Genomic DNA, 114,213 nt, shown 5'->3' on the forward strand with positions numbered 1-114,213 from the left:
AGTGGATTTGCCCGCGCCGTTGGGGCCGATCACGCCGACGATGCCGCCCGGCGGCAGCATGAAGGACAGGTCTTCAAACAGCAGCTTGTCGCCGAACGCCTTGGTCAAGCCCTTGGCCTCGATCACCTTGCCGCCCAGGCGCTCCGGCACCTGGATGACGATCTGCGCCTTGCCCGGCTTGCGGGTGCTCTGCGCCTCTTGCAGCGCCTCGAACTTCTTGATGCGGGCCTTGGACTTGGTCTGGCGGGCAGCGGGGGTCTGCCGGATCCATTCCAGCTCCTCCTTCAGCGCCTTGGACCGGCCGCTTTCCTCCCGATCCTCCTGCTCCAGCCGCTTGGCCTTCTTGTCGAGGTAGGTGGAATAATTGCCCTCATACGGGAAGTAGCGGCCGCGATCGATCTCCAGGATCCAACCGACGACATTGTCCAGGAAGTAACGGTCGTGGGTGATCATCAGCACCGCGCCGGCATATTCCTTCAGGTGGTTTTCCAGCCATTCGACGCTTTCGGCGTCCAGGTGGTTGGTCGGTTCGTCCAGCAGCAGGATGTCCGGCTTCTGGATCAGCAGCCGGGTCAGCGCGACACGGCGCTTCTCGCCGCCGGAGAGGCTATCGACCCCGCTGTCGGATGGCGGGCAGCGCAGCGCCTCCATCGCGATCTCCAGCTGGTTGTCGAGCGTCCAGCCATCGACCGAGTCGATCTTCTCCTGCAGGGTGCCCATCTCCTCCATCAGGGCGTCGAAGTCGGTGTCGTCCTTGGGGTCACCCATCTCCGCACTGATCGCGTTGAAGCGATCGACCATGTCGGCCACCTCGCGTGCGCCGTCCTTGACGTTTTCCAACACCGTCTTGGTCGGGTCCAGCTCCGGCTCCTGCGCCAGGTACCCGACCGTGATGTTCTCGCCCGGCCAGGCCTCGCCCGTGATGTCGGTGTCGATGCCGGCCATGATCTTCATCAGTGTGGACTTGCCCGCGCCGTTGGGGCCGACGATGCCGATCTTGGCGCCCTGATAGAATTGCAGGTTGATGTCCGACAGCACCGGCTTAGGCGCGCCGGGGAAGGTCTTGGTCATGTTCTTCATGACATAGGCGTATTGGGCGGCCATCGCGTCTCTGTCTCGATCAAGGGTATGGGGAACTGGCGCCCGCAATTAGGCGCTGCCACGCCTATGGGCAACCCGCTTGGCGGCGGGGGGCGGGTCCACTAGGGGCGCAAACCGTGACAGATGAAACCAACCCGCTCGATCCCGAAGGCGTGCTGCGCGACCCGCACGAGCATACCTGGCTGGAAGACATGTACGGCGTGCTCAGCGGCTGCACGCTGCTGGCGATCGGGCTGGTGCTGATGCAGGCCGCGGGCATCGTCACCGCGGGGGTCGCGGGCATCGCGCTGCTGCTGTCCTATGTGCTGCCGCTGGGCGTCGGGCCCTTGTTCTTCGTCATCAGCCTGCCATTCCTGGTGTTCGGCGGGCAGGTGCTAGGCCGCGAATATGTGGTGAAGACGGTGATCGCCAGCGGCCTGATCTTCACCATCGTCGCGCTGGCGCAGCAGGCGACGGACATCGCCTGGGTCCACCCCGCCTTCGGCGCGCTGGCCGGCGGCACCTGCGCGGGGATCGGCATCCTGGCGCTGGTGCGGCACAATTGCGGCGCGGGCGGCATCACCACGCTGGCGCTGTACCTGCACCGGACCCGGGGATGGAGCGTGGGGCGGTTCCAGCTGATGGTGGATGCGGTGATCGTCGCCAATGCGCTGTGGGCGATTCCGCCATCGCAGATCGGCTGGTCCGCGCTCAGCATTCTGGCGATCAACATGATCCTGATCGCCTATCACAAGCCGGGCCGCTATCTCGGCCACTGATCGCACCGGGCAAACCCTTGCAATGCCTGCGCTTCACTGGCTAGACGCAAGCCGAATGGGGCGGCGACTTGACGATAGCGTGGGCGAACAGCCCGCCGGGGGCGATTACGTGGTGGCGGCGCCCGCCGCGCGCGGGACCGTGGGTGTGCTCACCTTCCATCGCTGCATCAATTACGGATCGTACTGGCAGGCCCGCAGCCTGGTGGAAGGGCTGCGTGGCATTGGGCATGATGCGGTGCTGCTGGACCACCAGTGCGCCGATGTGCGCAGCCGCGAATGGCGCTGCGCGTTCCAGCCGCTGCTGCCCCGGCGCTCTGCTCGTGCCGATCTGCCGCTGTATGGCGCCAAGGCGCGCAAGCTGCTGGAGGCGGTGGCTGCACTGCCGCTGTCGGCCCCGTTCGAACTCGCGCAGCCGGACACGATGGCGCCGGTCGATACGGTGGTGATCGGCAGCGACGAGGTGTGGAACCTGCAGCATCCCTGGTATGGCGGCAGCCGCCCGTTCTGGGGCGAAGGGCTCAATACTGCGCGCACCCTGTCCTACGCCGCCAGCTTCGGCAATTATGACGCCGCAAACGGTCTTGGCGATGACTGGGCCGACCGGTTGCGGCGGCTGGACGCAATTTCGGTTCGTGACCGCAATGCGCAGGAACTGGTGCATGGGGCGATCGGCGTCGATGCGCCGCTGGTGCTCGACCCCGTGCTGCAATATCCCGTTGCGCGGATGGATGCGCCGGTGGGCAGCGCCATCCTGGTCTATGGCCACAACTTCCCCGACTGGTATGCCCGCGCCGTACGCGCCCATGCCGATGCCAGAGGGGCGGAGCTGGTCAGCATCGGTTACCGCAACGATTGGGCGCATCGCCAATGGCTGGATGCCAGCCCGCAGGAATTTGCCGCAGCGATGGCGGGGGCCGCCGCGCTGGCGACCAATTTCTTCCATGGTTGCGTCTTCGCCCTGCTGAACGACCGTCCGTTTGCTTGCGTCGCCTCCGATTACCGGGCCAACAAGCTGCGCGATCTGATGGCGGTGGCCGGCACGGCGGAGCGGCAGGTGACCGAGGCCGACGCAGCCGGCATCGGTGCGCTGCTGGACACACCGCTGGGATCCGGTGTGGCGGAGCGGCTGGCCGCCACCCGCGCGCAATCCGCCGCCTACCTCGCCACCGTTCTTGCCTGAGGCACCCGCCGCGATCAGCCCGGGGGAGGTCGTCTCCTCCGGCCTGTGCATCGGCTGCGGCGCCTGCGCCAGCGGCGCGCCCGCCCGCATGGACTGGGACCGCTTTGGTCAATTGAAGCCGGTGGGTACGCCCGAATGGCAGGCCCGGCCGACCGCCCGCCAGGCGGCGATCTGCCCCTTCAGCCCGACCGCCCGGAACGAGGATGCGATCGCCGCCGTCAGGTTCGCCGACGCGCCGTTGCATGACGGCAGGCTTGGTCGCCACCGCCAGTGCCATGTCGGCCATGTGGCGGAGGATGGCTTTCGCGGGAACGGTTCGTCCGGCGGGCTGGTCAGCTGGGTCGCGGCGGAGCTGCTGCGCCGCGGGCTGGTGGACGGCGTGGCCCATGTCGCACCCGCGACGGATGGCCGCCTGTTCCGCTATCGTATCTCTCGCAGCGTGGCGGAGGTGGGGCAGGGGGCTAAGAGTCGCTACTACCCGATCGACCTCGCCGCCGTGCTTGACGAGATGCGGCAGGTGCCCGGCCGTTATGCCGTGATCGGCATTCCGTGCTTCATCAAGGCGGTGCATTTGGCGCGGGCGGACGATCCGGTGTTGGAGCAACGCATCACCCACCTGCTCGGCCTGTTCTGCGGCCATATGAAGAGCGCGCGGCTGGTGGACAGCTTCGCCTATCAGATGGGGGCGGAGCCGAGCCGGGTGCAGGCGGTCGACTACCGCGTGAAGAATGCGGACCGGCCCGCCAACTGGTACCGGACGCAGCTTCGCCTGAAGGACGGCAGCGCGGTGGAGCAGGATTGGTGGCATCTGGTGGAAGGGGACTGGGGTTCCGGCTTTTTTCAGAACAGCGCCTGCGATTTCTGTGACGACGTGGTGGCAGAAACGGCCGACATCTCCTTCGGCGATGCCTGGGTGGAACCGTACAGCAGCGATGGTCGCGGCACCAACGTGGCCGTGATCCGCTCCGCGGAGATCGCCGCCATCGTGGCGGATGGGATCGGGGATGGACGGCTGGCGCTGACCGAGGTGAATGCCGATTTCGTGGCCGACACGCAGGCGGCGGGTTTCCGCCACCGGCGAGAGGGGCTGGCCTGGCGGCTGGCGCATCGTTCGCGCGCGGCAGGGCTGATGCCGGTCAAGCGTGTCGCGCCAGCCAGCGCCGGCGTACCGCCACGACGCCGGGCGGTATACCGGATGCGGCGCACGATTAGCCGGGCGAGCCACCGGTTATTCGCACTGTCCCGCCTGACGGGCAGCCGTGCGGTGTACCAGCGACCCGCGCAGTGGCTGGTACACCTATATGGCGCGCTGACCTATGGCCGCGGCCGGCTGGGTCGCCTGCTCGATCGGCTGGACGGCAGTAAACGATAACCAGGATGGTTCGATGTTTCCCCGGGGAAACATCGAACCGGTTCAGGCTACGCGTTGCGCGCTCAACGGTGCCGTGGCCGTCAGTTCACCCGCAAACCAGTCATAGGTATGCCGCAGTCCGGCGGCGAGCGGCGTCGTCGGTTCCCAGCCGAGCACGTTGCGCGCACGCGTGATATCGGGACGGCGGCGCTGCGGGTCGTCCTGCGGCAGGTCGTGGTAGGTCACGTCCAGCGAACGTCCGGCAACCGCCTCCATCGCGGTGACCAGTTCCAGAATTGTGATCTCGTTCTGATTGCCGATATTCACCGGCAGCGGCTGCACCATCTCGCTGTCCATCAGCCGGATCAACGCATCGACGGTGTCCGCGACATAGCAGAAGCTGCGTGTCTGCGCACCGCTCCCATAGATCGTCAGCTTCGCCCCTTCCAGCGCCTGCACGATCAGGTTGGACACGACGCGGCCGTCATCCATCCGCATCTGCGGGCCGTAGGTGTTGAAGATGCGCGCTACCCGCACATCGGCGCGGTTCATGCGGGCATAATCGAACGTCAGCGTCTCCGCCGCGCGCTTGCCTTCATCGTAGCAGGCGCGGGGGCCGGTGCAGCTGACATTGCCGCGATAATCCTCCGGCTGCGGATGGACCTCCGGATCGCCATAGACCTCGCTGGTGCTGGTCAGCAGGAAGCGTGCGCCCGCCTGCTCCGCCAGGCGCAGCAGCTGGTTGGTGCCGACCACGTTGGTCAGCATCGTGTGTTCCGGATCGGCCTGGTACAGCGGCGGGGAGGCGGCACAGGCGAGATTGTAGATATGCGTCCACCGGGCGGGATCGGCGGTGATCGCGTCGGGCAGCGGCTGCGTAATGTCCGCTTCGATGAAGGTGAAGCGGTCCCGCCCGGCCAGCCGGGGCAGGTTGGACGGCAGCGCGGTCTGCATGTTGTCGATGCAGGTCACATTGGCGCCCGCATCCAGCAAAGCGGCGCACAGGTGGGACCCGATGAAACCCGCGCCGCCCGCGACCAGGATCGTGCCGCCTGCCTGTGCCTTGCCCGGGTTCCTCATGCCATAACCTTCCGTGTTGCATCCGCGCGGTCGTGCTGCCGCGCTTCAAGATCGTGTTCCAATTGGGCCGCGCGGATGGCGGCACTGTGCCCGGCCAGCACCGCGGCTCGCGCCGCCTCGCCCATGCTGCCCGCCTCCGCGTCCAGCGCCGCGATGACGTCGGCGGCGGTGTCGGCCAGTACGATCGCCTCCCCCGGCGCGAACACCTCCTCGATCCCCGGCCACCGGTCGGAGATGATGGGCGTGCCGCAGGCGCCCGCCTCGAACAGGCGGACCGATGGGCTCCACCCGGCGGCGATCATGTCGGCGCGGGTGACGTTGAGGGTGAAGCGACTGGCGGCGTAAAAAGCCGGGTGGTCCGCCGGGGGCAGATGCTCGATCCGCTCCACATTGGCCGGCCAGTCGATGTCGTCGGGATATTGCGGCCCTGCCACCACGAAGCGGCGATCCGGGCATCGGCGCGCCGGCTCCAGCAGCAGGTGTTCCAGCGTTGGCTGCCGGTCGGGGCTGTAGGTGCCGAGATAGGACAGGTCCCACCTCTTGGGAACGTCGATCGGGTGGTAGCGGCCGGTGTCGACAGAGCAGTACAGCGCGCGTGCCTGCGGCGATCCGTATTCCCGCTCCAGCCGGATCAGCGTCGGTCCGCCGGTGAAGCTGAAATAGATATCATAACCGGGGATCACCTCGGGCGAGAGGTATTCGTGGTCGCCCCGCGCCAGTTTGGCCAGCGTTACCGGCGTGTCGATGTCGTAGAAGCAGGTGACGCCCAACGCGGTCGCCTGCACCCAGTCGCCGACCGCGACCCCGTCCGGCACGTAGGAGCCGACCATCACCGCGTCCGCCGCGGCGATCTCCTCCGCCCAGCGGTCGAGATGGGCTACGCTGGAGTAGTAGGCCAACCGGCAAAAATCGGGATCGGGCAGGTCGCGGTTGCTTGCGTACCACGGCACGTCACGTTCCAGGAACAGCACCTCGTGCCCGCGTGCGGCGAAGGCGGACAGGAGCGCGCGGAAGGTGGTCGCGTGGCCATTCCCCCAGGAGGAGGACAGGCTGAGGCCGAGGACGATCAGCTTCATGCCGCCGGCTCCCGCGCACGCAGGGTGTCGAGCACCCGGTCGACCTCCACTGCGCGCCGGTCATAGGTATGTTCCGCCAGCACGCGGGTCAGCGCCGCCTGGCCGATCGCATGGGCGCGTTCCTGCGTCAAAGCGGCGATATGGTCGGCCACGTCCTGCCCGTCGCGTGCCACCAGCACCTCCGTCTCGGGCTGCAGGAACAGCTCGATCCCCTCCCACGCATCGGTGATGAGGCAGGCCGCGGCACCGGCCGCCTCGAACACGCGGGTCGCCGGGCTGAAGCCGATATGCGCCATGCTGTCGCGCGCGACATTCAGCACGGTGCGCGGCGTGCAGTTGAAGGCGTTGTGCGATCCGGTGCCGACATGGCCGATCGCGCGGACATTGGCCGGCATCGCCTTGTCGTGCCAGCCATTGCCGCCGATCGTGAACTGCCGATCCGGCAGCAGACTGGCGGCGCGTAGGAAGAACTCCTCCACGCGGCACTCCCGGTCGGGCAGGCGATTGGCGAGGAAGCCCATGTCACCGGCAAAGCGTGCGTCGGGCGGGACGGGGAAATGCGTGGCAGGGTCGAGCGCGTTGTAGATCGGTACGCACAGCTTCGCGCCGAACCCCTCATACGCGTTCACCACCGGCGGCCCGCCGCCATAGGTGAACACCAGGTCGAGATCGGGCAGCGCGGCGCGCACCGGATGATCGGGGCTCCCGCGCATCTCGTCCAGCGTGGCGGCGGCGTCCACGTCCCAGAAGATCTTCAGGGCATGGGGCGCGGCATGGCGGACGATCCCCTCCAGCAGCTCCCTGTCGAACACGCCCACTCCATTCGCCTTGACCACGATATCGGCCTGCGACGCTTCTGCTAGGGCCTCCGCCAGCGCCTCCTGCGTGGCGGGATAGACGACGCTGCGGCACCATTCGGGCGGGTCGATGTCGCGGTGCTGCTGCCGGTCGAAGGCGTCGGGTTCGTAGAAGGTGATCTCATGGCCGCGCTTCGCCAGCGCATGCAGGATGCCCCGATAATAGGTCGCCGCCCCGTTCCAGTATGAGGACAGCAGGCTGGAGCCGTAGAAGGCGATCTTCATGCTTGTATCCTTTCGGCGCCGGCTTCGATGCCGAGCGTGGCGGCGATCGCCAGCAGCTCGTCCACCCGGTGGGCGCAGGTGTGGCGGGCGCGGATCGTCTCCAGCCCGTTGGCGACCAGGTTGGCGCGCAGGGCCGGGTCGGAGGCGAGGGCGGCCAGGTGCCGGGTCATGGCAATTTCGTTGGTGGCGACGAGATAATCCTCTCCGGGTCGGAACAGGTGCTCGCTATCCTGCCATGGCGCGCTGACCAGCGGGATGCCGCAGGCCAGCGCCTCGAACACGCGGATGGTCGGGATGCCCGGCAGTACGGTGGTGTAGAACCGGCGCGGCACATGCACAGTGGCGAGGTGCCGGGCGAAGATCTCGGGCGCCAGCGCGTTGGGCGCCCAGCCGTGGTAACGGACGCCATAGCGGGCGAGGGTTGCCTTCGCCTCCTCCGGGTAGCGTACGCCGTAAATATCCAGCGGTAGCGAGGCGGTGCGGGCGGGGGCAAACAGGAACTGCTCCAGCTCAGCCGTGCGTTCCCCGTCCCCCCAATTGCCGATCCAGACCAGGCCCTGTCGGTCCTGCTCCTCCGCCGGCGGGTGGAAGCGGCGGGTGTCGGCCGCCTCGTGCCAGGTCCACACCCGGCCATCCCAGCCCCAGCCGCGATAGACCTCGCTCAGCGTCTCCCCGAATGCGAGCACACCGTCGTAACCTGTGAGGTCATAGGCCTGCATCTCCGCCGGGGCGCTGACGGCGCGATGATGGGTGTCGTGAAACAGCAGACGGAACGGCGCGCCGTCCTTGCGCAGCTTGCCGATGGCGGCGACCAGCTGGTGTTCGTTCCATTCGTGCACGATCACCAGGTCGGCCCCGTCCACCAGTGCGGCAAGATCGGCATCGGTGGCATAGGTGGTGGAGGACAGGTCGGGATAGAGCCGCTGCCACGGCTCCAGCCCCGCCTCGCCATGGTCGCCCAGCAGGTTGGCCAGGCTCCATGCGCCTTCCGGCTCGTAAGCAGCGACCCGGTGGCCGCGCTCCCGCAATTCATCCAGCACGCCGCGCAGGAAATGGGCATTGCCATGGTTCCAGCAGGAGGCGAGCGAATGAGTGAAGTAGACGACCTTCATGCCGCCACGCTCCGCGTCTGGAGCCGGTTGTAGATCGCCTGCATTTCGGCTGCCATCCTGTCGGGTGTGTAGCGGCGCGCGCGCTCCGCCGCGGCATCGCCCAGCGACCGGCGCTGTTCCGGCATGGCGGCAAGCGCGGTGATCGCCGCGGCGAAGCCGGCCTCGTCATCCGGCGACACGAAGGTCGCGGCACCGTCCCACAATTCGCGGAAGGTCGGGATGTCGGACAGCACCAGCGCGCAGCCGGCGGCAGCCGCCTCCAGCACCGCAAGGCCGAAGGGTTCGAAGCTGGCGGCGGACACGAAGATCGGGCGCTGCTGCAACAGCGCGTCAAGCTGCGACCGTGGCAGCGCGCCTTCGTGCCGCAGGTGGTGGAGGGTGATGGTGCCGCCATGCGGCGCGCGCGTGCTGCCGGCGGCCACGAACGGCAGGTCGATCCGTGCGGCCACCCGGTCCAGCATGGCGGCGCCCTTGACCTCGTCCCACAGGCGGCCGACCGTCAGCGCGAAAGGTGCGAGGTCCGTGTCCGCGGTGCGAACCTGCGCTTCGATCGCGCGGCCATTATGAACCACCAGCGGAAGCGCAGGCAGCGCATATGTCCGCTGCACCGCCGCCGCATAGCCGGCGCTCGGCACCACTACCGCATCCGCCGCCAGCAGGCCGTCGCGGGTCATCTGCCGGTGCCAGTCGAATGCGGGATCGAGCGGTTCGCTGCGCGCCGCCTGCCACCAGGTGGCGATGCAACTATGCGCGACAGCGACGACCGGGGCGGGCCAGCGTGCCGCGCCGACCAGCGCCGGGGAGTTGCAGTGGACCAGATCAACGTCAGCTTCCGCCGCCAGCCTGGCGATCAGGCCGGCCGCATCTACCACCGGTTGCTGCCCGTCGGCCAGCCAGTCGAGCGGCAGGCCGGTGTCGACCAGTGCGCAGCCGCCCTCTGCCGCATTGCGCGCCTGCGTGGCATCGGGCGACGGGCCCATGACGGCAATCGTCACCCGGTCGCCGCGCGAGACCAGCGCGGCAGCCAGATCGGTCGCATATTGCCAGACGCCGCCCACCGTGTCGGCGGTCATCAGGATGTGCCTGCCTTCGCTCAAAGCGCGGCGACCTGCAGCGCCGGGTTCTGACCGGCCGGGGAATGCTGCGTGGAAAGCCATGCAGCGAGGTCGCGCAGACCTTGCCGCCAGCCATGGCGCGGCGCCAGTTGCAACGCATGGTCGATGCGATCGGTGTTGGACACGTACCAGCGCTGGTCACCCGGTCGCCAGTCATCGAAGCGGACCTCCGGCTGGCGGCCCAGGATGCTGCCGATCTCGTCGATGACGGTCAGCAGGCTGACGGCATTGTCCGGCCCGCCGCCCCAGTTGAAGGCGCGGCCGCTGATCGCGTCGATGCGGTCTAGCGCCGCCAGATAGGCGTCGCAGGTATCGCGCACGTCGCAGATATCGCGCACCTGATAGCCGTCACCGAACAGGGTGATCGGCTGGTTCTGCATGGCGCGGATCAGGAAATGGGCGACCCATCCCTGATCCTCCGTCCCCTTCTGCAACTGACCATAAATGCAGCTCATCCGGAGGACAGCCGTGCGCAACCCGAAGGATCGGGCGTAGTCCAGCACATATTGATCCGCCGCCCCCTTCGAGACGCCATAGGGCGTGTGGAAGTCCAGCGGCCGATCCTCCGCCACGCCGATGAAGGGCATGTTGGGCACGTCCGGGTGGTAGCCGTGCGGGCTGGGCCGCATGGGCAGATCGGTCAGATCGCCATAGACCTTGTTGGTGGAGGCGAAGATCACCGCCGCATGCGGAGCGTTCGCACGCACCCCTTCCAGCAGGTTGAAGGTCCCGCCGATATTGATGTCGTGATCGCTGCGCGGATCGGCCATGCTGGTGGTCACCGCCACCTGTGCGGCGAAGTGGAACGCGGCATCGATCCCCTGCGTCGCAGCCATCATCCGGTCGGCATCGCGGATGTCGGCGATGACCGGTTCGATCATGTCGCCATGTCGTCCGGTCAGCCAGTCGAGATTGGCCTCCACTCCTGGACGGTTCAGCGAGTCATAGATTCGCACCCGCCGGCCCCCGGTGGCCAGCCGGTCCGCCAGGTTGGCGCCGACGAAACCCGCGCCGCCAGTGACGAGAATGGTCTGTTCGCCCGCGCTCATGCGACGAGCCCGCGGGCTTCCAGTTCGCTGCGCGCCTTCGCCACGCTGTCCACCGCGGTCTGCTGCCCCACCCATTCGGCAAGTTCGGCCAGCCCTTCCACGAAGTCGGCGCGGGCTGCGAAGCCCAGCTTCTGTTCGGACAGGCTGGTATCGCAGAAGCAATGGCGGATGTCGCCGGTGCGGGCCTTGCCGACGATCTCCGCCTCGACGGAATTGCGGTTCATCGCGCGGGCGAGGTCATGCGCGACCTCCCGCACCGAACGATCCTGCCCTGATCCGATATTGAACGTGCCGCCGACCGCTTCCGGCAGGACCAGGGCATCGGCGAAGGCGCGGGCGACGTCGCTGACATGCACGAAGTCGCGGCGCTGCTCCCCATCTTCGAAGATCATCGGCGGCTGGCCGTTCAGCAGGCGGGAGGCGAAGATCGCCAGCACGCCGGTATAGGGATTCGACAGTGCCTGACCCGGGCCGTAGACGTTGAACAGGCGCAGGCACACGCTCTCGATCCCGTATGGGTCGCCCATGATGTGGGTGGTGCGTTCCTGCACATACTTGTTCAGCGCATAGATGGAGGAAAGGGCGGGCCGCTTCCATTCGGGCGTCGCGACCGGCGCCAGCGGGCGACCGTGCGTATCCACCGGCTCCCAGTTCGCCTGCCCGTCGCGCAGCGGCTTCCTGGCGGCATCCTCCACCAGCGTACCGTCGGCGTCGCGATACAGGCCTTCGCCATAGATGCTCATAGAGCTGGCGGTGACGACGCGGCGCACCGGCTGGTCGATCAGCTTCTCAAACAGGACTGCGGTGCCAACATCGTTGGTGGAGGTGTAGCGTTCCACCTCGTACATCGACTGACCCACGCCGACCTCGGCAGCCAGGTGGATCACGCTGTCGACGCCGTTCAGCGCCTTTGCCACCTGATCCGCGTCGCGCACGTCTGCCCGAATGAACTCCGCCTCCCGATTGAGGCTGTCGGGCCGGCCGCTGTCGGGGCCGTGGACCTGTTCGATCAGGCTGTCGAGCACGCGCACCCGGTTGCCCCGGCGCAGCAATTCATCACACACGAAGCGGCCGATGAAACCCGCACCACCGGTGACCAGTACCAGTTCGCTCAAAATCTTGTCCCCCGCAATCGGCCCCGGTCAGCCCGTCCGCCCTTGCAATGGCGGGCAAGGCGGGATCATACCGGAACCGGCCCCTGCAACCAGACATAATGCTGCTTCTTCATCTAAGTTCCCCGGTGTCATCAATCCCTTAGCAGGGTGGCTGGACAGGGCCGCGGCCACCTGTGCGACCACGCCGGCCCAGTCGCCATTGCGGGGTTGCACGAACTGGCGGGTCTGCGGATACCAGCAGGACGTTTGGGCGTGCGGGTTCCAGCGCCAATCGGGCTGGTGCTTCAGCAGCACCCAGGTGGGCACGCCCATCGCCCCGGCCAGATGCGCGACCATGGTGTCGACGGTCACTACCAACTCCAGCCCGGCGATCAGCGCCGCCGTGTCCGCGATCGCAGGCGGACATCCGTGCGGATTGCGGACCGGCAGGGCGGCCGTCTCCGCACCAGGGGCAGGCATCAGCAGCGTGAAGGCGCGTGTCTGGCATAATGGGGCAAGCAAGGCGGCGGGCAGGTTGCGATCGGCATCCCAGCCGCCTGCCGCATGGCACAGGCCGATCGCGCCACTGCCCGGCCCATGCCAGCGCAGTGGCAGGTAGGGCGCGGCATGGTCATCGGGCGCCGCCTGCAGGGCGAAGGACAGATCCATGATCTCCAAGTCGCATTCGGCGGGCGGCAACGGATGGGCCGGGTCGAAGGGCTGGAACGCCATGCGGTCACGCCAGTGCGCAAACAGCGGCAGCAGTTCCGGCTGCATCTCCACAGTGACGCGCCGCGCGCGCCGGGCGAGCAATGGCAGGAAACGGGCAAACTGAATCGTGTCGCCCAGGCCGTGATAGCAGCGCACCAGCACATCCCGGCCATCCACCGGCGTTCCGTCCCACACCCAGCGCAGGTGATAGGGCAGAGCCGGGTCGTCCCGCGTTGCGGGATCGCGTGCGGCGAGCGCGCCGGCCGACAGTTGCCATGCATCGGGAAAGCGCCGGTCCCGCATGGCCTGCGTCCAGCGCTGCATCAACTTTGCTGCCATCCGCGCGACAACCGATCAAAGTAGCTGCCGGTTCCGGCCCGGAGGCTTGCCAACGGGAACAAGCAGCAACAAAGCATGTTGTCATCAACGGATTACAGGCAACCCCGCATCTCACGCGGGTTGCCGGGGCAAGGGGGAACAATGCCGCCGCAACAGGCCATTTATCAGGGCAAGGTGCCCGCATGAGCGATCGCGTCGCCGAACTGCTGCGCGCGCCCGATACGCTGCAGGCGGAGGTCGACCGCCTTGGCCCCTGGTTCCAGAACCTGCATCTGCCGCATGGCGTGCAGACCGCGCCCGATCATTTCCTGCCTGATTACCCGGCCAGCAAGTTCGCCGGCTTCGCCGCGGCGCTGCCCGATGACCTGCACGGCGCTACGGTGCTCGACATCGGGTGCAATGCCGGGTTCTACTCCTTCGAGTTCAAGAAGCGCGGCGCGGGCCGGGTGGTCGGCATCGACAGTGACGAACACTATCTGGCGCAGGCGCGCTTCGCCGCGGCGGCGCAGGGCTACACCGATGTCGAGTTCCGCAACCTTTCCGTCTACGATGTGGGTGCGCTGGGCGAGAAGTTCGACTGGGTCATCTTCATGGGCGTGCTGTATCACCTGCGGCACCCGCTGCTGGCGTTGGACCTGATCCGCGAACACGTCGCAGGCGATGCCATGCTGTTCCAGACCATGCAGCAGGGCGGGGAGGCGGAGATCGCCGTGCCGGAGGATCACCCATTCCATGTGCCGGGCACCTGGGATCCACCGGCCTATTTCGACGATCCCGGCTATCCCCGGATGCACTTCATCGAGCAGCGCTTCGCCAGCGACTGGACGAATTGGTGGGCGCCCAACATGGCCTGTAGCAAGGCGATGCTGCGCGCCGCGGGCTTCACGATCGAGGCGCAGCCTGAACCCGAAGTCTATGTCTGCCGCGTGGCCGATGTGCCGTACAGCCAGTATGGCCCGGCGGCGGTCTATCCAGCCAAAGGTACGCCAGCGTGATCGAAGCCGTGATGCTCTGGAACGAGCCCAACAATAAGTCGCACTGGAATCCGGAACTTGACCCGGACTGGTCGATCTATGCCGACACGGTGATCCGCGCCGGACGTGCGATCCGCGCTGCGAACCCGACGCTGACGCGCGTGCTGGGCGGCATGTCGCCGATCGATCCGCACTGGACCAACCGGATGCGCGCGCATGGCGCGCTGGAGGAGGTGGAGGTGGTCGCCGTCCATGGCTTCCCGCTCGACTGGAACCTGTGGCCGATCCATGCCTGGCCCGACAAGATTGCGGAGATCGAGGCCGTCGCGCCCGACAAGCAGATCTGGGCGACAGAGGTGGGCGTCGGCTCCTTCGGGGCGGAGGAGGTGCAGGTGTTCGGCGTCGAGAAGACGGCCGAGCTGCTGGTGGGCCGCATTCCCAACGTCTACTGGTATTCGCTGTTCGACCTGCCGCAGAGCTGGGGGGCGGAGACGCGCCACCGGGAGGCGGAAGGATCGAGCTATTACCGCCATTTCTACATGGGGCTGATCCGCGAAGACGGCAGCCCCAAGCCGGGGCTGGAGGCGTATCGCCCCCACGCCAGCCGGATGGGCCTGATGCAATGGTTCCACTTCCACGATCCCAGGCTGGACGATGCCGTGCGGATCATGCGCGACCTGGGCGTGCGCAAGCTGCGCACCGGCCTCAGCTGGGCGGACAGCTTCCGCCCCGGCGCGATCGACTGGTTCGACCGGCAGATGGAGGCGCTGGCGGAGTTCGACACGCTGGTCACGTTCTGCTTCACGCCCGAGCATCTGGGATTGGAAGCGCATCATACCAGTCCGGCGAAGGAACCCCAGCAATTCGCCGACTGGTGCCAGCAGATGGTGGAACGCTACGCCCCCGCAGTGACCGCGCCCCGGATCGGCGTGCCCGCATGATTATCGAAAAGGATTGCCGCTGATGCTTTCGCCTGATCCCCGCGGGATCCGTGTCGCACTCGTGGGCGTGGGCAATTGTGCCAGCTCCCTGGTGCAGGGCCTTGCCCATTACCGCAACGGCGCCAACGACCTGACCGGGCTGATGCACCAGGACCTTGGCGGCTACCGCCCGGAAGACGTGCGCGTTGTCGCCGCCTGGGACGTGGACCGGCGCAAGGTGGGGCAGGACGTGGCAGACGCGATCTTCGCCAAGCCGAACTGCACCGCCGTGTTCTGCCCGCAGGTGGAGCGGACCGGCACGATCGTGCAGATGGGCGCGGTGCTGGACGGCGTGGCCGACCACATGGCCAATTACCCGGAAGATCGCACCTTCATGGTCGCCGACGCGCCGCAGCCCGACCGGCAGGCGGTGATCGACGCCTTGCGTGAAAGCGAGGCGGACGTGCTGATGAACTATCTGCCGGTTGGTTCGCAGAAGGCGACCGAGTTCTACGCCGATTGCGCGCTGGAGGCGGGCGTCGCCTTCGTGAACAACATCCCGGTGTTCATCGCCAGCGATCCCGAGTGGGCGGAGCGTTTCCGGGCGGCGGGCGTGCCGATCATCGGCGACGACATCAAGGCGCAGCTGGGCGCCACCATCGTCCATCGAGTGCTGACGGACCTGTTCGCCAAGCGCGGTGTGAAGCTGGACCGCACGTATCAGCTCAACACCGGCGGCAATACCGACTTCCTCAACATGCTGGAACGCAGCCGGCTGGCCAGCAAGAAGGAGTCGAAGACCGAGGCTGTGCAATCCGTCGCAGCGACGCGGATGGAGGACGAGAACATCCATGTCGGCCCGTCCGACTACGTCGCGTGGCAGAACGACAACAAGGTCTGCTTCCTCAGGATGGAAGGCCAGCTGTTCGGCGGCGTGCCGATGAACCTGGAACTGCGCCTGTCCGTGGAGGACAGCCCCAATTCGGCCGGCGTCGCCATCGACATGATCCGCTGCGCCAAGCTGGCGCGCGACCGGGGCCTTGCCGGGCCGGTGCTGCCGGCGGCGGCGTTCTTCTGCAAGCATCCGCCCGAACAGATGCCAGACGATCGCGCCTACGCTGAACTCGAAACTTTCATTGCCGCGGACTGACCCCTACGCATGACCGACACGATGACAGCGGCCGTGCTCGCCGCGCCGGGCACGATTGAGCTGCGCAACGGCGTACCCTTGCCGCAGCCGGCCGAAGGTGAGGTCCGCATCCGGCTGGAAGGGTGCGGTGTGTGCGCCAGCAACCTGGAGCCCTGGGCTGGTCTTGAGTGGATGGAATATCCGCGAGAGCCGGGCGATCTGGGGCATGAGGGCTGGGGCAGGGTAGAGGCCGTGGGCGAGGGCGTGACCGACCTCGCCATCGGCGACCGGGTCGCGGCGCTCAGCTACCGCTCCTTCGCCGAGGCTGACGTGGTGCGCGCGGACATGGCGGCTAAGCTGCCGGCGGCGCTGGACGGCCAGCCATTCCCGGGCGAGCCGCTGGGCTGCGCGTTCAACATCTTCCGCCGCAGCGACATCCAGCCGGGACAGACGGTGGCGATCATCGGCATCGGCTTCCTGGGGGCGGTGCTGTGCCATCTGGCCAGCAAGGCCGGTGCGCGGGTGATCGCGATCAGCCGGCGGCAGGAATCGCTCGACCTCGCGCGTCACTATGGCGCGGCGGAGGTGATCTTCATGCACGATCACTATGCCATCATCGATCAGATCAAGGCGCTGACCCAGGAGGCGATGTGTGAGCGGGTGATCGAATGCGTCGGGAAGCAATGGCCGCTGGACCTGGCCGGCGAACTAGTCGGGTTCGGCGGGCGGCTGGTGATCGCCGGCTATCACCAGGACGGGCCGCGGCAGGTCAGCATGCAGATGTGGAACTGGAAGGGGATCGACGTCGCCAACGCGCATGAACGCGATCCCGCGGTGCAGATGCGCGGCGTGCGGGAGGCGATCGCCGCAGTGGCCGACGGCAGCTTCGACCCCGCGCCACTCTATACCCACCGCTACTCGCTGGGCCGGTTGGCCGATGCGCTGGATGCCACGCGGGACAAGCCTGACGGCTTCGTCAAAGCGCTGGTGATGTTGTGAGTCGGCCTCGGGTTGGCTTCCTCGGCACCGGCTGGATCGGCCGACACCGGATGCAGGCGATCGTCGATACCGGCATGGTAGAGGCGGCAGCGATCTGCGATCCGTCGGACGAATGTGTGGCGGAGGCGCAGGCCATCGCGCCAGCCGCAGCGGCGGTGCCGTCATTGCAGGCGATGCTCGACCTGGGGCTGGACGGGGTGGTGATCGCCAGCCCTTCCGCGCTTCACGCCGCGCAATCACTGGAGGCGTTGGGCCGCGGCGCGGCGGTGTTCTGCCAGAAGCCGCTGGGCCGCGATGCCGGTGAAGTGGCGGCGGTGATCGACGCCGCGCGCCATGCCGACCGCCTGCTGGGCGTGGACCTGTCCTACCGCCATACCGCCGCGACGGAGGCAATGGCCGGCCCGATCCGCAGCGGCGAGCTCGGCACGATCTACGCCGTCGATCTCACCTTTCACAACGCTTACGGCCCGGACAAGCCTTGGTTCTACGACCGGGCGCAATCGGGTGGCGGCTGCGTCATCGACCTCGGGGTACACCTGATCGACCTTGCGCTGTGGCTGCTTGACTTTCCGGCGGTGGAGAATGTCACCGCGCGGCTATTCGCGGGCGGCGTGCCGCTGGCGCGCGCGCCGGGGCAGGTGGAGGATTTCGCCACAGCCCGGCTGGACCTAGCCACCGGCACTGCGGTGCAGCTCGCCTGTTCGTGGAATCTGCCTGCCGGACGCGACGCGGTGATCGAGGCGGCGTTCTACGGCACCAAAGGCGCCGTGACTTTCCGCAATGTCGCGGGCAGCTTCTACGATTTCGAGGCGTTCCGCCATTACGGTACGCAGGCGCAGCCGATTGCCAACCCGCCTGATGATTGGGGCACTCGCGCCGCTGCAGCGTGGGCCAGGCAACTGGCGCAGAGCCCTGCCTTCGATCCCGCGGCCGAGCGTCTGCTGGATGTGACCCAGGTGCTGGACCGCATCTACGCCGCGGGTTAGCCTCGCACCCATGCAAGCCAAGGATCAGGTCGACTACGCCGCGTTCGAGCGGCTGGATATTCGCATCGGCACGGTCGTGGATGTCCAGCCATTCCCCAAGGCACGCAATCCGTCATGGAAGGTGCAGGTCGATTTCGGCGAGCTGGGCACCCGCTGGTCAAGCGCGCAGATCACCGCCTACACGCCCGAACAGCTTGTCGGCACGCAGGTCTGTTGCGTGGTCAACTTCGCACCTCGCAACATCGCGGGCTTCCTGTCGGAGGTGTTGATCCTGGGCGTGACCGGCGATGACGGGATGATCGTGCTGCTGTCGCCACGATCACCGGCGCCCGCGGGCAATCCCGTCCACTGATCCTCTAGCCTGCGAGCGACACCCGTCCTCCTTCGTGCCGCACCAGCCGGCCGGCGATCTCCAGTTCCAGCAGCGCCATCTGCACCGCGCCGGCGGCTTGCCCGCTCTGCCGGATCAGTTCGTCGACATGGACTGGGGCAGGGCTCATCAGCGTGGCAATGTCGTCGCCCGGCGGTGCGTCTGCGGCATCCTCCTCCGCAAAGGTGAAGGGCTGCTGCCGCTCTGCCAGGGTAGTGCGCGGCGTGCCGTCGAACCGGCGGAGCAGTTCGGCCACCTGCGCCGGATCCTGCACCAGCACCGCGCCGTCGCGGATCAGTTCGTTGGCTCCGGCGCTGCGCGGTTCCAGCGGGCTGCCGGGAATGGCCATCACCTCCCGCCCGTACTCGCCCGCCAGCCGTGCGGTGATAAGGGAGCCCGATTGCGGCGCCGCCTCGACCACCAGCGTCCCGAGCGCCAGGCCGGCGATGATGCGGTTACGGCTGGGAAAGTGGCTGCCGCGCGGCTCCGTCCCCACCGGCTGTTCGGCGATCAGCAGGCCATCGCTGGCGATGCGTTCCTGCAACTCGCGATGCTGCGGCGGGTAGGCGATGTCGATGCCGCTTGCGATGACGCCGATCGTATGCGGGAAGGCGCCTTCATGCGCTGCGCCGTCGATCCCGCGCGCCAGACCTGACACCACCGCAAAGCCTTCTGCCGCCAGCGCGGCGCCGAACTCGCGCGCGATCTGTACGGCGGCGGCGCTGGCGTTTCGCGCGCCGACCACCGCCACCGCCGGTTGAGAGGCGAGCGCCAGCCGACCGCGGAAGGTCAGGATCGGCGGGGCGGCGGGCGCCTCCGCCAGCAGGCGCGGATAGTCGGGCTGGTCGTGGAAGAGGTAGCGCGCACCGGCACGGCGGATACCGGCCACCTCCCGCTCAATCCGGTCGGTTGGGGCGGCGACATAGGGTCGGCCGCCGCGGCGGGCGAGATCGGGCAGGGCATCGATCGCCGATTCCGCCGTGCCAAATCGGCCGAGCAGCTGACGGTAGGAGACCGGCCCGATGTGCGGTGAGCGCAGCAGCCGGATGCGGGCAAAGGCCTCAGCCTGCGACAGGCTCATCCCTTGCTGCCGATGCGCGGCTCCGTCCCGTCCATCAGGCGGGCGATGTTGGCGCGGTGGCGCAGCAAGGTAATGACCAGCAGCGCGGCCAGCACCGGCAGGTAGATCGTGTAGCCGAAAGCGAGCGCCGCCAGCGGTGCGGCAACCGCAGCGGCCATGCCGCCCAGGCTGCTGATGCGCGACAGCTTGGCGACGGCCAGCCAGGTGACGATCACCGCCAGGCCGATGGTCCAGTGCAGGCCCAGCGCGATGCCGATCAGCGTCGCCACGCCCTTGCCTCCCTTGAACCCCAGCCAGACAGGGAAGCAATGGCCCAGGAACGCACCCAGCGCCGCCCAGTCCTCCCCCGCGCCCCACAACAGCATGGCGGCGGCGATCGCGGCCCAGCCCTTCAGCGCGTCCAGCACCAGTGTGGCGGCCGCGATCCCCTTGCCCGCGGCACGCAGCACGTTGGTGGCGCCGATATTGCCGGATCCGACATCGCGCACATCGCCCCTGCCGGCGGCACGCACCAGCAGCAGGCCAAACGGGATGGATCCGAAGAAATAGCCGAGCAGCAAGGCGAGCAGGGCCGTGGTACCAAGGGGCAGCGTCATGCCCGCTCCTTTAGCGGCTCGCTTGCAATTCGGCAGGGGCAAAATAAGCCGGGCGGGCATGCAGCCATCTTCAGACGCGCCCATCCTGTTGTTCGATTCCGGCATCGGCGGCCTGACGGTGCTGGCGGAGCTGCGCCGGCTGCTGCCCGGTGCACCGGTGCTGTATGTCGCGGACAACGCCGGGTTGCCCTATGGCGAGAAGACGGAGGCGCAGATCGCCGCGCGGGTAGCCGGCCTGCTGGGGCGGCTGTCCGAACGCTTCGCCCCGCGGCTCATCACCATCGCCTGCAACACCGCCAGCACCATCGCCCTCAGCTCCGTCAGGGACGTGTTGCAGGTGCCGGTGGTCGGCACGGTGCCCGCGATCAAGCCGGCGGCTGCGCTGACCCGCACAGGCACGATCGGCCTGCTGGGCACCGCTGCAACCGTGCGGCAGGCCTATGTCGATCAGTTGGAGGCTGAGTTCGCGGCGGACAAGCGCCTGCTCCGGCATGCAGCGCCCGGCCTGGTGCAGGCGGCGGAGGCACGCCTGCGCGGGGTGGCGGTGGACGAGAGCGCGATTGCCGCCGCAGTGGCGGGTCTGCGTGACCAGCCCGGCGGCGATTCGATCGACACGGTGGTGCTCGCCTGCACGCATTTCCCGTTGCTGCTGGACAGATTGTCCCAGGCATTTGGTGCGGAGGTGCGCTTCGTGGATGGTGCGGCCGGCATCGCCCGGCGCATCGCGCATCTGCTGGAAGATCAATCGTTCATCCGTAAATCACCCGATCGCGCCCTGTTTACTGGCGATCATGCTGGTGGAGCCGCGCTGGAGGCGGCGCTCTTGTCCTACGGCATCGAACAGAATGACCGATTTTAACGCGAATCCGTCGCAAACTCCGTGCTTTGAACGCCTTGGCGAAGGGTTTACATGGACGGCGGAGAGCCTGCCCTGAAATCCCGCAATGCACGGACCGATCCGCTGAATTACGATCTGATCTTCGACAAGGCCATCGACCGCCTCCATTCGGAAGGCCGGTATCGCGTCTTCATCGATATCCTGCGCAACAAGGGCGCCTATCCCAATGCGCGCTGCTTCGCCGGGCATAATGGGCCCAAGCCGATCACCGTATGGTGCTCCAACGACTACCTCGCCATGGGGCAGCACCCCAAGGTCGTCGCCGCGATGGAAGAAGCGCTGCACGATGTGGGCGCGGGCAGCGGCGGCACGCGCAATATCGGCGGCAACACCCATTACCACATTCAGCTGGAACGAGAGCTGGCCGACCTCCATGGCAAGGAAGCGGCGCTGCTGTTCACCAGCGGCTATGTCTCCAACGACGCCACCCTGTCGACGCTGGCCCGGCTGCTGCCCGGCTGCGTGATCTTCTCCGACGAGTTGAACCACGCCAGCATGATCGCCGGCATCCGCAATTCCGGGTGCGAGAAGCGGGTGTTCCGCCACAACGACGTGGCCCACCTGGAAGAGCTGCTGGCGGCGGAAGATGCATCCGTGCCCAAGCTGATCGCCTTTGAAAGCGTCTATTCCATGGATGGCGACGTGGCGCCGATCCACGCGATCTGTGACCTTGCCGAGCGGTACAATGCGCTGACCTATATCGATGAGGTGCACGCCGTCGGCATGTATGGCGAACGCGGCGGCGGTATCTCCGAACGGGACGCGGCCGCTCACCGGATCGACATCATCGAAGGAACGCTGGGCAAGGCGTTCGGCGTGATGGGCGGCTACATCGCGGCGGACCAGCGGATCGTGGACTGCATCCGCTCCTACGCCCCGGGCTTCATCTTCACGACCTCGCTCAGCCCCGTGCTGGTGGCGGGCGTGCTCGCATCGGTGCGGCACCTGAAGGCATCGGGGGAGGAGCGCGCGGCGCAGCAGGCGGCGGCGGTCATGCTGAAGGCGAAGTTCCGCGACGCCGGTCTGCCGGTGATGGACAGCACCACGCATATCGTGCCGCTGATGGTGGGCGATCCGGTCCGCGCGAAGCGGATCAGCGATATCCTGCTGGCGGAATACGGCGTCTATGTGCAGCCGATCAACTTCCCGACGGTACCCCGCGGGACGGAACGGCTGCGCTTCACGCCCGGCCCGGCGCATACCGAAGCGATGATGACCGATCTCACCGCCGCCCTGGTGGAGATTTTCGACCGGCTAGAACTCAGCCTGCAACAGGCGGCATGATGCTGCGCACCGCCGTCGTCTTGGCCGTGTCCATGGCCGGCGGCGGGGCCATGGCGCAGGAAAGTGCCGTGCCCCGGCCCGCCCCATCTGCGGAAAGGCTGGAACTGGCGCGCGCGGTGGCGGCAAACGGCCTCCTCATATCGTTGATCCCCGTGCAGACCCGGGGCGAGATCGACGGCATGATCGCGGAGAACCCCGACCTGACCGCGGCCGAGCAGGCCCGGTTGCGCGAAATCGGGCAGGAACAGGCAACAGCGCTTGAGGAGCGGGTGCTGGCGGCCGACGCCGCGGCGCTTGCGACTCACCTGTCAGCGGACGATCTGCGCGTCATCGCCGCGTTCGAGCGGACGGAAGCCGCCGCCCGGCGACGCGCCGCCATGCCGGCCATCATGGTGGAAACAATGCAGGCGCTGGGGGAGGTTGATTACGGCAATGGCGTGAAAGCGGCGTTCTGCGCTGAGACCGCCAGGCTGTGCGGCGGCTAAGCCAGCGAAGCCGGCGACAGGTACCCAGCATTTCATTCCCGGACATGGGGCATCAACCCACCAGCACCACAGGCACGTAGATGTCGGTGCGTTGGGCCAGTGGATCGACCTCCTCCGGATCGTCGAGATAGTGCAGCAGCAGGGGGCGGCCGGCCAGCTCAACGTCCGGGCTCACCAGTACCAGGGCGACCACGCGGTCGATCACTGTCGGCAGGCCGTCCAGATCGCCAATCGCCCGAGCGGTGACGAACAGACCCGGCTGAACAGGGGTCAGTGCCTGTTTTCTCAAGGCGGAGCGGCCGTCCAGCGTCAGCCGCAGCGCCGCGTCGTGCAGCTGTGCGGGAGGCTCCTCGAACAGCTCGTCCGACAACGGCATGCCAAGGATGGCGGCGACACCGCCCGGTCCGCCAACCTGTTTGAACAAGGCCGTGTACACCTCGTTCAACTTCATCGGATCGCCGTGATGGCGGGACACCAGGACCTCGAAGGGCAGTGTACGGCAGGCCTCGATCGAGAGCAGCGGCGGGGTGCTGTCGGCCTGTGGCGGCGCGAATACGGCGAAGGCGGCGTCCAGCCGTTCGGGATCACGCCGCAACTCCGTCGCCGGTGCCGCCCCCAGGCTGCGTAGCGCCTTGGCCAGAGCCTGGCTGCTGCCATAGCCGGTTTCGTGCGCAATGGCGGTGACGCTGCCTGTGTCGCGCAACCTGACGGCGGCATGAGCCGCGCGCAGGCGGCGCTGCGTTTCCCCAGGTGTTTCGCCCGTGACCAGGCGATAGGCACGATGGAAGTGATAAGGGGAGAATGCCGCCGCAGCGGCCAGCTCGGCAAGACTTGGAGTCTCGCCGGCTGCGATCCGCTGCGTCATCAGGGCGACCGCACGCTCCATTCGCGCCAGCAATCCATCCGCCTGTGTACCGTCCATTGCGTCTCTCCTGCCGTCATCAGGTGGCAGGATCGCGCAAGGTTCAGGGCGTGTCGTGTCCGATCTTGCGGAAAAGCGGATGGCGGACACAGAAAGGGGCGCCCGGCCTGATAGCCGGACGCCCCTGTTCGATCAGGTACCGATCAGCGGAGACTGACGACGTTGTTGGTCTGCGCGACCTTCAGCTCGCCGGTGTACAGGCTCGCCATCGGCTCGTCAGTGACGACCACCGCCTCCGCCGCGCCAAAGCCGTTGAAGCCGGTCTTCATCGCCGCGCCATAGGCGCCGAGCATGCCGATCTCGATATAGTCGCCGGCCTGGATGTCGGCCGGCAGGTCGAACGGACCCTTCATGTAATCGGCATCGTCGCAGGTCGGGCCATAGAAGGCGAAGTCGGCCAGCGGCTGCGTCAGGTCGTCCTCCAGCGCGCGTACCGGGAAACGCCAGTCCACATGGGCGGCATCGAACAACGCGCCATAGGCGCCATCATTGATGTACAGTTCCTCGCCCCGGCGCTTCTCCACTCGCACGATCACGCTGGAATATTCCGCGGACAGCGCCCGGCCGGGCTCCGCCCACAACTCCGCATTGTAGCTGATCGGCAGCGATTCGAAGTGGCGGTGGATGATTGCGAAGTAATCTTCCAGCGGCGGCGGCGTCATGCCTGGGTAGGCGGAGGGGAAGCCGCCGCCCACGTCGATGATGTCCACCGTGACCGACGCCTGCACGATCGCCGCCCGCACCCGGTCCAGCGCCTGGACATAGGCGAACGGCGTCATCGCCTGACTACCAACATGGAAGCAGATGCCCAATGCGTCGCAATGCTGGCGGGTCGCCTGCAGCAACGGCGCGGAATCAGCGAGGTCGCAACCGAACTTGGAGGCGAGACTGAGCTCCGAATGTTCGGAGGAGACGCGCAGCCGCACCAGCAGGTTTAGGTCTTCCGCCGGAGTGCCATCCGCGGCAGAGGTCGCCGCGACGATCTTCTCCAGCTCCTCCAGGGTGTCGAGGCTGAAGGTGCGTACGCCATGCTGGTGGTACGCTTCGCGAATGGCGCCAGCGGTCTTCACCGGGTGCATGAAGCACAGGGTCGCCTGCGGCAGCAGGCTGCGCACCATGCGCACTTCCGCGATGGAGGCGACGTCGTAGGTGCGGATGCCATTGTCCCACAGCAATTGCACGAGATCCGGCGAAGGGTTGGCCTTCACCGCATACATCGTGGTGCCGGGGAACTTCTGCGCAAAGAACCGGGCCGCCCGCGCCGCAGCATGCGGGCGGTTCAGCATCACCGGTTCGTCCGGAACGAGGTCGCGGACTACAGACCGTGCGTCAGGATAATGGTGCAATTCAAGGGACCCCCAAACGTGTTGTTTGACAAGGCTGCCTTGCGGTTAGGAAGTCCCCATGGGGCAGCGGAGGCGCGCATATAGGGCTGATTCCGCGTGACGCAAACGCTTTTTATGTGACAGCGAAAAGCCATGCCTAACCAGTGGTTTGCCGCGCACGATGTTCCGTGCCGGACGGCGGATCGGGGCATCACCAGGATGGGATGAACTGCCGTTCCCGCCTGTCTCAGTCGGGCACCTCGCCATTGTCGGCCAGCACCTTGCCTGCGAGATAAAGCGATCCGGCGATCAGCGCCGGCAAGCCATCCTGCGGCAGTGCGGTTAGCGCATCCGCCACTTCGCCGAACCAGCGTGCCCCATCGCCGTAGGCCGACGTTTCGTGCGCGGCGCTGCCCGCGATCGGCACCGCCGACAGCGTGGCGATGCTGCCTGCGAGCGGTGCGATGATGGCCTGCGGGTCGCGGTTGGCCAGCATGCCGATCACCAGATGCACCCGCTGCCCCGCGAAGTGGCGGGCGATGGCGGCGCCGGCATCGGCATTGTGCCCGCCATCCAACCAGATCGCACGATCCGGCGCGATTGCGGTCAGCGGGCCGGCGCCGAGCAGTTGCAGCCGGGCCGGCCAGCGCGCCGCGCGGATACCCTGCGCCAGCGAGGCGGCGGGAACGGCGATGCGGTCCTGGTGGCGCAGCATCGCCACGGCGAGCGCCGCATTGTCCGCCTGGTGCCGACCGGGCAGGGCAGGCAGCGGCAGGGTCAGCGCGCCATGCCGGTCCCGGTACTCGATTGTGTCGTCAGTGATTTCGGCCCACCAATCGTGCCCGCGCATGTGCAGGGGCGCCCCGGCGTCGGCACACAGGCGCTGGATCTCCAACTCCATCCCTTGCGGGTAGGACTGCGTCACCATGGGCGAACCGGCGCGGGCAATGCCCGCCTTCTCGTAAGCAATGCGTACCAGCGGCTCTGCCGGGGCGCCATCCTCCGGCACCAGCAGGAACGCCTCGTGATCGAGGCCAAGGCTGGCGATGGCGGTGGCGGCGGGGTGTTCCAGCACGTTCGTGGCGTCGAGCCGCCCGCCCAGGCCTACCTCGATCACGCAGGCATCGGCCGGATGCCGCGCGAAGGCAAGGAAGGTGGCGGCGGTGGTCACCTCGAAGAAGCTGGGCTGCAGGTCGGCGGCGCAATCCAGCACCTCCGCCAGCAGGCGTGCCAGCAGCGCATCGTCGATCAGCCGCCCCGCAAGTCGGATGCGTTCGTTGTAGCGAACCAGATGGGGCTTGGTCGCGCTGTGGACGGTCAGCCCCTCCGCCTGCAGCATGGCGGTAAGGTATGCGCAGGTCGAGCCCTTGCCGTTCGTGCCCGCGACATGGAGCACCGGCGGCAGATGCAGTTGCGGCTCGCCAAGCCGGCGCAGCAACTCGCGCACGACCTCCAGCCCCAGGCGCCCAGTCGGCAGGCTGAGCGCTGCCAACCGGTCCAGCTGTGCCTGTACCGCCGGATCGCTGGAGGCGGCGAAGTCCTTCATGCGAAGGTGGTCAGCCGACCTGCGCGGGCGAGAGATAGGCGAGCAGGCGGGCGAGCGTCGGGCGCAACTCCCGCCGGTGGACGACCATGTCGATCATGCCGTGTTCCAGCAGGTACTCCGCCCGCTGGAAGCCTGGCGGCAGCTGTTCGCGGATCGTTTCCTGGATCACCCGCTGCCCGGCGAACCCGATCAGCGCGTTGGGCTCCGCGATGTGGATGTCGCCCAGCATGGCGTAGCTGGCGGTGACGCCGCCTGTCGTGGGATCGGCCAGCAGCACGATGTAGGGCAGCCCCGCTTCCCTCAGCCGTCGGGTCATCACCGTCGCGCGCGGCATCTGCATCAGGCTGAGGATGCCCTCCTGCATGCGCGCGCCGCCGGCCGCGGTGACGACGATGTAGGGCACTGCCGCCTGCAAGGCGGCTTCCGCCCCGTTGCAGAAGGCCTGCCCCACCGCCTGCCCCATGGAACCAGCCATGAAGGTGAAGTCCTGCACGCCGACCACCGCGCGGTGGCCCTCGATCGTCCCGCTGGCGGCGGTGAAGGCGTCGCAATGGGGATTGCTGGCGCGCGCCTGCTTCAGCCGGTCGGGATAGCGCTTGGTATCGCGGAATTTCAGCGGGTCGTCGGCCACCGTCGGGTCGGGCAGCAGGCTGTATCCCGGATCAAGCAACTGGGCGAGCCGAGCGTCGGCGCCGATGCGGCCGTGATGATCGCATTTCGGGCAGACATACAGGTTCGCCTCGTACTCCTTCACGAACAGCATCTCGTTGCAGTTCGGGCAGCGCACCCACAGATTATCGGGTGTGTCGCGGCGCGGCGCGAAAGGCAGCGAGTTGCGGACGCGGCTGAGCCAGCTCATGCCCGCGCCTCCCCATGCACCGCCGTCGACAGCGAGGTGGCGAGCGCCTGCAGGTGCTGCGGCGCGGCGGCGCCATGCTGGCCGACCAGCTCGACAAAGGCGGAGCCGACCACCACCGCATCGGCCACGCGGGCGATGGCGGCGGCCTGTGCCGCCTCTCGAACCCCGAAGCCGACGGCGACAGGCAAGTCTGTCTGCTGTTTCAGACGCATCACATTCTCTTCAATGGAGGCCATGGCGGCCTGCTGCTTGCCGGTGATCCCGGCGACCGAGACATAGTAAAGGAACCCACCCGCGCCATCCAGCACGGCGGGCAGCCGCGCATCGTCGGTGGTGGGAGTGGCAAGGCGGATCAGCTGGATACCAACGCCGCGCAGCGCCGGGCCGAGATCGGCATCCTCCTCCGGCGCGAGATCCACGCAGATCACGCCGTCAACACCGGCGGCGTTGCAGGCGGCTGCAAACCAGTCCGGCCCGCGCCGCACCATCGGATTTGCATACCCCATCAGCACCAGCGGCACGGTAGGATGACGCTGGCGAAAGGCCGTGGCGATCGCCAGCACGTTCGCCGTCGTGGTGCCTGCCGCCAGCGCGCGGATGTCCGCCGCCTGGATCGCGGGACCATCGGCCATGGGATCGGTGAAGGGCATGCCCAGCTCGATCACGTCGGCCCCGCCCGCGACCAGCGCGTCCAGGTTCGCGGCGGTGTCGCCGTCGCCCGCGGTCAGGAAGCAGATCAGGGCAGGGCGCCCCTTGGCAAAAGTATCGGCGAAGCGGGTCATGCGCGCCCCAGCAAGGTTGAGCCCAGCGCGATGATGGCCGCGCCGATGGCAATTTCGATAAGGTCGTTCATGCCCACGGTGACGCCACGCGACAGCAGGTACCGTGTCAGCAGGCGTGCGCCCGTCAGCGCCGTGAAGAACAGGGCGAAACTGGTCGCGAGGGCGGTCAGGAACTTCAAATCTTGACGCCCAGCCGTTCGGCCACGGTAAAGATGTCCTTGTCGCCCCGGCCGCACAGATTGGCCAGGATCACGCTGTCACGTGGCATCTCCCGCGCGCGGTGCACGATCGCGGCGATAGCATGGGCGGGTTCCAGCGCGGGGATGATACCCTCCGTCCGGCACAGCAACTGGAAGGCGTCCAGCGCCTCGAAATCGGTGACAGCGGTGTAATCTACCCGGCCGCTTTCCTTAAGCCAGGCGTGTTCCGGGCCGATGCCGGGATAATCCAGGCCCGCACTGATCGAATGGCCTTCGGTGATCTGGCCGTCCTCGTCCTGCAATAGGTAGGTCTTGTTACCGTGCAGGATGCCCGGCGCGCCGCCCGCCAGCGATGCGGCATGCCTCTGGTCGAGGCCGTAGCCCGCCGCCTCCACGCCCAGCATCTTCACGTCGGCATCGTCCAGGAACGGGTGAAACAGTCCGATCGCGTTGGACCCGCCGCCAATCGCCGCAACCAGCAGGTCGGGCAATCGCCCGGTCCGCTTCAGCATCTGCTCGCGCGCCTCGCGCCCGATCACGCTCTGGAAGTCGCGCACCAGCTCCGGATAGGGGTGCGGGCCGGCGGCGGTGCCGATGATGTAGAAGGTATCGTGGACGTTGGCGACCCAGTCGCGCAGCGCCTCGTTCATCGCGTCCTTCAGCGTGGCGGCGCCGCTGGTGACCGGCACGACCTCTGCCCCCAGCAGCTTCATGCGGAACACGTTGGGCTGCTGGCGGGCGACGTCCGTCGCGCCCATGAAGATCACGCACGGCAGGCCGAACCGGGCGCACACCGTGGCGGTCGCCACGCCGTGCTGGCCGGCGCCCGTTTCCGCGATGATGCGCGTCTTGCCCATGCGGATCGCCAGCAGGATCTGGCCGATGCAATTGTTGATCTTGTGCGCACCGGTGTGGTTCAGCTCGTCCCGCTTGAACCAGATGTCCGCACCCATGCCGGCCGGCGCGTCGGCGCGCAGGGCATCGGTCAGCCGCTCCGCAAAATAGAGCGGGCTGGGCCGGCCGACATAATGTTCCAGCAGGTCGTCGAACTCCTCCTGGAAGCGCGGATCCGCCTTGGCCGCGCGATATTCACGCTCCAGGTCGAGGATCAGCGGCATCAGGGTCTCGGCCACGTAACGTCCGCCGAACTGGCCGAAATGGCCGCGCTCGTCCGGCTGGTTGCGGAAGGAATTGGGCTGGCTGCTCATCGGCAGCGCGCCTGCCACGACACCTGCGCCCTGTCCAGCATCCGCGCAGGTTGCCAAGGCCGTGCGTCAGCCATAAAGGCGCGAACGATTAGCAACAAGGAACTGACGCGTGACGGTCCCGCTGCAACAGGTTTGGCCCGACGAGCTGGCAGAACGCTACCGTGCGCGGGGTTACTGGCAGGGCGAGACCTTCCGCGCGCTGCTGGCCAGACGCACCGCCGAAAGCGCCGACGCCGTTTCGGTGATCGGCGGCGGGGGAGAGCGCTGGAGCTATTCCGAGCTAGGCCGGCGGATCGACCTGGCCGCTGCCGGCTTTGTCGCACTGGGCCTGGCGCCGGGGGCGCGGGTGGTGGTGCAGCTGCCGAACGTACCGGAATTTCTCAGCATCACCTTCGGCCTGATGCGCGCCAATCTGGTGCCGGTCTTCGCCCTGCCGGCGCATCGCGAGACCGAGATTGCCCACTTTGCCCACAAGGCCGAGGCTGCTGCGTTGGTGGTGGCGGAGCGGCATGACGGGTTCGACTACCCGCCGATGGCCGCGGCCGTGCAGGCGCAGGTGCCGACCTTGCGCCACACGATCGTCATCGCGCCCGGCAGCGAGCCCTTCGGCAGTGGCGCGGAGGCGGAACTGCCGGTGGCGGATGTCAGCCCGTCATCGGTGGCGCTGGTGCAGATCAGCGGCGGCAGCACCGGCCTTAGCAAGCTGATCCCGCGCACGCACGACGACTACCTTTACTCCATTCGGGGCAGCAACGAGATCAGCGGGGTCACCGCCGACAGCGTCTATCTCTGCGCGCTGCCCGCCGCGCATAATTTCCCGATGAGCAGCCCCGGCCATTTCGGCGCGATCATGGCCGGGGCGACCGTGGTGATGGCCCCCGCACCGACGCCCGATGTGGTGTTCCCGCTGATCGAGCGGGAGCGGGTGACGATCACCGGGCTCGTCCCACCGCTCGCGCTGCTGTGGTTGCAGGCGGCCAAGCGGACCGCGCATGACCTCTCCAGCCTGCAGGTGCTGCAGGTAGGCGGCGCCAAGTTCATGGCGGAGGCGGCGCGCCGCGTGCGGCCCGAACTCGGCTGCACGCTGCAACAGGTGTTCGGCATGGCCGAAGGGCTGGTGAACTACACAAGGCTGGACGATCCGGAGGAGATCGTCACCACCACGCAGGGGCGCGCGATCAGCCCGGATGACGAGGTGCTGGTGCTGGACGATGCTGGCAATCCCGTGCCCGATGGCGAGACCGGCCACCTGCTGACCCGTGGCCCCTACACGATCCGCGCCTATCACGACGATCCCGCGGCCAATGCCCGCGCCTTCACGCCCGACGGTTTCTACCGCACGGGCGACATGGTGCGTCGCCTGCCCGGCGGCTACCTGGAGGTGCAGGGCCGGGCCACCGACCACATCAACCGCGCGGGCGAGAAGATCAGCGCGGAGGAGGTGGAGGATCACCTACTGGCGCACCCACAGGTGTTCGATGCCGCCGTCGTGTCGCTGCCCGACCGCTTCCTGGGCGAACGCAGCTGCGCCTTCATCATCGCCGATGGTGGCGAACCCGATCCGGCGGCGCTGAAGGCGTGGATGCGTGGGCGCGGGATCGCGGCGTTCAAGGTGCCCGACCAGATCGTGTTCGTGCCCGATTTCGCGACCACGGCCGTCGGCAAGGTCAGCCGCCGAGAATTGCGCGCGAGCCTGCGGGCGCAGATGCTGGATGCTGAGGGAGCCGGCCGATGATGGATTACGCCACCTTCTGTGACGAGGTCGCCGAGTTCCTGGGCACCGACAAGCTCGACCCCGACATCAGCCTGCTGGACCAGGGGCTCGATTCCATGCGCGCCATGAACCTGGCGATGGAGTGGGAAGAGCTGGGGATCCCGCTCGACTTTGCCGACCTCGCCCAAGTGCCCACGCTGGCAGGCCTGTGGGTGCTGGTGGAGGAGCGGCGGGGCTCTTGACCACGTTTCCCCTGACCGAGGCGCAGGAAGGGCTGTTCTGGGCCCAGCGGCTCGATCCGGCCAACCCCATCTTCGTCACCGGCCAGTATCTCGACCTGGCCGGCCCGCTCGACGTGGCGGCGCTCGCGCGCGCGGTGGCGCAGGCGGGGCAGGAGGCGGAGGCGTTGCGGCTGCGGATCGGCAGCGACGGCCGCCAGCAGGCGACAGGGGCCGCCCCGGAACTGCAGCAGGTCGATTGTTCTGCGGCGGCGGACTCCCACGCCGCGGCGCTGGCACTGATCCGGGCCGACATAGCGCGTGCCGTGGACCCCGCCTGCGATCCGCTCGCCCGGCAGGTGCTCTACCGGCTCGCGCCGGAACGGCATCTCTGGGCGCAGCAGGTGCATCACCTGGCGATCGACGGCTATGGCATGGTGCTGCTGACCGCGCGGGTTGCGGAGCTGTATGGCCGCTATGTGGCCGGGCAGGATTCTGGCGGGCGCGCGCTGGCGCCGCTGATCGGTTTGCTGGCGGAGGATGCCGCATACCGCGCCTCTGCCGACCGGGTGGCCGACGGCGCGTGGTGGCGCGACTACCTCTCTGGGATCGACGATGTCGCGGGCATGGCGCCCGGCCGGGCGGCGACCGCGCACACCTTCCACCGCACGGCGGCGGCCTTGCCGCGCCCGCTCTGCGCGGCCTTGCTGGATCACGCTAGGTCGAGCGGGCTAGCCTGGCCCGACCTGCTGACCGCGCTGACCGCCGCCTATTGCCGGCGCTTCGTCGGTCAGCAGGAGGTCGTCGTCGGTGTTCCGCACATGGGCCGCATGGGCAGCGCATCGGCCCGCGTGCCCGTGATGGTGATGAACGTCCTGCCGCTGCGGGTGGGGGGTGAGGAGACCGCACCCTTGCGCGAGTGGCTGTCCGCCGTCGCCACCGATCTTGCCCAAATCCGGCGGCATGGCCGCTACCGCTCCGAACAGGTCCGCCGCGACCTCGGCCTGATCGGCGGCGACCGGCGGCTGTACGGCCCTTTGGTAAACGTCCAGCCGTATGACCGCGCGCCGCGCATGGCCGGGCTGGAGGTGACGCTGCATGTCACCGGCACCGGCCCGGTGGATGACATCCACTTCACCTTCCGGGGCGACCCGGCGCGCGGGCTCTCGATCGAGGTCGACGCGAACCCAGCTCTCTACACTCTCGACGCCGTGCAGGCGCATGGCACGCGGCTGGCGGTGTTCCTCGGTAACGCGCTGGCGGCGGAGCGGCTCGCCGAAGTACCCACCGCCACCCCGGCGGAAGCCGAGCGGGAACTGCACTGTTTTAACCAGACCGCACACCCCGTGCCGGACACCACACTGACCGCGCTGATCGAGACGGCATTCGAGGATGGGGGCGAGGCGGTCGCCCTGCGGTTCGATGGCGCGAACGTGACCTACGCCGAACTCGATCGACGTACGGCGGCGCTGGCCGTTGCCTTGCAGGCACGCGGCGTCGGGCCGGAAAGCATCGTCGCAGTCGCGCTGCCGCGATCGGTGGAGCTGGTTGTCGCGCTGGTTGCCGTGCTGCGCGCGGGCGGCGCCTACCTGCCGCTGGACCTGGACCACCCGGCGGACCGCATCGCCACGATCCTGGACAGCGCGCGGCCGGCGGCGGTGCTGGCGGCCGACGATCCGCACGGGCTGTACGGCGAACGGCTGCTCCCTCCATCGGACTGGACGGGGGAGGGCGCACCCAGCGGCAGCGTTATGCCGTCAGACGCCGCCTACGTCATCTACACCAGCGGTTCTACCGGCGTGCCCAAGGGCGTGGTGGTGGAACACCGCGCCAGCGTGAACCGCCTGCTGTGGATGGCCGATCATTACGGCATCACCGCCGCCGACCGCATCCTGCAGAAGACACCCGCGACCTTCGACGTGTCGGTATGGGAATTCTTCCTGCCGTTGATCCGCGGCGCCACGCTGGTCATCGCCCCGCCGGACGCGCACCGCGATCCGGTGGCGCTGGCACGGCTGATTCGGGGGGAGCGGATCACGACGCTGCATTTCGTGCCCTCCATGCTCGCCGCGTTCCTCTCCGCGCCGGAGAGCGCCGGCCTCGTCATCCGGCGGACCTTCACTAGCGGGGAGGAGCTGCCGGCCGAACTGCGCGACCGGTTCCACGCGCGCATAGCGGGCGAGCTGCACAACCTCTACGGCCCGACGGAGGCTGCGGTGGACGTCACCTTCTGGCCGGCCGGGCCGGATGATCGCAGCCGACCGGTACCGATCGGCCATCCCGTCTGGAACACCAGCTTGCTGGTGCTCGACCAGCACCTCCATCCGGTGCCGCCAGGCGTGACCGGGCAGTTGTTCCTGGGCGGCACGCAACTGGCGCGCGGCTATCTCGGCCGCCCCGACCTGACGGCGGAGCGGTTCATCACCCGCGATGGCGAGCGGCTCTACGCCACTGGCGACCTCGCCCGCAGACGACCTGATGGTGCCATCGAGTTCCTGGGGCGGGCCGACAATCAGGTGAAGCTGCGCGGCCTGCGCATCGAGCTGGGCGAGATCGAGGCGGCGATTGCCGACAGCGGTCTCGCCGCGGCGTCGGTGGTGCTGGTCCGGGAGGAGCGGTTGGTCGCGTGGCTGGTGCCGAACGCGGGCTACAATCCGGAAGGGCTGCGCACGGCGCTGGCGAGGCGGCTGCCATCATACATGGTGCCGAACCTGTTCGTGCCGATTGCAGCCATGCCGGTGACGGCGAATGGCAAGCTGGACCGCCGTGCTCTGCCCGCGCCCGACTTTGCGGGCGAGGCGGGCGACGCCCCGGCCACACCGACGGAGCGGCGGCTGGCGGAACTGTTCGTCGCCGTGCTGGAGCTGCATGGCCCGCTGGCCGTCACGGACGACTTCTTCTCACTAGGCGGGCATTCACTTCTGGCGGTGGACCTGCTGCTGCGTATCCGGGAGGAGTGGGGGCAAGATCCCGGTCTCGCCACCCTGTTCGAGGTATCGGATATCCGCGGCCTCGCCGCACGAATCGACGCGGCGGGCGGCGGCGATGACGGTCTCGGCCCGCTGATCGTACTGGCGCGTGGGGAGAAGGCGCCGCTGTTCCTGGTACATCCGGCCGGCGGGCTTTGCTGGGGATATCGCACCCTGGCCACCAGCCTCAGCCCGGATCGTACGGTCTATGGCTTGCAGGCACCCGCCCTTGACCCGGCGGTGCCTCCGCCGGAAAGCCTGCGGCTGCTGGCGGAGGATTATGCCCGGCGGATCGACGCGGCTGCGCCCGACGGCGCGGTACACATCGCCGGCTGGTCGGTCGGCGGTCTGATCGCCCAGGCGGTGGCCGTCGCGCTGCAGGACATGGGGCGCGATGTCGGGCTCCTCGCTCTGCTCGATGCCTATCCCGCTGATTGCTGGCGGGCCGAGGCCGAGCCGACGGAGGCGCAGGCCCTGCGCGCCTTGCTGGCGATCGCCGGCCTCGATCCGGAGGCGCATCCTGACCTCACCACGCGGGAACAGGTAACCGCGTTCCTGCGCGGCAGCGCGTCTCTCCTTGGCAGCCTGCCGGCAGACGCGCTGGATGGCGTGGTCAGGGTGGTGCTCGACAACAACCGGCTGGTGCGCGGGCATCACCACCGGCGCTTCACCGGTACGCTGGTCCACATCCGCGCCGCCCTGGACCATGGCGATAAGCCGCAACTGGTGCCGGAAACATGGGCACCCTACGCCGCCGCCGTGGAAAGCCTTGCCGTGCCGTTCCTGCATCCGCAACTGACCGGCCCTGCCGCCAGTGCCATGGTCGCGCCGCTGCTAAGCGAGCGGATGATGACGGACCGCCTGATACCTGCCGACTGACTCAGATGCCGGCATACCACTGGTATCCGCGATCTTCCCAGAAGCCGCCATTGCCGTCACCGATGCCATCCAGGCTGGCGACCGCCTCGATCCCGGTCAGGTACTTGGCATGCTTGTAGCCAAGCTGCCGTTCCAGCCGCAGCCGTAGCGGTGCCCCATTCTTGACCGGCAACGGCTCCCCGTTCAGCCGATGCGCGATGATCGTCTGCGGGTGCCACGCATCGGCCAGGTCGCAGCTTTCGTAATAGGGCGCGCCGTACAGCAGGTCGGCGCAGCGGAACAGGATGTAGCGCGCCTCCGCCCGCACACCCGCGCTCTCCAGGATCGGGCCTAGCTGCGGGCCGGTCCACTGGCCGATCGCGCTCCATCCCTCGACGCAATCGTGCCGGGTAATCTGGGTGCGTTGCGGCAATGCCCGAATGTCGGCGAGCGACAGGCTGAGCGGGCGTTCCACCAGCCCGCCGACCTGCAACCGCCAGTCGGCGAAACCGTTTGCCTGATGCGCGCGATAGAGCGGCGTATTGACGTCAGTGCTGCCATTTCCGCGGAAATCGGCGGAGATGGCGCTGACGGGATATTCGCGCGCCAGCGGGCGGGGCCCGCCCATGGCGCGGTGCGCCAGACGGTGCAGCCCCTCCGCCTGGTCCACCGCCCATGCGAAGGGCGCGGTCTCCCCGATCCTGGTGCAGCCCGTGGTCAATGTCGCCGCCAGCCCGGCCAGCAGGTTACGCCGCTTCATCGTCAGCCCTCCCGCCGGTGATCATAGCCTTGACCTGTCCCCATGGGCCGGACAGCAGCACCAGCAGCACATGCCCGATAGTGAACAGCGTCAGCAGCGTGGCGGCGATGAAGTGCAGGCTGCGCGCGCTCTGCCGTCCGCCCAGTGCCTGCCCCAGCCAGCCCCACGCGGCATCCGCCCCCGGGCTGATCGCCATGCCGGTGGCGATCATCAGCGGCAGCAGGATGAAGATCACCACGCCATAGCTCAGCTTCTGCAGGAAGTTGTACTTGCCGCCGTGCAGCGCGGCGAAGCGCAGCCGCAGATGCGCGCCGATGTCTGCCAGCACCGCCCTTGGGCGCCACTCGCGCCGGTGTGTCACCAGGTCGCGCTTGAAATGGCGGTTGGCGAGGCTGGCCACCATGAACAGCAGCAGGCCCAGCGCGAAGACCCACGCGAACAGCACATGCCAGTCGCGCGCTGCGGCCAGGCTGTAATGATCGGGGATGGTCATCCAGTGGGGAAATCGCGGCAACGCGGCCCAGGCCCGCATCGGCTGAAACCCGCTGTCGCCCCAATACAGCCACGGATGCGCGTTGGAGATGTTGAGCCCACTCATCAGCAGCACCGCCAGGCACAGCACGTTCAGCCAGTGCCACAGCCGGGTGGCGAAGGCGTGACGTCTCTTCATGCAGCTGCTCCGCCTGGGTCCATGAAGATCACGTCGCGGGGCTGGCGCAGCAGGTGCTGCCCGCAATCGACGAACAGGGTCTGCCCGCCCGCCAGTGGCCCGGTGGCGAGCAGCAGCGCCGCGCCGGCCATGTCGTCCAGAGTCACGCGGCGACGCAGCAGATTCAGCCGGTGCGTCCGCTCCGCCTCGGCATCGTTCTGGTCAAGGCTTGCCAAGATCGCGCCCGGCGCCAGCGCCAGCACCCGATCCTGCGGCCGGCCCGCCTGATCCTGCGCCATCTGCTGCCCTGCGACGATGCTGGACAGCGCGTGTTTGGTCATAGTGTAGTGCGGGAAGTCGGGATTGGGGTGCGCGACCTTCTGGTCCGTCAGGTGGATCACGCGGCGCCCATCCGCCACCTCCGGCAATTGCAGGAAGGCCTCGGCCAGCGTGACCGGAGCCAGCGCGTTGACGCGGTACAAGGCCATCGCATCTTCTGGCTCCGCCGCTTCGCCGAAGCGGGCGGCATTGTTCACCAGCACCCGCCAGCGGGGCAGCCGGGCGGCGAGTTCCTGCACCAGCCGGCGGCATGCCTCCCCATCGGCCAGGTCAGCGCGGACAACCTCCGCGCTGGGTAGCCCGGCGGCCAGTTCCTCCGCCGCGTCGATCGATGCCTGGCAATGGATCACAACGTGCCAGCCCGCCTGGGCGAAGCCACGCGCGAAGGCCGCGCCGATCCGGCGCGCACCGCCGGTGACCAGCACTGCCGGAATATCGGTTGAGGGGTTCGTCATGGCGCCGGTTCAAGCAGATAAGCGGCGCTTCGTGAACCATGGCTGTGTGCCCTACTTGACGCGCATTAATTTAGGTTGGGGCGGGAACACGGCAGCTGTCTAACAGGTTAACGTGTCCGAGGTCTCACCTTCCCAGACTGTCCTGATTTCGGACGTATCTGAGTGCGTTAGGTGACTGGGGCAGGAGTTTACGGGTCGATCATGACTATCTCGGTCTGCATTGCATGGACGGCACCCTTCGACCTGGCGGGCGGCGACTTGGTGACGCAGGGTAGTCCGGCTGCGGCGGCACTCAGCCGGACGCTGCAATCGCTGCGGGCCGGTAATCGTCCGCCCCGCGAGGTGATCGTGGCCGTGCCGTGCGATGCGCGGCTGCGTCTGCCACAGGCGAGCTTCCCCATCCGCAAGCTGCGCATGCCCGACGATACGAGTCCCACCGCGATCCGCAACGCGCTGGCGCAAGAGGCGCAGGGCGATGTGCTGGTGTTCCTGGACCCGCAATGCATGGTTACGCCCACCACCCTCGATGATTACGCCACCGCCTTCGCCCGCGGCCTGCGCGGCATCGTGGCGGGTGAACTTGGTTTCCTGCCGCCTGATGCCGACGGCGCTGCCGTAGATGGGATGCAGCAACATCCGGATCGGCCGGCAGTCCCGATGGGTCCGATCGATCTGTCCGGGGAGGCCGCTGGCGTCTGGGGCATGAACTGGGCGGTCAAGGAGGCCGAGCTCGCCTCGCTCGGCGGCTTCGATGAAGGCTACGCTACGCTGTCCGTGGGGGAGGCTGATCTCGCACGCCGTGCTGCCGAACGGGGCATGGGACCGAGATGGATCGCCGGGGCCGGTGCCTTGCACCAATATCGCAGCCGGGCGGTGCCGCCGCTGGCGCAGATCGATGCGCTGCTGGCCGATGCCGCGCAGTTCCACGCCCGCTGGGGCGAGCCTGCGCCCGAACGCTGGCTGCGCGCCTTCGCCCTCATGGGCCTGATCGCTCCGGCGAAACCGGGTGAGCAGCAGCCGGGCCAATGGCGCAAGCTGCGCGAGCCCAGCGACGCCGACGAGGCGATGATCAATCCGCCGGATGGCCAGTGGTGGCCGGGCAGCGCGCAGCTGGTGCAATGGCTGGAGGATCGGGCGGTCGTCCGGCTCGACACCCGCGGCAACCGCCCCGGTTCGGGCACCGCCGCATGAAGGGCGCACCGCAGGGCCGCTCTCAGGAAATGCAGCGCACCATGATCGATGCCGAGGAGATCGCGGCCGAGGTCGAGCGTTACCCGCTGACCGGCCGGTTCCTGATGGGGCGGTTGCGCCATGCCATCCGCGAACAGGAACGCGCGCTGCTGGAAAGCCTCGTGACCGAAACGGCTTACGTTGAAGCCGGCACCACCGTGCTGCGCCGGGGCGAGCTGGTCAGCCGCAGCACGATCCTGATTGATGGCTACATGATGCGCACCGGCACCGATGGCAGCCGCCGCTTCATCCTGGGCCTGCAGGTGCCCGGCGACTTCGTCGACCTGCACGGCTTTGCCCTGCGCCGACTGGACCACGATCTGGTCAGCGCCGGTCCGGTCAAGGTCGGCTACGTTCCGCATGACCGCCTGACCGAAGTGGTCGCTAACGAGCCGCATCTGGCGCGGATCCTGTGGTTCGCCACTCTGCTGGATGCCGCGATCCACCGCGAATGGATCATGAAGCTGGAACAGCTGACTGCGGCCCGCCGAGTAGCGCATGTCTTTGCGGAGCTTTGGTATCGGCTCGATCAGGTGGGGCTTGGCCGGACGGACAGTGTGCGCACCCCGCTGATCCAGGCCGATCTCGCCGACATGTGTGGGACGACCGCCATCCACATGAACCGCGCGCTGGCTCAGCTGCGCAAGGAAGGCATCGGCGAACTGCGCCGTGGTACGCTCTACGTCCAGGATCGTCAGCAGCTGGAGGAGTTCGCGACCTTCGATCCCAGCTATCTGTACGGTCGTGGGCAGCTGGCGATCGAAGGCAGTTTGGAACAGCCCGGCGGCAAGTAGATCACGCCGCCGCCGGCGCTGCCCGTTCTGCCCGGTGCAGGATCAGCCCCAGCCACGCCGACACGACTGACATGGCGGCGCTCAGCAGCAGTTGCTCGACCAGCGGGATACCCGCGGCCGACAAGCCGCCTGCCAGCAATGAACCGCCGACCATCGCGCCCGAATTGACGATGTTGTTCGCCGCGACCGTGCGCGCGGCCTGCGCGGGATCGCACTTGGTGGTGAGGAATGCGTAGAGCGGCACCACGAACATCCCGCCCGCCACTGCGATCAACAGCAGGGTGCCCAGCACCAATGGGGCGAGCGGCTGCACCAGGAAGCCGGGCACGTCCAGCAATCCCGGTGGTAGGCTCTGCCGTTCCCAGGCGCGGCATACGAAATAGAACCCGGCCACGAACGCCCCCATGAACAGGACCGACACCGGCGCATGGCGGGCTGACACCTCGCCCTTCAACAGGGCGTTGATTGCCACCGATCCGATTGCCACGCCGATGGAGAAGATTACCAGGAACAGGCTGGCGACCTCCTTGCTGGCATGAAGCACGTTCTTGGCCAGCGGCGGGAACTGGATGAACAGCACCGCGCCGATGGTCCAGAAGAAGCTGATCGCCAGGATCGCCAGGAACACCTCCCGCTGGTGCATGGTGTTGCGGATCAGCGTGATGGAGGACCGGATGACATTGCGGTCCACCCGGCCATTGCGCTCGTAAGGCGGGGCGGGCGGCACCTGCAGGCTGGTGACATAGCCGACCAGCGCCGCCACGATCACGATCCCCGCCGCCAGTTTGACGGAGATGTATCCGGCCAGGATCGTCCCCGCCAGAATGGCGATATAGGTTCCGGCCTCCACCAGGCCAGTGCCGGCCAGCACCTCCTCCCGCTTCAGGTGTTGGGGCAGGATGGCGTATTTGATCGGGCCGAAGAAGGTGGAGTGAATCCCCATCGCGAACAGGGCGGTCAGCAGCAGAGGCAGGGCCAGCGGACTGTCACGCCCGCTCTGCCAGGCGAGGTAAAGGCCGGCGGCGCCCACCAGCATGATGCCGATCTCCGCCGCCTTGACCCGGCGAATGATCGCCGCCTTGTCCGTCAGGTCGGCCAGCTGTCCTGCCAGCGCCGAGAGCAGGAAGAATGGCAGGATGAACACGCCGGACGCGATGGCGCTGAACTGCGCCTCCTCCGCCTGCGAATCGTAGAAGGTGTAGACAACGAACAGAACCATCGCGTTCTTGAACAGGTTGTCGTTGAAGGCGTTCAGCAACTGCGTTGCGAACAGCGGCAGGAAGCGCCGCTTGCGCAGCAAATGGAGGGAAGTCAGCATGACGGCCCGTGTCCTAACCCGCCGCTGGCCAAGAACAAGCGGCAACAGCGCTTTTTGTCCGCCGCATCAGGCGCTAGGGCAGGTGGAACCATGCTGAAGCTGCCCAACCTCCTCACCCTGTCGCGCATCGTCGCGGTCCCCCTGCTCGCCGCCCTGCTGTGGTGGCCGGCATGGCAGGCGGGCTATGCGCTCGCCTTCGTGCTGTACTGCCTGATGGGCATCACCGACTATTTCGACGGGCTGCTCGCCCGGTCCAGCGGGGCGGTGAGCAAACTTGGCATCTTCCTGGACCCGATCGCCGACAAGATCATGGTCGCTGCGGTGATCCTGGTGCTGACCGCGAAAGGGCAGCTGACCGGTCCGGTGGTGGGCGACCTGCATGTCGTGGCCGGCCTGATCATCCTGATCCGGGAGATCGCGGTGTCCGGCCTGCGAGAATTTCTGGGCGGCCTCCAGGTCAGCGTGCCGGTCAGCCGACTGGCCAAGTGGAAGACGACGTTGCAACTGGTGGCGCTCGGCGCCCTGATCCTGGCCGGGGCTTTGCCGGCAGAGACATGGATCCGGTTGTGCGGTCTTGCGAGCCTGTGGGGCGCGGCCATCCTGACGCTGGTGACCGGGTGGGACTACCTGCGTGTCGGCCTTCGTCACATGGACTGAAGGCTGAGGGGGGAAGTAATTACGCTCTGAAAGCAGCTTTGTTCCGGCCAGTCCGCGTCTAGTTTTCAGCCCGACAAATCGCTGTACCGAAATAGAACAAACGGGTGATGTCTCGATTGTAGACGAGCCCTCTTAAAGACTGGACCTGATCGCGGGCTGCGCGTTTACCCGACGTCGCGAGCAGACAAACGTTCATCAATCACGACGTTGCGCTCGGTCCCACGACGGACGTCGTTTGGGGGCGTGCCTTCGTGCGACCGTACCAGGAGGGTAACCTTATGATCAACACTACCGCCGATTTCGAGACTCTGTACGGCACCGATGGCGATGACGAGCTCAACAGCGGCAACAACGGTTCTTCCCTGTATGGTGAGGATGGCGATGATACGCTGACCACCGGCTTCATCGGCTCGGGCTACACTGGCGAGCTGTACGCATTTCAATTCGGCGGCGCGGGCCGTGACTCGCTCTCCGTGCTGATCCGCGCGTCGACCTATTACTCGTTCACGCAGCTTGAAGGCGGCGATGACGATGACCTGCTGCAGGTCCGCAACGACATCGTGAACATGGATGCCAACGCCGACGTGGCGCTGAACGAGAACTTCCTTCTCGGCGGCAACGGCGATGACCAGCTGTTCGTCGATGCTACTCTGATGAGCGTGAATGGTGGCAACATCACCAACGAGACCTATGGCGGCGACGGCAACGATTTCATCAACATGACGGCGCGCGTCCTGGGGGATACCGATGTGTTCCTCGCCAGCAATTACGCGGAAGGCGGCTCGGGCAACGACACGATCTTCGTGACGGGTTCGGGCGATGCAGACGACTACGTGTACAATGTCGCGTTCGGCGGCGCCGGTGCCGACGTGCTGGTCGGCCGGACGGTGGGTGACGCCTATGGCGAAAGCTACTTGAATGGCGGCACCGGCGATGACGTGCTGCGTACGATCGATGGCTTCTACAACGAGATGTACGGCGAGGCCGGCAGGGACGTCCTGTTCGGCGGCACAGGGACGGACATCATGGAAGGCGGCACGGGCGCCGACACGTTCATGTTCGACCTGAACGGCGGGAACGACACCATCACCGACTTCACGGTGGGTACTGACATCTTCAACCTCATCAATGGCCAGACGATCGGCTCGATCACGGCCAGCGGGTCCGACACACTGGTGACCTTTGGCGACGGTGCCACCGTGCTGCTGCAGGGTGTCACCGTGACCGATCAGGCGCAATTGTTCGCCTGATCCGCCGCACTTTCCTAAAATAATGCGCAGCGCGCCGGCGATCCCCATCGCCGGCGCGTTTTTGTTTGGGCGCAACAAGCCCCGACCCGACCAAAGGTTCCTCACGCAGCGCATCACTGCCGTAAGATGCCTAAGCGCGTCTGACATCAGACAAAGTATTGTCGACGAACAGATGAGCGATTCGCAAGCAACAACAGGAAATTGTGTCTGCTAAAGCACTGTCGCGTGGAATACAAAGCAACATACTTCGTGGCACCAGTCTCCTCAAATGTGATTAATGGCTGAAGGCGGGCTGGCGCGGCCCGTCAGCCACATGGTTCGTTGGGAGACTTCAGATGGCAAAGAAGAATACGATCTTCGCCGTGATCCAGGGAATCGCAGACAATGCGACCTATACCGGCACAACTGACGCCGACACGATCACCACCACCTACAACAACAACACCCTGAACGGTGGCGGTGGCAATGACAGCATCACCACGACACTGACCAATCGTTCCGATGACCTGTTGATCTACCAATACGGGCAGGCCGGGAGGGACACGCTGGCCGTCGCGGTAAACGCCGCATCTCGTTACCTGGGGTCCGTTGCCGATGGCGGCGCTGGCAATGACACGATCACCACCAACACCACCCTGACCAATCCGTTCAGGGACACGCTGCTGGAAACCTATGCCGTCGGTGGCGGCGGTGACGACACGATCTCCATGACAGCGGCGCTGAACAGCGGCGGCCTGCTGTGGCAGGAAGTGTATGCCGGTGCGGGTGACGACACTGCCACCATGAACGCCACCACAACCGGCGGGGCGGGCACGACGGCTTACAACTATGCCGAGGGTGGCACCGGGAACGACAACATCTCCGCCACTGTGTTCGGGGCGGAGGGTTCGACCCACTTCAACGAGCTGTATGGCGATGATGGCGTGGATCCGGGTCTTCTCGGTCCCAGGAGCGATGATACCCTGACCGGCACCGTCATCGGTACGGGCGGGGCCAGCTACCTCTACGGCGGGTACGGCAACGATACGCTGCGCGTCTACGGCGGCAATGGCAACGAGCTGTACGGTGGCGACGGTGCCGATTCGCTGCGCGGCGGCACTGGCGACGACACCTTCACGGGTGGCGATGGTGTCGATACGTTCTGGGTCGGCAGCGGCGGCAACGATGTTATCACCGACTTCGACTTCGGCCTGCTCGGCACTTTTATCGGTTCCGACCGCTTCGCTTTCGAACCGGGCGTGGATGTCAGCCTGCTGGAAATTTCGATCAACCCGGATCAGCTGCTACAGATCAGTCTGGCCGGCAACCCGCTGATCACGCTCGCGGGGTCGGAAGGTACGGCTGTCGACGTCCTGCAGGACCTGCTCGACCTGCTGTTCCCCGGCGCTCCCGTCACCGGCGAAGTGCCCGGCTGACGTCCCGGATGGCCAGCCCGGTTCTCGCCGGGCTGGCCGTTCCTCATCCCGCCCTGAGTTCCTCGGCCAGCAGGCGGAATTCATCCGCTCGCGGGCTGTTCTTGCGCCAGACCAGCGCGATTTCGCGGCTGGCGTGATCCGATTGGAGGGGCCGCGCGGTCACGGCGGTACCGTTCAGGATGCCGGCATCGACCGCCATCTGCGGCAGCAGCGTGACGCCAAGGCCATTGTCCACCATCTGCACCAGCGTGTGCAGGCTGGTGCCGATCATGGTGGCACTGGCGCGCAGGCCCGGCCGGTCGCATGCGGCGACGGCGTGCTCGCGCAGGCAATGGCCATCCTCCAGCAGCAGCAACCGTCCCTCGTCGATCGTCGCCGGCGCAACGCTGCCCGGCGGATCGCGCGGATCGTCCTGTGGCAGCGCGATCAGCAGCGGATCGTCGCAGATATGCTCATGCTCGATCTCGCCCGTGGGATAGGGCAACGCCAGCAGCACGCAATCGGCCCGCCCCTGCTGAAGCGAATCGAGCGCGGCGTCCGTCGTCTCCTCGCGCAGGAACAGCCGCAATTGCGGGCGTTCGCGCCTGAGCCGCGGCAGGATGCGCGGCAGCAGGAAGGGCGCGATCGTCGGGATGACGCTCATGCGTAATTCGCCGGCCAGCGGCTTGCCGGCGGACTGCACCAGATCGGACAGCTCCTCCGCCTCGCGCAGCAGGCGGTGTGCCTTCTCCACCACTTGGTTGCCCAGCGGCGTGAAGCGGACCACGCGCCGGCTGCGCTCCACCAGCGTCACGCCCAGCAGCGATTCAAGCTCGCGAATGCCGGCCGACAATGTGGACTGCGACACGAAGCAAGCCTCCGCCGCGCGTCCGAAGTGGCCGGACTGGTGCAGCGCCACCAGATATTGCAGCTGCTTGATGGTGGGTAGGTAGGTGCTCACGCCTCGTCGTCTGCGGGCGCTTCGACCGGCGGAACGGGTGCGGCATCGTCGATATGCGTCATCTTCAAACGCCCGTTCTCGACCGCGAAGGCCAGCTTGCCCTCCACCAGGTCCAGCGCGTCGCGCCCAAACGTGTCGTAGCGCCAGCCTTCCAGCACCGGCAGCTTGCGCACGCCGGCAGCCAGTTGCTCCAGTTCGTCGGATCGGGTCAGCAGGCGGCTGGCGACGTCGATCTCCCGACTGCGGATCTTCAGCAGCAGCTTCAGGAGGTCCGCCACCAGCGCGCCCTCCTTGCCCAGCGCAGGTCCGCGCTGCGGCCGGTCGGGCATCTCGTCGGCGGGCAGGTCCTCGGCGCTCTCCAGCACCTTCATCAGGCGCCGACCGATATCGTTGTCTCGCCATGCCTGAGAAAGGCCGCGGACCTTGGCCAGCTCTTCCTGCTTGCGCGGCGGATGGCTGGCGAGGTCGGCCAGCGTCTCGTCGCGCATGATCCGGCCGCGCGGGATGTCCTTGCCCTGCGCCTCCTTCTCCCGCCACGCGGCCAGCGCCTTCAGCCGGCCCAGCACGGCGGCACTGCGGCCCGGCGGGCGGATGCGGTGCCATGCGGTGTCGAGGTCGTTGGCGTAGTTCGCGGGATCGGCCAGCCGCTCCATCTCCGCGTCCAGCCACTGGCCGCGCCCGGTCTTGACCAGCTTCTTCAGGATGCGCGGGAAGATCTTGGCGAGGTAGGTGACGTCGCCGATCGCATATTCGATCTGCCGTTCGGTCAGCGGGCGCCGGCTCCAGTCGGTGAAGCGCGCGCCCTTGTCGATCGTCTTGCTCAGCCACGCCTCCACCAGATTGGCGTAGCCGATCTGTTCGGACTGGCTGATCGCCATCATGGCGATCTGCGTGTCGAAGATGGGGTGCGGCGTGCGCCCGGTCAGGTTGTAGATGATCTCCACGTCCTGCCCGCCCGCGTGGAAGACCTTCAGCACGTCCTCGTTATTGGTCAGCAGCTCCAGCAGGGGCGCCAGGTCGATGCCGGGCGCCAGCGGATCGATCGCGGCCGCCTCCTCCTCGTTGCCGATCTGCACCAGGCAGAGCAGCGGATAATAGGTGTTCTCGCGCATGAACTCTGTGTCCACGGCGACGAAGTCGCTTTGCGCAAGCCGGTCACACAGGTCGGCCAGCGCCTGCGTATCCGTGATCAGCGGATGAATCTTCATAAGCGTGTGCCGTTAGCGCGCCGCGGCGTTTCCGCCAATAACCCCGCGCGCGATTGTCGGGTGGCGCAGGCGCGCTTGTCCCGCCCGCAGCTTCCGCTATGGAGCGCGCCCATGCATACCTACCGGACCCACAATTGCGCCGCGCTGCGGCAGGACCATGTCGGCGAGAGCGTGCGCCTGTCGGGCTGGATCCATCGCAAGCGCGATCATGGCGGCGTGCTGTTCGTCGACCTGCGCGACCATTACGGCATCACCCAGATCGTCGCGGACAGCGACAGCCCGGCACTGCCGGTGCTGGAATCGCTCCGGGTCGAAAGCGTCGTCACCATCGACGGCGCGGTGAAGGCGCGCAGCGAAGGAACGGTCAACGCCAACCTGCCGACCGGCGCGATCGAGGTGTTCGCCCGCGGCGTCACTGTGCAGAGCCGGGCGGAGGAGCTGCCGCTGCCCGTGGCGGGCGAGCAGGAATATCCGGAGGAGATCCGCCTCAAGTACCGCTTTGTGGACCTGCGCCGCGAACGCCTGCACCGCAACATCGTGCTGCGCAGCCAGGTCATCTCCTCCCTGCGCCAACGCATGATCGGGCAGGGCTTCACCGAATTCCAGACGCCGATCCTGGGCGCCTCCAGTCCGGAGGGTGCGCGCGACTACCTCGTGCCCAGCCGCCTGCATCCCGGCACCTTCTACGCGCTGCCGCAGGCGCCGCAGATGTTCAAGCAACTGCTGATGGTCGCGGGCTTCGACCGCTACTTCCAAATCGCGCCCTGCTTCCGCGACGAGGATCTGCGCGCTGACCGCAGCCCGGAATTCTACCAGCTCGACTTCGAGATGAGCTTCGTCACGCAGGACGACGTGTTCAACGCGATCGAGCCGGTACTGGCCGGCGTGTTCGAGGAGTTCGGCGGCGGCAAGGCAGTCACCCCCGCCGGCAGCTTCCCGCGCATCCCCTACCGCGAGGCCATGCTGAAGTACGGCAGCGACAAGCCGGACCTGCGCAACCCGCTGGTCATCACCGACGTGTCGGGCGAGTTCACCGACAGCGGCTTCGGCATCTTCGCCAAGATCGTCGGCAGCGGCGGCGTGGTCCGCGTGATCCCCGCGCCGAACACCGCCGATCGCAGCCGCAAGTTCTTCGACGACATGAACGACTGGTCAAAGCGCGAAGGCTTCGCCGGCTTGGGCTACGTCACCCGCAAGGGCGGCGAGTTCGGCGGCCCGATCGCCAAGAACCATGGGCCGGACAAGATGGCCGCGCTCTACGACGCGCTCGGCCTCGGCCCCGACGACGGCCTGTTCTTCGCCGCGGGCAAGGAGAAGGAAGCCGCCAAGCTGGCCGGTGCTGCGCGCACCCGCGTGGGCGAGGAGCTGGGCCTGATCGAACAGGATTGCTTCAAGCTGTGCTGGATCGTCGACTTCCCGATGTTCGAATATGACGACGAACAGCAGAAGGTCGATTTCAGCCACAACCCCTTCTCCATGCCGCAGGGCGAGCTGGAGGCGCTGGAGACGCAGGACCCGCTCGACATCCTGGCGTGGCAGTACGACATCGTCTGTAACGGCTACGAACTGTCCTCGGGCGCGATCCGGAACCACCGCCCGGACATCATGTACAAGGCGTTCGAGATCGCCGGCTACGCGCGGGAGGAGGTCGATGCGAACTTCTCCGGCATGATCGAGGCGTTCAAGCTGGGCGCCCCGCCGCATGGCGGCTCCGCGCCGGGCATCGACCGCATCGTGATGCTGCTGGCGGACGAGCCGAACATTCGTGAGGTCATCGCCTTCCCGCTGAACCAGCGGGCGCAGGACCTGATGATGGGCGCCCCCAGCCCGGTCAGCCCGCGCCAGTTGCGCGACGTCCACATCCGTCTTGCGCCCGAAGCGGCCAAGGCGGCGGATGCCGCACCGGCCGCGGAAAAGGTGCGGGTGGATCAGGCAGGCGCCTGAAACCCCCGCATCAGCGCAGCGGCCCGGCACTTGCCACGCCTTGCGGCGTTCACTAGTGGCTGGGCCAACCACAAAGCTTCCCAAGTTCTGCAAGAAGGGCACATCATGAGCGATACCGCCGACCGCGTGAAGAAGATCGTCGTCGAACATCTGGGCGTCGAAGAGGACAAGGTCACGCCGGACGCCAGCTTCATCGACGATCTGGGTGCCGACAGCCTCGACATCGTCGAGCTGGTGATGGCGTTCGAGGAAGAGTTCGGGGTCGAGATCCCGGACGACGCCGCGGAGAAGATCAATACGGTTGGCGACGCCAACAAGTACATCGAAGAGCACAAGGGCTAAGGTCCGGGGGCTAAGGGCTACGCCCGCCACGGCCCGTTCCGACGCGCCGGCCCTGCGCCGGCGCGGACGGGTTCGCAAGGCTCGGCCCCGGTGCTTGACCGGCGGCTGGGCCTTTGCCTTTTGTGGCTGACACGCGAGAAGTTTGAGAGGATCGTTATGCGGCGAGTGGTCGTGACAGGGCTGGGTCTGGTGACTCCGCTGGGTGCGGATGTCGAGACGGCATGGGCCAACCTGATCGCCGGGAAGAGCGGCGCGGGCCCGATTACCCGCTTCGACGCTTCGGACCAGAAGTGCCGCATCGCCTGCGAGGTGAAGGGCAAGGATCACGAGTACGGCTTCGATCCCGACAAGCGCGTCGACCACAAAGTTCAGCGCCAGGTCGATCCCTTCATCGTCTATGGCATCGATGCCGCCGGCCAGGCGATCGAGGATGCAGGCCTCACCGACATGGACGAGGCGACCCGCCTGCGTGCCGGCTGCTCCATCGGTTCGGGCATCGGCGGCCTGCCCGGGATCGAGAAGGAATCGCTCGTTCTGGCGGAGAAGGGTCCCGGCCGCGTCTCGCCGCACTTCGTCCACGGGCGCCTCATCAACCTCATCAGTGGGCAGGTTTCCATCAAGTATGGCCTGATGGGCCCGAACCACGCGGTCGTCACCGCCTGCTCTACCGGCGCTCACTCCATTGGCGATGCCGCGCGCATGATCCGCGACGATGATGCGGACATCATGCTCGCGGGCGGCGCGGAAGGCACCGTGTGCCCGATCGGTATCGCCGGCTTCGCGCAGGCGCGCGCCCTTTCCACCGGTTTCAACGACACGCCCGAGAAGGCGAGCCGCCCGTACGACGTCGGCCGCGACGGCTTCGTCATGGGGGAGGGCGCCGGCGTCGTCGTGCTTGAGGAATACGAACACGCCAAGGCGCGCGGCGCGAAGATCTATGCGGAGGTCGTGGGCTATGGCCTATCGGGCGACGCCTACCACGTCACCGCGCCGCACCCGGAAGGCTCGGGCGCGTTCCGCTCCATGCAGATGGCGCTGAAGAAGGCGGGCATGACGCCGGACGACATCGACTACATCAACGCCCACGGCACCTCGACACCCTTGGGTGACGAGCTTGAACTGGGCGCGGTTCGCCGGCTGTTCGGCGATGCGATGCAGAATGTGTCGATGAGCAGCACGAAGTCAGCCATCGGCCACCTGCTGGGCGGCGCGGGCGCTGTCGAAAGCATCTTCTGCATCCTCGCCATGCGCGACCAGATCGTGCCGCCGACGCTCAACCTCGACAATCCGTCGGAGAATTGCGTCGGCGTGGACCTGGTGCCGCACACTGCCAAGAAGCGCGAAGTGCGCGCCGTGCTGAACAACAGCTTCGGCTTCGGCGGCACGAACGCCAGCCTGGTGATGGTGCGACCCGAGTAACATGCGCCGCGCCGGTTGCCTGCTCGCGGCGCTTGCCGCCGTGCTGCTGGCGGGCGCCGGCGGCTGGCTGGCCGGCGGCTGGTGGATCACCTCCTCCGTGGAGGAGGACAGCAGCTTCATCGTGCCGAACGGCGCGACGTTGGCGCAGGTGGCGAAACGGCTTGCGGCGGACGACTTGGTCGGGTCGGCCAGCACGTTCCTGCTGCGCGCCCGCTTGCTGGGCAGCGGCGACCCGGTGAAGGCGGGCGAGTTTGCCATTCCCGCCGGCAGCAGCAGCGCCTTCATCCTCGACACGCTGCAACACGGGGAAGTGATCCGCCGCTTCGTCACCGTGCCGGAAGGCATGCCGTCCGTGCTGGTCCACGAACGGCTGATGGCGGAGCCGCTGCTGACCGGTGCCGTCGCCGTGCCGCCCGAAGGCAGCATACTGCCGCAAAGCTACGACTTCGAACGCGGCGAACCGCGCGCCGCCGTCCTCGCCCGCATGCAGGATGCCATGCGCCGTACCCTGGCGGAACTGTGGGCGAAGCGTGCGAAGAACATCGCCGTCAGCACCCCGCAACAGGCCGTCGTCCTCGCCTCCGTCGTGGAGAAGGAGACGGGCGTACCGGCCGAACGCCGCATGGTGGCCGGTCTCTACTACAACCGCCTGCGCACCGGCATGCGGCTGCAGGCCGATCCGACGATCATCTATCCGATCACCCGCGGCAAGCCCCTCGGCCGCCGCATCCGCCAGTCGGAGATTGCGGCGGTGAACGGCTACAACACCTATTCCATGGCCGGCCTGCCGACAGGTCCGATCACCAATCCCGGCCGCGCTTCGATCGAGGCGGTGCTGAACCCCGCCGATACGAAGGCGCTGTACATGGTCGCGGACGGGAAGGGCGGTCACGTCTTCGCCGCCACGCTGGAGGAGCACAACGCCAACGTCGCGCGCTGGTTCGCCCTCAGGCGCCAGCGTGGGGAGATCGATTAACCTCAGGATCGGAACAGGCCGGGCCCTCGCGCGTCCCTTGCGCAGCGAAAGGAGACCCGCCCATGCAGTACCGCCCGATTCCCGATGTCGTGTTGAAGACCCGTGTGCGGGACGAAAGCATCGGCGGCGACAATCCCTACCGCTGGCAGGATTACCACGTCCGGCAGGAATGGGCCGGCAAGCGCATCGTGGTCTTCTCGCTCCCCGGCGCCTTCACCCCCACCTGCTCCAACGAACAATGCCCGGCCTTCGAACAGCTCTACGACCAGCTCCGGGCGGAGAACGTGGACGAGGTGTATTGCATCGCCGTCAACGATGCCTTCGTGATGTTCCAGTGGGCGAAGCATCTCGGCCTGAAGAAGGTGAAGATGCTGCCCGACGGTTCGGGAGAGTTCACGCGCCGCATGGGCATGCTGGTGCGCAAGGATCACCTGGGCTTCGGCCTGCGCAGCTGGCGCTACGCCATGGTGGTGGACGATCTCGCGATCACCAACTGGTTCGAGGAACCGGGCATCAACGATGCCGGCGCCGACGACGACCCGTACGAGGCGAGCGCGCCGGCCCATGTGCTGGAAGCTCTGCGGGCGCAGCGCCGGCGCGAGGCCGCCTGAGCGGGTGGAGGATCTCGCCAGCCCGCTGATCCTCACGGCCGAGCTGCCGCCCGCGCTGCAGGCGCGGATGGACGCGCTGCGGCGCGCTCACTTCCCGCCCGAACGCAACCACCTGTCCGCCCACGTCACCCTGTTCCACGCGCTACCCCCATCCGCTCTAGGCGAATTGCGCGAGGTCCTGGCCCGCATCGCCGCCGGACCCGCACCGGCGGGGCAGGTGGAAGGGGTGATGTCGCTCGGCCGCGGCACCGCCATTCGCCTTGCCAGCCCGGCGCTGCTGGCCTTGCGCGATGATCTGGCGGACCGCTTCCACACGCTCCTGACCGCGCAGGACCGCCACCGCCCGCGCCTGCACGTAACCGTGCAGAACAAGGTCACGGCGGACGCCGCCCGCGCCCTGCAGGCGCAGCTCTCGTCGCAGATCGGGCCGGAACCGTTCCGCTTCGCCGCCCTCGCGCTGCACGCCTATGAGCGCGGACCGTGGCGCCATCTGCGCAGCTTCTCATTTCGCGGTTGACCGAACCTGCCGACCACCCTAAGCGCGCCGTCTTGCCGCTGCCCGTGACGGGCCGGCACCCCTGATGGGGCGGAGTAGCTCAGCCGGTTAGAGCAGCGGAATCATAATCCGCGTGTCGGGGGTTCGAGTCCCTCCTCCGCTACCACATCCAGCACATCGTCGATCGTCTCGCGTCCGCCTGGTGCGCCGCACGCGCACGCCTGCTTGCAGCATCCTCTCAGTTGCTATAAAACATAGCAAAACATGGGAGAGGTTTCGGCAGGCATGAACACGCGCCATACGCCCGTCTGCATCATCGGCGCCGGCCCGGCCGGTCTGCTGCTCGGGCATCTGCTGCGGGCGGAGGGGGTGGAATGCGTGGTGCTGGAACAGCGCACCCCCGATTACGTCCTCGGCCGCATCCGCGCCGGCGTCCTGGAACGCATCACCGTCAGCCTGCTGGAACGCCTCGGTCTCGATCAACGGCTGAAGGCGGAAGGGCTGCCGCATGACGACGTGCTGCTGGCCGATGGCGAGCGGCTGATCCGCATCGACCTCGCCGATCTGGTCGGCCAGCACGTCACCGTCTATGGCCAGACGGAGGTGACGCGCGACCTGATGGCGGCGGCCGTCCCGCGCGGCTTGCCCGTGATATACGGGGCCGAGGATGTCCGGCTGCACGATATCGCGGGCGACACCCCGCACGTCACCTACACCCATGAAGGCGCCGATCACCGCATCGACGCGCGCTTCATCGTCGGCTGCGACGGCTTTCACGGCCCCAGCCGCCGCGCCATCCCCGTCGGTATCGGCCGGGAGTACGAGCGGGTGTATCCGTTCGGCTGGCTGGGCATCTTGGCCGACGTGCCGCCCTGCGGCGCGGGCCTGATCTACGCCAACCACGAACGCGGCTTCGCCCTCGCCAGCCAGCGCAGCGCCACGCGCAGCCGTTACTACATCGACGTGCCGGTGACGGAGGATATCGCCAACTGGCCCGACGACCGCCTGTGGGATGAGCTGGAAACCCGCCTCGGGCCGGAGGCCGCCGCCACCGTGACCCGCGGCCCCAGTATCGAGAAGAGCATCGCCCCCTTGCGCTCCTACGTCTTCGCGCCGATGCGCCATGGCTCGCTGCTGCTGTGCGGCGATGCGGCGCATATCGTGCCGCCCACCGGGGCGAAGGGCCTGAACCTCGCCGCCAGCGACGTGTACTACGCGGCCGAAGCGCTGACCGCCTTCTTCCTGCGGCACGACAATGACGCGATCCCCCGCTATTCGGACAAGGCGCTGAACCGGGTGTGGCAGGCGGAACGGTTCAGCTGGTCGCTGACCCGCCTGATGCACCGCTTCCCCGATGATGGCCCGTTCGAACGCGCGATGCAGGTGGCGGAACTGGACTACATCGCCACCAGCCGCGCCGCGCAATTGAGCTTCGCCGAACAATATGTCGGCCTGCCGGTGTAGGCCGGCACGCCACCTTGCCATGCCCGCGCCACTTCGCTATGCGCGCGGGTCTCCCACACCGGGAAACCACGCGGAAGGTGCCTGCCCCGGCAGGTGCCGTTCGTACCGCTTACCATGAGCGGACCTGGAAACAGGGCCGCGACAGTGAGAAAGGAGGCCAGTCATGGCCAAGAAGATTACCGGCTATATCAAGCTGCAGGTTGCGGCCGGCAGCGCCACCCCGTCCCCGCCGATCGGCCCTGCGCTGGGTCAGCGCGGCGTGAACATCATGGAATTCTGCAAGGCCTTCAACGCTTCGACTCAGGAGCTGGAGAAGGGCATGCCGATCCCGACGGTCATCACCGTCTATGCGGATCGTTCCTTCACGTTCGAGACCAAGACCCCGCCCGCCAGCTTCCTCATCAAGAAGGCCGCCGGTCTGAAGTCGGGCTCCAAGGAGCCGGGCAAGACCACGGTCGGCACGATCAGCCGGTCCGCGCTGTCGCAGATCGCCGAACAGAAGATGAAGGACCTGAACGCGAACGACATCGCGCAGGCGACCAAGATCATCGAGGGCTCCGCGCGCTCGATGGGCCTCGAAGTGGTGGAGGGCTGACACGATGGCCAAGATTTCCAAGCGCCAGAAGATGCTGGCCGAGACGCTCGATGCCGAGAAGCTGTGGAACTTTGACGAGGCGCTGGGCAAGCTGCGCGAGCTGGCGTCCAAGAAGTTCGACGAGACGATCGAGATTGCGATGAACCTGGGCGTCGATCCGCGCCACGCCGACCAGATGGTTCGCGGCATGGTCAGCCTGCCCGCCGGCACCGGCAAGACCGTGCGCGTCGCGGTGTTCGCCCGTGGCGACAAGGCGGCCGAGGCGGAAGCCGCTGGCGCCGACCGCGTCGGGGCGGAGGATCTGATGGAGGATATGCAGAACGGCAACCTCGATTACGACCGCGTCGTCGCCACGCCGGACATGATGGGCATCGTGGGGCGCCTGGGCAAGCTGCTGGGTCCCAAGGGCCTGATGCCGAACCCGCGCCTCGGCACCGTGACGCCGAATATCGGCCAGGCGGTCAAGGACGCGAAGGGCGGCCAGATCGAATTCCGCGTGGAGAAGCAGGGCATCATCCACGCCGGCCTCGGCAAGGTCAGCTTCACCGACGACGACCTGAAGACCAACTTCAAGGCCTTCACCGACGCGATCGTCCGCGCCAAGCCGTCGGGCAGCAAGGGCAAGTACGTCCGCAAGGTCTCGCTCAGCTCCTCCATGGGGCCGGGCCTGAAGCTGGACCTGGAAGAAGTGCAGGGCGCCTGACGCTTCTGCCACCAGCGACTAGCTGAGTTACATAGAGAGGCCGGGAGGGGAGACCCTTCCGGCCTTTCTTCTACGTAATTACGTCCTAAATTGACGTCGCTGTGAGAGGCTCACTGGTGGCAGCAACCACGCCCGGTTTAACGGTCAACATGTCTCGCTTGATTGTTCTCCAAGCTTCGTGATGAAACTCCGCTAGTCGGCGACAACGTGGATCTATTTGCGTTGCCTCATACAACCGAGAGACGAGACGAGGATATAGGATCAAACGCTCCACGTCAGTGGCGCACACGTGAATTGCATTGATCGCGTCGTTGATCTTCTTCCATCGCGAGTGTGGCAGCATTATCTTATCAGCACCGACAACAATACCGGTTACAAGTTTTGCGCTTTGAGGAGCGAAGTAACGGTCTTTGTGAGCAGTGAACCCCTCACGGAATATGATGGATCGGGCTGCTCTCAATACACCTATTGTTGCTCGTTCACCTGACATTGTGACATCATCTACGTAGCAGCTCATTCTTAGATCGTGACTATTAGCCAAGTCGGCTAAATCGTTGAACATGCTGCGACATGCCCAAAACGACATAATCGGGCTTACAGAACTGCCAGTCGGAAGGTGTCCATCAAAGCAAATCAAATTTGCAATCAGCCCTGCTACATCAGGTGCACAATTAAGCTGATCCCGAAAAAAATGCATAACACGATGCTGCGGTACTTTTCGGTAGAATTTGGCTATATCTACCTTAATTAGCCCGCCGACGCCGACATGTGTCTGTGCGTTTGTGAGATAAGAGCGCTTCTTCACCGACGAGTGTAGATATTCCGGTACATCAAGACGAGCCAAGTAGCGATGCACTTGTTTGTGTAAGCTCTGAAGCGCCTTTCCAGGTTCTTCGATTCTTCGACCGGTCTGAGGGTGAGGATAAACGGAGTACCCGCCATCCTTGGCCAAAGACTCCAGCTTATCTAGTTGCCACCCAAGCCGATTTGCCAACGCCTGTGGCGAACGAAGTCCATAAAGATGACAGCGATCAAGCGGCAGACGCTTAGCGGCTTGTTTCTTTACCAACCTCGAGGTCCTCGTCTTCAGCAATCCACTCAAGCATTTTTAGAACTTTATCAGCTACAAAAATCCGCGCCTTGTCAAACCGCAATTCATTAGAACGCTCAGCAAAAAGCATTAATGATGATAAAGGAACCTCAAATCGTTCTGCATATCTACGTAGAATATCGAGACTAGGTTCCTTTTTATCTCGCTCAATTTCGTTCAAATAAGAACGAGATATACCAATTTGATCGGCCATCTCGGCTTGCGAAAGCCTGTGATATTGGCGCATTGTCTTCAATGCTCTGTCGTACATGACAATCTCCAACAAACCTCTGTTGGTGAGGAATCAAGGGGGTTTACGAGAGGAATTCCCCGACCTTCAGTACCACGCGCCAGAGCTTAAGACCGAAGTCCAAGATAGCGATGGCAGTCCTCCAAGTCTCCGGCACAAGAAGATGGTTCCGAAGGAACCGCCTAATTGAACCAAATCTCGTTCGCTTCTTCTTCACAATCGATGAGTGAATTATGTTCACGTGAATGTACTCCATACGACCAATACCTTGATTGGCTTGGTCCCACACGCATGAAGTACCAACGAAAGAAGAAGCACCCCCCTTAACCCTTCGCGTCCGGTCCACACGGACGCGCCTTATCGGTGGCGGTGGCGTCCCCCGGGAGAGGAAGCCCTCAACAGCCGACAAGTGTGAGGATCTCCTTGCGGAGCTCCCGCAGATGATTGCTCATCCCGAGTTGCAGTGGGTTTATGTTGTACCTTTCTCGATTGTGTGGCTGCTGTGTAGCAAGGTGGTCGCCATGTGTCAACCTTTATTCGCTGTTGGCGAATTACCTGGCTTGTTTGTCTTTCCTACACTCACCTCCCGCTCCTACACTCCCGCGCATGAGCAACCGCCGCAACACCTCGCCCAGGCGCCCCAAGCCGCTGCAGCCTTACCTGCGGCTGCCCGCCTTCCTCCCCGTACCCCTGCGCGCCCGCCGAGGCGGGTGGACGCCGCAGCGGCAGGCGCGGTTCATCGGCTTGTTGGCGCAGGTCGGCTGCGTCCGCACCGTCGCGCAGGGCGGAGGCCTCACCCGCGCCGGCGCCTACCGCCTGCGCCGCCGCCCGCAGGCGGGGTCTTTCAACTCCGCGTCGGCCGCCTCGCCCACCATCCGTTCAGCAAGGACCGGGGGACAAGCGGGAGGTGTCAACTTAGTGTCAACTTCCGCGTCCCGGCACCACCGTCGCACCCGCTCAGGACCGTCCGGCGGCGGGTGCATTCCCTCGTCAGGTAGGTGTCAACTTAGTGTCAACTTCCGCAGCGCAGCCCGCCAAATCCCGGCGGACGGAGGCTTCAGGAAACCCCGCGCCCCTCACACGTTCGTCCTCTAACGAAACCAATGGGAGAACATGCATGGCTGGCGGTTTATGGGGCGTGCTGACGATCCTCGGACCCATCCTGATCGTCGTGGTGATCGCCTGGGCCATGCTGCGCAATCGCGGCGGCACCCGGCAGGAGATCGACCGGGCGGAGCAGGGTGCCGCCAATCTGCGGGACCGGTTGGATGCCGAGGCGCAGGTGACGGACCACACCATCACCCCGGCGGACGATCCCACCCTCCGGCGCTAGAACCCGCGCCTACAACCCGCCGGGCGTCCAGTCCCACCCGGCAGCACCCAGGGCATCGCACAAAGTGTCGCGGCACGAAGCCAGCATCGCCGCATCGGTGCTGCGGATCACGAAGTTGGCGCCGCTGCGCCCCTCTTTGAAAAAGGGATAGCTGCCGATCTGGCATCCCTCATGGGCCTTCTCCACGGTGCGCAGGATGTCCGCCACCTCGCTCTCCGGCGCGGGGCTGCCGATCGTCTCGGACAGCAGCGGCAGCCCGCCCTCCAGCGTGCCGCTCAGCATGTCGAGCATCCCCGCGGTGATCCCCGGCACCCCCGCCATCAGGAAGATGTTGCCATGCCTGATCCCCGGCGCCCCGCTGATCCGGTTGGGGATCAGCTCCGCCCCTTCCGGCACCCGCGCCATCCGCAGCCGCGCCGGATTGGTCCCGCCGCGGGTGGAGTAATACTCCTCCAGCATGGCCCGCGCCTCCGGATGCTCGACGACGGCCACGCCCAGGGCGGCGGCGACCGCGTCCACGGTGATGTCGTCATGCGTCGGCCCGATCCCGCCGGTGGTGAACAGGTAATCGTTGCGGGCGCGAAGCTGGTTCACCGCCTCCACGATCCGCTCCTCCACATCGGGCACCACCCGCACCTCCGCCAGCCGGATCGCCTGCACCCCCAGCCACCCGGCGATCTGCGCGATGTTCTTGTCCTGCGTCCGGCCGGAGAGGATCTCGTCCCCGATCACGATCAGCGCGGCGGTCCAGATGCGGTCTGTCATGGAACAGGCGATAGGCGAGGCCGGCGCCACGCGCCAGATTGCACCGCACGGCGCCCTCTGGCACGCCACGCTCCATGACCATCGCCGCCGCCCGCCGCTACCGCAACGGTTCCGTGATCGACCACCAGCTCGCCCCGGACGCCCCGCCGGCCGGGGAGGGGGAGTTCGACTGGATCGGCCTCGTCGAACCGACGGAGGAGGAGATGGACGAGGTCAGCGCCCGCTACCACCTGCACCCGCTGGCGGTGGAGGACGCGCTCGGCCGGCGGCAGATGCCCAAGGCCGAAAGCTATGCCCACCAGCTGTTCGTGGTGGCGAAGACCGCCGCCTTCGCCGACGATGACCGCATCGTCTACGGCCAGACGGCGATCTTCATGGGGGCCGACTTCATCGTCAGCGTCCGCCAGGGTAACGACCAGGGCCACCACGCGTTGCGGCAGGAGATGGAGAGCCTGCCCGACCGGCTGGCCGAAGGGCCGGACATCGTGCTGCACGGCCTGCTCGACTTCATCGTCGACAATTACAGCCCGCTGCTCGATCGATTGGAGCAGATCGTGGACGAGATGGAGGACGCCGCCGTCGCCAGCTTCCCCCGGCCCGACTCCATCCGCCGCATCTTCCGCCTGCGCCGGGAGATGCGCCGGTTCGAGGAGATCGCCGGCCGGACGGAGGAGGTGGCCGGCAAGCTCAGCCAGGTGCCGCTGCCCTGCATCGACGAACACGCCCGGCCATATTTCCGCGACATCTACGACCATGCCAAGCGCGCGGAAAGCCGCGCCCGCTGGCTGACCGATACGCTGGGCAACATCGTCGACATCGCCGGCCTGCTGGAACAGAGCCGACAGGGCGACATCAGCCGGCAACTGGCTGGCTGGGCCGCGATCCTGGCGGTGCCGACGGCGATCGCCGGCATCTACGGCATGAATTTCGAGAACATGCCCGAATTGCAGACCCGCTACGGCTACTTCGTGGTGCTGGGCGTGATGGCGTCGATCTGCACCGGGCTCTACATCCGGTTCCGGCGGATGGGCTGGCTATAGCTCCGCCGCCTCCATCACCCGCTCGCCCGCGGCGGCGCGCGCGGCCTTGACTGTGTTGCTCAGCAGGCAGGCAATGGTCATGGGGCCCACGCCGCCCGGCACCGGGGTCACCGCGCGGGCATGATCCAGCTCGGCAAAGGCGACGTCGCCCACCAGCCGGTCCTTGCCGTTGGCGCCCGGCACGCGGGTGATGCCGACATCGATCACCACCGCGCCCGGCTTCACCCAGTCGCCGCGCACCAGTTCGGGCGCGCCGGCGGCGGCCACGATCACGTCCGCCTTGCGGGCGATGGCGGGCAGCCCCTTGGTATGGATGTGCGTGACGGTGACGGTCGCCTCCCGCTCCAGCAGCAGCATGGCGATGGGCTTGCCGACGATGTTCGACTTGCCGATCACCACCACGTCCAGCCCCATCAGGTCGGGCAGCACGCTGTCGAGCAGCATCATGACGCCCAGCGGGGTGCAGGGCACGATGCCGCCGGTGCCGGTGGACAGCCGTCCGACATTCACCGGGTGGAACCCGTCCACATCCTTGTCCGGGTGGATCGCGTCCAGCACCAGTCCCTGGTCGATATGCGGCGGCAGCGGCACCTGGCACAGGATGCCGTGGACGGCAGGATCGGCGTTCAGCTCCTCGATCACGGCCAGCAGGTCGTCCTGCGTGGTGTCGGCGGGCAGCAGGCGTTCAAAGCTGGCGATGCCGACCTTGCGGCACCCGGCGATCTTGCGGCGGACATAGACCTGGCTGGCCGGGTCCTCCCCCACCAGCACCACCGCCAGGCCGGGCCGCGGGCCGCCACCGGCGACCAGCGCGGCGACCTCCGCCGCGGTGTGTTCGTCCACCGACGCTGCCAGCGCCTTGCCGTCGATCACCTGTGCCATTGCCCAAACCTTCCCGCGCCCGTCAGTGCCGGGCGGCATAGCCATTGATCCATTCGGCGGACGCGGTCAGCGCGCCGAATGGGTAGAGATGCAGTCGCACGCGCCCATGGTCCGGTCCGAGCCGCCGCTCAAGCGATTCGACCAGCCGGTCCGGCCCGGCGCTGCCCAGCAGGCTGGTGAGCGAGATGCCGTATTTGCGCAGCACCCCGGCCGACGCACCCACGCCGCAGCGCCGGGCGAAGCCGAGCAGCCGCTTGATCCCGGCGGGGCCGGGCACGCCGATGCGCACCGGGACGTCGATCCCGCGCGCCCGCAGCTCCGTCACCCAGTTCACGATGGCATCGTCGTCGAAGCCGAACTGCGTCACCACCAGCGGCAGCATGCCCCGCGCGCGCACCGCCGCCAGCTTACGCTCCATCCATAGCCACAGCTCCTCCCGCGCGACAGCGGGGTGCCCTTCCGGGTGGCCGCCGATCCCGACCACCGCGATCCCGTGCCGGTCCAGCAGGCCACTGTCGATGATCTGCAGCGAATCCTCGAACGGCCCTTCGGAGCGGGAGGGATCGCCCGCGATCACGAACACCCGCCGGACTCCGGCCTCGGCGGTCACACGCGCCAGATATATGTCGAGCTCAGCCGCGGAGGTGAGGCGGCGGGCGGACAGGTGGACGATCGGCTCGAAGCCGAGGTCGCGCACCAGCCGGGCGGCGGCGACCCGCTGATCCACGGTCTCACCCGGCAGGAAGGTCACCGCGATTTGCGTGCGGGGCCGGATGAGCGGCGCCGCCGCGCGCAGGCTGTCGAGCTCGTTCGCGGTCATCTCCAGCGAATAGCCGTCGGCCATGCTGGTGCGCGCGCGTTCCCAGTCCGGATGGATCGCGGCGTAGGAGACGGGGTTGTCAGTCATGCATTCGCCTCCCGATACCCACATGCCGGCCATAGGCGCATGTGCCGGCTGGACAAAGCCCTGCCATGTCGTGCATCCTTCAGATAGGCGAATATTTCATATCCATGAAAGGCCTTGAAGCTGTTTCTTCTGCCCGGACTGATCTGCGACGGCGGGATCTTCGCCAGCCAGAGCGCCGCCTTCCCTCAGGCGCGGGCGCTGGATGGCTATGACGGTGCGGACAGTCTTGGCGCCATGGCCGCCGCCGTGCTGCGCCACGCGGACAGCGAGGGAACAGCCGAGTTCGATCTGCTGGGTCACTCCATGGGCGGGCGTGTCGTGCTGGAAGTGTTCCGCATGGCGCCCGATCGGGTGCGCCGGCTGGCGCTGGTCAGCACCGGGGTCCATCCGGTCGGGGCGGGGGAGCAGGCCAAGCGCCATGCCTTGCGTGATCTGGGCCGGACGCATGGCTTTGCCGCGCTGGTTGACGAATGGTTGCCGCCGATGCTTGCCCCGGCGAACCATGCCGACCTTTACAAGCCGCTCCGCGCCATGTGCCTCGCCCAGGGACAGGCCCGGTTCGAGGCGGATACCGCCGCGCTGCTCGGCCGGCAGGAGGCTGCCTCGCTGCTTCCCCGGATCACCTGCCCCGTGCTGGTCATGACCGGCGCGCTGGATGGCTGGGCTTCGCCTGCGCAGCACCAGGCGATCGCCGACGCCTTGCCCGATGCCACCTGCGTGATCGTCCCCGATGCCGGCCACATGCTGCCGGCGGAGGCGCCGCGCGCGGTCAACGACGCCATCGCCGCTTGGCTGGCGCGATAAACAGGAGAGAGGATGCCGATGACTGAAACACTGCAGCAGAAGCTGGAGGCAGCGGGCGACATCGTCCATTTCCTGCGCAACCAGCAGACCGGCCCCAACGTCTATCCCGGCGTGCCGGCCGAACATTCCAACTGGCGGGACGAGCAGCGCGCCTGGGCGGAGACCGCCGTGCTGTTCAACCAGTCGTTCCACATGGCGGAGCTGTACGTCAGCGGGCCGGACGCCTTCCGGCTGCTGGAACATCTGGCCGTCAACAGCTTCCGCAATTTCATGCCGGGCAAGGCCAAGCAATTCGTGCCGGTAACGCCCGACGGCTACGTGATCGGCGACGTGATCCTGTTCCATCTGGCGGAGAACGAGTTCAACCTGGTCGGCCGGGCGCCTGCGCTGGAATGGGTCGAGTTCCACGCCGCCACCGGCAAGTGGGACGTCACGGTGGAGCGGGACGAGCGGACCGCATTGCGCAGCGATGGCCGGCGCCGCCATTACCGGTTCCAGTTGCAGGGCCCGAACGCCATGGCCGTGCTGGAACGCGCCATGGGGCAGACCCCGCCTGACCTGAAGTTCTTCAACATGGCGGACGTCATCGTGGCCGGCTGCACCGTTACCGCCCTGCGACACGGCATGGCCGGGCAACCGGGTTACGAGCTGTTCGGCCCGTGGGCGGATTACCAGACGGTGCATGATGCGCTGGTCGCCGCCGGGCAGGATTTCGGCCTGACGCTGGTCGGCGGGCGGACCTATTCGTCCAACACGCTGGAATCGGGCTGGCTGCCCAGTCCGCTGCCGGCGATCTACACCGGCGACGATCCGCTGCTGGTCCGATACCGCGAATGGCTGTCCGCGCGATCATACGAAGGGATGTGCTCCATCGGCGGGTCGTATGTGCCGGACAGCGTCGATGGCTATTACCTGACGCCGTGGGACATCGGCTACGGCCATATCGTCAAGTTCGACCATGATTTCATCGGCCGGCCGGCGCTGGAACGGATGAAGGAACAGCCGCACCGGACCAAGGTGACGCTGGCGCTGAACAGCGAGGATGTGACCCGCGTCCTGTCATCCATGTTCGCCGACGGGCGCCGGGCCAAGCACATGGAATTTCCCAGCGCGGTCTACGCCATGCACCCGTTTGACGAGGTGCGATGCGACGGCAGACTGGTCGGCCTGTCCACCTGGATCGGCTATTCCGCCAATGCCGGCCGCATGCTGACCATCGCCATGCTGGACGCGGACTTCGCCGAGATGGGGAGGGAGGTGACGCTGGTCTGGGGCGAGCCAGACGGCGGCACCGCCAAGCCGACGGTTGAGCCGCACGAACAGGTGGAGATCAGGGCCGTGGTCAGCCCGGTGCCCTATTCCGCCGTCGCCCGCGACAGTTACGCCGATGGCTGGCGGCACAAGGGCGTGGGCGTCTCGGTCTAGTAGCGGAGACCTCTAGCCCTTTTCGACTTCCGCGGCCTGATGCTGCTGGTGGTGGCGGATCACCTCCTCGATCACGAAGCGGATGAACTTTTCGCTGAATTCGGGGTCGAGGTCCGCCTCCACCGCCAGCCGGCGCAGGCGGGTCACCTGCTGCGCCTCGCGCCCGGGGTCCGCCGGGGGCAGGCTGGTGCGAGCCTTGTACTCGCCCACCGCCTGCGTGATGCGGAACCGTTCGGCCAGCATGCACACCAATGCGGCATCGATATTGTCGATCGAGCGGCGGTAACCCGCCAGCACCGGATCGGTCTTCGGCCCATCGGCCGCTGGTTCCGCCTGCGTCATCGTATTCCCCGTTCCGCCTGCCTGCTAGTGCGGGAATAGGCGCTTGCCAAGCAGCGGAACCTCCCCCATCTGCGCAGCCATGAGCGCCGAGGTCGTCCCGCTTCCTGCCAGAACCCCGTCGCTGGCCTCCATCCTGTCGCTGACGCAGACCGCGATGAATTCGGTCAACCAGATCATCCTGGACCGGATGCAGAGCGAGATTCCGCTGATCCCCGCGCTGGCCGGTCACCTGATCGCCGGTGGGGGCAAGCGGATGCGGCCCATGCTGACGCTGGCCGGCGCGGCGGTGTGCGGATACCAGGGCACGCGCCACCACAAGCTGGCCGCCGCCGTGGAGTTCATTCACACCTCCACCCTGTTGCACGACGACGTGGTCGACGGGTCGGAGACGCGCCGGGGCAAGGCAACCGCCAACATGGTGTTCGGCAATCCGGCGACCGTGCTGGTCGGCGATTTCCTGTTTGCCCGCGCCTTCGAACTGATGGTGGAGGATGGCAGCCTCAAGGTGCTGAAGATCCTCAGCAGCGCCAGTGCCATCATCGCCCAGGGGGAGGTCGATCAGCTCGTCGCCCAGCGCCGGGTGGAGACGAGCGAGGACCGCTACCTCCACATCATCGGCAGCAAGACCGCCGCCCTGTTCGCCGCCGCCAGCCGCATCGCGGCCGTGGTGGCCGAAGGGGGTGAGGAGCAGGAACAGGCGCTGGACGATTACGGCCGCAATCTCGGCATTGCCTTCCAGCTGGTCGATGACGCGATCGACTATGACAGCACCGCAGCGGAGATGGGCAAGGAGAAGGGCGACGATTTCCGGGAGGGCAAGATGACCCTGCCGGTGATCCTGGCCTATGCACGCGGGACGGAGGAGGAGCGGTCCTTCTGGCGCGATGCCATCGCCGGCTTCCGGACGGAGGAGGCGGACCTTGCCCATGCGGTCACGCTGATCCACCGGCACGACGCCATCACCGCCACCCGCGAACGCGCCCGTCACTTCGCCGAACGCGCGTGCGACGCGCTGTCGATCTTTCCCGACAGCAAGGCACGCGCGGCGATGATGGAAGCCGCCAGGTTCGCGGTCAGCCGCGGATATTGACCGGCGGGCCGGCCGTTCGTCCGGCCAGCCACCCTTATCTGTCATCTATTACCGGAGAGCCGCCATGCGCCGTCTGGCCCCATTCGCCCTGACCCTCGCGCCGGCTCTTGCCCTGGGGGCGTGTTCGACCACGGGCGCGGGCACCGGCCGGGATACGGCGGTTCCGCCCGTGCTGCTGACGCCGGAGGCGCAGGACGAATTCAGCTTCGCCCAGCCGGCGGTGGCGCGGGTCACGCATGTCGATCTGGACCTGGCGCTGGATTTCCGGGCGCGCAGCGTCGGCGGGACCGCCACGCTGGACATCGCCGCCGCCGATGGCGCGCAGGAGATCGTGCTCGACAGCAACGGGCTGCAGATCAGCGCGATCACGGCGCCGGACGGGTCGGCGCTTGGCTGGACGGCGGGCGATACCGTGGCGGGCAAGGGCGCGCCCCTGACGGTGCGGATGGGCGATGCCCGCCGGATCACCATCACCTACCGCTCCGCGCCCGAGGCTGACGCGCTGCAATGGCTGGCGCCGGAACAGACCGCGGGCGGGCAACAGCCGTTCATGTTCAGCCAGGGCCAGGCGATCAACAATCGCAGCTGGATCCCCACGCAGGATAGCCCCGGCATCCGCCAGACGTGGACTGCGCGGATCACCGCGCCGGAGCCGCTGACCGTGGTCATGTCGGGCATCGCGCAGGGGCAGCCGGAGGCGATCGGCGATGGTCGGCGGGCCTTCCGCTTCGCCATGGAGAAGCCCGTTGCCCCTTACCTGATCGCGGTCGCCGCGGGCGACATCGGCTTCGCCACGCTGGGGCCCAGGTCCGGCGTGTGGGCGGAAGCGGCCACGCTGGAGCGGGCCGCGGCCGAGCTGGTCGATACCGAGGCGATGATCGACGCGGCGGAACGGCTGTACGGACCGTACCGCTGGGGCCGGTACGACATGATCGTGCTGCCGCCCTCCTTCCCGTACGGCGGCATGGAAAACCCGGTCATGACGTTCCTGACGCCGACCTTCATCGCCGGCGACCGCTCGCTTACCGGGCTGGTCGCGCATGAGCTGGCGCATAGCTGGTCGGGCAATCTCGTCACCTATGCCAGCTGGCGCGACGGCTGGCTGAACGAAGGCGTGACCTCCTACATCGAGAACCGGGTTGTGGAGGAGGTGTTCGGTCCCGAACGCGCCGCGCAGGAACGCATGCTCAGCTTCGCCGAGGTGACGGGCGCCCTGGAGGAGTTGGGCGCCGATGCCCCCGGCACCACGCTGCGTACGCCGCCCGTTCTTGACCCGATCGATTATTCCAGCGCCATCATCTACGACAAGGGCGCGCTGTTCCTGCACACGCTGGAACGCATCGTCGGGCGGGAGCGGTTCGATCCGTTTCTGCGCAGCTGGTTCGACGCCCACGCCTTCCAGCCGGCGACCTCCGCCATGTTCCTGGACTATCTGCGGCGCGAACTGGTGCGCGGCGACACCGCGCTGGAGCAGCGCCTGATGCTGGACCAGTGGGTCTACGCCCCCGGCCTGCCGGCCAATGTCGCGCGGCCTGATCCGCAGGTCTTCGCCGGGGTGGAGACGGCGGCGCACGCCTATGCGGCGGACCGCACGATCGACGCCGCGGCATGGCGCGGGTGGAGCACGGCGGAACGGATGCGTTTCCTCGGCAGCCTGCCGGAAAAGGTCTCCGCCGCCGAACTGGCGCGGCTGGACGAAGCGCTCGGCCTGTCATCCACCGGCAATGCGGAGCTGCGCTTCCTGTGGCTGCAGGCGGCGCTGCGCAACCGGTACGATCCGGCGGTGCCGCAGGCGGAGGCGTTCCTGGGAACGGTCGGCCGCAACAAGTTCGTCGCCCCGCTGTTCGCCACTCTGGTGGAGCAGGGCGAGTGGGGTCGCCCGATCGCGAAGCGCATCTACGCCCGTACGCGGCCGACCTATCACTCCTTCACGCGGGGGCGGGTCGACCGGCTGCTCGGGGTCGGCGGCTGATCCGGCACCGGCGTTTGGCGCACTGACCGGGGTTGCGGTCGGCTGACAGGTCCGCCTAACCGGCTCCGATGATCGCTTCTGCCACGACCCGCCACGCCGGTCTCGATTTCGGTACCACCAATTCCGTCGCCGCCCTCGCCGATGGGGCGGGCGGTGCCCGACTGATGCCGCTCGACGGCGTGGAGGTGTTCCGTTCCGCCCTGTGCTTCTGGCGGGACGAGGATGTGGCGGGCGGGCTGGCGGTGGAGGCGGGTGGCGCCGCGATCCGCGAGTACCTGGAATTTCCGGGTGACAGCCGCTTCCTGCAATCCTTCAAGTCGGTCGCGGCCAGCGCATCCTTCGAACGGGCGCTGATCTTCGCCCGCGCCTTCCGGTTCGAGGAGATGGGCCGCCTGTTCCTGGACAAGCTGGCAAGCCATGCCGGCGGCGCGATGAACGGGCTGGAGCGGATCGTGGTCGGCCGCCCGGTCCATTATGCCGGCTCGCGCCCCGATCCCGCGCTGGCGCGGACCCGGTACGATACGATGTTCGCCGGCTTCGCGGGCGAGGTGCATTACGTGTACGAGCCGCTCGCCGCCGCCTTCGGCCATGCCGCGGGGCTGGACCGGCCGGCGACGCTGCTGGTGGCGGATTTCGGCGGCGGCACCAGCGACTTCTCGGTCGTGCGGGTGCTGGAGCCTGACGCCCCGCAACGCTGCGTGCCGCTGGGCCATGCGGGCGTCGGGCTGGCCGGCGACCGCTTCGATCAGCGCATCGTGGAGCAGGTCGTACTGCCGCTGCTGGGCAAGGGCGGCCTTTACCGTTCCTTCGACAAGGAGCTGGAGATCCCGGCGACCTGGTTCAACGACTTCTCCGACTGGTCGAAGCTGGCGCTGATGCGCAATCGCCGCACCTTGGACGAACTCGCCCGGTTGCAGCGGGTGGCGGTGGACCCGGCGGCGATCGGGCGCATGATCGCCCTCATCGAACACGAGCTGGGCTTCCCGCTCTATGACGCGGTGACGCGGGTGAAGCGGGAGCTGAGCACGGCGGAGACGGCGCCGTTCCGCTTCAGCGGCGCCGGGGTGGAGATCGCGGCGGAGGTGACGCGCGCCGCGTTCGAAGGCTGGATCGCGCCCGACATCGCCCGCATGGCCGATGCCGTGGACCGCGCGCTCGCCGATGCGGGCGTCGTGCCCGACGCGATCGACCGCGTGTTCCTGACCGGCGGCACATCGCTGGTTCCGGCCGTGCGGCGCATCTTCACCGACCGGTTCGGAGCGGATAGGATCGCCACCGGCGGGGAGCTGACTTCCATCGCGCACGGCCTGGCGCTGATCGCGGCGACCGACGATCCCGGGGCCTGGGCCGTGCGGGAGGGGTAGGGCAAGGCCGCTTGCACCATGCTGCCAAGGGTCTAGCAGGCGGCGCATGAACTTCGACGATCTGCTCGCCCGCTATTTCGGTTCCGCCGATCTCGCCACCGTGCCGCCGGCGGCGCAGGCCGCCGGGATCGAGAAGATGCGTGTCGATCTGGGGCTGGAGCAGGACCGGCCCAAGCGCTTCGCCCTGTGGTGCCTGCTGTACCTGATGGGCGCCGCACCCGACCTGGATATCGCCTTCAAGCAGGAGGAGGACCGCGAAGCGGCGCGCAATTTCATGGACCTGGCGGCGACCGCCCCGGAGGCGGAGGGCTGAGATGATGGACCCCGCCCGCCTCGACCCCGCCCGTTTCGACCCCGACGCCTTCCTGCGCGATCACTGGCAGCGCCGGCCTTTGGTGCTCCGCAACCCATGGACCGGCTGGAGCAACCCGCTGCCGGCAGACGAATTGGCGGGCCTCGCCTGCGAGGCGGAGGTGGAATCGCGCCTCGTCACCGGGGCGGCGGGCGCGTGGCGGATGGAGAGCGGGCCGCTGCCCGAACACCGTTTCGCCGAACTCACCGGCGCGCCCTGGACCCTGCTGGTGCAGGCGGTAGATCAGCACGTGCCGGAGGTCGCCGCCCTGATTGCGGCGTTCCGCTTCATCCCCGACTGGCGGATCGACGACGTGATGGTCAGCTACGCCACGGCCGGCGGCGGGGTCGGGCCGCATTTCGACCAGTACGACGTGTTCCTGATCCAGGGCGCGGGCCGGCGCCGGTGGCAGCTTGGCGGACGGTGCGACGATGGCACCCCGCTGCTGCCGCATCCCGATCTGCGCCTGCTCGCCGACTTCGGGGTCGAGGAGGAATGGCTGCTGGAACCCGGCGACATCCTCTACATCCCTCCCGGCATCGCGCATGACGGCGTGGCGCTGGATGACGAGTGCATGACCTATTCGATCGGCTTCCGCGCGCCATCGCGGGCGGAACTGATCGAGGGCTGGACTGACCACCTGCTGGATGCGCTGGGCGATGACGCGCGGGAGGATGACCGCTACGCCGATCCCGGCCTCCCGCGGCAGGACAATCCGGGGGAGATCACCCCCGATGCGCTCGCCCGGCTCCAGTCCATGGCGACTGCGGCACTGCTGGATGCGGAGGGCTTCGCCCGCTGGTTCGGGCAGCACAGCACGCGGCCAAAGTATCCGGACATCGACTGGCGACCCGAACGGGAGCTGGCGGCCGACGACATCCGCGCCGCCATCGCGGCCGGTGCGCCGCTGGTCCGCAACCCGGCCGCGCGGATGTCCTTCATCCGGCAGGGCGGAACGGATCTGCTGCTGTTCGTGAACGGCACCTGCCTGCCCTGCACGGGCTCCGCCGCCACGCTTGCCGAACGGCTCTGCGCTGCGGGTGGCGAGCCGGTCCGGCCGGGGACGGTGGACGATGCCGCCCTTAGCCTCTTGCTGGCGCTGGTGAACGACGGTGCGGCGGGGTTCGACGCGGACTAGAGCCGCGCCGCGACTTCCCGCCAGGTGCCGGGGGCGAGATCGGCCAGCGTCCATGGCCCGACCGACCAGCGTACCAGCCGCAGCGTGGGATGGCCGACCGCCGCCGTCATCCGCCTGACCTGCCGGTTACGGCCTTCGCGGATGGTGATCGCCAGCCAGCCATCGGGCACGGTCTTGCGGTAACGGACCGGCGGATCGCGCGGCCAGAGATCGGGCGCGGCAATCCGCGCGACCTGTGCCGGGCGGGTCACGCCATCCTTCAGCGTCACCCCGGCGGCAAGCTGCCGCAGCGCCTCCTCCCCGACCTCGCCTTCCACCTGCACCCAGTATGTCTTCTCCAGCTTGAACCGCGGATCGGCGATGCGCGCCTGCAATCGCCCATCGTCGCACAGCAGCAGCAGCCCCTCGCTGTCGCGGTCTAGCCGGCCGGCGGGGTAGACACCCGGCACCGGGACGAAGTCCGACAGCGTCGCCCGCGCCCCGTCGCTGCCGTCGGTGAATTGCGACAGCACGCCATATGGCTTGTTGAACAGGATCAGCCGGCCCATGCGCGGCGCCTAGCCAAGATGGTGATGCCCCTCAATCCACCATCACCGCCAGCGTGCTGCACCCGCCGCTGGCGGGGGTGACCACCACCTTCACCGGGATGCGTTCCTTCAGCTCCTCCACATGGCTGATGATGCCTACCCGGCGCCCCTCGCCGTGCAATTGTTCCAGCACGCCGATCGCCTGGCCCAGGCTGGCGCTGTCGAGCGCGCCGAAGCCTTCGTCGATGAACAGGCTCTCAATCCGCACGCCGCGTCCGGTGGACATCTCCGCCAGCCCCAGCGCCAGCGCCAGACTGACCAGGAAGCGTTCGCCGCCCGACAGGTTCTGCAGGCCCCGCCGCTGCCCGCCCATGGCGATATCGACCACCTCGATCAGCATGTCGCCGCCATCGCCGCGCAACAGCTGATACCGGCCCTTCAGATCGGCCAGGCGGTGATTGGCGGCATCGAGCAGCCGGTCGAGTGTCAGCCCCTGTGCCCAGTTGCGGAACCGCTTGCCTTCCCGGTCGCCGATCAGTGTGTCCACCTGTTCCCACACCCGGCCCGCTTCCCGCGCGGCGGACAGCTCCGCGCGAAGCTGGGCGGTGGCGGCCCGTACCTCGTCATCACGGCGCAGCCGGTAATCGAGATCGCTGCGCGCCGTCTCCGCCGCCTGCAACGCGCCGGCCGCATCGGCCAGGCGGGTGGGCAGGTCGGCGGTATCCTGCGCCGGCGCGGCCTGCCGGTGCTGCGCCAGATCGCCCCGCCGCGCGTCCAGCATGGTCGCCGCTGCCGCAACTGCCCGGTCCAGTGCGGCAAGAGCCTCGCCCTCAGCGACGAGAGCGGCCTCACCAGTCTCGGCCACGGCCGTCACTTCGTTCCGGGTCAGGCCATCCGCCGCCAGCGCGGCGTCCAGCCGCTCCTCCCGGTCCACATGGTCGCGCTCGGCAGCGGACAGGGTACGCCGCCCTTCTTCCACGCGCGTCCGGGCGGCGGTCGCGCGGGTCTGCGCCTCGGCCAGGGTCGCTGCAGCCGACCGTTCCGCCTGCGCGGCATTCGCGCTCGCGCCGGCAATGCGCGCCGCCACTGCGTCCGCCGCTTCCCCGCCCAGCAGGGCGGCACGATCTGCGGCAAGGCGGGTCCGATGTCCGCTCGCCTCGGCATGGGCATGCTCGGCGGTGGACAGATCGCGCGCCGCATTGGCCGCATCGCGCCCCGCTGCCGCGCTGGCGGCGGCATGGCCGGGCAGAGCGGCGGTAAGCGCGGCATGTTCCTGCGCCGCAGTGCGCCATTGCGCCGCCAGCGCGGCCAGCCAGCCCGGCGCATCGTCCATCGCCCGCCAGTCGCCCAGCGGCGCCAGCAGCGTGTCGAGCGCGCCGCCCAGCCGGCGCTGCTCCGCCGTGGCATCCACCAGCGGCCGCTCCGCCTGCATCAGGGCGTCACGCGCGGTCTGCTCGGCAGCGGCGGCCCGCGCCTGCCGATCGCGCGCGGCATCATGGGCGATGCCTGCCTCGCGCTCGGCCGTGCGGGCCTGCCGTGCCGCCTCGGCCGCCTGTGCGCCTTCGGTCCGTTCGGCGGTGAGAGTCGTCAGGCGACTGGCGATGACGGCGGGCAGTGCGGGATCGTCCGCCAGTCCCACGGCGGAGAGCGCGTTGGCAAGGGCTTGCGCTGCCCCTTGCTGGTCCGACAGGCTGGCGGTGTGGCGCTGCCCGGCGACGGCGTGCTGCCGTCGCCATTCCTCAAGGTCGCGCGCAGTCCCCGCCAGTTGACTGTCGAGCACCGCCAGCCGGAGGCGCGCCTCCTCGCGTTCCTCCGCCAGCTTGGTCGCGCGGTCCCGCGCGGCAGTCACTGCGTCGTCCAGCACGGCATCGAGCGCCTGCAACGGATGCTCGACGGCGCCGCAGACGGGGCAGGGCGCGCCATCCACCAGCGCGGCGCGCAGGCGGGCGGCGGCATCGCTGGCGGTGAGGCTGGCGCGTTCGGCGGCCTGCGCCGCTTCATCGGCCCGCGCGCTCAAGGCCGGCTGCGCGGCAACAAGGCCGGACCTTTCCTGCTCCCCTGCGTCCTGCAACGCGGCGGCGGCATCGATCCGGCCGGCGAGGTCAGCCAACATGCCCTGCGCCTCCGTCACCCGTCCGGCAGCGTGCGTTGCGGCCAGATGGCAGCGTTCGGCGGCAAGCAGCGCGTCGCGCTCGTCATCCAGGGCGGCCATGCGTGCGGACGGCGGCAACGCGCCCTCGGCTACGCTCAACGCCTCGACGGCGGCGGCGCGTGCCGCCTGCGCCTCCGCCAGCATCGCGTCGGCACCCTCGCGCTCGCGCTGCGCGTGCCGCAGTCCCGCTTGAGCATCCGCCTGGGTGGTCTCCAGCGCCATGATGCGCGCATGGCTGTCGCCATGGACGGCGAGATCGCCCAGCAATTCGCGTTCCTGCCGCGCGAGGCGTTCCAGCGGCGCATGGTCGCGCTGCCAGTCGGTCAGCTCCGCCAGCCGCTTCTGGGCATCGGCGAACGCCCGCTGTGCGGCGCCGGCAGCGTGCTGCGCGTCGGCATTCGCCTGCCGTCGGCCGGCAAGCGCGGCGGCAGCCTGCGACACCTGCTCGCCCGCTGCCGCCAGTGCGCGATCGGCGGCGCGCGCCTGTTCAAGCAGCGGCGCGGCGGCGCGCTCCGCCGCCTGCGCGTCGGCCAGCAGAGTATGGGCGGTGCGATGATCGGCTTCTGCAACGGCCAGCGCGCTGCCCGCCTGTGCCTCCTCCGCCATCAGCCGGTCCAGCGCCGCCGCCGCCTCGCGCTGCTGCGCGGCGCTGTGGGCCAGATGCTGCCAGGCGGGCGCATGGGCGTATGCCCGGCGGCGTCGCGCTAGCGCGTCCCGCCGCTGCGCCGCGTCCGCCTGCCTCGTCAGCGCGGCCCGATGCTGCTCCCCCGCCTCCTCCTCCAGCGCCGCGAGCTGCGCCAGCCGGTCGTGCCAGTCGCGGATGGCCTGAAGGGCGGCGTGAGCCGATGCCGCCGCATCGTGCGCCTGCCCGGCGGCGACGAACTCGCCCTCCAGCACGGTGCGTTCCTCATCGCTGAGGCCCTGCTGCGCGGCGATGCGGGCCTCGATCGCGGCCTGCGCCTCCCGTTCCTGCCGCGCGCGGGCGAACGCCGCCTGGCCCAGCCGGGTGTAGATGTCAGCGCCGGTCAGCCGCTCCAGCAATTGCGCCCGCTCGTCGCCCGACGCCTTGATGAACGCCTCGAACTCACCCTGCGCCAGCACCACCGCGCGGCCGAACTGGTCGGCGTTGAGGCCCAGCAGCCGCACGATCTCCGCTTTGGTCTCGACCTTCTTGCCGCCCAGCCGCTCCCCACTGTGGAGGCAATGGAGTGCCAGGTCGGATTGCTGCAGGCGACCGTCCGCCTTGCCGCGCGCACGCTTGACGCTCCACCGGCTGCGGTAATGGCGACCGTCGCGCCCGGCGAAGTCGATCTCCGCGAACCCCTCCGCCGCGCCGTGGCGCAGGATCGCGCGGGCATCGCGCGGGTTAAGGTCGGCCACGGTGCCCTGCGCCGGCGCCCCGGACAGGCGCGGCACCGTATCGAACAGCGCCAGGCTCATCGCGTCGAGCAGGGTCGACTTGCCCGCACCCGTCGGCCCGGTGATGGCGAAGATGCCGGCATCGGCCAGCGCGCCCTGTTCGAAGTCGAGCGCCCACTCGCCCGCCAGACTGGCGAGGTTGCTGCCGCGGATCGCCAGGATGCGCATCAGGCGTCCACCCCGCCATGTGCGTCCGCCACCAGCGCGGCAAAGGCGCGGGCGAGTGCGTCTGCCGGCTCCCCGCCATGCGTGCGGCGATGCAGCTCGGCGAACACCGCCTCCGGCGTCAGGTCGGCCAGCTCCTGCTCGCGCGCGGCAAGGGCGGCGGGACCACTGTCGTTGCGGGCGAGGCGATGGATGCGGGTCAGGCGCACGGGCTTGCCCTGCAGCGCTGCCAGCACGTCCGCCTGCAGGCGCGGCTCGGGCCCGTCCACCAGCACGGCAACCTCCAGGAACGGCTGCGTCTCGGGATCGCCCGCCACGATGTCGAGCGCCAGCAGCTCCGCGATCACGGCGTCCAGCGGGGCGGCGGCGGCGCCCGCCGGGACCTTCAGGAACGGCACCGGGCGCGGGATCGGCAGCTCCTCGATCTCCGCGCCTGCCGGATGCAACGTCACCAGCGTCACCGAATGGCGATAATCACGCTCCGTCGCGGAGAGCGGGAAGGGCGATCCGGCATAGCGGATCGGCGCTGCGCCCGGCCCGGCGATGGTCTGCGGGCGATGCAGGTGGCCCAGCGCGACATAGGCGGCATCCGCGCCGAACAGGCTGGTCGCCTGCGCCTCCTCCCCACCCACATGGATGCGCCGTTCCGACAGTTCGGAGACGGCGCCCTCCACCACATGCAAATGCCCGCTCAGCACCAGTGGCAGCCCCCTGGCCCGGGTCACGGCATCGGCCGCGATCTTCGCATAAAGCTGCGGCAGGCCACCGGGGCCAAGGTCGCCCGGCCGGCAGAACGGCACGGCGGCGAGCCAGGCGGCCGTCTCCCCATCGGCATTGGCGAGCGGCAGGCAGATGCGCTCGCAATCGGGTCGCCGGTCGGGCGCCGACAGCGTCCGGGGCAGCGCACCCACGAAGCGGACCCGCTCGTCCACCAGGGCGCCGGGCAGGTCGATCTTAAGCGCGCTGTCATGATTGCCGCCGATCATCACGATCTGCAGCCGCGGGCACCGCGCCCGCGCCTGCGCGACGAAGCGGAACAGCCGCTGCATGGCGGCGACCGGTGGATTGGCGACGTCGTAGATGTCGCCGGTCACCAGCAGGCAATCGGCTCGCGCCTCCTCCAGCGTGTCGAGCAGCCAGGCCAGGAACGCATCATGTTCGGCCCCGCGGCCATGGCCCATCAGTTCATGGCCGAGATGCCAGTCGGAGGTATGCAGCAATCTTACCGGTGTGATCATGCCGCGTGTGTAGCCGCGTCTGCGACAGAAGTGGTCGGTCTTCTATCCCCGGCTTTTTCCGCCGCCCTTGGCGGTTGCGGACGATGCCCGTTGATGATTGAGGGGCAGCATGCCGTACGCTGAACGTGAATCGCTGATGCTGTCCGAAACGGCGGAGGCTGCCGACGCGGTGGCGCGTTTCCTGGCGCGCAATGCCCCGGCGCTCGATGCCCTGGGGCAGGATCTCCGCGCCGCCCCGCCGCCTTACGTGGTGACCTGCGCGCGCGGTTCGTCGGATCATGCGGCGACCTTCGCCAAATACCTGATCGAGACGCGGCTCGGCCGTCTCACCACCCCGGCCGCCTTTTCGACCGTGTCGCTGTACCATGCGTCCATCACCGTGCCGCCCGGCCCGGCGCCGCTCTCGCTGGCGATCTCGCAATCCGGGCGCAGCCCCGATCTGCTGGCCACGGTGGAGCGGCACAAGGCGGCAGGGATGCGGATCGTCGCGCTGGTGAATGACGAGGATTCGTCGCTCGCCGCCCTGGCGGACACGGTGCTGCCGCTTTGCGCAGGGCCGGAACTGTCGGTCGCCGCGACGAAAAGCTACCTGGCGACGCTGGCGGGCATCGCCGCGCTGGTCGCCGCCTGGGGCGCGGATACGGACCTGCGGCGTGGCCTCGCCGCTCTGCCCGGCCAGTTGCGCGTGGCCTTCAGGCAGGACTGGTCCGCCGCGATCCCGACGCTCGCCGGGGCGCCTAACCTGTTTGTCATCGGACGCGGCTACACCCTGCCGGTCGCGCAGGAGGCCGCGTTGAAGCTGAAGGAGACCTGCGGACTCCATGGGGAGGCGTTCAGCGCGGCGGAGGTCCGCCACGGCCCGATGGCGATTGTCGGGCAGGATTTCCCCATCCTCGGCTTTGCCGGTCCCGGTCCCGGCGGCGATGACGTGCGCGCCGTGGCCGCCGAATTTGCGTCGCGCGGCGCCAGGGTCTGGCTGGCCGACACGCAGGCGCCGATGGAGCCGGGCATAGGGCACCTGCCGGTGCAGTTCGCGCGGCAGGAACTGGCGCCGTTGCTGATGGCGACCAGCTTCTACCGCATGGCCAACGCCCTGTCCGCGACGCGCGGCTACGATACCGATCAGCCGCCCTTCCTGTCCAAGGTGACGCACACGCGATGACCGCCCTGTTCTGCACCAATGGCCACGTCGTGGCCGATCACGGCGCCGGTGGAGATGTCGTGCTGACACGGGCGGCCATCCGGCTGGACGGTGCGAACATCGCCGCCATTGATGCGGCCGCCGATCCGCAACCGGGGGAAGAGGTGATCGACCTTGCCGGCGGCTGGCTGCTGCCCGGCTTTGTCGATACGCAGGTAAATGGCGGCGGCGGCGTCCTGTTCAACGATGCGCCGGACGTGGATGGCATCGCCGCTATCGGCGCGGCCCATGCGCGGTTCGGCACCACCGGCTTCCTGCCCACGCTGATCAGCGACACGCCCGAACGTATCGCGATCGCGCTCAGCGCGGTGGACGCCGCCATCGCCGCCGGTGTGCCAGGCGTGCTGGGCATCCATGTCGAAGGGCCGTTCATCAACCGGGCGCGAAACGGCATCCATCCGGCCGACCGCATCCGCCCGTTGGAACCTGCCATGCTGGACCTGCTGTGCGCGCCGCGTCGGGGCATCGTGCTGCTGACGGTCGCGCCCGAATGCGTCGCCCCGGCCGATCTGATGCGGCTGGCCGCGGCGGGCGTGGTGCTGAGTGCCGGTCACAGCGATGCCACCTACGAACAGGCGATGACCGGCTTTACCGCCGGGATCAGCGGGGTGACGCACCTGTTCAACGCCATGTCGCCGCTGACCCACCGCGCGCCCGGCCTGGTCGGCGCGGCGTTCGACAGCGATGCCGTGTGCGGCATCATCGCCGACGGCCTGCATGTCTCGGCCCCGGCGCTTCGGCTGGCGATGAAGGCGATCGGCCCCGACCGGCTGATGCTGGTCACCGATGCCATGCCCGGCGTCGGCCATGCGGGCGACAGCTTCACCCTGAACGGTCGCACGATCCGCATCGTGGACGGGCGCTGTGTCGATGAACACGGCACGCTCGCCGGGGCCCACCTGGACATGGCGCGGGCGCTGCGCACCATGGCGGACCTGACGGGCGCCGATATCTCCAGCCTCAGCCGGATGGCCAGCGGCACGCCGGCCCACTTCATCGGGCTCGGGGCTCGCCTCGGCCGGCTCGCGCCGGGAATGCAGGCCGACTTCGCGATGCTGGATGCACGCTTGCAGCCGGTGCAGACCTGGATCGCCGGCCAGCGCCGGGCCTGAACCCGGCACGGGCAGGGCGGGTCTGCGACAAGGCATGCACGCCCCTCCCAACGCTGATGGGTAGGGAAGGGACGCTGGTCAGGCGAACGGCAGGTCGGGGGCAGCGTACTTCGCTGCCCCCGACCTGCCGCCGGAATACCCGTCGTCAGATACCCACGATGCCGCCATCGTCCTTCGTCACCGCGATCAGCGCGGAACGGGGGCGACCCGTGCGGTTGCCGGTCTGGCTCTGCGGCCAGTTGCTGGTCGGGCGGGCCGCGTCGCCCGCCTCGCCCGGATGCTGGATGCCGACAAAGATCGTGCGCCCGTCGGGGGTGCTGTCGATGCCGGTGATCTCGCATTCGGTTGGGCCAACCAGGAAGCGCTTGACCGTCGCCGGGGTCGCGTTCGCGCCCACGATGGTCGCCTGCTGCGCCGTGGCGCCGCCCGCCCCGCGATTGGTGATCGTGCGCGCGCCGCCATCGCCGACCCGGCCGGGCAGGGTGGCCAGCATCTGGTTGTTGGTGCGATCGGTCATCGCGCCGTCATCCGTCTGCAGCCACATCAGCGGCCGACCCTGACCCGCCGGGTTGGTGGGGCGGGAGAAGTACAGGCCGTCCGGGCTGGAGAACGAATTGCTGTCGTCCAGGCCGGAGATATTCACGTTGACCGGATCGGCATCCACATTGTCCGCCCCGAACAGGTAGATGTCCCAGGTGAAGGCGGTGGCGGCGGCGCTGTTGCCGTTCTCCCGCAGGCGGATGATGTGGCCGTTGGGATTGCCCAGCTGCGATACCGTGGCGTTCTCGTCCAGATCGGGCGCGCCGGCCGGGCGGCGCGGATCGTTGTAGTGCCGCGGATTGGCCGCGTCGGTGCCGTTCAGCGGGCGGGCGGTGGCGTTGGAATTGGTCAGCGTCAGGTAGATCTCGCCATTGGCGGGATTTACGCCGGTCCATTCCGGCCGGTCCATCGGCGTGGCGCGCACCGCATCGGCGGCGAGGCGCGTGTTGACGCAGATGTCCGCCTGGCTGGCGAAGGTGTAGGCCGGCTCGACGCCCACGGCCGGACGGGCCGGCACCTGGCCGAAGACCAGCGGCACCCAGGTGCCCGTGCCGTCCGCGTTGAAGCGGGCGACATGCAGCGTACCGGTGTCGAGATACTTGTCGCCGATCGCCAGCGGATCGGTCGCGCTGGCATCCGCCGGCGTCCAGTTCGCGGCCGACACGAACTTGTACAGGTATTCGCCGCGCGAATCGTCACCCATGTAGACGGCGATCGGCTGGCCGGAGACCGGCAGACCCATCCACGCGCCTTCATGGCCGAACCGGCCCAGCGCCGTGCGCTTGCGCGGGGCGGCGGCGGGATTGTACGGGTCGATCTCGACCACCCAGCCATACTGGTTGGGTTCGTTGCGGTAATCGGCGGTGGCGCTGGCGCCGGTCGCCCGCGCGTCCCACTTGCGGAAGATGTCCTCGCCGCTCGCCACCGTGGACCAGGCATAGCTGCCGATGGAGCTGGTGACGCCATAGCGGCGCAGGCTGGTCAACTCACGCGCGGTGCGATTGTTGTTGTCGCTGGTGGCGCCGCTGTTGGGGCGGCGGAAGTAACCGGCCCAGTTCTCCTCGCACGTCAGGTACGTCGCCCACAGCGATACGCCGATCGCGCAATTGTTGATCGTGCCGCGGCCGTTGGTGCCCGCGGGCGAGAAGACGGTGCGCAGGAAATCGGTGCCGCGCGCCGGGCCATTCATCACGGTCGGGGTGTTGGGCGTGATCCGCCGGTTGAAACTGCTGTTCTGCACCCACGTCCACTGGCGGTTGCCGGTGTCGCGGATCTCCGTGACGGCGACGCCATGCGCCTCGATCTCGATCAGCGCCTCGCTTGCCGGACGCGGGCCGCTTGCCGCGTTGGTGGAACCGTTCGGGTGCAGGTACTGGTTGTCGATGTTCTCGTGGTTCTGCGCGATCAGCCCGCGGGTGGAGGAGGTGAGATCCTTCTGCCCGGCGGCGTTCAGGCCGAAATAGGCAAGGCCGTCGTGATGATCGCCGATGCGCTGCGCCCAGTTGGTGTCGGTCCCGTCATTGGCGAAGGCCGGCACGCCGGCGGCGATCGGGTCGCCTTTCTTCATCAGCACCGTCACGCTGTAGCCGGTCGGCACGGTGACCACGTCGTTGCGGTTCTTGGCGACGGCGGTGAAGGCCAGCGTCGCCGGGGTTACGGTGATCACGGTGCTGTCGGTGGCGGTGCTGCCGCCGCTCGACGCGCCGTAGGTGAAGGTCAGCTGCGTGTCCTGCGCGACGCCCGGCGCCAGGAAGGTGACGGTGTCGCCGCTGCCGGTCAGCGTGACCGCCGGGCCGCCGGTCTGCGCCCACGCGGTGCCGTTGGCGCCGGTCGCCGAACCCGTCAGCGTGACCGTGCGGCCGGCGGCGACGGTGGCATCCTGCCCGGCATTGACGGTCGGCGCATCCGCCGCATCGTCGTCACCGCAGGCGGCCAGCAGGCTGGTGCCCAGGAACGCGGCGACGGACGCCTGCAGGGTGCCCATGATCGTCTGCCGGCGATTGAACCGCTCGGCCGCCATGCTCTCCAGCGAGCGGCTGCCCATCGTGTTGGTGTCGGTATCGCCGTCCCAATAACCGCGATGATCGAGCTGGTTGTCCATCTGCACTGCCCCCCAAGTGAATTGATGGGGCTGCGCTATCGTTGCAGTGTTACATCATTTCGCTATTGGCGAGACAGTTTTGTGACTGTTGCCTGACCGGGCGTAGCGGAACACCAGCAGCGTCATTGATGCGGCCAGGATGAAGTCGACAAAGGTGCTGTAGAACAGCCAGATATCCGTGGAGGCATATTGCGCCACGCCCCAGTTCAGCAGCGCCATGACCAGGCCCAGCAGACCCAGGCCGAATGCCAATCGCCCGGGGTTTAGATCGGTGTAGGGCAGGTACCGCGCCAGCCCCTTGCCCAGCCGGTTCCCGCCCAGCAGCCCGTCACCCAGGAACAGGATGGCGCTGATCGATCCCAGGATCGTGCTGCGCATCTTCACCGCCATGTCATCCTGGAAGATCAGGGCCAGCCCGGCGGACAGCAGCAGCATGACCACTCCGAACATGGCCAGCCCGCCCAGCAGGTCCACCTTCACGAACCGCTGCACCACCACCAGCGCCAGCCCGATCACCGCCCCCGCCAACGCGGCAGTCGTCAGATCCGTCAGCTTGGCCAGAATGTAGAACAGGATGCCAAGCCCGATATCCACCAGCAACGGCACCTTGTTGGCGCTGTAGCGAGCCATGTCGACATTCGCGTCACCCGCCATCTTGCGCGCTTTTTCCGGATAGGCGATCCGCCGACCCGGATGGCTTTCATGAACGAGCTGCCCGTCGACCCGCACCGCGATACCGACATTGACCCAGTTGATGTAACCGGCCTCCACCGCCAACGGCGTGCCATCCGGCAGAGTAGTGGCGAGGTGATGGTTGCGCGTCGCCTCAACCCCCATCGCGGGCGTGCTGTCGGCTGCCCGGCGCTCGCCCGCCACCAGCAATTCGCTGTGCATGCCCTTGAAGTCGGCTCGGATCACCACCTCGCAAGCGATTCCGTCCACCGTGAACGGCCGGCGGTACCGGGCAAAGGTCAAATTCATGCGTCAGCCCCCTCGCTGCAGCCTAGGTCGTGGCGAGTTGCGCCGCCTCCCGGTCGCGTTCCGCGCGGCTGCGCTTTTCCGCTGCCGTCTTCAGCTGGCCGCAGGCAGCTTCGATATCGCGACCACGCGGCGTGCGCACCGGTGCGCTGATGCCGCCTTCGAACACGATGTCGGAGAAGCGCCGGATACGGTCAGGCGTGGAGCATTCGTAGGCCGCGCCGGGCCATGGATTGAAGGGGATCAGATTGACCTTCGCCGGCAGGTCGTAACGACGCAGCAGGCGAACCAGCTCCCGAGCGTCATCGTCGCTGTCGTTCAGCCCCTTCAGCATGACGTATTCAAAGGTGATCCGCCGCGCATTGGATGCGCCGGGATAGGCTGCACAAGCCGCCAGCAGATCCTCGATTCCGTACTTGCGGTTCAACGGCACCAGTTCGTCGCGCACTTCCTTGCGCACGGCATGAAGCGAGACGGCAAGGTTGACGCCGATCTCCTGCCCGCAGCGTTCCATCATCGGAATCACACCGCTGGTCGACAGAGTGATGCGCCGCTTGGAGAGGGCGAGCCCGTCACCATCCATGACCAATTGCAGGGCGTCGCGCACACCATCGAAATTGTAGAGCGGTTCGCCCATGCCCATCATGACGATGTTGGTCAGCAGCCGCCCATCGCTAGTGTAGCCGCCTTCATCCTCCTCGACTTCCAGCCCGGACATGGTCCCGCGCGGCCATTCGCCGAGCGCATCGCGCGCCAGCATGACCTGCCCCACGATCTCCCCCGGGGTCAGATTGCGCACCAGCCGCATGGTGCCGGTATGACAAAATGAGCAGTTGAGCGTACAGCCGACCTGGCTCGACACGCACAGTGTCCCACGGTCGGCATCGGGGATGAACACCATCTCGAAGTCATGGCCGTCGGCGGTGCGCAGCAGCCATTTGCGGGTGCCGTCAGTGGAATGCTGCGCCTCCACCACATCGGGCCGGCCGATGACGAAGCGTTCCGCAAGCCATGGCCGCATCGTCTTGGCGATGTCGGTCATCGCCTCAAAATCGGTCACACCACGATGGTACAACCAGTGGAACAGCTGCCGCGCGCGCAAGCGAGCCTGCTTCCGGTCCAGCCCGGCGCCTTCCAGCAATTCCGCAATCCGGGGTCGCGGCAGGCCGATCAGGTCGATGCGACCGTCGCTGCGCGGCGTGACCTCACGCGCGAGCGGCACGGGATCGAGCGGGCCGGGGATAGGCATCAGGGCAGTGTCTGGCATGATCGGCCGCATATAGGGCATGCGGGAACGAAAGCCAATTTGCCGCGTCGCGTGCCTTGCACTCAACGGTTCGTCGACGCGATGTTGCAGTTCGTCGATAGGTATGTGGCAAAAATGCAGCAGCATTTTCGTTGTGCTACGTTCATGAAACCAGCAAGGTGTGTCCAACATTCAACGGGTCCGCAGGCCTGAACAAGGCTGCGGATTTGGACAGTTGGAGTTTACGAATATGCACAAGGGTCTCGCACTTCTCGCCGCCGGTTCGGTCATCGCGCTTTCCGCGCCGGCCATGGCGCAAGAGAACCCGACCTTCACCGGCCCCCGCGTGGAAGCGCTGGTCGGCTACGACATCAACAAGCCCGGCAGCAGCCAGGACATCGACAATGCCGATGATCTCGACCAGTCCTTCGAAGGCGCCAGCTACGGCGTCGGCATCGGCTACGACTTTGCAGCCGGCGGTGCGCTGATCGGTGTCGAGGGCGAGTACATGGGCTCCAGCGCCGAGACCGATTACGACACCGGCGCGTTCGAGACGTTCGGCGTGAGCAATGTCGAGGCGGGCGACGACCTGTATCTGGGTCTGCGTGCCGGTATCCTGGCGAGCCCGCGCGCGCTGGTCTACGTCAAGGGTGGCTACACCAATGCCAGCTATAACGTGCTGACCAGCAATGGCACCGCCAACACCGACACCGACATCGACCTGGACGGCTGGCGCGTTGGTGCGGGTGCGGAATACGCGCTGAGCAACAACCTGTTCGTCAAGGGCGAGTACCGCTACTCGAACTACGAAGAAGGTGAGGTCGAAGGGCCGAATGGCGGCGAGAGCGACCGGTTCGACATCGACATGGACCGTCATCAGGTGATGCTGGGTCTGGGATACCGGTTCTAAAAACTGATAATTGTTTGATCGAGTTTGGCGGGCGCAGGAGTTTGACTTCTGCGCCCGTTCTCATTTGCTTAAGCCTTACATCATTATGAGTGCGCGACTTCAACAGGGGAGCGCACCGATGGGCTGCGAAGGATGCCGCGACGGCCACGATCTGGGCTTCGCGATCAGGGCGGCGTTCCAGCCGATCGTGGATCTGGAGACGGGCAAGGTGTTCGCTTACGAGGCGCTGGTCCGTGGACCGGAGGGGCAGGGCGCCGGCTGGGTGCTGGGGCAAGTGGACGACGACAATCGCTACCGCTTCGATCAGGCATGCCGCGTTGCGGCGATCACCGAAGCAGTCACCGCCGGGCTGCTGGACACCGATGCCAGGCTGTCGATCAACTTTCTGCCTAACGCCGTCTACTCCCCACAGGCCTGCATTCGCCTGACGCTGGCCACCGCGCGGGAACAGCAACTACCCACCAGCCGGCTGATGTTCGAGTTCACGGAAGGCGAGAAGCTGGATGCGGCGCATGTGCGCAACATCGTCGAAAGCTACCGCTTCCATGGCTTCACGACCGCGATCGACGATTTCGGCGCCGGATATGCCGGGCTGAACCTGCTGGCAGAGATCCAGCCGGACTGCATCAAGCTGGACATGGAACTGGTCCGCGGCATTGGCAGCCACCAACCGCGGCGGCTGATCGTCGCCTCCATGGTCCGGCTGGCGCGCGCGATGGGTATTCGCCTGGTGGCGGAAGGAATCGAGACCCATGCGGAACTGGCGACCTTGCGGCAGCTGGGTGTGAGATATGTGCAGGGGTACCTGATCGCCCGGCCGGCACTTGGCGCGCTGCCGGTGCCCGATCCCGCGGCCCTCCAGCAAGCATATGCCGCCTGAGCGAGGCCGATCCCGTTGCCAGACGGCCTGCTGCTTGCCATGCTGCGGGCATGAGACATGAAAGCCTGCAGCGTCGGCCCGATGTCCTGGTGCTGCAGGGCGGCGGCGCACTGGGTGCCTATCAGGCCGGCGTGTACGAGGCGCTGCATGCCACAGGGTTCGAACCCGACTGGGTCACCGGCATCTCCATCGGCGCGATCAACGCCGCGATCATCGCCGGCAACCCGCCGGAGCGGCGCGTCGCAAGGCTGCGGCAGTTCTGGAATTTGGTGTCGTCCGAGTGGCTGCTGCAGCCGCCGATCCCGGATGGCCGGCTGCGGCAGTTCTTCAACGAATGGGCAGCGGCAGGGATCATGGCGGGCGGCGTACCCGGCTTCTTCCGCCCCCGGTCACCGGCAGAATGGTTTTGCCTGCCCGACATGCAACCGCTGGGCGTTTATGATACCAGCCCATTGCGCGACACCCTGCTGGAGCTGGTGGATTTTGACCGGCTGAACGAAGGCGCGATGCGTTTCAGCGTCGGCGCGGTGAATGTCCGCACCGGCAATTTCGCCTATTTCGACAATCGGGATGCCGGGTGCCGGATCGGGCCGGAACATGTGATGGCGAGCGGTGCGCTGCCGCCGGGCTTCCCGCCGGTGATGATCGAGGGTGAGGCTTACTGGGATGGCGGCCTCGTCAGCAATACGCCCCTGCAATATGTACTCGACGGGTCTCCGCAGACGGACCTGACTGTGTACCAGGTGGATCTGTTTCACGCATTGGGCGACCTGCCGACCGATTTGGCGCAGGTGCTGCAGCGGGAGAAGGACATCCGCTATTCCAGCCGCACCCGGATGAACACCGACCTGCAGCAGCGGCTGGAGGAGTTGCGCCTGGCGGCTGCGCGTTTGGTGAAGAAGCTGCCGCCGGAACTGCGCGACGATGCCGATGCACAGGAACTGGCTCACCTGCCGCGCCCCGGTGCGGTGCATGTGCTGCATCTGATCAACCGGCGCGAAATGTTCGAGACGCAGAGCAAGGATTACGAGTTCAGCCGCATCACCGTGGATGGCCATTGGGCATCCGGGCTGACGGATGCGGCGGAATCGATCGGGCATGCCCTGTGGCAGGAGCGTGGCCGTTATCGCCGCGGCATCGTTACCTACGACCTGACCCATCCGGACGGACCGCAGATCCGCTGCGGCGGGGAAAGCCTCGACCCCGAGGAACTGGTCACTAATAGCTGATCGCGACGACCTCCCACTCCTTCTCGCCCGCGGGCAGGCGCACCGTGCGCAGGTCGCCCACCGCCGCACCGCGAAGGGCGCGGGCGATCGGCGCGCTCCAGCCGATGCGGTCGGCGGACGCGTCCTGCTCGTCATCCCCGACCAGCGTCAGCGTGCGCTGGTTGTCATCCTCGTCCGCAATGGTGACGGTGGCGCCGAAGAACGCTTTGCTTCGATCGGGAGTGTCGGCGGGAGTGACCACGCGGGCGGCTTTCATGCGCCGGGCGAGATTCGCGAGCTCGCGGTCGATCTCCCGCATCCGCTTGCGGCCGTAGAGATAGTCGCCGTTCTCCGACCGATCGCCATTGCCGGCGGCCCAGCTGACGATGGCGACGATCTCCGGCCGCTCGGTCCCCAGCAGGTGATCGTAGCGCGCCTTTAGCGCCAAGAGACCTGCCGGGGTAATGGGATTGCCCTGCTGCTTCATACGCGCAGGCGATATCGTCAGCGCAGGAAATCCTCCACCCCGCGCGGACGGCCGAAGGGCGCGTTCTCCGGATAAAGATGCTCGTACACCACGGCGTTCTCGATCACGCGGGTCACATAGTTCTTGGTCTCGAAGAATGGGATGCGTTCAATCCAGTCGGTCCAGGCGACGCTGCCGGTGCGCGGGTCGCCGTTGGCAGCCAGCCACTTGTTCACGTTGCCAGGTCCGGCATTGTAGGCGGCGATCGCCAGTGGCCAGCTACCATACCTAGCATACAGCCGCTGGATGTGGTTGTTGCCGAGCCGGATGTTGTAGCCGGCATCGTCGATCAGGCTGGCCTGCATGTAGGCGATGCCGGCCTTGTTCGCCTCCTCCTGAGCGGTGCCGGGCATCAGCTGCATCAGGCCACGCGCGCCCGCATGGCTGACCGCGTTCTGCGCAAACTGGCTTTCCTGCCGGCTGATGGCGTGCACCATGGTCCAATCGACACCCGGCGGCGGCATTACCGTCGGGAAGCCGACGCGGGTGAAATCGCTGTGGCCGTCCGCCACCGCGGAGTCGAGCAGGTTCACTGCCAGGTCGCGGCGTCCGATCTCCTTCGCCAGTTCCGCCACCAGCAGGTGCTCGCCCGCGGTGGTCGCGCTGTCGGCGAGCTGGCGGTAGAAGCGTATGCCGGTGCTCCACGGCGCATCGCGAGCCACTTCGCTGACGGCGGCGGTGATCGGCTGCTGGCGGAAGCGGGCGCGTTCGTCGGCACTGGGCGATGCGGCAGGAGCCGCGGCGAAGGCGGGCACCGGTCGGCCGAGTTCCTTCAACGCCAGCAAGCCATAGAAGCGGTCCGGATATTGCGCCGCCATCTCATAATAGCGCTGCGCCCCGCCGGCATCGCCGGCGCGGGCGGCGGCATAGCCTGCCCAGTAGAACCCCTTTGACCGCGTCTGGCCCGTGCGAGCGGCATTGCCGTAGCGGTAGAACAGCGGGGCAGCGCTGGCCGCATCGCCCAACTGCCACAAGGCCTGTGTGCCGCCGAGCCACACCAGCGAAGTGTAGTCGTCACGCAGCTTGTAGGCCATGCCGCTGATGTCGGCGCCGGAGGGGAACGCCTCGTCGATGCGGGCGGCGATCGCCACGGCGGAGCGTGGATCGGCGGCGCGGGCGACGGCCAGCTGCTCCTCCACCCAGCGGGTTTGATCGAAGGGCAGGCGGCTAAGCTGCGGATGCTGCGCGGCCAGCATCACCGCCTCCCCGCTGCGATCTTCCTGCCGCAATTCACGGCTGCGATTGTACAGCCAGCCCGGATCGGACCGGGCGTTCGGATCGGCGATGGCGCCGTCGCCGCCCTGCAGGATGACAAGGCGGGCGGTGAATACCGGCTGCAGGGCGGGGCTGGTCCACCCAAGCTGGCGTTCCGCCGCGAGCCGGTTCCGCTGCCATAGCAGCGCATCCATCCGCGCGTCGTGATCGTCCTGCGTCAACTGCGCGCCGAAGCTGCCCTGGATGGCAGCGGCCGCGGTGTCGGCCATCTCGCCGCCGCGCCATGCGGCGCGCGCGATCTCCACCGCGTCACCCGGACGCACCGACATCAGCGCCAGCGCATATTGACCGCGCGCGGCATTGGTCTGCGGCGGAAAGCGATCGAAGAAGGCGACCAGTCGCGCCGGATCGGCGTATTCCTGGCTCAGCCGTCCCTCGGCAAAGCCGCGAAGGCGTGTCTCATCAGGGAAACCAGGATATTGCAGCAGGAAGTTGCTGTAATCCGTGAACGAGAAATTGCCGCCCCCGCTCAACGCCTGCCATTGCGCGATGACCCCGGCCATAGGTCCGGGCTGCGCGGCGACAAGCTGCGCGCGATTGCGGTCGTATTCGGCTGCGACGGCTGCGGCATCGCCGTTGCCGACGGCTGGGGGGGCGATGACCTGGGCCATCGCAGGAGCGGGAAGAGCGAACGCGCCGGCCAGCAGCAGCGCGGCGAAACGGTGGGTAAGCATGCTGGACATCGTGCCGGGCGGGTCCTTATCAGGCGCTTAACGAAATGGGGCGGGCGGGCACACGGACTGCGCCGCGCGCATGGGTAACGGACAAGACGAAAGCGGCGCAATGTTCTCTGGCTCAATTCCTGCACTTGTCACGCCATTTCGCGATGGAGCCGTGGATGAGAGCGCATTGCACCGGCTGGTCGACTGGCAGATCGCCAGCGGCTCCGCCGCGCTGGTCGTCTGCGGCACCACGGGCGAGGCATCGACGCTGGACAATGAGGAGCATCACCGGGTCATCGGCCTCGTCGTCGAGTTCGCGAACGGTCGGGTGCCGGTGATTGCCGGCTGCGGCAGCAACGACACACGCACCGCGTTGTGGCATCTGGAAGAGGCGCAGAAGCTGGGCGCCGACGCCGCCTTGTGCGTCGCCCCATATTACAACCGGCCGAGCCAGGCCGGGTTGCTGGCACATTTCAGCGCACTGGCGGATGCGTGCGACCTGCCGATCATGCTTTACAACGTTCCCGGACGTACGGTCACCGACATGCTGCCTGAGACGGTGGCGGAACTGCACCGCCGCCATCCCGACCGCATCACGTCCGTCAAGGATGCGAGCGGCGACCTGACCCGCGTGGTCACGCACCGGCTGCTGGCCGGACAAGGACTATGTCAGTTGTCGGGGGACGATCCGCTGGCTCTTGCCGGGCGGATACTGGGCCAGACCGGCTGCGTCTCCGTCACCGCCAATGTCGCGCCCGCTTTGTGCGCCAGGTTCCAGGATGCATGCGACCGCGGCGATTGGGACACGGCACGGGCGCTGAACGACCGCCTGTTCCCGCTGCATCGCGCGTTGTTCGCCGATGCCAGCCCCGCGCCGACGAAGTATGCGCTGGCACGACTGCACGACTGGCTGACGGAGGATGTTCGCCTGCCAATCGTGCCGTGCGGCGAAGCGGCGCGCGCGGCCGTGGATGCGGCGCTGGCGGGACTCGAACTCGTCTGATTTAGCGGCCAGCGGGGCTTTCGCGACGGGCCGCTTCATCCTACATGCCGCGGTCCCATGGCCAGACCCAAACCCGCCACCTTCGACAAGCAGAAGACCGTTGCCGAGAACCGGCGCGCTAAGTTCGACTACTTCATCGAAGAAACCTTTGAGGCCGGCATCGCGCTAAGCGGGACGGAGGTGAAGAGCCTGCGCGGCGGCGAGGGCTCAATCGCCGAAAGCTACGCCCAGGTGCATGATGGCGAGGCGTGGCTGATCAACGCCAACGTGCCCGAATTCAGCCACGGCAATCGCTTCAACCACGAGCCGAAGCGTCCGCGCAAGTTGCTGCTGCACGAACGCGAGATCGAGAAGATGATCGGCGCCGTCGAGCGCAAGGGGATGACGCTTATTCCCCTGTCGGTCTACTTCAACAGTCGCGGGCGGGCGAAGGTCGAACTGGCGCTGGCCCGCGGCAAGCAGGTGCATGACAAGCGCCAGACCATCAAGGATCGCGACTGGAAGCGAGACAAGGCGCGCCTGATGCGCGAGCGCGGCTGACCTGATGCGAGGCGCTTCCGTCGGCATGGCAAAGGTGTAAAGGCCCGGCGCATGGCAGAGGGCGATAGATGGTGGCGACCGCGCATGATGTCGCGGGAGGAGATGGCGGAGAACCGCTGGCTCGCACCTATCGCGCATCGCTTCCTCAGCCCGGAGCTGTGGCGCTTCACCCGCCGGTCGGTGCCGCGCGGGGTCGCGCTGGGCTTGTTCGCCGGGTTCATCGTGCCGGTGGGACAGATTTTCTTGGCCGCCTTCCTTGCCTTGCCGCTGCGCGCGAATGTGCCGGTCGCGGCCGGCGCTACCTTTCTGACCAACCCGTTCACCTTGCCGTTCTTCCTGGTGCTGGCCAATCGCGTTGGTCATTGGGCGCTGTTCTTCGACCGGGCGACCGGCGGGACGGTGGTGGAAGGGCTGAATGATGGCGGTTGGTCTATGTTCGGCTGGTTCATGGAGGCGGCGGGCGCCACGGCTCTGGGCTATCTGATCCTGTCCATCCTGAGCGCGATCATTGGCTACGCCGTATCCGCCATGGTCTGGCGGCTGGTGGTGGCTCGGCGCTGGGCTCGCCGTTCCGCACGCCGAGCGCGCACCGTCGATGGTGCCCCGCCGGCGTGAGCGGCGGGGCCGACCCGTGGGCCGGACCGGGTATCGTGGCGTGGGCCGCGGTGCTGCTGGCCTGTGCGGCGAGTGCGACGTTGCTTCATTATGTGACCGGCAGCCTGACCCTGGCGGCGGCTTATGCGGGCGGCGTGCTGGCACTCGGCACCGTGGCTCTGGTGCTGCTCCATCGCCGGCTGGCTCAACCCGCTTCGGGTGAGGTGCTGCTGCCCGACTGGTCCGTGACGGCCGGCGTGCTGGAGGCGCAGGGCGCCACCAGCGGGGTGGCGCTGGCGGTGACCGACCGCGCCAACCGCCTGGTCTGCGCCAACAGCGTCTACGCCGCCGCATTCGGCGCGACCCTCGCGCCCACCCGGCTGCCTGGGGAGGAGGCGGCGACGGAGGTTCTGGTATCCGCGACCCGTGCGGCCTGGCGTGACGGCGTCGGCGGCCCCGTCGCGGTTACGGGGCGCAAAGGGTCCGCCTGGCAGGTCGACGTGTCGCGTGCCGGCAGCGGTGAGGATCACCTCGTTTGGTGCTTCCGCCCGACACCGGTGCAAGCCCCGGTCGAGGTGTTGGCGGGCCACTTGCCAGGCGTCTTGGGCGAGGTGCTGTCGGCCGGTGGGGTCGAGGCGGCACTGGTGGCGGGCGACGGAACCCTGAAGGTGGCGGCGCCCGGCTTCGCGCGGCGTGCGGCGGGTGATGCGGTGGCAAGTCTCGCCGGGCAGGATCTCGCCTCCCTGCTACGTACCGACGAACGTGAGCGGGTGTACTTCGCCCGCGAGGGGCAGGCTGGCCCGGCGCAGGCGATGCTGACCGTGCCGCTGGCGGACGAGGATGGCGCGTTGGTGCTGCTGATCGATCCGGCCGCGCATCTCGCCGGCTGGAGCGCGGAGGCACCGGGGCAGGCGACGCAGTTGCAGGCGATCCTGTCCGCGCTGCCGCTGGGGCTGGCGCTGGCGGATCGCGAAGGGCGCCTGCTGTTTGCCAATCCAGCTTTCCGGCGGGCGGCGCGGATCGAGGATCAGCCGCTGCCGAGCTATCCCACGGATCTGGTGATCCGGCAGGACCGGGCGGAGCTGTCGGCGGCCGTCCGCAGCCATGCGCAAGGTGCCGCACGCGGTTCCGAGGTGACCGTGCGGTTGCGTGCCGGAATGGAGGAGCCGGTGACGCTCGGCCTGGCAGGCGTGCGCGGGCTGGGAGAGGCGGCGGTGCTGCTGTCGCTGATTGACAGCACCGAGCAGAGCCGGCTGAAACGGCAGGTCGCGCAGGCCAGCAAGATGCAGGCGATCGGGCAATTGGCCGGTGGCGTGGCCCACGATTTCAACAATGTGCTGACCAGCATCATCGGCCAGTGCGACCTGATGCTGATGCGGCACCTGCCGGGCGACAGCGATTATGGCGAGATTCAGCAGATCAAGGCCGATGCCAATCGCGCTGCCAGCCTGACGCGGCAATTGCTGGCATTCTCCCGCCAGCAGACCTTGCAGCCGCAGGTGCTGCAACTGCCGGATGTGCTGGCGGAGGTCAGCCAGCTTCTGCGCCGCCTGCTTGGCGCACACATCACGCTTGACGTCAGGCATGATCGGGATCTGGGACTGATACGCGCCGATCCGCGCCAGCTGGAACAGGTGATCGTGAACCTGGCGGTCAATGCGCGCGACGCGATCCAGGCGAAGCGCGGCGATCATGCGCGCGGCACGCTGAGCTTTTCGACACGCCGCATCGGGGCAGCCGATGTCGCGCGGATGGACAACCAGATCCTGCCACCGGGCGAATACACCGCGCTGATCGCGGAAGATGATGGCGGCGGCATTCCCGAGCAATTGCTCGCCAAGATCTTCGAGCCGTTCTTCACCACCAAGGAGCAGGGCAAGGGCACCGGCCTGGGCCTCTCCACCGTGTATGGCATCGTGAAGCAGTCGGGCGGGTTCATCTTCGCCGACAATGTGCCCGGTTCTGGCGCCCCCGGGACGCTGGTCCGCGGTGCGCGCTTCACCATCTTCTTGCCCGTCCATCATCCCACTGCGGAGGAGGCGGAACGGCTGTCCGCACCACCGGCGGAGCCGGAGCCTGTGCCCGAATGGCACGGCACCGCCCGCATCCTGCTGGTGGAGGACGAGGACATGGTGCGGATGGTGGCAGAGCGTGCGCTGCTGCAGAAGGGGCACGAGGTCGTCACGGCAGCCGATGGCGAGGAAGGATTGGAGGCACTGCGCGGTGCGCTCGCCGCCGGGCAGCGCTTCGATCTGGTGGTAAGCGATGTGGTGATGCCGGTGATGGACGGACCGGCCATGGTCCGCACCATGCGCACGCTGGTGCCCGACATGCCTGTGCTGTTCATGTCGGGCTATGCCGAGGCGCAGCTGCGCGAGCAGATCGACGTCGCCAACATGCATTTCCTGGCCAAGCCGTTCAACGTTTCGCAGATCGCCGCCATGGTGCAGAACATCGTCGCGACGCGCTGATTCGGCTTGGGAGGCCGGCGCCGCGATGGAGGGTGCCGGATGCGTGGATCGATGCTGGCGATTGCGGTCGCTCTCCTGCTGAATGGCGCGGCGACTTGGGCGCAGGATGCGGCCTCACCGCTCGGCGCCAGCGCACAGGGTGATGTTTCCGTCACCATCTACAACGACGACCAGGCACTGGTGCAGGACGTTCGCCGCCTCGCCATTCCGCAGGGGCGCAGCACGGTGCTGCTGCCGGACGTTTCGGCCCGCATCCGGCCGGAGACCTTGGGCTTCGCCGCGCCGGACGCCGGCATCGTGGAGCAGAATTTCGACTTCGACCTGCTGACGCCGAGCAGCCTGATGGACAAGGCGATCGGGCGCACGGTGACGCTCGTCCGGACCAATCCCGCCACGGGGCGCGAAGTGCGCGAGCAGGCGACCGTGCTGTCTACGGCCGGCGGCGTGGTGGTGCGCATCGGCGACCGGGTGGAGGTGCTGCGCGACGATGGCCTTCCCGTGAGGGTCGTGTTCGACGAGGTGCCGCCGAACCTGCGGGCGAGGCCGACCCTGTCCGTCACCGTCGACAGCACCGCCGCCGGCACACGCCCGGTGGCCATCCGCTATCTGACCAGCGGCCTGTCGTGGAATGCGGATTACGTCGCTCTGTTCGACGAGGCCGCCGGCACCATGGCGCTGCAAGGCTGGGTGACGCTGAACAACCAAACCGGTACGACCTTCACCAATGCCCGCACGCTGCTGGTAGCGGGGTCGGCGGGTGAGGCACGGGCGAGCCATGGCCCCCGGCGTCCGGCTGCCGTGCCGTTCCAGCCCGGCACCGACAGCTCCACGCGTGAGCAATTGGGCGACTACTACCTCTACCCCTTGGCGCAGCCGACCACCATCGCCAACAACCAGACCAAGCAGGTCAGTTTCCTGGATGTGCAGGGCGTTCCCGCTCAGCGCGTCTATGCGCGCGAGGTTTCGTGGCTGCAGAGTGATCCCGAGCCGTTCAACGTCACCAGCCTGATCCGCTTCGACACGGGGAGTGCGGGCACTGCCGGGCTCGGCGATGCGCTGCCTGCCGGGACGGTGCGCTTCTACCAGCGGGATCAGGCGGGCAATCCGCAGTTCATTGGCGAGGATGCTGTGCAGCATACGCCTGCCGGCAGCCAGCTTGGCCTGACCACGGGCGCCGCGTTCGACATCAGCGTGCAGGCGGAGGTGACGGGACGGGAGCGGATCTCCTCCGACGAGTACGAGGCCAGCGCCCGCTACCGCGTGACGCAGGGCGACGGCGCCACCACGACCGCCACGGTGGAGCAGGCGGTGGAGTACTGGCGCACCACCATGCGCTACACGCTGACCAATGCGCGCAGTCAGCCGGTGGAGGTCGATCTGGTGCAGAGCGGCCTTTCGAATGGATGGTGGCGGAGCGATACGCGCGTGGTGAACGAGAGTGTCGCCGGTCGGCAGCTTGACACGGATCGGCGGCTGTTCCGGGTGCCGGTGCCGGCCAATGGCCGGACCGAGGTGACCGTGACCTACGAAACCCGCTACTGAGCAGGCGGGCAGGGAGGCACCCGATGCGGGCGCTTATCGCCGGATCGTTTGCAATGCTGCTGGCGGTGCCCGCTGCTGCGCAGGATATGGTCGATGCGTCGGCACCGCTGGCGCGTTCGATTACGATCTATCGGGACCCGAATCGCGGCCCGGCGGAAACGCTGAACCGTGATTGGCCGCAAGGCTTCGCCATGATCGGCGAACGACGGGAGGTGACCTTGCCGCCCGGCCGCTCCACCATCCGCTTCTCCGGCGTGGCGGAAGGCATGGTGGCGGTGAGTGCCATCCTCACAGGATTGCCGGGCGGTCCGGTGGAGCAGAACCGCGATGCCGACCTGTTGAGCCCCGCGGCCTTGGTAGACGGCACGCTGGGCAATCGCGTGACGCTGACCCGCACCGATCCGGCCAGCGGACAGGAGCGGGCGGAGCCGGCGATCGTGCGCACGCGTGCCGACGGCGGCCTGGTATTGCAGACAGCGGAGGGTTTCGAAGCCGTCCGCTGTTCCGGTCTGCCCGACCGCCTGACATTCGCCGCCGTGCCGGACGGGCTCTCGCCACAGCCCGTGTTCTCGACCGATGTGACCGTCGCTGAAGCGGGGACGTTCACTGTGGAACTGACCTATCTGAGTTGGGGCTTCGACTGGCAGGCGCACCATGTCGCGACCTTGCGGGATGCGACCGCGCAGACAGGGCAACCAGGCGCTTTGGCGCTGGACCTGACCAGTTGGCTGACGCTGTTGAACGACAATGGCCAGACCTTCGGCGATGCCCAACTGCTGGTCGTGGCAGGGACGCTGAACATCGTCAGCGACTTCCGCAGTCTGGTCCGCCCGCCTCGCGCGCGGCCACTCGAATTGACCTGCTACCCGCTGGGGAGCACGGCGGCAGGCTCCGCGATTGCGGACGATATCGGTGCATTCCCGCCGATGAGTGTGGCGATGGCACCCCCACCGCCTCCGCCACCGCCCCCACCCCCGCCGGCACCGGAGATGGCCGACATCGTCGTCACCGGCGCGCGGGTCGCCATGCAGGCGGAGGAAGAGGAACTGGGCGCCTTGCGCCTGTTCCGGGTGCCCGAGCCGGTAACAGTATCCGCCAAGGGTCAGAAACAGATCGCCTTCCTTCAGCGGGCGGGCGTCATGGCAGCGCTGACCTATCAGGGGACATGCCTGCCGGGCTACGAAACGGATGACGCGAGGGCGCTATCCATTCGGCTGGAAACGGTGAACGATGCCGATCATGGGCTGGCTGCGGCGTTGCCTGCAGGCGGGCTGACCCTGTTCGAGCCATCCGCGTATGGCGATCTGCTCGTTGGCGAGGAGACCCTGCCTGATCGCGCCTCCGGCCAGCGAGTGGAACTCTCGCTAGCGGATAGTGGGCAGGTTTTCCTGACCTGTCGCAGCGTGCGCGCCGGCCGTCGCAATCAGCGGATGGAGGCGGTCGTGACCAATGCCGGGCAGGGGCCGGCCTCCGTCCGCTTGCAGGTCTATGCGCCGCAGCTCGGCCAGGTAAGCGGCTTGCGTGATCTCGCGCTACGCGATGGGATGAATGTGGTGGAGATCGTGGTGCCGGCCGGTAGCAGCAAGGCGCTGCAATGGACGCTGCGCCCTACGGTCGCCGAATAGGAAATCATCTGTTCGCCTCTTGTTCCAATGGAACAAACGGAATACATGGTGCGAAACATCCACAACACCGTGCGCAAGAGGGCTTGCCACGACGGGGTGTTCTGACGGAGGCACTGATGGCGGCAGAACTGAAGCTGGTCGAGAAGGACAAGAACGTGGACCGTCAGAAGGCATTGGATGCGGCGCTCGCCCAGATTGATCGGGCGTTCGGCAAGGGTTCGGCGATGAAGCTGGGCTCCAAGGAAGCGATGCAGGTGGAGGCGATCTCCACCGGGTCGCTCGGCCTCGACATCGCGCTGGGCGTCGGCGGCCTGCCGCGCGGCCGTGTGATCGAGATCTACGGCCCGGAAAGCTCGGGCAAGACGACGCTGGCGCTGCATACCATCGCCGAAGCGCAGAAGACTGGCGGCACCGCCGCCTTCGTCGATGCGGAACATGCGCTCGACCCGGTCTATGCCAAGAAGCTGGGCGTGGATATTGACGAGTTGATCGTGTCGCAGCCCGACACGGGTGAGCAGGCGCTGGAGATCGTCGATACGCTGGTCCGGTCCAACGCCATCGACGTGCTGGTGGTGGACTCGGTAGCGGCGCTGGTGCCGCGGGCGGAGATCGAGGGCGAGATGGGCGACAGCCATGTCGGCCTTCAGGCGCGCCTGATGTCGCAATCGCTGCGCAAGCTGACCGGCTCCATCAGTCGCAGCCGCTGCATGGTGATCTTCATCAACCAGCTGCGCATGAAGATCGGCGTCATGTACGGCAATCCGGAGACGACGACGGGTGGCAACGCGCTGAAGTTCTACGCCTCTGTCCGGCTCGACATCCGTCGTACCGGACAGATCAAGGACCGGGACGAGATCGTCGGCAACGCGACGCGCGTGAAGGTCGTGAAGAACAAGGTCGCGCCGCCGTTCAAGCAGGTCGAATTCGACATCATGTACGGCGAGGGCGTGTCCAAGATCGGCGAGATCCTGGATCTGGGCGTCAAGGCGGGACTGGTGGAGAAATCCGGTAGCTGGTTCTCCTATGACAGCGTGCGGATCGGGCAGGGGCGGGAAAACGCCAAGACCTTCCTGCGCGAAAATCCGGAGATGCGGGACCGGCTGGAGGCGGCGATCCGTGGCCGGACCGATCAGGTTTCCGAAGAGATGATGACCGGCCCCGACGCGGATGACGAGTTCTAACAGCAGCGGCCGCGCGGCAGGCGGGATTGATCCCGCTTGCCGCGGGCCATCCCGCCGCCTAATCCGGGCAGCGCAATGACCGCTACCAACGACATCCGCCGCACCTTCCTCGATTTCTTCGGCCGGCACGATCACCGCATCGTGCCGTCGGCCCCGCTGGTGCCGTACAACGATCCCAGCCTGATGTTCGTGAACGCGGGCATGGTGCCGTTCAAGAACGTGTTCACCGGTCTGGAGACGCCGCCCGCACCGCGTGCGACCTCCTCCCAGAAGTGTGTTCGTGCCGGGGGCAAGCACAACGACCTCGACAATGTCGGCTACACCGCCCGGCATCTGACCCTGTTCGAGATGCTGGGCAATTTCAGCTTCGGCGATTACTTCAAGGAACAGGCGATCGAGCATGCCTGGACCCTGGTAACGCGCGAACTGGGCCTGGCCGCGGATCGCCTGTGCGTCACCGTGTACCACACCGATGACGAGGCAGCCGACCTGTGGCGACGTATCGCCGGCCTGCCGGACGATCGCATCATCCGCATCGCCAGCAAGGACAATTTCTGGGCGATGGGTGCCGATGGCCCCTGTGGGCCCTGTTCCGAAATCTTCTGGGATCATGGTCCGGAAGTAGCAGGCGGCCCGCCGGGTTCGCCGGACGAGGATGGCGATCGCTTCGTCGAGATCTGGAACCTGGTGTTCATGCAGCATCTGCAGGAGGCGGACCAGATCGTCGCCGACCTGCCCCGTCCCTCCATAGACACCGGCATGGGGCTGGAGCGGATCGCCGGCGTCCTGCAGGGCGTGCATAACGTGTTCGAGACGGACACTTTCCGAACATTGATCGCCGCCAGCCAGGACGCAGTCGGCGCGCGCGCAGACGACACCACCATCGCCAGTCACCGCGTCATCGCGGATCACCTGCGCTCCACCAGCTTCCTGCTGGCGGATGGCGTGTTGCCGGCCAATGAAGGCCGCGGTTACGTGCTGCGACGGATCATGCGCCGCGCCATGCGCCACGCGCATCTGCTGGGTGCGAAGGACCCGCTGATGCATCGCCTGGTGCCGGTGCTGGTTCAGGAGATGGGTGCGGCCTTCCCGGAGCTGCCGCGCGCCCAAGCACTGATTGCCGAAGTGCTGGAGCGTGAGGAGACGCGGTTCCGCCAGACGCTCGACAAGGGTTTGCGCCTGCTGGACGAGGCGACCACCGGGCTGGGGGATGGCGACAGCCTGCCGGGTGCGACCGCCTTCAAGCTTTATGACACCTTCGGTTTTCCCTACGACCTGACGGAGGATGCGCTGCGTCCACGCGGTATCGCAGTGGACCGCGCTGGCTTCGATGCAGCCATGGCCGAGCAGAAGGCTGCCGCCCGCGCCGCGTGGAAGGGCTCGGGCGCTGCCGCTGACAGCGAATTGTGGTTCGACATCCTGGAGCGGACCGGCGCGACCGAGTTCACCGGCTACACCGCCACCAAGGGCGACGGCCATGTCGTGGCCCTGATCGTTGACGGCGTGGAAGTTGCAGAGGCGGGGCCCGGTGACGAGGTCATCGTGCTGACCAACCAGACCCCGTTTTATGGCGAGAGCGGCGGGCAGGTGGGCGATAGCGGATCGATCACCGACAATGGCGATCTGCTGATCGAGATCACCGACACCGCCAAGCCGCTTGGCAAGCTGCACGCCATGCGCGGACGGATCGTCACCGGCACGGTGCGCCGGGACGATACCGTACACCTGCTGGTGGACGTGACCCGCCGCGATGCGATCCGGGCCAATCACTCCGCCACGCACCTGCTGCATGCGGCTCTGCGCAATCATCTGGGCGATCATGTCACGCAGAAGGGATCTCTGGTCGCGCCGGATCGGCTGCGGTTCGATTTTTCGCATCCGCAGCCGCTGACCCCGGCGCAGCTCGCGGCGGTCGAGGCGGAGGTGAATGCCGAAATCCGCTTTAACGAACCGGTGACCACCCGGCTGATGAGCCCGGATGACGCGATCGCCGCAGGTGCCATGGCGCTGTTCGGTGAGAAGTATGGCGAGGAAGTGCGGGTGCTTTCCATCGGTCGGGCCGACTGGAACGCCAGCGGGCGCACCTACTCGGTAGAACTGTGTGGCGGAACGCATGTCCGCGCCACCGGAGACATCGGCCTGTTCCGCGTGATCGGCGAAAGCGCGGTGAGTTCCGGTGTGCGCCGGATCGAGGCACTGACCGGCGAAGGTGCGCGCAACTGGGTTGTCGGGCGTGAGGAGGCGTTGAAGAGCATCGCCGCCACGATCAGGGCGACGCCGGAGGAAGCACCGCAACGTATCGTCACCCTGTTGGAGGAGCGCCGCCGGCTGGAACGCGAACTGGCCGAGACAAGGAAGCAGCTGGCGCTGGGCGGCGGCGGCAAGGCCGGTACGCACGTCGAGGACGAGACGATCGCCGGCGTGCGATTCTCCGGTCAGGTCATCAAGGGTTTGGAGGCGAAGGAACTGCGCGGCCTGCTGGATCAAGCCAAGCAGCGGATGGGCTCAGGCGTGGCGGTGATCGTGGCGGTGAATGACGACCGCGCCGCAATTGCCGCTGCCGTGACGGACGATCTTACTGGCCGCTTCGATGCCGTGCGCCTGGTGCGCGCCGGCGTTGAGGCGCTTGGCGGCAAGGGAGGCGGCGGTCGGGCCGACATGGCTCAGGGTGGCGGGCCAGATGGGACCCGCGCTGCCGAGGCGCTGGACGTGGTGCGCAACGCGATGACGCAAGAGGCGGTCGCCGGCTAGAGCATGCCGGGCAGCGCGGGGGCGCCACCCGGCAAGTCCTGTCAGCCACGTTGACCGGCTGTTCCCCGGGTTTCCGGCTCACTGCCGCGCGCCGTGTCCTGCATGTCGCGATCCTGGCGACCGGCACCTACTGAACCGTTGTTCTCGCCCGTCCGCTTGGCGGGGCTGGTGCCGGAATCGTCTTTCCGTTCGGCCGGATTGCTGGGCTGGCTCATGGCAGTTCTCTCCTTGTCGTTACAAGGGGATAACGCCCTGATGGCGGCTTGGTTCAGTGGTCGACGTCAGCCTGCCGTACTGGTGCGCAGCTTGGGCTTGTGATCCAGGGCGCCGCCTTCCATGATCGCATCACGATACTCGTCCCGCTTCTCGTGGATGGAGGCGATCACCGGGCCCATCGGCACTCCCAGATCGACCAGCACCGCTTCAGACAATTGCAGGCTGCTTTCCAGCGTCTCAGGTACGGCGGTGGTGGCGCCGCTGCGGTACAGGGCGGCCGCATGCTCCGTGTCGCGGGCACGGGCGATGATCGGCAGGTCGGGATAGGCAGTGCGCAGCTTGCGCGTGATGCGCTGCGCCAGCACCGGTTCGTCCATCGTCAGGATCACGGCGGGCGCCTGGTCGAGACCTAATCGTTCGAGCGCGTCGAGCCGCGCGCCATTGGCAAATACCGCGTTGAACCCGTCGATGCGGCAACGCTGCACCAAGTCCGCATCGGCATCAATGGCGAGGTACGGCTTGCCATGGCGCCGCAGCATCTCCGCCACCAGCCGTCCGACCCGGCCGCAGCCGATTATCATAGCGCGCGGCTCCTCCGTTGCGACATCCTCCTCGGCAAAGACCGGAGCTGGTTCCACCCGCCGGCCGACCAGCCGGCCAAGACCCGCCAGCAACGGCGTGATGGTCAGCCCGATAGCAGTGACCATTTGCCAGAACTGGGCTGTGCCAGGCTGGATCAGCTGCGCGCTGGCAGCCGTGGCAAGCACGATCAAGGTGGTTTCCGACGGACTTGCCATCAGAATGCCACCCTCCGCCGCCGTGCTGCGTCGGGCGCCCATCAGTCGCAGCAAAGCGCCGGTCACCAGCGCCTTCAGCACCAGGACACAGACCACCGCCAGCGCGATCGGCCCCAGATTGTCCCACAGCGCCAGCAGATCGATGCCCATGCCCACGGTCAGCAGGAACACGCCGAGGGCGAGGCCCTTGAACGGTTCCATGATCGCCTCGACCTCGACGTGGTACTCCGTCTCCGCAATCAGCAGGCCGGCCACCAGCGCGCCGACGATCGGAGAAAGACCGATGAGCCCCGTGGCGAGACTTGCGCCGATAACAACCAGCAGCGACGCGGCCAGGAACAGTTCCGGGCTCTTGGTCCGGGCCGCCTGCGCGAACAGATAGGGCAGGGCATAGCGGCCACCCACCATCATCCCGCCGACCACCACGACGCCCAGCAGGATCGTGCCGGCAAGACCATCCAGCCCACCGGTGTCGGCAAAGGGCGCCAGCGCGCCTAACAGGAAGATGATCGGGACGATGGCGATATCCTCGAACAGCAGCATCGCCAGTGCTGCCCGGCCGACCGGCGTGTGCGTGCCGGCGATCGGCAGAACCAGCGCAGTGGAGGAGAGCGCCAGTGCCAGGCCCAGACCCAGCGCGCCGGTCCAGTACTGGCCCAGCAGCAGTAGCAGGCCGGTCAGCAGCAGCGCATTGATGATGAGTTCCAGCGCCCCCAGTCCGAAGACAAGCCGGCGCATCGCCCATAAGCGATTGAAGCTTAGCTCCAGCCCAATGGTGAACAGCAGCAGCACGATGCCAAATTCGGCGAAGGGCGCCAGGCCTTCAGGGTCGCTGATGGTGATCCAGGTCAGCCATGGCTGCGTATCGACTATCCGGCCAAGGCCGTATGGCCCGACCAGCAGGCCGACCAGGATGAAGCCGATGATGGGTGTGATGCGAAATCGGGCAAAGACCGGAATGACGATGCCGGCTGCACCAAGGATCACCAGCGCGTCGGACAGGTCGGGGGAGATTTCGGTGCCATGCATGCCATGCTCTATTCATGGAAGCAGGCGCCATGACAATGTCGCATCTCCCCTTTGTGAAGCGCCGCGAAGTGATTGGCGCTGCCCCTCATCATCGCTATGCGCCGGCAATGGCCGAACAGGAACAGGATCGCGCGGGCGAACGGATCGCCAAGCTGCTGGCGCGCGCAGGCGTAGCCAGCCGCCGGGAAATTGAGCGAATGATCGCCGACGGGCGCATCGCGCTTGATGGCGTGTTGCTGACGACGCCCGCGACGGTGCTGCCATCCCTGCGCGGCATCACCGTGGATGGGCAGCCCGTGGCGGAGCCCGAACGCACCCGGCTCTTCCGTTTTCACAAGCCCGCCGGGTTGCTGACGGCGGAGCGGGACCCGGCCGGCCGACCGACGATCTACAACGCCCTGCGCAATGCCCTGCCGGAGGGGACCGGACGGCTGATGCCGATCGGCCGGTTGGACCTCAATACCGAAGGGCTACTGCTGATGACCAATGACGGCGCGTTCAAGCGTTTGCTTGAACTGCCCGCCAATGGTGTGCCGCGCACCTATCGGGCGCGTACTTTCGGAGAGATCAGCCAGACGCAGCTTGAAGGTCTGATCGAAGGCATCACGGTGGATGGAGTGCGGTACGGCCGGATCGACGCCAATCTTGAGCGGCGCACGGGTCGCAACCAGTGGATTGAGCTGACTTTGAGCGAGGGCAAGAACCGGGAAGTGCGCCGCGTGCTGGAGCACCTGGGCTTGCAGGTCAGTCGTCTGCTACGCACCGCCTATGGCCCATTCCCGCTAGGTGACCTGCCGCGCGGCGGCGCCGACGAGGTGCCGCGGGAGATGGTGGAACGCTTCGCCGGCGGAATCCGCAAGGCTGCCGGCAGGGCTGCGCCGAAAGATGGCGCGGCGCAGCGGGCTCAAACCGGGGGACGCCGATCGACGGGTGCAAACTCGATGCGATCCGCACCGCCGCGTGGCCGGCGGTCATGAGGATCGTCGCTGGCGAATGGCGGCGCCATCCATTGCGTGCGCCGGCAGGCGACGCGACACGGCCGACGGCGGATCGTACGCGTGAAACGCTGTTCTCCATGCTTGCGAGCCGCCTGGGCAGCTTCGATGGACTGGCAGTGGCGGATCTGTTCGCTGGGTCAGGCGCCCTGGGACTGGAAGCTTTGTCTCGCGGAGCGGCCAGTTGCCTGTTCGTGGAGCAGGACGCCGCCGCGTTGCGGGTGCTGCGGGCCAACATCGCGTCCTTGCGTGCGCAGGCGCGATGCAACGTGCATGCGGGCTCGGCAACGCAAATCGGTCCTGCGCGGCAGATGCTCGATCTGGTGCTGCTTGATCCGCCTTACGGCAGTGGAACAGGTGGTGTTGCGCTCGACCGAATGATCCGACTTGGCTGGATCGGGCCCGCTAGTTGGATTGCGCTGGAGGTCGGCGCGAAGGAAGACGCGCGCCTGCCAGCCTTCACCATCGATGCCGAACGCAAGGTTGGTGCAGCGCGCCTGGTGCTGGCGCGCCCCAACTTAGACTAGCTCGAAAAGGCCGCCCCTCTCACTGGAGGGACGGCCTGAAACGCTGGCGATCAACGCGCGCCGCGATTGACGCAGCTGTCCGTTACCGTCCGGCTGCAGGTGGGGTACTCAGCCGGTCGCGTGTGACCGGGGGTCGCCTGCACCATCTGGTTGCTGGTATACTGCGGCTGTCCGGCAGCAGGGCGTGTGCTGCCGCCGCTCATCGTCGATGTCGTGCCCGTTGTGGTGCCGGTGCCTGTCGTCGAGCGGGTGGTCGTGGTCGATCCGCTGCCCATCGCGCCGCCTGCACCCATAGTGCCGCCGGTGCCCATGGTGCTCCCGGTAGAGCCGGTGCCCGTGGCGCCACGCGGCGGCATCGTCTGGCCGGCACTCGGTACTGTGGTCGTGCCCGGTTGACGGGTTGTCGTCGAGGTACCCGGCATGGTCGACGGTCGGGACGTAGTCGAGGGGGTAGTCGTCGTCGTGCCACGAGAGCCCGGCATAGTTCCGGGCGGGGCGGTGGTGGTCGTACCGGTGGTGCTCTGGCCCGGCATGGTGGTGCCTGTGCCGGCCGGCGGCGTCTGCTGCGTGCCCGGAGGGCTTTGCTGCTGGGCGTCGGCGATCGCCGGAGAAAGCATCATCGCGGCGGCGCCGATCCCGGCGAGGAACATGTTACGCATTGATCGCACTCCCAATATGTTGTGCTACCTGCTTGTAGTGTGTCGCGGCAACGCATCGCAGCTTAGGGGCGTTCCGCCGCTTGTCTCACCCCGGGAACGCTTCGTACCTGCGTTCAGCGGCCAGGCACGGGCTTGCCTCTGAACCCTATGTTCTCTACCTGTTCACCGTGAATGAAGTTGCCGCCCCATCCGCCCTCGCCATGCCGGACGATGCGCCACCCTGGTTGACAGGATTGAACACGCCGCAGCGACAGGCCGTGCTTACCACCGAAGGACCGGTGCTGATGCTGGCCGGTGCCGGTACAGGCAAGACCGCGGCGCTTACGGCACGGCTTGCATGGCTGGTGGGCACAAGGCGTGCATGGCCGAGCGAGATTCTGTGTGTGACCTTCACCAACAAGGCCGCGCGCGAGATGCGCCACCGAGTCGGGACGCTGATCGGCGACGCGGTGGAAGGCATGCCGTGGCTTGGCACATTCCATTCGATCTGCGCGCGCATGCTGCGCCGGCATGCCGAGCTGGCGGGACTGCAGCCCAACTTCACAATCATCGACACCGACGACCAGCTGCGCCTGCTCAAGCAGCTGATCGTCGAGCACAATGTGGACGAGAAGCGCTGGCCTGCGCGGCAGCTCGCCGGACTGATCGACCGATGGAAGAACCGCGGCCTCAACCCCGATCAGCTCGACGCCGTGGAGAACGAGGCGTGGGTGAATGGCAAGGGCACGCAGTTCTACACCCTGTACCAGGCGCGCTTACAGGCGTTGAACGCGTGCGATTTCGGCGACCTGCTGCTGCACATGCTGAACATCCTGCGGCAGCACCGCGACGTGTTGGAACAGTATCAGCGCCGATTCAAATACGTTATGGTGGACGAATACCAAGACACCAACGCCGTCCAGTACCTGTGGCTGAGGTTGCTGGCGCAGGATCGGCGTAACATCTGCGTGGTTGGGGACGATGATCAGTCGATCTATTCCTGGCGCGGGGCGGAAGTCGCCAACATACTGCGGTTTGAGAAGGACTTTCCCGGCGCCGCAGTTATCCGCCTGGAACAGAATTATCGGTCCACCCCCGAAATCCTGGCGGCGGCATCAGGCCTGATCGCCGCCAACAGCGAGCGGCTGGGCAAGACCTTGTGGACCGAGGCCGGTGGCGGCGACAAGGTGCGGGTGATCGGCGTGTGGGACGCTGCCGAGGAGGCGCGCCGCGTTGGTGAGGAGATCGAGCGGCTGGAGCGTGAGGGTGCGCCGCTGGACCGCGTGGCCATTCTGGTGCGGGCGCAATACCAGACGCGGGAGTTCGAGGATCGTTTCGTCCAGATCGGTCTCAATTACCGCATCGTAGGCGGCTTCCGCTTCTACGATCGGGCGGAGATCAGGGACGCACTGGCTTATCTACGGGTGATCGCACAGCCGAGTGACGACCTCGCTTTCGAGCGCATCCATAACCAGCCCAAGCGCGGAATTGGCGCCAAGACGCTGGAAAAGATGCACAGCCACGCGCGCCGCACCGGACTGCCGCTTGCGGCGGCAACGCGAGAACTCGCAGACAGCGACGAGTTGCCGGCCCGTGCCGCGGCGACGATCGGTGGGCTGATGCGCGATTTCCTGCGCTGGAGGGATATGTCCGACACGGTCACACCGGCCGAGCTCCTCCGCACGGTGCTGGACCAGTCCGGCTATGACGCGATGTTGAAGGCGGAGCGTTCCGCCGAAAGCGCCGGCCGGGCGGAGAACCTGATTGAGCTGGCACGGGCCATGGAGGAATACGAGACTCTCGGCGACTTCCTGGAGCATGTCAGCCTCGTCATGGATAACGAGCGGGCGGACGAGACCGAGAAGGTCACCATCATGACCATCCATGCCGCCAAGGGGCTGGAGTTCGATAACGTCTTCCTACCCGGCTGGGAGGAAGGCGTGTTCCCCAGCCAGCGCGCTTTGGATGAAGGCGGACTCGCCAGCCTGGAGGAGGAGCGCCGCTTGGCCTATGTCGCAATCACCCGGGCGCGGCGCCGCTGTACCATCCTACACGCGGCGAACCGACGCATCTACGGCCAATGGACCAGTTCAATCCCCAGTCGCTTCGTGGGAGAACTGCCGGCGGCGCATGTGGCGGTGGAAACGACGATGACCGGTGGGGCATCGCTCTGGCGGGCCAACTGGACGGAAACGGAAGACCCGTTCGCCCATCTGGCGCAGAGCGCGCCCGACCGGGTGCAGCAGCGCGGGCCCGGGTGGCAGCGCGCGCTTGCGACCGGTTACGAAACGGTGGCGACGCGGGTACGAGAAAGCACCCGCTCAGCCGCCAGTTTCGCCGCGAAGCCGCGCGGCGACGTTGCTGTCGGCGCGCGAGTGTTCCACGAGAAGTTTGGTTACGGCGCCGTGCTGTCGCAAGACGGCAACAAGCTGGAGATCGAATTCGAAACCAGTGGCCGCAAGCGGGTGATCGACAGCTTCATCAAGTTGGCATGACGTCGCGGATCAGCCGATCGTAACGCCAACCACATACCAGCGGCCGTTCTCTCGGTCGAGCGTCATCGTTTCGACGGATGGGCTATCGCTATTGGTGAACTGGGCGGTGAACTTGACCACTTCGTAACCGGCGGGCGGGGCAGGCAGGTTTTCCTGACTGAGGAAGGTGCGTGAGATTACGCGACCCAGCGGCGTACGGACCCGTTCCGATGTCGTGGCCCATATGTCTGCCGTATTTAGCTCTCGGAAGGCAGCACCAGTCGCCTCGTAGCTGTCGTTCCAACGACCGGTATCGACCAGCTGGAGAAAGCGGAGGGCTGCATCGACGATGGCCGGATCGCGGGGCGACTGCACGATAGCAGGCGTTGCGGCGGTGTCGGTGGGGGCAGCGGTTTGTGGCAGGGTGGTAAGCGCCAGCAGGCCGAGGGCAACAATCATGAGGGCTACTCCAAGGAAGGTCCGAGTTGAGCGGTCAGCTCTCCCTGCTGCGTCGTCGATCGACGCGGGCAGATGATCGGGTGCGATCCTGATATCGTCTGCTGCTATTGGCGTGTGCCCATGGGTTTTGGGCATCGCCGGAAGATTGACGCTCTCCGCCTCTGGAAGCAAGCGCGCCGCCTCGCGGCTGCTGGACACTTCCAGCTTGCGCCGCGCACCGCGCAGACGCTCGTTAATCGTGTGAACCGATATGTCGAGATCTCGCGCGATCGACTTTGCATCGTGCCCGCGAACGATCAGGCGAAGGGTTTCCTTCTCCTTCTCGCTCAGTGCGGTCAGCGTTTTCTGTCGCGCGAGTGTTGTCATAGCCGCCGGTGACTAGGTCCGCCTAACCAGCGCAGCTGCCAAAAAAATTGGTACTCCCGTTGATCCTACAGCGCAGAGACCGCCAGGAAGCCAGGGACCGGGCCGTTCCACTCGCCGGGCGCGCTGGGTGGTTCCACCGGGTATTCGCGGCGACGCGGTTCCCGTTCCTCAAGCGGGCGGGCGGGGCGATCTTCCCGGAGGTCGGCGCGACGCGGTTCATCTTCGCGCAGACGGCGCCCGCGCGGCTCGGACCGTCGGGACTGTTCGGCCGGCGCTGTCCGTTCCACGCGCTGCTTGGGTGCTGCAATCTCCTGGTCGATTGCTGGGATGGCTTCAGCATCCTCCAGCGCGTAGACTGGTATCTGCATGCCGGTCAGCTTTTCGACATTGGCGATCGCCTCCGCATCCTCGTCCGCGACGAAGGTGAAGGCACGGCCCTTGGCACCTGCACGGCCCGTTCGGCCGATGCGGTGGACATAATCATCCGGATGCCATGGCGTATCGAAGTTGAAGACGTGGCTTACGCCCTTGATGTCGAGCCCGCGGGCCGCAACGTCACTTGCCACCAGCAGGTTGATCTTGCCCCGCTTGAACAGGTCGAGCTCCGCCATCCGGCTGGGCTGGTCCATGTCGCCATGAATCTCCCCACTGGCGAAGCCATCCCGTCGCAGGCTCTTGTTCAATTCGCGTACGGTGGTCTTGCGATTGGCGAAGATAATGCCGGTCTGGACATCCTCGCTCCGCAGCAGCTGGCGCAGCGTGTCGCGCTTGCGGCGGGTGGTAACCGGCACCTTGAACTGGGTGATGTTGACATTGGCAGTCGCGGGGCGAGCGACCTCGATATACTTTGGATTGCTCAGGAAGCGGTCGGCGAGCTTCTTGATCGGACCAGGCATGGTCGCGCTGAACAGCAGTGTCTGGCGGGTGCCAGGCAGCTTCTCGCAGATGAACTCGATATCGGGGATGAACCCCATGTCGAGCATGCGGTCCGCCTCGTCGATCACCAGCAGCTCGCATCCTGTCAGCAGGATCTTGCCGCGTTCGAACAGGTCCATGAGCCGCCCCGGCGTGGCGATCAGCACGTCGACGCCTTCGTCCAGTGCCTTGACCTGATCGCCCATCTGCACGCCGCCGATCAGCAGCGCGAGCTTCAGATCGTGGTTCTTGCCGTACTTCTCGAAATTTTCGGCGACCTGCATCGCCAATTCCCGCGTCGGCTCCAAGATCAGCGACCGCGGCATGCGTGCGCGGCGCCGACCATGGCTGAGGATGTCGATCATCGGCAGCACGAAGCTGGCGGTCTTGCCCGTGCCGGTCTGTGCAACGGCGATCAGGTCCTTCATCATATGGACCTGCGGAATCGCCTGCGCCTGGATCGGCGTCGGCTCTGTATAGCCGGCCGCCTCCACTGCGCGCAGCAACTGATCGGAAAGGCCGAGATCGGCAAAGGTCATGTTGGCAAGAATGTCCGGTATGGCGGCCGGTTTCCCGCAGGCGACCGGCAGGTCAAAAGCCGCCCGCTGCTCTAGCAGACGATCACCCCGCGCCTATCCACAGGAATGCGCAAAAGTCAACGATCAGTCGGCGACGCTGACGAGTTGGTGGAAGCTGGTGACCCGGCAATCGGAACCATCACGCGCATGCAAGTGATCGCGCCGCACGCAGATCTGACCATCATTGCTGCGCTCCATGTAGAAGCCGGCATAGTAATGATCCGCTGCGCAGCCGTCGGACAGTTCCGCAGTCAGCAGACTCCGGTCGCGCATGACCAGGAGCAGGCGATTATCCCGCGTCGGCTCCACCCCGCTGATGGCCGCAACCGGTACGCAATCTCCGGCGGGCTGCTGCGTCAAACGGCGCGGCATGGCGCGTTGTTGGGCCGCGCCGGGGGCGATGCGGATTATGACGCGCTGCTCGATGCGGACCTGACGCGCCGGTTGATCACCGATCGCCTGATCAAGTGCGGTATCCCTGTGCGCTGCGGAAGGCATCAGCAGGGCGGCGATCGGCGCGACGAGGAGCAAGGGGCTGTTCATCGGTTGACCGACGCCGTGTAGTGCACCCGTTTGAACATCGGCTGAACCTGTCGCGGGCACGGCTTGGCGTAGCTAACGCGCGCGACTTGCATTCATCGGGCGCAGCGGCAAGGGTCCGGCATGATTGATAGCTCCGCCTTCCTAGCCTTTGCTGCCGAATTGCTGGGGCCACGCGGGCTGACGCAGGATCCTGATCTGCTGCAGCCTTGGTTGACAGACTGGCGGGGTCGTTACACCGGCCGAACCCTCGCGCTTGCATCGCCGGCCAGTGTGGCGGAAGTCGCCGCCCTGGTGCGGCTCTGCGCCGCGCATGGCGTGCCGATCGTGCCGCAGGGCGGCAACAGCGGCATGTCCGGCGGCGCAACGCCTGACGATACGGGGGCAGCGCTGTTGCTGTCGCTGCGCCGCATGAACGCGATCACGCGCATGGACAGCGCTGCGCGGGAGGTGACGTGCGAGGCCGGCGTGGTGCTGCAGGTGCTGCACTCCGCTGCCGAGGCGGAGGGATTGCGGTTCCCGCTGACCTTGGGTGGGAAGGGCTCCGCCACGATCGGCGGGTTGATCTCCACCAACGCGGGCGGCACCCAGGTCCTGCGACACGGCTCGATGCGGGCACAGGTGCTTGGCCTGCAGGCTGTGCTGGCGGACGGATCGATGTTCGACACCTTAACCCCGCTGAAGAAGGACAATCGCGGCTTCGACCTCAAGCAGTTGTTGATCGGGTCGGAAGGGACTCTTGGGATCGTCACCGCCGCCACATTGCGGCTTGTGCCTGCCCTGGCGGCACGACAGGTCCTCTGGATTGGCCTACCATCCATCGGCGCTGCGCGCGAATTGCTGCTTCTGGCGGAGCGACTGGCGGGCGAGGTCCTGGAGGGATTTGAGGTCTTACCCGCCCACAGCCTGCAGGCGGTGCTGGCGCATGTGCCTGGAACCCGAAGCCCCTTGGCCGGGGAGCACGCCTGGTATGCGCTGGTGGAGCTCGCTTCGGGCAAAGAGGGTGCCGACCGGTTGCCGGTAATGGCGCAGGACCTGCTGGAACAAGGCTTCGAGGCCGACCTGATCGAGGATGCGACCATCGCCGCCAACGACACTCAGGCGGAGCAGTTCTGGACCTTGCGGGAAGAGATCAGCGCGTCGGAGCGTGCGATTGGCCCGGCCATGCAGCACGACATCGCCGTGCCCGTGGCGCGCATGGCCGACTTCATTGCCGAGGCGGTGCCGCTGACGGAGGCGCGCTTTCCCGGGACGAGCGCCATTGCCTTCGGTCATTTGGGCGATGGAAACGTGCACTATCATGTGATCGCTCCGGCCGGCAGCGAACGAGCGGCATGGGAGGCGGGCGAGGGCAAGCATATCAGTGCGTTCGTCCATGATCTGGTGACCCGATGGGGCGGCACCATCAGTGCCGAGCACGGTATCGGTCAGTTGAAGGCGGACGAACTGGTGCGACTGGCCGATCCGGTTCATCTGGCCGTGCTGCAAGCCGTCAAGCAGGCGCTTGATCCCCTTGGCATTCTCAACCCCGGCAAGCTGCTCCCGGCGGGGATCGCGGGGCGCAGCGTGCTTGCACCTGCCAGCGCCGACCTTTAAGGCGCGCTTTCGCCTTTTTTTGCGGAGGGGGGAACCTCTGCGAAGTCGAGCAACACGCCTGTACCGGAGAGTTCCACATGGCCAGCGCGCCGCAAGCCAACCTGCCCCTGTTCTACAACGACCTCATGCCGCTCAACAGCCGCGACCATGCCGGCTGGCGTGCACGCAGCACGGACCGCGCCCGCTGGGCTGCGACGCAGCATGCCATTCCGCTGACCGTGGACGAGTTTGCGCAGGCGCAGCGGCACTTTCCCATCGTGTTCTCCGCCGGCGACAATCCGGTGCCGCTGGCGCTGATGGGCCTGAACGAAGGTATCAACGTCTTCTTTGACGAGGAAGGCAAGGCGACAGAGGACTTCTACGTCCCCGCATTCATCCGCCGCTACCCCTTCCTGCTCGCCAAGCTGGACCGCAGCTCCGATAATCTGTCGTTGTGCTTCGATCCGACCGGCGACCTGGTCGGCCAGTACGACGATGGGTCGGAACTGTTCGAAAATGGCGAGCCGAGCCAGCACACGCAGGGCCTGCTGCAGTTCTGCCAGCGCTTCGAGGAAGCCGGCATGCGTACCCAAGCTTTCGTTGACGAGATCAACAAGGCCGGGCTGTTGATGGATGGGGAAGTCTCCATTCAGCGCAACGATCAGCCCGACGGCCAGCCGTATATCTATCGTGGTTTCCGCATGATCAACCAGGACAAGCTGAAGGAGCTTCGCGGGGACCAGCTGCGAAAGTGGAACGAAAGCGGCCTGCTGCCGCTGCTGTTCGCACAGATCCTGTCGCTAGACCTGATGCGCGTGATTTTTGCCAAGCAGACCGCGCTGGGTAAGGGCCCGGGCGCCAATTCCGGCAATGCCGCCGACACGCTGGCGGCCGCTGCTGCCTCGCTGCCGGGCGGCTGAGCCGTTGTTCTGACCGGACGTGCTGCAGCTGCTTTGCTGCAGATGCGTCTTTTTGTGCCAGGCCGGGTCTTGCAATCGGGAATCAACAGCCTAGATTTGCATTGTTCGGCCGGCGCTCCCCTCATGGCTCGGCTGGATAGACACTCGACGGACCTCGTCCGCGATGTGTCTCCTCCCTGAACCTTGGCCACCTCGTGCATTTCGCACGAGGTGGTTTTTTCATTCTGCGGCCAAGCGCTGCTCTGGCACAGACGCCAATTCGGCGGCCAGACGCCGGATGAGGCCGGCGATCACTGTGGTGATAGCAGTCAGGCCTGGCCCGGGCTCCCGCAGGTTCTCGTCCAGGTAGAGGCTGCGGCAAAGCTCCAGTTGCAACGCGTGGATGCCGCGTGTGGGCTGCCCATGACGATCAAGCACGTATCCGCCGGCATAGGGCCGGTTGTGCGCAGTCCTGTATCCGGCGTCCTGCAGATGGCTGATCGCCGCCGCCGACAGCTCGGCACCGGCGGCAGCGCGGAAACGGTCACCAATTACGCACAGCGTCCTGCCGCCATCTTCCCTCACCGGCAGCGGCGGCATCGAATGCAGATCGAGCAGCAGGGCCGCACCCCATTGCTTGCGCAGCTTCGCTAGCGTCTCGGAAAGTGCCTGGTGGTATGGCCGATGCACCATCTCCAGCCGTGCCTCGACTTCGCCGGCGGGGAGGGGACCGCGCCATATCTCTCCCGTGCCCGATAAACGCCGCGGGATCAGGCCTAGCCCGCCACGTGCGCGAGTGGACGATGGCTGGATCGGACGCTCGCCCGGAGGCAGCCCGGTGACCATATCCCAGTCCATGTCCGCCGGCCCGCGATTGAGGTCGATCATCGCCCTCGGCGCGTGGGCCACCAGCAGCGCGGCGCCGGTCTCGCGCGCCACGGCGTGCGCCACCAGGTCGACCAGCCGATCCTCCAGTCGCAGCTTGGCCACCCTGGGCAAGCGCATGCGGGCAGTGAGGGCGGGGGGATAATATCTTCCGGCGTGGGGCACCGCGATTAGCACCGGGGGTGGTTCGTCAGGCAGGTGGAGGGAGAAGGCGGGCTGTCCGTCCAAGCCCGGTATGACGGCGGGCCTGGGCGAATCGATGCCAACCGGATCAGGACCGTTCATGGCTGCGCAGCGTCGACCCTTTGCCCGGCCAAGTCAAAGCGTCCGGACAGGTTGCCGGTCAGGATTCGTCAACGCTTGTGTGCTATCCCGTCCGCCACATGCCACAATCCCGGATCGAACGCCCATGACCATGCGCATCCTGCTGGCGGAGGATGACGCCGCCATGCGGCATTATCTTTCCCGCGCCCTCCAGCACGCGGGCTATGCCGTGGATGCGGTGGACCGCGGGACAGAGGCGGTGCCGCTCCTTCAATCCGGGTCTTACGACCTGTTGCTGTCCGACATCGTCATGCCCGAAATGGACGGCATCGCACTGGCACAGCGCTGTGCGGAAATCAGCCCATTAACCCGCGTCATGTTCATCACCGGCTTTGCCGCAGTCAGCCTGAAGATGCACGACGGCACCGGCCAGCCCGCCCGTATGCTGTCGAAGCCCTTCCACCTGAAGGCGCTGGTGAGCGAGATAGAGCGGCTGTTTATGGAAGATGCGTCGACACTGTCCCATTGAGCTCTTGCCAATGGGTGCAGCCGGCGCTAATTCGCCCGCCTGCCCGGCGGCATGCTGCCGGTGCGGCCACGATGGTGCGGGCGTATAGCTCAGTGGTAGAGCACTATGTTGACATCGTAGGGGTCGCAAGTTCAATCCTTGCTACGCCCACCATCGGCCGAAAGCCCCCGTCGATCCGGTCCTGGATTGCGGGGGTTTTTCCTTTCTGGGCCTGTCCGCCCATCCTTGCCTTGCGCCACGCCCCTTCGTAAAGCGCGCGGGAACGCAACCGCAGCAGACAGGATGGCCCGCATGGCGAAGATCAAGGTCGCAACCCCCGTCGTCGAGATCGACGGCGATGAAATGACGCGCATCATCTGGCAGTGGATCCGCGAGCGGCTGATCCTGCCTTATCTCGACATCGACCTGAAGTATTACGATCTCGGGATGGAGAAGCGCGACGAGACGCGCGACCAGATCACCATCGATTCCGCCAACGCCATCAAGGAATACGGCGTGGGCGTGAAGTGTGCCACCATCACGCCGGACGAGGCGCGGGTGGAGGAGTTCAACCTTCACGAGATGTATCGTTCCCCCAACGGCACGATCCGCAACATCCTGGGCGGCACGATCTTCCGCGAACCCATCGTGATCCAGAACGTGCCGCGCCTGATCCCGGGCTGGACCGATCCCATCGTGGTCGGCCGTCACGCCTTCGGAGACCAGTACCGCGCCACCGACTTCAAGGTGCCGAGCGCGGGCACGCTGCGCCTGGTGTTCGAAGGCGAGGACGGTCAGGTCATCGACCGCGAGGTCTACCAGTTCAAGGCGCCGGGCGTCGCGCTGGCGATGTACAACCTGGATGAATCCATCCGCGACTTCGCCCGTGCCAGCTTCAATTACGGCCTGAACCGCGGCTGGCCGGTGTACCTGTCGACCAAGAACACCATTCTGAAGGCGTATGATGGCCGCTTCAAGGACCTGTTCCAGGAAGTGTTCGATAGCGAAGGC

General features: G+C 67.1%; 103 protein-coding genes and 2 tRNA genes (2 of these 105 only partly in view). 60 read left to right on the forward strand and 45 right to left on the reverse strand.

Features of this window, described 5'->3' with window-relative positions:
- Positions 1-1,104 carry the 5' portion of an energy-dependent translational throttle protein EttA gene (gene ettA, locus V5740_RS02680; RefSeq protein ID WP_347303547.1) on the reverse strand. 576 nt of this gene lie to the left of the window's left edge, so 1,104 of the gene's 1,680 nt are visible here — the first part of the coding sequence; its start codon is at positions 1,102-1,104; the stop codon falls past the left edge of the window.
- A 113-nt stretch (positions 1,105-1,217) separates the two neighbouring features.
- On the opposite strand from ettA, the gene V5740_RS02685 reads away from it, so the two are divergent.
- Genes V5740_RS02685 through V5740_RS02695 form a run of 3 tightly spaced genes read left to right on the forward strand, consistent with a single transcriptional unit; the run spans position 1,218 to position 4,411 of the window.
- Entirely contained in the window at positions 1,218-1,859 is a 642-nt protein-coding gene (locus V5740_RS02685; protein ID WP_347303548.1) for a YitT family protein, read from the forward strand.
- Between the two features lie 55 nt (positions 1,860-1,914).
- Positions 1,915-3,039 carry a polysaccharide pyruvyl transferase family protein gene (locus V5740_RS02690; RefSeq protein WP_347303549.1) on the forward strand — a complete coding sequence of 375 codons (1,125 nt, stop codon included), beginning with the start codon at positions 1,915-1,917 and terminating at the stop codon, positions 3,037-3,039.
- The gene (locus tag V5740_RS02695) at positions 3,032-4,411 is read left to right on the forward strand and encodes a Coenzyme F420 hydrogenase/dehydrogenase, beta subunit C-terminal domain (RefSeq protein WP_347303550.1); all 1,380 of its coding nucleotides are present in this window, start codon (positions 3,032-3,034) and stop codon (positions 4,409-4,411) included. The genes V5740_RS02690 and V5740_RS02695 overlap by 8 nt, the downstream gene beginning before the upstream one ends.
- Before the next feature lie 42 nt (positions 4,412-4,453).
- Here the strand turns inward: V5740_RS02695 and V5740_RS02700 are convergent, their stop codons facing one another.
- Genes V5740_RS02700 through V5740_RS02735 form a run of 8 tightly spaced genes read right to left on the reverse strand, consistent with a single transcriptional unit; the run spans position 4,454 to position 13,048 of the window.
- Positions 4,454-5,470, reverse strand: coding sequence for a UDP-glucuronic acid decarboxylase family protein (locus V5740_RS02700; RefSeq protein WP_347303551.1), 1,017 nt, complete (start codon positions 5,468-5,470; stop codon positions 4,454-4,456).
- The gene (locus tag V5740_RS02705) at positions 5,467-6,546 is read right to left on the reverse strand and encodes a glycosyltransferase (protein ID WP_347303552.1); all 1,080 of its coding nucleotides are present in this window, start codon (positions 6,544-6,546) and stop codon (positions 5,467-5,469) included. Before V5740_RS02705 ends, V5740_RS02700 begins: the two co-directional genes overlap by 4 nt.
- A complete protein-coding gene (locus tag V5740_RS02710; protein WP_347303553.1) occupies positions 6,543-7,628 on the reverse strand; it encodes a glycosyltransferase in 1,086 nt (361 codons plus the stop codon). Before V5740_RS02710 ends, V5740_RS02705 begins: the two co-directional genes overlap by 4 nt.
- On the reverse strand, positions 7,625-8,740 hold the full coding sequence (locus tag V5740_RS02715; RefSeq protein WP_347303554.1) for a glycosyltransferase: 1,116 nt from the start codon (positions 8,738-8,740) through the stop codon (positions 7,625-7,627). Before V5740_RS02715 ends, V5740_RS02710 begins: the two co-directional genes overlap by 4 nt.
- On the reverse strand, positions 8,737-9,813 hold the full coding sequence (locus V5740_RS02720; protein WP_347303555.1) for a glycosyltransferase family 4 protein: 1,077 nt from the start codon (positions 9,811-9,813) through the stop codon (positions 8,737-8,739). The genes V5740_RS02715 and V5740_RS02720 overlap by 4 nt, the downstream gene beginning before the upstream one ends.
- A gap of 20 nt (positions 9,814-9,833) precedes the next feature.
- Positions 9,834-10,904 (reverse strand): NAD-dependent epimerase/dehydratase family protein, encoded by a 1,071-nt coding sequence (locus tag V5740_RS02725; protein WP_347303556.1) that lies wholly within the window; start codon positions 10,902-10,904, stop codon positions 9,834-9,836.
- Entirely contained in the window at positions 10,901-12,019 is a 1,119-nt protein-coding gene (locus V5740_RS02730; protein ID WP_347303557.1) for an SDR family NAD(P)-dependent oxidoreductase, read from the reverse strand. Before V5740_RS02730 ends, V5740_RS02725 begins: the two co-directional genes overlap by 4 nt.
- Positions 12,020-12,046: 27 nt before the next feature.
- Positions 12,047-13,048 carry a hypothetical protein gene (locus V5740_RS02735; RefSeq protein WP_347303558.1) on the reverse strand — a complete coding sequence of 334 codons (1,002 nt, stop codon included), beginning with the start codon at positions 13,046-13,048 and terminating at the stop codon, positions 12,047-12,049.
- Between the two features lie 182 nt (positions 13,049-13,230).
- Between V5740_RS02735 and V5740_RS02740 the strand changes: the two genes are divergently transcribed.
- Genes V5740_RS02740 through V5740_RS02765 form a run of 6 tightly spaced genes read left to right on the forward strand, consistent with a single transcriptional unit; the run spans position 13,231 to position 18,408 of the window.
- Positions 13,231-14,043: a TIGR04290 family methyltransferase gene (locus tag V5740_RS02740; protein WP_347303559.1), complete on the forward strand. Its 813-nt coding sequence runs from the start codon at positions 13,231-13,233 to the stop codon at positions 14,041-14,043.
- Complete coding sequence (locus V5740_RS02745; protein WP_347303560.1) at positions 14,040-14,963, forward strand: beta-xylosidase; 924 nt, start codon at positions 14,040-14,042, stop codon at positions 14,961-14,963. Before V5740_RS02740 ends, V5740_RS02745 begins: the two co-directional genes overlap by 4 nt.
- Positions 14,964-14,985: 22 nt before the next feature.
- Positions 14,986-16,092 (forward strand): inositol-3-phosphate synthase, encoded by a 1,107-nt coding sequence (locus V5740_RS02750; protein WP_347303561.1) that lies wholly within the window; start codon positions 14,986-14,988, stop codon positions 16,090-16,092.
- Between the two features lie 9 nt (positions 16,093-16,101).
- On the forward strand, positions 16,102-17,070 hold the full coding sequence (locus tag V5740_RS02755; protein ID WP_347303562.1) for a zinc-binding dehydrogenase: 969 nt from the start codon (positions 16,102-16,104) through the stop codon (positions 17,068-17,070).
- The gene (locus V5740_RS02760; RefSeq protein WP_347303563.1) at positions 17,067-18,056 is read left to right on the forward strand and encodes a Gfo/Idh/MocA family oxidoreductase; all 990 of its coding nucleotides are present in this window, start codon (positions 17,067-17,069) and stop codon (positions 18,054-18,056) included. Before V5740_RS02755 ends, V5740_RS02760 begins: the two co-directional genes overlap by 4 nt.
- 10 nt (positions 18,057-18,066) lie before the next feature.
- On the forward strand, positions 18,067-18,408 hold the full coding sequence (locus tag V5740_RS02765; protein ID WP_347303564.1) for a tRNA-binding protein: 342 nt from the start codon (positions 18,067-18,069) through the stop codon (positions 18,406-18,408).
- Positions 18,409-18,412: 4 nt separating this feature from the next.
- Here V5740_RS02765 and dprA read toward each other — a convergent pair whose 3' ends face one another.
- Both dprA and plsY read right to left on the reverse strand, forming a co-directional pair.
- The gene (gene dprA / locus V5740_RS02770) at positions 18,413-19,507 is read right to left on the reverse strand and encodes a DNA-processing protein DprA (RefSeq protein WP_347303565.1); all 1,095 of its coding nucleotides are present in this window, start codon (positions 19,505-19,507) and stop codon (positions 18,413-18,415) included.
- Entirely contained in the window at positions 19,504-20,103 is a 600-nt protein-coding gene (gene plsY / locus V5740_RS02775; RefSeq protein ID WP_347303566.1) for a glycerol-3-phosphate 1-O-acyltransferase PlsY, read from the reverse strand. The genes dprA and plsY overlap by 4 nt, the downstream gene beginning before the upstream one ends.
- 58 nt (positions 20,104-20,161) lie before the next feature.
- Here plsY and murI point away from each other — a divergent pair, with 58 nt between their 5' ends.
- The 3 genes from murI to V5740_RS02790 all read left to right on the forward strand — a co-directional run bounded on the left by murI (position 20,162) and on the right by V5740_RS02790 (position 22,770).
- Positions 20,162-20,962: a glutamate racemase gene (murI, locus tag V5740_RS02780; RefSeq protein WP_347303567.1), complete on the forward strand. Its 801-nt coding sequence runs from the start codon at positions 20,162-20,164 to the stop codon at positions 20,960-20,962.
- A gap of 102 nt (positions 20,963-21,064) precedes the next feature.
- Entirely contained in the window at positions 21,065-22,285 is a 1,221-nt protein-coding gene (gene hemA / locus V5740_RS02785) for a 5-aminolevulinate synthase (RefSeq protein WP_347304425.1), read from the forward strand.
- Positions 22,282-22,770 (forward strand): hypothetical protein, encoded by a 489-nt coding sequence (locus V5740_RS02790; protein WP_347303568.1) that lies wholly within the window; start codon positions 22,282-22,284, stop codon positions 22,768-22,770. The genes hemA and V5740_RS02790 overlap by 4 nt, the downstream gene beginning before the upstream one ends.
- A gap of 52 nt (positions 22,771-22,822) precedes the next feature.
- Here the strand turns inward: V5740_RS02790 and V5740_RS02795 are convergent, their stop codons facing one another.
- The 7 genes from V5740_RS02795 to trpB all read right to left on the reverse strand — a co-directional run bounded on the left by V5740_RS02795 (position 22,823) and on the right by trpB (position 29,612).
- Complete coding sequence (locus V5740_RS02795; protein ID WP_347303569.1) at positions 22,823-23,692, reverse strand: helix-turn-helix domain-containing protein; 870 nt, start codon at positions 23,690-23,692, stop codon at positions 22,823-22,825.
- Between the two features lie 143 nt (positions 23,693-23,835).
- A complete protein-coding gene (locus tag V5740_RS02800) occupies positions 23,836-25,038 on the reverse strand; it encodes a type III PLP-dependent enzyme (protein ID WP_347303570.1) in 1,203 nt (400 codons plus the stop codon).
- 226 nt (positions 25,039-25,264) lie between these two features.
- Positions 25,265-26,563: a folylpolyglutamate synthase/dihydrofolate synthase family protein gene (locus tag V5740_RS02805; protein ID WP_347303571.1), complete on the reverse strand. Its 1,299-nt coding sequence runs from the start codon at positions 26,561-26,563 to the stop codon at positions 25,265-25,267.
- Positions 26,564-26,573: 10 nt separating this feature from the next.
- A complete protein-coding gene (gene accD, locus V5740_RS02810; RefSeq protein WP_347303572.1) occupies positions 26,574-27,422 on the reverse strand; it encodes an acetyl-CoA carboxylase, carboxyltransferase subunit beta in 849 nt (282 codons plus the stop codon).
- Positions 27,419-28,204, reverse strand: a complete 786-nt coding sequence (gene trpA, locus V5740_RS02815; RefSeq protein ID WP_347303573.1) for a tryptophan synthase subunit alpha — start codon at positions 28,202-28,204, stop codon at positions 27,419-27,421. The genes accD and trpA overlap by 4 nt, the downstream gene beginning before the upstream one ends.
- Positions 28,201-28,383 carry a hypothetical protein gene (locus tag V5740_RS02820; RefSeq protein WP_347303574.1) on the reverse strand — a complete coding sequence of 61 codons (183 nt, stop codon included), beginning with the start codon at positions 28,381-28,383 and terminating at the stop codon, positions 28,201-28,203. Before V5740_RS02820 ends, trpA begins: the two co-directional genes overlap by 4 nt.
- Positions 28,380-29,612: a tryptophan synthase subunit beta gene (gene trpB, locus V5740_RS02825; protein ID WP_347303575.1), complete on the reverse strand. Its 1,233-nt coding sequence runs from the start codon at positions 29,610-29,612 to the stop codon at positions 28,380-28,382. Before trpB ends, V5740_RS02820 begins: the two co-directional genes overlap by 4 nt.
- A 109-nt stretch (positions 29,613-29,721) precedes the next feature.
- Between trpB and V5740_RS02830 the strand changes: the two genes are divergently transcribed.
- From V5740_RS02830 to V5740_RS02840, 3 genes are read left to right on the forward strand one after another with little or no spacing between them, the layout of a single operon-like run.
- Entirely contained in the window at positions 29,722-31,347 is a 1,626-nt protein-coding gene (locus tag V5740_RS02830) for an AMP-binding protein (protein WP_347303576.1), read from the forward strand.
- Positions 31,344-31,568 (forward strand): phosphopantetheine-binding protein, encoded by a 225-nt coding sequence (locus tag V5740_RS02835; protein ID WP_347303577.1) that lies wholly within the window; start codon positions 31,344-31,346, stop codon positions 31,566-31,568. The genes V5740_RS02830 and V5740_RS02835 overlap by 4 nt, the downstream gene beginning before the upstream one ends.
- The gene (locus tag V5740_RS02840) at positions 31,565-35,392 is read left to right on the forward strand and encodes an amino acid adenylation domain-containing protein (RefSeq protein ID WP_347303578.1); all 3,828 of its coding nucleotides are present in this window, start codon (positions 31,565-31,567) and stop codon (positions 35,390-35,392) included. Before V5740_RS02835 ends, V5740_RS02840 begins: the two co-directional genes overlap by 4 nt.
- Position 35,393: 1 nt before the next feature.
- Here V5740_RS02840 and V5740_RS02845 read toward each other — a convergent pair whose 3' ends face one another.
- The 3 genes from V5740_RS02845 to V5740_RS02855 are packed head-to-tail and all read right to left on the reverse strand — an operon-like array spanning position 35,394 to position 37,574.
- The gene (locus V5740_RS02845) at positions 35,394-36,131 is read right to left on the reverse strand and encodes a molybdopterin-binding protein (protein WP_347303579.1); all 738 of its coding nucleotides are present in this window, start codon (positions 36,129-36,131) and stop codon (positions 35,394-35,396) included.
- Entirely contained in the window at positions 36,118-36,801 is a 684-nt protein-coding gene (locus V5740_RS02850; RefSeq protein WP_347303580.1) for a cytochrome b/b6 domain-containing protein, read from the reverse strand. Before V5740_RS02850 ends, V5740_RS02845 begins: the two co-directional genes overlap by 14 nt.
- Entirely contained in the window at positions 36,798-37,574 is a 777-nt protein-coding gene (locus V5740_RS02855) for an SDR family oxidoreductase (RefSeq protein WP_347303581.1), read from the reverse strand. The genes V5740_RS02850 and V5740_RS02855 overlap by 4 nt, the downstream gene beginning before the upstream one ends.
- Positions 37,575-37,775: 201 nt before the next feature.
- Here V5740_RS02855 and V5740_RS02860 point away from each other — a divergent pair, with 201 nt between their 5' ends.
- Together V5740_RS02860 and V5740_RS02865 are read left to right on the forward strand one after the other, a co-directional pair.
- A complete protein-coding gene (locus tag V5740_RS02860; RefSeq protein ID WP_347303582.1) occupies positions 37,776-38,765 on the forward strand; it encodes a glycosyltransferase family A protein in 990 nt (329 codons plus the stop codon).
- Positions 38,762-39,598: a Crp/Fnr family transcriptional regulator gene (locus tag V5740_RS02865; protein WP_347303583.1), complete on the forward strand. Its 837-nt coding sequence runs from the start codon at positions 38,762-38,764 to the stop codon at positions 39,596-39,598. Before V5740_RS02860 ends, V5740_RS02865 begins: the two co-directional genes overlap by 4 nt.
- 1 nt (position 39,599) lies before the next feature.
- On the opposite strand, the gene V5740_RS02870 is transcribed toward V5740_RS02865, so the two are convergent.
- A complete protein-coding gene (locus V5740_RS02870) occupies positions 39,600-40,916 on the reverse strand; it encodes an MFS transporter (protein ID WP_347303584.1) in 1,317 nt (438 codons plus the stop codon).
- A gap of 90 nt (positions 40,917-41,006) precedes the next feature.
- Here V5740_RS02870 and pgsA point away from each other — a divergent pair, with 90 nt between their 5' ends.
- The 3 genes from pgsA to V5740_RS02885 all read left to right on the forward strand — a co-directional run bounded on the left by pgsA (position 41,007) and on the right by V5740_RS02885 (position 44,238).
- A complete protein-coding gene (gene pgsA, locus V5740_RS02875) occupies positions 41,007-41,573 on the forward strand; it encodes a CDP-diacylglycerol--glycerol-3-phosphate 3-phosphatidyltransferase (RefSeq protein ID WP_347303585.1) in 567 nt (188 codons plus the stop codon).
- Between the two features lie 278 nt (positions 41,574-41,851).
- Complete coding sequence (locus V5740_RS02880; RefSeq protein WP_347303586.1) at positions 41,852-42,823, forward strand: calcium-binding protein; 972 nt, start codon at positions 41,852-41,854, stop codon at positions 42,821-42,823.
- A 335-nt stretch (positions 42,824-43,158) separates the two neighbouring features.
- Positions 43,159-44,238 (forward strand): hypothetical protein, encoded by a 1,080-nt coding sequence (locus tag V5740_RS02885; RefSeq protein WP_347303587.1) that lies wholly within the window; start codon positions 43,159-43,161, stop codon positions 44,236-44,238.
- A gap of 43 nt (positions 44,239-44,281) precedes the next feature.
- Here the strand turns inward: V5740_RS02885 and V5740_RS02890 are convergent, their stop codons facing one another.
- Together V5740_RS02890 and rnd are read right to left on the reverse strand one after the other, a co-directional pair.
- Positions 44,282-45,178: a hydrogen peroxide-inducible genes activator gene (locus V5740_RS02890; protein ID WP_347303588.1), complete on the reverse strand. Its 897-nt coding sequence runs from the start codon at positions 45,176-45,178 to the stop codon at positions 44,282-44,284.
- Entirely contained in the window at positions 45,175-46,386 is a 1,212-nt protein-coding gene (gene rnd, locus V5740_RS02895) for a ribonuclease D (RefSeq protein WP_347303589.1), read from the reverse strand. Before rnd ends, V5740_RS02890 begins: the two co-directional genes overlap by 4 nt.
- A 111-nt stretch (positions 46,387-46,497) precedes the next feature.
- Here rnd and aspS point away from each other — a divergent pair, with 111 nt between their 5' ends.
- The 10 genes from aspS (at position 46,498) to rplA (ending at position 54,936) form a co-directional block, all read left to right on the forward strand.
- Positions 46,498-48,330 (forward strand): aspartate--tRNA ligase, encoded by a 1,833-nt coding sequence (aspS, locus tag V5740_RS02900; RefSeq protein ID WP_347303590.1) that lies wholly within the window; start codon positions 46,498-46,500, stop codon positions 48,328-48,330.
- A 105-nt stretch (positions 48,331-48,435) separates the two neighbouring features.
- Positions 48,436-48,672: an acyl carrier protein gene (locus tag V5740_RS02905; protein ID WP_039094202.1), complete on the forward strand. Its 237-nt coding sequence runs from the start codon at positions 48,436-48,438 to the stop codon at positions 48,670-48,672.
- Between the two features lie 156 nt (positions 48,673-48,828).
- The gene (gene fabF / locus V5740_RS02910) at positions 48,829-50,091 is read left to right on the forward strand and encodes a beta-ketoacyl-ACP synthase II (RefSeq protein WP_347303591.1); all 1,263 of its coding nucleotides are present in this window, start codon (positions 48,829-48,831) and stop codon (positions 50,089-50,091) included.
- A 1-nt stretch (position 50,092) separates the two neighbouring features.
- A complete protein-coding gene (gene mltG, locus V5740_RS02915) occupies positions 50,093-51,067 on the forward strand; it encodes an endolytic transglycosylase MltG (protein ID WP_347303592.1) in 975 nt (324 codons plus the stop codon).
- Positions 51,068-51,129: 62 nt separating this feature from the next.
- Positions 51,130-51,678 carry a peroxiredoxin gene (locus V5740_RS02920; protein ID WP_347303593.1) on the forward strand — a complete coding sequence of 183 codons (549 nt, stop codon included), beginning with the start codon at positions 51,130-51,132 and terminating at the stop codon, positions 51,676-51,678.
- The gene (locus tag V5740_RS02925; RefSeq protein WP_347303594.1) at positions 51,632-52,195 is read left to right on the forward strand and encodes a 2'-5' RNA ligase family protein; all 564 of its coding nucleotides are present in this window, start codon (positions 51,632-51,634) and stop codon (positions 52,193-52,195) included. The genes V5740_RS02920 and V5740_RS02925 overlap by 47 nt, the downstream gene beginning before the upstream one ends.
- Positions 52,196-52,263: 68 nt before the next feature.
- Positions 52,264-52,340 (forward strand) — tRNA-Met (locus V5740_RS02930).
- 119 nt (positions 52,341-52,459) lie between these two features.
- The gene (gene pobA, locus V5740_RS02935; protein WP_347303595.1) at positions 52,460-53,638 is read left to right on the forward strand and encodes a 4-hydroxybenzoate 3-monooxygenase; all 1,179 of its coding nucleotides are present in this window, start codon (positions 52,460-52,462) and stop codon (positions 53,636-53,638) included.
- Positions 53,639-53,801: 163 nt separating this feature from the next.
- Positions 53,802-54,233, forward strand: a complete 432-nt coding sequence (gene rplK, locus V5740_RS02940) for a 50S ribosomal protein L11 (RefSeq protein ID WP_347303596.1) — start codon at positions 53,802-53,804, stop codon at positions 54,231-54,233.
- Between the two features lie 4 nt (positions 54,234-54,237).
- Entirely contained in the window at positions 54,238-54,936 is a 699-nt protein-coding gene (gene rplA / locus V5740_RS02945; RefSeq protein ID WP_347303597.1) for a 50S ribosomal protein L1, read from the forward strand.
- 85 nt (positions 54,937-55,021) lie between these two features.
- On the opposite strand, the gene V5740_RS02950 is transcribed toward rplA, so the two are convergent.
- Together V5740_RS02950 and V5740_RS02955 are read right to left on the reverse strand one after the other, a co-directional pair.
- Positions 55,022-56,005 (reverse strand): reverse transcriptase family protein, encoded by a 984-nt coding sequence (locus V5740_RS02950; protein ID WP_347303598.1) that lies wholly within the window; start codon positions 56,003-56,005, stop codon positions 55,022-55,024.
- Positions 55,983-56,297 (reverse strand): helix-turn-helix transcriptional regulator, encoded by a 315-nt coding sequence (locus tag V5740_RS02955; RefSeq protein WP_347303599.1) that lies wholly within the window; start codon positions 56,295-56,297, stop codon positions 55,983-55,985. Before V5740_RS02955 ends, V5740_RS02950 begins: the two co-directional genes overlap by 23 nt.
- 1,096 nt (positions 56,298-57,393) lie before the next feature.
- On the opposite strand from V5740_RS02955, the gene V5740_RS02960 reads away from it, so the two are divergent.
- Positions 57,394-57,609, forward strand: a complete 216-nt coding sequence (locus V5740_RS02960) for a hypothetical protein (protein ID WP_347303600.1) — start codon at positions 57,394-57,396, stop codon at positions 57,607-57,609.
- A gap of 9 nt (positions 57,610-57,618) precedes the next feature.
- Here the strand turns inward: V5740_RS02960 and V5740_RS02965 are convergent, their stop codons facing one another.
- Positions 57,619-58,374 carry a molybdopterin-binding protein gene (locus V5740_RS02965; RefSeq protein WP_347303601.1) on the reverse strand — a complete coding sequence of 252 codons (756 nt, stop codon included), beginning with the start codon at positions 58,372-58,374 and terminating at the stop codon, positions 57,619-57,621.
- Between the two features lie 74 nt (positions 58,375-58,448).
- On the opposite strand from V5740_RS02965, the gene V5740_RS02970 reads away from it, so the two are divergent.
- A complete protein-coding gene (locus V5740_RS02970; protein ID WP_347303602.1) occupies positions 58,449-59,414 on the forward strand; it encodes a magnesium and cobalt transport protein CorA in 966 nt (321 codons plus the stop codon).
- Here the strand turns inward: V5740_RS02970 and folD are convergent.
- Together folD and V5740_RS02980 are read right to left on the reverse strand one after the other, a co-directional pair.
- Complete coding sequence (gene folD / locus V5740_RS02975) at positions 59,409-60,296, reverse strand: bifunctional methylenetetrahydrofolate dehydrogenase/methenyltetrahydrofolate cyclohydrolase FolD (protein ID WP_347303603.1); 888 nt, start codon at positions 60,294-60,296, stop codon at positions 59,409-59,411. The genes V5740_RS02970 and folD overlap by 6 nt on opposite strands.
- A gap of 22 nt (positions 60,297-60,318) precedes the next feature.
- The gene (locus tag V5740_RS02980; protein ID WP_347303604.1) at positions 60,319-61,203 is read right to left on the reverse strand and encodes a methylenetetrahydrofolate reductase; all 885 of its coding nucleotides are present in this window, start codon (positions 61,201-61,203) and stop codon (positions 60,319-60,321) included.
- Between the two features lie 114 nt (positions 61,204-61,317).
- Here V5740_RS02980 and V5740_RS02985 point away from each other — a divergent pair, with 114 nt between their 5' ends.
- Positions 61,318-62,007: an alpha/beta hydrolase gene (locus tag V5740_RS02985; protein WP_347303605.1), complete on the forward strand. Its 690-nt coding sequence runs from the start codon at positions 61,318-61,320 to the stop codon at positions 62,005-62,007.
- Between the two features lie 18 nt (positions 62,008-62,025).
- A complete protein-coding gene (locus V5740_RS02990) occupies positions 62,026-63,432 on the forward strand; it encodes an aminomethyl transferase family protein (RefSeq protein WP_347303606.1) in 1,407 nt (468 codons plus the stop codon).
- Between the two features lie 12 nt (positions 63,433-63,444).
- On the opposite strand, the gene V5740_RS02995 is transcribed toward V5740_RS02990, so the two are convergent.
- Positions 63,445-63,774: a chorismate mutase gene (locus V5740_RS02995; protein ID WP_347303607.1), complete on the reverse strand. Its 330-nt coding sequence runs from the start codon at positions 63,772-63,774 to the stop codon at positions 63,445-63,447.
- Between the two features lie 79 nt (positions 63,775-63,853).
- Between V5740_RS02995 and V5740_RS03000 the strand changes: the two genes are divergently transcribed.
- The 5 genes from V5740_RS03000 to V5740_RS03020 all read left to right on the forward strand — a co-directional run bounded on the left by V5740_RS03000 (position 63,854) and on the right by V5740_RS03020 (position 69,690).
- Positions 63,854-64,864 (forward strand): polyprenyl synthetase family protein, encoded by a 1,011-nt coding sequence (locus tag V5740_RS03000; RefSeq protein WP_347303608.1) that lies wholly within the window; start codon positions 63,854-63,856, stop codon positions 64,862-64,864.
- 64 nt (positions 64,865-64,928) lie between these two features.
- On the forward strand, positions 64,929-66,836 hold the full coding sequence (locus V5740_RS03005) for a M1 family metallopeptidase (protein ID WP_347303609.1): 1,908 nt from the start codon (positions 64,929-64,931) through the stop codon (positions 66,834-66,836).
- A gap of 68 nt (positions 66,837-66,904) precedes the next feature.
- A complete protein-coding gene (locus tag V5740_RS03010) occupies positions 66,905-68,200 on the forward strand; it encodes an Hsp70 family protein (RefSeq protein ID WP_347303610.1) in 1,296 nt (431 codons plus the stop codon).
- 46 nt (positions 68,201-68,246) lie between these two features.
- Positions 68,247-68,513 (forward strand): hypothetical protein, encoded by a 267-nt coding sequence (locus V5740_RS03015; protein WP_347303611.1) that lies wholly within the window; start codon positions 68,247-68,249, stop codon positions 68,511-68,513.
- 1 nt (position 68,514) lies between these two features.
- On the forward strand, positions 68,515-69,690 hold the full coding sequence (locus V5740_RS03020) for a cupin domain-containing protein (RefSeq protein WP_347303612.1): 1,176 nt from the start codon (positions 68,515-68,517) through the stop codon (positions 69,688-69,690).
- Here V5740_RS03020 and V5740_RS03025 read toward each other — a convergent pair.
- Genes V5740_RS03025 through V5740_RS03035 form a run of 3 tightly spaced genes read right to left on the reverse strand, consistent with a single transcriptional unit; the run spans position 69,687 to position 75,191 of the window.
- Entirely contained in the window at positions 69,687-70,238 is a 552-nt protein-coding gene (locus V5740_RS03025; protein ID WP_347303613.1) for a pseudouridine synthase, read from the reverse strand. The two genes, V5740_RS03020 and V5740_RS03025, sit on opposite strands and share 4 nt — an antisense overlap.
- A 31-nt stretch (positions 70,239-70,269) precedes the next feature.
- Positions 70,270-73,956: an AAA family ATPase gene (locus V5740_RS03030; RefSeq protein WP_347303614.1), complete on the reverse strand. Its 3,687-nt coding sequence runs from the start codon at positions 73,954-73,956 to the stop codon at positions 70,270-70,272.
- The gene (locus tag V5740_RS03035; protein ID WP_347303615.1) at positions 73,956-75,191 is read right to left on the reverse strand and encodes an exonuclease SbcCD subunit D C-terminal domain-containing protein; all 1,236 of its coding nucleotides are present in this window, start codon (positions 75,189-75,191) and stop codon (positions 73,956-73,958) included. Before V5740_RS03035 ends, V5740_RS03030 begins: the two co-directional genes overlap by 1 nt.
- Positions 75,192-75,300: 109 nt before the next feature.
- Here V5740_RS03035 and V5740_RS03040 point away from each other — a divergent pair, with 109 nt between their 5' ends.
- Entirely contained in the window at positions 75,301-76,353 is a 1,053-nt protein-coding gene (locus V5740_RS03040; RefSeq protein WP_347303616.1) for an SIS domain-containing protein, read from the forward strand.
- Positions 76,350-77,504, forward strand: coding sequence for an N-acetylglucosamine-6-phosphate deacetylase (nagA, locus tag V5740_RS03045; protein ID WP_347303617.1), 1,155 nt, complete (start codon positions 76,350-76,352; stop codon positions 77,502-77,504). The genes V5740_RS03040 and nagA overlap by 4 nt, the downstream gene beginning before the upstream one ends.
- A gap of 145 nt (positions 77,505-77,649) precedes the next feature.
- On the opposite strand, the gene V5740_RS03050 is transcribed toward nagA, so the two are convergent.
- From V5740_RS03050 to rlmN, 3 genes are read right to left on the reverse strand one after another with little or no spacing between them, the layout of a single operon-like run.
- Complete coding sequence (locus V5740_RS03050) at positions 77,650-80,145, reverse strand: alkaline phosphatase PhoX (RefSeq protein ID WP_347303618.1); 2,496 nt, start codon at positions 80,143-80,145, stop codon at positions 77,650-77,652.
- 54 nt (positions 80,146-80,199) lie between these two features.
- Positions 80,200-81,126, reverse strand: coding sequence for a septation protein IspZ (locus V5740_RS03055; RefSeq protein WP_347303619.1), 927 nt, complete (start codon positions 81,124-81,126; stop codon positions 80,200-80,202).
- Positions 81,127-81,148: 22 nt separating this feature from the next.
- Complete coding sequence (gene rlmN, locus V5740_RS03060; protein WP_347303620.1) at positions 81,149-82,390, reverse strand: 23S rRNA (adenine(2503)-C(2))-methyltransferase RlmN; 1,242 nt, start codon at positions 82,388-82,390, stop codon at positions 81,149-81,151.
- A 229-nt stretch (positions 82,391-82,619) separates the two neighbouring features.
- Between rlmN and V5740_RS03065 the strand changes: the two genes are divergently transcribed.
- The 3 genes from V5740_RS03065 to V5740_RS03075 all read left to right on the forward strand — a co-directional run bounded on the left by V5740_RS03065 (position 82,620) and on the right by V5740_RS03075 (position 85,388).
- Positions 82,620-83,279: an outer membrane beta-barrel protein gene (locus V5740_RS03065; RefSeq protein ID WP_347303621.1), complete on the forward strand. Its 660-nt coding sequence runs from the start codon at positions 82,620-82,622 to the stop codon at positions 83,277-83,279.
- A 118-nt stretch (positions 83,280-83,397) separates the two neighbouring features.
- Entirely contained in the window at positions 83,398-84,159 is a 762-nt protein-coding gene (locus V5740_RS03070) for an EAL domain-containing protein (protein ID WP_347303622.1), read from the forward strand.
- Between the two features lie 50 nt (positions 84,160-84,209).
- Complete coding sequence (locus V5740_RS03075; RefSeq protein ID WP_347303623.1) at positions 84,210-85,388, forward strand: patatin-like phospholipase family protein; 1,179 nt, start codon at positions 84,210-84,212, stop codon at positions 85,386-85,388.
- Here V5740_RS03075 and V5740_RS03080 read toward each other — a convergent pair.
- Positions 85,378-85,854 (reverse strand): GreA/GreB family elongation factor, encoded by a 477-nt coding sequence (locus tag V5740_RS03080; protein WP_347303624.1) that lies wholly within the window; start codon positions 85,852-85,854, stop codon positions 85,378-85,380. The genes V5740_RS03075 and V5740_RS03080 overlap by 11 nt on opposite strands.
- A 17-nt stretch (positions 85,855-85,871) precedes the next feature.
- On the reverse strand, positions 85,872-87,851 hold the full coding sequence (locus V5740_RS03085) for a lytic transglycosylase domain-containing protein (protein WP_347303625.1): 1,980 nt from the start codon (positions 87,849-87,851) through the stop codon (positions 85,872-85,874).
- Between the two features lie 100 nt (positions 87,852-87,951).
- Here V5740_RS03085 and dapA point away from each other — a divergent pair, with 100 nt between their 5' ends.
- The 8 genes from dapA to alaS all read left to right on the forward strand — a co-directional run bounded on the left by dapA (position 87,952) and on the right by alaS (position 99,537).
- Positions 87,952-88,833 (forward strand): 4-hydroxy-tetrahydrodipicolinate synthase, encoded by an 882-nt coding sequence (gene dapA / locus V5740_RS03090; protein ID WP_347304426.1) that lies wholly within the window; start codon positions 87,952-87,954, stop codon positions 88,831-88,833.
- 57 nt (positions 88,834-88,890) lie between these two features.
- The gene (gene smpB / locus V5740_RS03095; protein WP_347303626.1) at positions 88,891-89,373 is read left to right on the forward strand and encodes an SsrA-binding protein SmpB; all 483 of its coding nucleotides are present in this window, start codon (positions 88,891-88,893) and stop codon (positions 89,371-89,373) included.
- Between the two features lie 84 nt (positions 89,374-89,457).
- Entirely contained in the window at positions 89,458-89,988 is a 531-nt protein-coding gene (locus V5740_RS03100) for a DUF2062 domain-containing protein (RefSeq protein WP_347303627.1), read from the forward strand.
- The gene (locus tag V5740_RS03105) at positions 89,985-92,438 is read left to right on the forward strand and encodes a response regulator (protein WP_347303628.1); all 2,454 of its coding nucleotides are present in this window, start codon (positions 89,985-89,987) and stop codon (positions 92,436-92,438) included. The genes V5740_RS03100 and V5740_RS03105 overlap by 4 nt, the downstream gene beginning before the upstream one ends.
- Positions 92,439-92,477: 39 nt before the next feature.
- A complete protein-coding gene (locus V5740_RS03110; RefSeq protein WP_347303629.1) occupies positions 92,478-93,980 on the forward strand; it encodes a DUF4139 domain-containing protein in 1,503 nt (500 codons plus the stop codon).
- A gap of 23 nt (positions 93,981-94,003) precedes the next feature.
- Positions 94,004-95,605, forward strand: coding sequence for a hypothetical protein (locus tag V5740_RS03115; protein WP_347303630.1), 1,602 nt, complete (start codon positions 94,004-94,006; stop codon positions 95,603-95,605).
- Positions 95,606-95,721: 116 nt separating this feature from the next.
- Positions 95,722-96,786 (forward strand): recombinase RecA, encoded by a 1,065-nt coding sequence (gene recA / locus V5740_RS03120; protein WP_347303631.1) that lies wholly within the window; start codon positions 95,722-95,724, stop codon positions 96,784-96,786.
- A 75-nt stretch (positions 96,787-96,861) separates the two neighbouring features.
- Entirely contained in the window at positions 96,862-99,537 is a 2,676-nt protein-coding gene (gene alaS, locus V5740_RS03125) for an alanine--tRNA ligase (RefSeq protein ID WP_347303632.1), read from the forward strand.
- A gap of 41 nt (positions 99,538-99,578) precedes the next feature.
- On the opposite strand, the gene V5740_RS03130 is transcribed toward alaS, so the two are convergent.
- Together V5740_RS03130 and V5740_RS03135 are read right to left on the reverse strand one after the other, a co-directional pair.
- Positions 99,579-99,752, reverse strand: a complete 174-nt coding sequence (locus V5740_RS03130; RefSeq protein ID WP_347303633.1) for a hypothetical protein — start codon at positions 99,750-99,752, stop codon at positions 99,579-99,581.
- A 66-nt stretch (positions 99,753-99,818) separates the two neighbouring features.
- A complete protein-coding gene (locus tag V5740_RS03135; RefSeq protein WP_347303634.1) occupies positions 99,819-101,579 on the reverse strand; it encodes a cation:proton antiporter in 1,761 nt (586 codons plus the stop codon).
- A gap of 107 nt (positions 101,580-101,686) precedes the next feature.
- Between V5740_RS03135 and V5740_RS03140 the strand changes: the two genes are divergently transcribed.
- Positions 101,687-102,556 carry a pseudouridine synthase gene (locus V5740_RS03140; protein ID WP_347303635.1) on the forward strand — a complete coding sequence of 290 codons (870 nt, stop codon included), beginning with the start codon at positions 101,687-101,689 and terminating at the stop codon, positions 102,554-102,556.
- Positions 102,553-103,101 carry a 16S rRNA (guanine(966)-N(2))-methyltransferase RsmD gene (gene rsmD, locus V5740_RS03145; protein ID WP_347303636.1) on the forward strand — a complete coding sequence of 183 codons (549 nt, stop codon included), beginning with the start codon at positions 102,553-102,555 and terminating at the stop codon, positions 103,099-103,101. The genes V5740_RS03140 and rsmD overlap by 4 nt, the downstream gene beginning before the upstream one ends.
- A gap of 50 nt (positions 103,102-103,151) precedes the next feature.
- Here the strand turns inward: rsmD and V5740_RS03150 are convergent, their stop codons facing one another.
- Positions 103,152-103,760: a hypothetical protein gene (locus tag V5740_RS03150; protein WP_347303637.1), complete on the reverse strand. Its 609-nt coding sequence runs from the start codon at positions 103,758-103,760 to the stop codon at positions 103,152-103,154.
- Between the two features lie 200 nt (positions 103,761-103,960).
- Between V5740_RS03150 and V5740_RS03155 the strand changes: the two genes are divergently transcribed.
- On the forward strand, positions 103,961-106,234 hold the full coding sequence (locus V5740_RS03155) for a UvrD-helicase domain-containing protein (RefSeq protein ID WP_347304427.1): 2,274 nt from the start codon (positions 103,961-103,963) through the stop codon (positions 106,232-106,234).
- Between the two features lie 9 nt (positions 106,235-106,243).
- On the opposite strand, the gene V5740_RS03160 is transcribed toward V5740_RS03155, so the two are convergent.
- The 3 genes from V5740_RS03160 to V5740_RS03170 all read right to left on the reverse strand — a co-directional run bounded on the left by V5740_RS03160 (position 106,244) and on the right by V5740_RS03170 (position 109,074).
- A complete protein-coding gene (locus tag V5740_RS03160) occupies positions 106,244-107,038 on the reverse strand; it encodes a DUF4019 domain-containing protein (RefSeq protein ID WP_347303638.1) in 795 nt (264 codons plus the stop codon).
- Between the two features lie 65 nt (positions 107,039-107,103).
- On the reverse strand, positions 107,104-108,492 hold the full coding sequence (locus V5740_RS03165; protein ID WP_347303639.1) for a DEAD/DEAH box helicase: 1,389 nt from the start codon (positions 108,490-108,492) through the stop codon (positions 107,104-107,106).
- A 123-nt stretch (positions 108,493-108,615) separates the two neighbouring features.
- Complete coding sequence (locus V5740_RS03170) at positions 108,616-109,074, reverse strand: hypothetical protein (protein ID WP_347303640.1); 459 nt, start codon at positions 109,072-109,074, stop codon at positions 108,616-108,618.
- 120 nt (positions 109,075-109,194) lie between these two features.
- Here V5740_RS03170 and V5740_RS03175 point away from each other — a divergent pair, with 120 nt between their 5' ends.
- Together V5740_RS03175 and V5740_RS03180 are read left to right on the forward strand one after the other, a co-directional pair.
- Complete coding sequence (locus V5740_RS03175; protein WP_347303641.1) at positions 109,195-110,667, forward strand: FAD-binding oxidoreductase; 1,473 nt, start codon at positions 109,195-109,197, stop codon at positions 110,665-110,667.
- A 77-nt stretch (positions 110,668-110,744) separates the two neighbouring features.
- Complete coding sequence (locus V5740_RS03180) at positions 110,745-111,566, forward strand: SapC family protein (RefSeq protein WP_347303642.1); 822 nt, start codon at positions 110,745-110,747, stop codon at positions 111,564-111,566.
- 219 nt (positions 111,567-111,785) lie between these two features.
- On the opposite strand, the gene V5740_RS03185 is transcribed toward V5740_RS03180, so the two are convergent.
- Complete coding sequence (locus V5740_RS03185; protein WP_347303643.1) at positions 111,786-112,715, reverse strand: N-formylglutamate amidohydrolase; 930 nt, start codon at positions 112,713-112,715, stop codon at positions 111,786-111,788.
- 124 nt (positions 112,716-112,839) lie between these two features.
- Here V5740_RS03185 and V5740_RS03190 point away from each other — a divergent pair, with 124 nt between their 5' ends.
- From V5740_RS03190 to V5740_RS03200, 3 genes are all read left to right on the forward strand, one after another.
- On the forward strand, positions 112,840-113,223 hold the full coding sequence (locus V5740_RS03190; RefSeq protein WP_347303644.1) for a response regulator: 384 nt from the start codon (positions 112,840-112,842) through the stop codon (positions 113,221-113,223).
- 78 nt (positions 113,224-113,301) lie between these two features.
- Positions 113,302-113,376 (forward strand) — tRNA-Val (locus V5740_RS03195).
- 138 nt (positions 113,377-113,514) lie between these two features.
- Positions 113,515-114,213: the 5' portion of an NADP-dependent isocitrate dehydrogenase gene (locus V5740_RS03200; RefSeq protein ID WP_347303645.1), read on the forward strand. 525 nt of this gene lie beyond the right edge of the window; only the first 699 of its 1,224 coding nucleotides appear in the window; the start codon lies at positions 113,515-113,517; the stop codon falls past the right edge of the window.

It is taken from the genome of Croceibacterium sp. TMG7-5b_MA50 (assembly GCF_039830145.1).
Classification (GTDB): Bacteria; Pseudomonadota; Alphaproteobacteria; order Sphingomonadales; family Sphingomonadaceae; genus Croceibacterium.

Coding starts and splice junctions, on each gene's coding strand:
- V5740_RS03130 (WP_347303633.1), bottom strand. CDS start 99,752: ATGAGCCAGCCCAGCAATCCGGCCGAACGGAAAGACGATTCCGGCACC.
- V5740_RS03010 (WP_347303610.1), top strand. CDS start 66,905: ATGATCGCTTCTGCCACGACCCGCCACGCCGGTCTCGATTTCGGTACC.
- V5740_RS03000 (WP_347303608.1), top strand. CDS start 63,854: ATGAGCGCCGAGGTCGTCCCGCTTCCTGCCAGAACCCCGTCGCTGGCC.
- rnd (WP_347303589.1), bottom strand. CDS start 46,386: ATGAAGATTCATCCGCTGATCACGGATACGCAGGCGCTGGCCGACCTG.
- V5740_RS02750 (WP_347303561.1), top strand. CDS start 14,986: ATGCTTTCGCCTGATCCCCGCGGGATCCGTGTCGCACTCGTGGGCGTG.
- V5740_RS02740 (WP_347303559.1), top strand. CDS start 13,231: ATGAGCGATCGCGTCGCCGAACTGCTGCGCGCGCCCGATACGCTGCAG.
- V5740_RS03070 (WP_347303622.1), top strand. CDS start 83,398: ATGGGCTGCGAAGGATGCCGCGACGGCCACGATCTGGGCTTCGCGATC.
- V5740_RS03165 (WP_347303639.1), bottom strand. CDS start 108,492: ATGACCTTTGCCGATCTCGGCCTTTCCGATCAGTTGCTGCGCGCAGTG.
- V5740_RS03075 (WP_347303623.1), top strand. CDS start 84,210: ATGAGACATGAAAGCCTGCAGCGTCGGCCCGATGTCCTGGTGCTGCAG.
- rplK (WP_347303596.1), top strand. CDS start 53,802: ATGGCCAAGAAGATTACCGGCTATATCAAGCTGCAGGTTGCGGCCGGC.
- V5740_RS03100 (WP_347303627.1), top strand. CDS start 89,458: ATGATGTCGCGGGAGGAGATGGCGGAGAACCGCTGGCTCGCACCTATC.
- V5740_RS03035 (WP_347303615.1), bottom strand. CDS start 75,191: ATGATCACACCGGTAAGATTGCTGCATACCTCCGACTGGCATCTCGGC.
- V5740_RS03110 (WP_347303629.1), top strand. CDS start 92,478: ATGCGTGGATCGATGCTGGCGATTGCGGTCGCTCTCCTGCTGAATGGC.
- recA (WP_347303631.1), top strand. CDS start 95,722: ATGGCGGCAGAACTGAAGCTGGTCGAGAAGGACAAGAACGTGGACCGT.
- V5740_RS02990 (WP_347303606.1), top strand. CDS start 62,026: ATGACTGAAACACTGCAGCAGAAGCTGGAGGCAGCGGGCGACATCGTC.
- V5740_RS02905 (WP_039094202.1), top strand. CDS start 48,436: ATGAGCGATACCGCCGACCGCGTGAAGAAGATCGTCGTCGAACATCTG.
- V5740_RS03140 (WP_347303635.1), top strand. CDS start 101,687: ATGGCCGAACAGGAACAGGATCGCGCGGGCGAACGGATCGCCAAGCTG.
- alaS (WP_347303632.1), top strand. CDS start 96,862: ATGACCGCTACCAACGACATCCGCCGCACCTTCCTCGATTTCTTCGGC.
- V5740_RS03160 (WP_347303638.1), bottom strand. CDS start 107,038: ATGACAACACTCGCGCGACAGAAAACGCTGACCGCACTGAGCGAGAAG.
- V5740_RS02725 (WP_347303556.1), bottom strand. CDS start 10,904: ATGAGCGCGGGCGAACAGACCATTCTCGTCACTGGCGGCGCGGGTTTC.
- V5740_RS03180 (WP_347303642.1), top strand. CDS start 110,745: ATGGCCAGCGCGCCGCAAGCCAACCTGCCCCTGTTCTACAACGACCTC.
- V5740_RS02835 (WP_347303577.1), top strand. CDS start 31,344: ATGATGGATTACGCCACCTTCTGTGACGAGGTCGCCGAGTTCCTGGGC.
- plsY (WP_347303566.1), bottom strand. CDS start 20,103: ATGACGCTGCCCCTTGGTACCACGGCCCTGCTCGCCTTGCTGCTCGGC.
- V5740_RS03080 (WP_347303624.1), bottom strand. CDS start 85,854: ATGAAGCAGCAGGGCAATCCCATTACCCCGGCAGGTCTCTTGGCGCTA.
- aspS (WP_347303590.1), top strand. CDS start 46,498: ATGCATACCTACCGGACCCACAATTGCGCCGCGCTGCGGCAGGACCAT.
- smpB (WP_347303626.1), top strand. CDS start 88,891: ATGGCCAGACCCAAACCCGCCACCTTCGACAAGCAGAAGACCGTTGCC.
- V5740_RS03170 (WP_347303640.1), bottom strand. CDS start 109,074: ATGAACAGCCCCTTGCTCCTCGTCGCGCCGATCGCCGCCCTGCTGATG.
- V5740_RS03055 (WP_347303619.1), bottom strand. CDS start 81,126: ATGAATTTGACCTTTGCCCGGTACCGCCGGCCGTTCACGGTGGACGGA.
- V5740_RS03040 (WP_347303616.1), top strand. CDS start 75,301: ATGCCGTACGCTGAACGTGAATCGCTGATGCTGTCCGAAACGGCGGAG.
- accD (WP_347303572.1), bottom strand. CDS start 27,422: ATGAGCTGGCTCAGCCGCGTCCGCAACTCGCTGCCTTTCGCGCCGCGC.
- murI (WP_347303567.1), top strand. CDS start 20,162: ATGCAGCCATCTTCAGACGCGCCCATCCTGTTGTTCGATTCCGGCATC.
- V5740_RS03190 (WP_347303644.1), top strand. CDS start 112,840: ATGACCATGCGCATCCTGCTGGCGGAGGATGACGCCGCCATGCGGCAT.
- rlmN (WP_347303620.1), bottom strand. CDS start 82,390: ATGCCAGACACTGCCCTGATGCCTATCCCCGGCCCGCTCGATCCCGTG.
- trpB (WP_347303575.1), bottom strand. CDS start 29,612: ATGAGCAGCCAGCCCAATTCCTTCCGCAACCAGCCGGACGAGCGCGGC.
- folD (WP_347303603.1), bottom strand. CDS start 60,296: ATGGCACAGGTGATCGACGGCAAGGCGCTGGCAGCGTCGGTGGACGAA.
- V5740_RS02850 (WP_347303580.1), bottom strand. CDS start 36,801: ATGAAGAGACGTCACGCCTTCGCCACCCGGCTGTGGCACTGGCTGAAC.
- V5740_RS02955 (WP_347303599.1), bottom strand. CDS start 56,297: ATGTACGACAGAGCATTGAAGACAATGCGCCAATATCACAGGCTTTCG.
- V5740_RS02700 (WP_347303551.1), bottom strand. CDS start 5,470: ATGAGGAACCCGGGCAAGGCACAGGCAGGCGGCACGATCCTGGTCGCG.
- V5740_RS02860 (WP_347303582.1), top strand. CDS start 37,776: ATGACTATCTCGGTCTGCATTGCATGGACGGCACCCTTCGACCTGGCG.
- V5740_RS02795 (WP_347303569.1), bottom strand. CDS start 23,692: ATGGACGGTACACAGGCGGATGGATTGCTGGCGCGAATGGAGCGTGCG.
- V5740_RS03150 (WP_347303637.1), bottom strand. CDS start 103,760: ATGCGTAACATGTTCCTCGCCGGGATCGGCGCCGCCGCGATGATGCTT.
- V5740_RS02880 (WP_347303586.1), top strand. CDS start 41,852: ATGATCAACACTACCGCCGATTTCGAGACTCTGTACGGCACCGATGGC.
- V5740_RS03175 (WP_347303641.1), top strand. CDS start 109,195: ATGATTGATAGCTCCGCCTTCCTAGCCTTTGCTGCCGAATTGCTGGGG.
- V5740_RS02960 (WP_347303600.1), top strand. CDS start 57,394: ATGGCTGGCGGTTTATGGGGCGTGCTGACGATCCTCGGACCCATCCTG.
- V5740_RS03065 (WP_347303621.1), top strand. CDS start 82,620: ATGCACAAGGGTCTCGCACTTCTCGCCGCCGGTTCGGTCATCGCGCTT.
- V5740_RS02870 (WP_347303584.1), bottom strand. CDS start 40,916: ATGCTGACTTCCCTCCATTTGCTGCGCAAGCGGCGCTTCCTGCCGCTG.
- trpA (WP_347303573.1), bottom strand. CDS start 28,204: ATGACCCGCTTCGCCGATACTTTTGCCAAGGGGCGCCCTGCCCTGATC.
- dapA (WP_347304426.1), top strand. CDS start 87,952: ATGTTCTCTGGCTCAATTCCTGCACTTGTCACGCCATTTCGCGATGGA.
- V5740_RS02855 (WP_347303581.1), bottom strand. CDS start 37,574: ATGACGAACCCCTCAACCGATATTCCGGCAGTGCTGGTCACCGGCGGT.
- V5740_RS02705 (WP_347303552.1), bottom strand. CDS start 6,546: ATGAAGCTGATCGTCCTCGGCCTCAGCCTGTCCTCCTCCTGGGGGAAT.
- V5740_RS02805 (WP_347303571.1), bottom strand. CDS start 26,563: ATGAAGGACTTCGCCGCCTCCAGCGATCCGGCGGTACAGGCACAGCTG.
- rplA (WP_347303597.1), top strand. CDS start 54,238: ATGGCCAAGATTTCCAAGCGCCAGAAGATGCTGGCCGAGACGCTCGAT.
- mltG (WP_347303592.1), top strand. CDS start 50,093: ATGCGCCGCGCCGGTTGCCTGCTCGCGGCGCTTGCCGCCGTGCTGCTG.
- fabF (WP_347303591.1), top strand. CDS start 48,829: ATGCGGCGAGTGGTCGTGACAGGGCTGGGTCTGGTGACTCCGCTGGGT.
- V5740_RS03115 (WP_347303630.1), top strand. CDS start 94,004: ATGCGGGCGCTTATCGCCGGATCGTTTGCAATGCTGCTGGCGGTGCCC.
- V5740_RS02865 (WP_347303583.1), top strand. CDS start 38,762: ATGAAGGGCGCACCGCAGGGCCGCTCTCAGGAAATGCAGCGCACCATG.
- nagA (WP_347303617.1), top strand. CDS start 76,350: ATGACCGCCCTGTTCTGCACCAATGGCCACGTCGTGGCCGATCACGGC.
- V5740_RS02885 (WP_347303587.1), top strand. CDS start 43,159: ATGGCAAAGAAGAATACGATCTTCGCCGTGATCCAGGGAATCGCAGAC.
- V5740_RS02715 (WP_347303554.1), bottom strand. CDS start 8,740: ATGAAGGTCGTCTACTTCACTCATTCGCTCGCCTCCTGCTGGAACCAT.
- V5740_RS03025 (WP_347303613.1), bottom strand. CDS start 70,238: ATGGGCCGGCTGATCCTGTTCAACAAGCCATATGGCGTGCTGTCGCAA.
- V5740_RS03155 (WP_347304427.1), top strand. CDS start 103,961: ATGCCGGACGATGCGCCACCCTGGTTGACAGGATTGAACACGCCGCAG.
- V5740_RS02965 (WP_347303601.1), bottom strand. CDS start 58,374: ATGACAGACCGCATCTGGACCGCCGCGCTGATCGTGATCGGGGACGAG.
- V5740_RS03135 (WP_347303634.1), bottom strand. CDS start 101,579: ATGCATGGCACCGAAATCTCCCCCGACCTGTCCGACGCGCTGGTGATC.
- V5740_RS02995 (WP_347303607.1), bottom strand. CDS start 63,774: ATGACGCAGGCGGAACCAGCGGCCGATGGGCCGAAGACCGATCCGGTG.
- dprA (WP_347303565.1), bottom strand. CDS start 19,507: ATGAGCCTGTCGCAGGCTGAGGCCTTTGCCCGCATCCGGCTGCTGCGC.
- V5740_RS02765 (WP_347303564.1), top strand. CDS start 18,067: ATGCAAGCCAAGGATCAGGTCGACTACGCCGCGTTCGAGCGGCTGGAT.
- V5740_RS02970 (WP_347303602.1), top strand. CDS start 58,449: ATGACCATCGCCGCCGCCCGCCGCTACCGCAACGGTTCCGTGATCGAC.
- V5740_RS02690 (WP_347303549.1), top strand. CDS start 1,915: ATGGGGCGGCGACTTGACGATAGCGTGGGCGAACAGCCCGCCGGGGGC.
- pobA (WP_347303595.1), top strand. CDS start 52,460: ATGAACACGCGCCATACGCCCGTCTGCATCATCGGCGCCGGCCCGGCC.
- rsmD (WP_347303636.1), top strand. CDS start 102,553: ATGAGGATCGTCGCTGGCGAATGGCGGCGCCATCCATTGCGTGCGCCG.
- V5740_RS03185 (WP_347303643.1), bottom strand. CDS start 112,715: ATGAACGGTCCTGATCCGGTTGGCATCGATTCGCCCAGGCCCGCCGTC.
- V5740_RS02720 (WP_347303555.1), bottom strand. CDS start 9,813: ATGACCGCCGACACGGTGGGCGGCGTCTGGCAATATGCGACCGATCTG.
- V5740_RS02925 (WP_347303594.1), top strand. CDS start 51,632: ATGTGCTGGAAGCTCTGCGGGCGCAGCGCCGGCGCGAGGCCGCCTGAG.
- V5740_RS02790 (WP_347303568.1), top strand. CDS start 22,282: ATGATGCTGCGCACCGCCGTCGTCTTGGCCGTGTCCATGGCCGGCGGC.
- V5740_RS02710 (WP_347303553.1), bottom strand. CDS start 7,628: ATGAAGATCGCCTTCTACGGCTCCAGCCTGCTGTCCTCATACTGGAAC.
- V5740_RS02845 (WP_347303579.1), bottom strand. CDS start 36,131: ATGAAGCGGCGTAACCTGCTGGCCGGGCTGGCGGCGACATTGACCACG.
- V5740_RS03050 (WP_347303618.1), bottom strand. CDS start 80,145: ATGGACAACCAGCTCGATCATCGCGGTTATTGGGACGGCGATACCGAC.
- pgsA (WP_347303585.1), top strand. CDS start 41,007: ATGCTGAAGCTGCCCAACCTCCTCACCCTGTCGCGCATCGTCGCGGTC.
- V5740_RS02735 (WP_347303558.1), bottom strand. CDS start 13,048: ATGGCAGCAAAGTTGATGCAGCGCTGGACGCAGGCCATGCGGGACCGG.
- V5740_RS02980 (WP_347303604.1), bottom strand. CDS start 61,203: ATGACTGACAACCCCGTCTCCTACGCCGCGATCCATCCGGACTGGGAA.
- V5740_RS02755 (WP_347303562.1), top strand. CDS start 16,102: ATGACCGACACGATGACAGCGGCCGTGCTCGCCGCGCCGGGCACGATT.
- V5740_RS03015 (WP_347303611.1), top strand. CDS start 68,247: ATGAACTTCGACGATCTGCTCGCCCGCTATTTCGGTTCCGCCGATCTC.
- V5740_RS03005 (WP_347303609.1), top strand. CDS start 64,929: ATGCGCCGTCTGGCCCCATTCGCCCTGACCCTCGCGCCGGCTCTTGCC.
- V5740_RS03030 (WP_347303614.1), bottom strand. CDS start 73,956: ATGCGCATCCTGGCGATCCGCGGCAGCAACCTCGCCAGTCTGGCGGGC.
- V5740_RS03085 (WP_347303625.1), bottom strand. CDS start 87,851: ATGTCCAGCATGCTTACCCACCGTTTCGCCGCGCTGCTGCTGGCCGGC.
- V5740_RS03020 (WP_347303612.1), top strand. CDS start 68,515: ATGATGGACCCCGCCCGCCTCGACCCCGCCCGTTTCGACCCCGACGCC.
- V5740_RS02920 (WP_347303593.1), top strand. CDS start 51,130: ATGCAGTACCGCCCGATTCCCGATGTCGTGTTGAAGACCCGTGTGCGG.